At 72.6% G+C, this 115343-nt stretch carries 98 protein-coding genes, 2 pseudogenes and 1 riboswitch (1 of these 101 running past the window's edge); of the genes and pseudogenes, 42 read left to right on the forward strand and 58 right to left on the reverse strand.

Features of this window, described 5'->3' with window-relative positions; genetic code table 11:
* The 6 genes and pseudogenes from ABZT47_RS28975 to ABZT47_RS29000 all read right to left on the reverse strand — a co-directional run.
* Positions 1-274, reverse strand: a pseudogene (locus ABZT47_RS28975) (hypothetical protein); the annotation flags it as partial.
* 141 nt (positions 275-415) lie between these two features.
* The gene (locus tag ABZT47_RS28980; RefSeq protein ID WP_354848809.1) at positions 416-1798 is read right to left on the reverse strand and encodes a TfuA-like protein; all 1383 of its coding nucleotides are present in this window, start codon (positions 1796-1798) and stop codon (positions 416-418) included.
* Positions 1798-2979, reverse strand: coding sequence for a YcaO-like family protein (locus tag ABZT47_RS28985; protein WP_354848812.1), 1182 nt, complete (start codon positions 2977-2979; stop codon positions 1798-1800). The genes ABZT47_RS28980 and ABZT47_RS28985 overlap by 1 nt, the downstream gene beginning before the upstream one ends.
* A gap of 71 nt (positions 2980-3050) precedes the next feature.
* Complete coding sequence (locus tag ABZT47_RS28990) at positions 3051-3863, reverse strand: ABC transporter permease (protein ID WP_354848815.1); 813 nt, start codon at positions 3861-3863, stop codon at positions 3051-3053.
* 1 nt (position 3864) lies between these two features.
* The gene (locus ABZT47_RS28995; RefSeq protein WP_354848818.1) at positions 3865-4812 is read right to left on the reverse strand and encodes an ABC transporter ATP-binding protein; all 948 of its coding nucleotides are present in this window, start codon (positions 4810-4812) and stop codon (positions 3865-3867) included.
* Positions 4813-5022: 210 nt separating this feature from the next.
* Positions 5023-5295 (reverse strand): StsA-related sactipeptide RiPP, encoded by a 273-nt coding sequence (locus ABZT47_RS29000; RefSeq protein WP_354848821.1) that lies wholly within the window; start codon positions 5293-5295, stop codon positions 5023-5025.
* Between the two features lie 349 nt (positions 5296-5644).
* Here ABZT47_RS29000 and ABZT47_RS29005 point away from each other — a divergent pair, with 349 nt between their 5' ends.
* From ABZT47_RS29005 to ABZT47_RS29035, 7 genes are all read left to right on the forward strand, one after another.
* On the forward strand, positions 5645-5896 hold the full coding sequence (locus tag ABZT47_RS29005) for a LuxR C-terminal-related transcriptional regulator (protein WP_354848824.1): 252 nt from the start codon (positions 5645-5647) through the stop codon (positions 5894-5896).
* Between the two features lie 146 nt (positions 5897-6042).
* Positions 6043-6312, forward strand: coding sequence for a StsA-related sactipeptide RiPP (locus ABZT47_RS29010; protein WP_354848826.1), 270 nt, complete (start codon positions 6043-6045; stop codon positions 6310-6312).
* Positions 6313-6421: 109 nt separating this feature from the next.
* Positions 6422-7882 (forward strand): StsB family radical SAM/SPASM domain sactipeptide maturase, encoded by a 1461-nt coding sequence (gene stsB, locus ABZT47_RS29015; protein ID WP_354848829.1) that lies wholly within the window; start codon positions 6422-6424, stop codon positions 7880-7882.
* A gap of 12 nt (positions 7883-7894) precedes the next feature.
* A complete protein-coding gene (locus tag ABZT47_RS29020; protein ID WP_354848832.1) occupies positions 7895-8173 on the forward strand; it encodes a PqqD family protein in 279 nt (92 codons plus the stop codon).
* Positions 8174-8294: 121 nt separating this feature from the next.
* The gene (locus tag ABZT47_RS29025) at positions 8295-9899 is read left to right on the forward strand and encodes an FAD-dependent monooxygenase (RefSeq protein WP_354848835.1); all 1605 of its coding nucleotides are present in this window, start codon (positions 8295-8297) and stop codon (positions 9897-9899) included.
* Positions 9900-9978: 79 nt separating this feature from the next.
* Positions 9979-11823, forward strand: a complete 1845-nt coding sequence (locus tag ABZT47_RS29030) for a S9 family peptidase (protein ID WP_354848838.1) — start codon at positions 9979-9981, stop codon at positions 11821-11823.
* Between the two features lie 278 nt (positions 11824-12101).
* Positions 12102-13754, forward strand: a complete 1653-nt coding sequence (locus tag ABZT47_RS29035; RefSeq protein ID WP_354848841.1) for a bis-aminopropyl spermidine synthase family protein — start codon at positions 12102-12104, stop codon at positions 13752-13754.
* A gap of 114 nt (positions 13755-13868) precedes the next feature.
* Here the strand turns inward: ABZT47_RS29035 and ABZT47_RS29040 are convergent, their stop codons facing one another.
* The 11 genes from ABZT47_RS29040 to ABZT47_RS29090 form a co-directional block, all read right to left on the reverse strand.
* On the reverse strand, positions 13869-14927 hold the full coding sequence (locus ABZT47_RS29040; RefSeq protein ID WP_354848843.1) for a neutral zinc metallopeptidase: 1059 nt from the start codon (positions 14925-14927) through the stop codon (positions 13869-13871).
* A 97-nt stretch (positions 14928-15024) separates the two neighbouring features.
* Complete coding sequence (locus ABZT47_RS29045; protein ID WP_354848846.1) at positions 15025-15531, reverse strand: SRPBCC family protein; 507 nt, start codon at positions 15529-15531, stop codon at positions 15025-15027.
* 155 nt (positions 15532-15686) lie between these two features.
* Positions 15687-16040, reverse strand: a complete 354-nt coding sequence (locus tag ABZT47_RS29050) for a YciI family protein (RefSeq protein ID WP_354849194.1) — start codon at positions 16038-16040, stop codon at positions 15687-15689.
* 114 nt (positions 16041-16154) lie between these two features.
* On the reverse strand, positions 16155-16439 hold the full coding sequence (locus ABZT47_RS29055) for a hypothetical protein (RefSeq protein WP_354849197.1): 285 nt from the start codon (positions 16437-16439) through the stop codon (positions 16155-16157).
* 399 nt (positions 16440-16838) lie between these two features.
* Entirely contained in the window at positions 16839-17582 is a 744-nt protein-coding gene (locus ABZT47_RS29060) for an SRPBCC domain-containing protein (RefSeq protein ID WP_354848849.1), read from the reverse strand.
* 187 nt (positions 17583-17769) lie between these two features.
* A complete protein-coding gene (locus ABZT47_RS29065; RefSeq protein ID WP_354848852.1) occupies positions 17770-18765 on the reverse strand; it encodes a LacI family DNA-binding transcriptional regulator in 996 nt (331 codons plus the stop codon).
* Positions 18766-18790: 25 nt separating this feature from the next.
* On the reverse strand, positions 18791-19780 hold the full coding sequence (locus ABZT47_RS29070) for a LacI family DNA-binding transcriptional regulator (protein WP_354848855.1): 990 nt from the start codon (positions 19778-19780) through the stop codon (positions 18791-18793).
* Positions 19777-21213 (reverse strand): GH1 family beta-glucosidase, encoded by a 1437-nt coding sequence (locus ABZT47_RS29075; protein WP_354848858.1) that lies wholly within the window; start codon positions 21211-21213, stop codon positions 19777-19779. The genes ABZT47_RS29070 and ABZT47_RS29075 overlap by 4 nt, the downstream gene beginning before the upstream one ends.
* Before the next feature lie 2 nt (positions 21214-21215).
* Positions 21216-22043 carry a carbohydrate ABC transporter permease gene (locus ABZT47_RS29080; protein ID WP_354848860.1) on the reverse strand — a complete coding sequence of 276 codons (828 nt, stop codon included), beginning with the start codon at positions 22041-22043 and terminating at the stop codon, positions 21216-21218.
* On the reverse strand, positions 22043-23020 hold the full coding sequence (locus tag ABZT47_RS29085; protein WP_354848863.1) for a sugar ABC transporter permease: 978 nt from the start codon (positions 23018-23020) through the stop codon (positions 22043-22045). The genes ABZT47_RS29080 and ABZT47_RS29085 overlap by 1 nt, the downstream gene beginning before the upstream one ends.
* Positions 23021-23186: 166 nt before the next feature.
* A complete protein-coding gene (locus ABZT47_RS29090; RefSeq protein ID WP_354848866.1) occupies positions 23187-24497 on the reverse strand; it encodes an extracellular solute-binding protein in 1311 nt (436 codons plus the stop codon).
* A gap of 364 nt (positions 24498-24861) precedes the next feature.
* On the opposite strand from ABZT47_RS29090, the gene ABZT47_RS29095 reads away from it, so the two are divergent.
* The 3 genes from ABZT47_RS29095 to ABZT47_RS29105 all read left to right on the forward strand — a co-directional run bounded on the left by ABZT47_RS29095 (position 24862) and on the right by ABZT47_RS29105 (position 29437).
* Positions 24862-26631 (forward strand): discoidin domain-containing protein, encoded by a 1770-nt coding sequence (locus ABZT47_RS29095; RefSeq protein ID WP_354848869.1) that lies wholly within the window; start codon positions 24862-24864, stop codon positions 26629-26631.
* Positions 26632-26754: 123 nt separating this feature from the next.
* Positions 26755-28527, forward strand: a complete 1773-nt coding sequence (locus ABZT47_RS29100; RefSeq protein WP_354848871.1) for a 5'-nucleotidase C-terminal domain-containing protein — start codon at positions 26755-26757, stop codon at positions 28525-28527.
* A 337-nt stretch (positions 28528-28864) separates the two neighbouring features.
* A complete protein-coding gene (locus ABZT47_RS29105; protein ID WP_354848873.1) occupies positions 28865-29437 on the forward strand; it encodes a TetR/AcrR family transcriptional regulator in 573 nt (190 codons plus the stop codon).
* A 506-nt stretch (positions 29438-29943) separates the two neighbouring features.
* On the opposite strand, the gene ABZT47_RS29110 is transcribed toward ABZT47_RS29105, so the two are convergent.
* Complete coding sequence (locus ABZT47_RS29110; protein ID WP_354848876.1) at positions 29944-30309, reverse strand: DUF1330 domain-containing protein; 366 nt, start codon at positions 30307-30309, stop codon at positions 29944-29946.
* 197 nt (positions 30310-30506) lie between these two features.
* On the opposite strand from ABZT47_RS29110, the gene ABZT47_RS29115 reads away from it, so the two are divergent.
* Positions 30507-31202: an alpha/beta hydrolase gene (locus ABZT47_RS29115; RefSeq protein WP_354848879.1), complete on the forward strand. Its 696-nt coding sequence runs from the start codon at positions 30507-30509 to the stop codon at positions 31200-31202.
* Between the two features lie 145 nt (positions 31203-31347).
* Entirely contained in the window at positions 31348-32190 is an 843-nt protein-coding gene (locus ABZT47_RS29120; protein WP_354848881.1) for a GNAT family N-acetyltransferase, read from the forward strand.
* A 252-nt stretch (positions 32191-32442) separates the two neighbouring features.
* On the opposite strand, the gene ABZT47_RS29125 is transcribed toward ABZT47_RS29120, so the two are convergent.
* Complete coding sequence (locus ABZT47_RS29125) at positions 32443-32937, reverse strand: Rrf2 family transcriptional regulator (RefSeq protein WP_354848884.1); 495 nt, start codon at positions 32935-32937, stop codon at positions 32443-32445.
* A gap of 41 nt (positions 32938-32978) precedes the next feature.
* Positions 32979-33824 carry an MBL fold metallo-hydrolase gene (locus tag ABZT47_RS29130; RefSeq protein WP_354848887.1) on the reverse strand — a complete coding sequence of 282 codons (846 nt, stop codon included), beginning with the start codon at positions 33822-33824 and terminating at the stop codon, positions 32979-32981.
* A 170-nt stretch (positions 33825-33994) separates the two neighbouring features.
* Here ABZT47_RS29130 and ABZT47_RS29135 point away from each other — a divergent pair.
* From ABZT47_RS29135 to ABZT47_RS29150, 4 genes and pseudogenes are all read left to right on the forward strand, one after another.
* Positions 33995-34090 (forward strand): annotated as a pseudogene (locus ABZT47_RS29135) (DUF397 domain-containing protein); the annotation flags it as partial.
* 267 nt (positions 34091-34357) lie between these two features.
* On the forward strand, positions 34358-37018 hold the full coding sequence (locus ABZT47_RS29140) for a glycoside hydrolase family 3 C-terminal domain-containing protein (RefSeq protein WP_354848889.1): 2661 nt from the start codon (positions 34358-34360) through the stop codon (positions 37016-37018).
* Positions 37019-37364: 346 nt separating this feature from the next.
* Positions 37365-38396 (forward strand): LacI family DNA-binding transcriptional regulator, encoded by a 1032-nt coding sequence (locus ABZT47_RS29145; protein ID WP_354848892.1) that lies wholly within the window; start codon positions 37365-37367, stop codon positions 38394-38396.
* A 270-nt stretch (positions 38397-38666) separates the two neighbouring features.
* Positions 38667-39899, forward strand: a complete 1233-nt coding sequence (locus ABZT47_RS29150; RefSeq protein ID WP_354848895.1) for an acetyl-CoA hydrolase/transferase C-terminal domain-containing protein — start codon at positions 38667-38669, stop codon at positions 39897-39899.
* A gap of 75 nt (positions 39900-39974) precedes the next feature.
* On the opposite strand, the gene ABZT47_RS29155 is transcribed toward ABZT47_RS29150, so the two are convergent.
* The 4 genes from ABZT47_RS29155 to ABZT47_RS29170 form a co-directional block, all read right to left on the reverse strand.
* Complete coding sequence (locus ABZT47_RS29155) at positions 39975-40814, reverse strand: carbohydrate ABC transporter permease (RefSeq protein WP_354848898.1); 840 nt, start codon at positions 40812-40814, stop codon at positions 39975-39977.
* Entirely contained in the window at positions 40807-41820 is a 1014-nt protein-coding gene (locus ABZT47_RS29160) for a sugar ABC transporter permease (RefSeq protein ID WP_354848901.1), read from the reverse strand. Before ABZT47_RS29160 ends, ABZT47_RS29155 begins: the two co-directional genes overlap by 8 nt.
* Positions 41821-42094: 274 nt before the next feature.
* Entirely contained in the window at positions 42095-43435 is a 1341-nt protein-coding gene (locus ABZT47_RS29165; protein ID WP_354848903.1) for a sugar ABC transporter substrate-binding protein, read from the reverse strand.
* A gap of 10 nt (positions 43436-43445) precedes the next feature.
* Positions 43446-43613, reverse strand: coding sequence for a hypothetical protein (locus ABZT47_RS29170; RefSeq protein WP_354848906.1), 168 nt, complete (start codon positions 43611-43613; stop codon positions 43446-43448).
* 334 nt (positions 43614-43947) lie between these two features.
* On the opposite strand from ABZT47_RS29170, the gene ABZT47_RS29175 reads away from it, so the two are divergent.
* Complete coding sequence (locus ABZT47_RS29175) at positions 43948-44985, forward strand: sporulation protein (RefSeq protein WP_354848909.1); 1038 nt, start codon at positions 43948-43950, stop codon at positions 44983-44985.
* Between the two features lie 127 nt (positions 44986-45112).
* On the opposite strand, the gene ABZT47_RS29180 is transcribed toward ABZT47_RS29175, so the two are convergent.
* The gene (locus ABZT47_RS29180) at positions 45113-46981 is read right to left on the reverse strand and encodes an ABC transporter ATP-binding protein (protein WP_354849200.1); all 1869 of its coding nucleotides are present in this window, start codon (positions 46979-46981) and stop codon (positions 45113-45115) included.
* A 212-nt stretch (positions 46982-47193) separates the two neighbouring features.
* On the opposite strand from ABZT47_RS29180, the gene ABZT47_RS29185 reads away from it, so the two are divergent.
* Positions 47194-47487: a CDGSH iron-sulfur domain-containing protein gene (locus tag ABZT47_RS29185; protein WP_354848912.1), complete on the forward strand. Its 294-nt coding sequence runs from the start codon at positions 47194-47196 to the stop codon at positions 47485-47487.
* Here ABZT47_RS29185 and ABZT47_RS29190 read toward each other — a convergent pair.
* Complete coding sequence (locus ABZT47_RS29190; protein ID WP_354848914.1) at positions 47414-48439, reverse strand: glycosyltransferase family 2 protein; 1026 nt, start codon at positions 48437-48439, stop codon at positions 47414-47416. The genes ABZT47_RS29185 and ABZT47_RS29190 overlap by 74 nt on opposite strands.
* The gene (locus tag ABZT47_RS29195) at positions 48436-49539 is read right to left on the reverse strand and encodes an iron-containing redox enzyme family protein (protein ID WP_354848917.1); all 1104 of its coding nucleotides are present in this window, start codon (positions 49537-49539) and stop codon (positions 48436-48438) included. The genes ABZT47_RS29190 and ABZT47_RS29195 overlap by 4 nt, the downstream gene beginning before the upstream one ends.
* A gap of 376 nt (positions 49540-49915) precedes the next feature.
* Between ABZT47_RS29195 and ABZT47_RS29200 the strand changes: the two genes are divergently transcribed.
* Complete coding sequence (locus tag ABZT47_RS29200; RefSeq protein ID WP_354848920.1) at positions 49916-50053, forward strand: hypothetical protein; 138 nt, start codon at positions 49916-49918, stop codon at positions 50051-50053.
* A 159-nt stretch (positions 50054-50212) separates the two neighbouring features.
* Here ABZT47_RS29200 and ABZT47_RS29205 read toward each other — a convergent pair whose 3' ends face one another.
* Entirely contained in the window at positions 50213-52174 is a 1962-nt protein-coding gene (locus ABZT47_RS29205; protein ID WP_354848923.1) for a DUF1996 domain-containing protein, read from the reverse strand.
* Positions 52175-52410: 236 nt separating this feature from the next.
* Between ABZT47_RS29205 and ABZT47_RS29210 the strand changes: the two genes are divergently transcribed.
* From ABZT47_RS29210 to ABZT47_RS29225, 4 genes are all read left to right on the forward strand, one after another.
* Positions 52411-52854 carry a hypothetical protein gene (locus ABZT47_RS29210; protein ID WP_354848926.1) on the forward strand — a complete coding sequence of 148 codons (444 nt, stop codon included), beginning with the start codon at positions 52411-52413 and terminating at the stop codon, positions 52852-52854.
* Entirely contained in the window at positions 52851-53387 is a 537-nt protein-coding gene (locus ABZT47_RS29215) for a hypothetical protein (protein WP_354848929.1), read from the forward strand. The genes ABZT47_RS29210 and ABZT47_RS29215 overlap by 4 nt, the downstream gene beginning before the upstream one ends.
* 118 nt (positions 53388-53505) lie before the next feature.
* The gene (locus tag ABZT47_RS29220) at positions 53506-54303 is read left to right on the forward strand and encodes an alpha/beta hydrolase (protein ID WP_354848931.1); all 798 of its coding nucleotides are present in this window, start codon (positions 53506-53508) and stop codon (positions 54301-54303) included.
* On the forward strand, positions 54303-55526 hold the full coding sequence (locus tag ABZT47_RS29225; RefSeq protein ID WP_354848934.1) for a SpoIIE family protein phosphatase: 1224 nt from the start codon (positions 54303-54305) through the stop codon (positions 55524-55526). The genes ABZT47_RS29220 and ABZT47_RS29225 overlap by 1 nt, the downstream gene beginning before the upstream one ends.
* Before the next feature lie 82 nt (positions 55527-55608).
* On the opposite strand, the gene ABZT47_RS29230 is transcribed toward ABZT47_RS29225, so the two are convergent.
* Positions 55609-55800 (reverse strand): ferredoxin, encoded by a 192-nt coding sequence (locus ABZT47_RS29230; protein ID WP_354848937.1) that lies wholly within the window; start codon positions 55798-55800, stop codon positions 55609-55611.
* 14 nt (positions 55801-55814) lie between these two features.
* Positions 55815-57005, reverse strand: coding sequence for a cytochrome P450 (locus ABZT47_RS29235; RefSeq protein ID WP_354848940.1), 1191 nt, complete (start codon positions 57003-57005; stop codon positions 55815-55817).
* A gap of 124 nt (positions 57006-57129) precedes the next feature.
* On the opposite strand from ABZT47_RS29235, the gene ABZT47_RS29240 reads away from it, so the two are divergent.
* The 4 genes from ABZT47_RS29240 (at position 57130) to ABZT47_RS29255 (ending at position 64521) form a co-directional block, all read left to right on the forward strand.
* On the forward strand, positions 57130-57798 hold the full coding sequence (locus ABZT47_RS29240) for a TetR family transcriptional regulator (protein WP_354848943.1): 669 nt from the start codon (positions 57130-57132) through the stop codon (positions 57796-57798).
* A gap of 224 nt (positions 57799-58022) precedes the next feature.
* On the forward strand, positions 58023-60938 hold the full coding sequence (locus tag ABZT47_RS29245; RefSeq protein WP_354848946.1) for an AAA family ATPase: 2916 nt from the start codon (positions 58023-58025) through the stop codon (positions 60936-60938).
* Positions 60939-61070: 132 nt separating this feature from the next.
* The gene (locus ABZT47_RS29250) at positions 61071-62171 is read left to right on the forward strand and encodes an alpha/beta hydrolase (protein ID WP_354848949.1); all 1101 of its coding nucleotides are present in this window, start codon (positions 61071-61073) and stop codon (positions 62169-62171) included.
* Positions 62161-64521, forward strand: coding sequence for a GMC family oxidoreductase (locus ABZT47_RS29255; protein WP_354848952.1), 2361 nt, complete (start codon positions 62161-62163; stop codon positions 64519-64521). Before ABZT47_RS29250 ends, ABZT47_RS29255 begins: the two co-directional genes overlap by 11 nt.
* 138 nt (positions 64522-64659) lie before the next feature.
* Here ABZT47_RS29255 and ABZT47_RS29260 read toward each other — a convergent pair whose 3' ends face one another.
* Positions 64660-65277 carry a DUF4142 domain-containing protein gene (locus tag ABZT47_RS29260; protein WP_354848954.1) on the reverse strand — a complete coding sequence of 206 codons (618 nt, stop codon included), beginning with the start codon at positions 65275-65277 and terminating at the stop codon, positions 64660-64662.
* A 253-nt stretch (positions 65278-65530) separates the two neighbouring features.
* Here ABZT47_RS29260 and ABZT47_RS29265 point away from each other — a divergent pair, with 253 nt between their 5' ends.
* On the forward strand, positions 65531-66013 hold the full coding sequence (locus ABZT47_RS29265; protein WP_248963397.1) for a sigma-70 family RNA polymerase sigma factor: 483 nt from the start codon (positions 65531-65533) through the stop codon (positions 66011-66013).
* Positions 66010-67008, forward strand: coding sequence for a zf-HC2 domain-containing protein (locus tag ABZT47_RS29270; RefSeq protein ID WP_354848956.1), 999 nt, complete (start codon positions 66010-66012; stop codon positions 67006-67008). Before ABZT47_RS29265 ends, ABZT47_RS29270 begins: the two co-directional genes overlap by 4 nt.
* Positions 67009-67082: 74 nt before the next feature.
* Here the strand turns inward: ABZT47_RS29270 and ABZT47_RS29275 are convergent, their stop codons facing one another.
* Together ABZT47_RS29275 and ABZT47_RS29280 are read right to left on the reverse strand one after the other, a co-directional pair.
* On the reverse strand, positions 67083-68570 hold the full coding sequence (locus ABZT47_RS29275; protein WP_354848958.1) for an NADH-ubiquinone oxidoreductase-F iron-sulfur binding region domain-containing protein: 1488 nt from the start codon (positions 68568-68570) through the stop codon (positions 67083-67085).
* On the reverse strand, positions 68567-69205 hold the full coding sequence (locus tag ABZT47_RS29280) for a hypothetical protein (protein WP_354848961.1): 639 nt from the start codon (positions 69203-69205) through the stop codon (positions 68567-68569). The genes ABZT47_RS29275 and ABZT47_RS29280 overlap by 4 nt, the downstream gene beginning before the upstream one ends.
* Before the next feature lie 400 nt (positions 69206-69605).
* On the opposite strand from ABZT47_RS29280, the gene ABZT47_RS29285 reads away from it, so the two are divergent.
* Positions 69606-70352: a GNAT family N-acetyltransferase gene (locus tag ABZT47_RS29285; RefSeq protein WP_354848964.1), complete on the forward strand. Its 747-nt coding sequence runs from the start codon at positions 69606-69608 to the stop codon at positions 70350-70352.
* A gap of 51 nt (positions 70353-70403) precedes the next feature.
* On the opposite strand, the gene ABZT47_RS29290 is transcribed toward ABZT47_RS29285, so the two are convergent.
* Both ABZT47_RS29290 and ABZT47_RS29295 read right to left on the reverse strand, forming a co-directional pair.
* A complete protein-coding gene (locus tag ABZT47_RS29290; protein WP_354848966.1) occupies positions 70404-71051 on the reverse strand; it encodes a response regulator transcription factor in 648 nt (215 codons plus the stop codon).
* Entirely contained in the window at positions 71042-72289 is a 1248-nt protein-coding gene (locus tag ABZT47_RS29295) for a sensor domain-containing protein (protein WP_354848969.1), read from the reverse strand. Before ABZT47_RS29295 ends, ABZT47_RS29290 begins: the two co-directional genes overlap by 10 nt.
* Positions 72290-72645: 356 nt before the next feature.
* On the opposite strand from ABZT47_RS29295, the gene ABZT47_RS29300 reads away from it, so the two are divergent.
* Complete coding sequence (locus ABZT47_RS29300; RefSeq protein ID WP_354848971.1) at positions 72646-74022, forward strand: acyltransferase family protein; 1377 nt, start codon at positions 72646-72648, stop codon at positions 74020-74022.
* Positions 74023-74081: 59 nt separating this feature from the next.
* Here the strand turns inward: ABZT47_RS29300 and pgeF are convergent, their stop codons facing one another.
* From pgeF to ABZT47_RS29325, 5 genes are all read right to left on the reverse strand, one after another.
* Positions 74082-74774 carry a peptidoglycan editing factor PgeF gene (gene pgeF, locus ABZT47_RS29305; protein WP_354849204.1) on the reverse strand — a complete coding sequence of 231 codons (693 nt, stop codon included), beginning with the start codon at positions 74772-74774 and terminating at the stop codon, positions 74082-74084.
* 300 nt (positions 74775-75074) lie between these two features.
* Positions 75075-76253, reverse strand: coding sequence for an alpha/beta hydrolase (locus ABZT47_RS29310; protein ID WP_354848974.1), 1179 nt, complete (start codon positions 76251-76253; stop codon positions 75075-75077).
* Positions 76254-76267: 14 nt separating this feature from the next.
* Entirely contained in the window at positions 76268-77686 is a 1419-nt protein-coding gene (locus ABZT47_RS29315; RefSeq protein WP_354848977.1) for a S41 family peptidase, read from the reverse strand.
* The gene (locus ABZT47_RS29320) at positions 77683-78750 is read right to left on the reverse strand and encodes an ABC transporter permease (protein WP_354848979.1); all 1068 of its coding nucleotides are present in this window, start codon (positions 78748-78750) and stop codon (positions 77683-77685) included. Before ABZT47_RS29320 ends, ABZT47_RS29315 begins: the two co-directional genes overlap by 4 nt.
* Complete coding sequence (locus ABZT47_RS29325) at positions 78747-79625, reverse strand: ABC transporter ATP-binding protein (protein WP_354848982.1); 879 nt, start codon at positions 79623-79625, stop codon at positions 78747-78749. The genes ABZT47_RS29320 and ABZT47_RS29325 overlap by 4 nt, the downstream gene beginning before the upstream one ends.
* 280 nt (positions 79626-79905) lie before the next feature.
* Between ABZT47_RS29325 and ABZT47_RS29330 the strand changes: the two genes are divergently transcribed.
* Positions 79906-81522: a histidine kinase gene (locus tag ABZT47_RS29330; protein ID WP_354848985.1), complete on the forward strand. Its 1617-nt coding sequence runs from the start codon at positions 79906-79908 to the stop codon at positions 81520-81522.
* The gene (locus tag ABZT47_RS29335; RefSeq protein ID WP_354848987.1) at positions 81519-82190 is read left to right on the forward strand and encodes a response regulator transcription factor; all 672 of its coding nucleotides are present in this window, start codon (positions 81519-81521) and stop codon (positions 82188-82190) included. Before ABZT47_RS29330 ends, ABZT47_RS29335 begins: the two co-directional genes overlap by 4 nt.
* 90 nt (positions 82191-82280) lie before the next feature.
* On the opposite strand, the gene ABZT47_RS29340 is transcribed toward ABZT47_RS29335, so the two are convergent.
* A complete protein-coding gene (locus ABZT47_RS29340; protein WP_354848990.1) occupies positions 82281-83480 on the reverse strand; it encodes an ROK family transcriptional regulator in 1200 nt (399 codons plus the stop codon).
* Between the two features lie 155 nt (positions 83481-83635).
* Here ABZT47_RS29340 and ABZT47_RS29345 point away from each other — a divergent pair, with 155 nt between their 5' ends.
* On the forward strand, positions 83636-83887 hold the full coding sequence (locus ABZT47_RS29345) for an ATP-binding protein (RefSeq protein ID WP_354849207.1): 252 nt from the start codon (positions 83636-83638) through the stop codon (positions 83885-83887).
* A 154-nt stretch (positions 83888-84041) separates the two neighbouring features.
* On the opposite strand, the gene glgA is transcribed toward ABZT47_RS29345, so the two are convergent.
* Positions 84042-85217 carry a glycogen synthase gene (gene glgA / locus ABZT47_RS29350; RefSeq protein WP_354848992.1) on the reverse strand — a complete coding sequence of 392 codons (1176 nt, stop codon included), beginning with the start codon at positions 85215-85217 and terminating at the stop codon, positions 84042-84044.
* Between the two features lie 68 nt (positions 85218-85285).
* On the opposite strand from glgA, the gene glgC reads away from it, so the two are divergent.
* A complete protein-coding gene (gene glgC / locus ABZT47_RS29355) occupies positions 85286-86521 on the forward strand; it encodes a glucose-1-phosphate adenylyltransferase (protein WP_354848995.1) in 1236 nt (411 codons plus the stop codon).
* Positions 86522-86675: 154 nt separating this feature from the next.
* A complete protein-coding gene (locus tag ABZT47_RS29360; RefSeq protein WP_354848997.1) occupies positions 86676-86984 on the forward strand; it encodes a DUF5709 domain-containing protein in 309 nt (102 codons plus the stop codon).
* A gap of 361 nt (positions 86985-87345) precedes the next feature.
* On the opposite strand, the gene ABZT47_RS29365 is transcribed toward ABZT47_RS29360, so the two are convergent.
* Together ABZT47_RS29365 and ABZT47_RS29370 are read right to left on the reverse strand one after the other, a co-directional pair.
* Entirely contained in the window at positions 87346-87474 is a 129-nt protein-coding gene (locus ABZT47_RS29365; RefSeq protein WP_354849000.1) for a hypothetical protein, read from the reverse strand.
* A 531-nt stretch (positions 87475-88005) separates the two neighbouring features.
* A complete protein-coding gene (locus tag ABZT47_RS29370) occupies positions 88006-88134 on the reverse strand; it encodes a hypothetical protein (protein ID WP_354849000.1) in 129 nt (42 codons plus the stop codon).
* Positions 88135-88334: 200 nt separating this feature from the next.
* On the opposite strand from ABZT47_RS29370, the gene ABZT47_RS29375 reads away from it, so the two are divergent.
* Positions 88335-89921, forward strand: a complete 1587-nt coding sequence (locus tag ABZT47_RS29375) for a pentapeptide repeat-containing protein (protein ID WP_354849002.1) — start codon at positions 88335-88337, stop codon at positions 89919-89921.
* On the opposite strand, the gene ABZT47_RS29380 is transcribed toward ABZT47_RS29375, so the two are convergent.
* The 4 genes from ABZT47_RS29380 to ABZT47_RS29395 all read right to left on the reverse strand — a co-directional run bounded on the left by ABZT47_RS29380 (position 89901) and on the right by ABZT47_RS29395 (position 95948).
* Positions 89901-91037, reverse strand: coding sequence for a mechanosensitive ion channel domain-containing protein (locus ABZT47_RS29380; RefSeq protein WP_354849005.1), 1137 nt, complete (start codon positions 91035-91037; stop codon positions 89901-89903). The genes ABZT47_RS29375 and ABZT47_RS29380 overlap by 21 nt on opposite strands.
* 200 nt (positions 91038-91237) lie before the next feature.
* The gene (locus ABZT47_RS29385; RefSeq protein WP_354849008.1) at positions 91238-92233 is read right to left on the reverse strand and encodes a ribonucleotide-diphosphate reductase subunit beta; all 996 of its coding nucleotides are present in this window, start codon (positions 92231-92233) and stop codon (positions 91238-91240) included.
* A complete protein-coding gene (locus tag ABZT47_RS29390) occupies positions 92233-94536 on the reverse strand; it encodes a ribonucleoside-diphosphate reductase subunit alpha (protein WP_354849011.1) in 2304 nt (767 codons plus the stop codon). Before ABZT47_RS29390 ends, ABZT47_RS29385 begins: the two co-directional genes overlap by 1 nt.
* A 119-nt stretch (positions 94537-94655) precedes the next feature.
* Positions 94656-94863, reverse strand: a riboswitch (cobalamin riboswitch).
* Between the two features lie 122 nt (positions 94864-94985).
* On the reverse strand, positions 94986-95948 hold the full coding sequence (locus ABZT47_RS29395) for a tripartite tricarboxylate transporter substrate-binding protein (RefSeq protein WP_354849014.1): 963 nt from the start codon (positions 95946-95948) through the stop codon (positions 94986-94988).
* Positions 95949-96195: 247 nt separating this feature from the next.
* Between ABZT47_RS29395 and ABZT47_RS29400 the strand changes: the two genes are divergently transcribed.
* Together ABZT47_RS29400 and ABZT47_RS29405 are read left to right on the forward strand one after the other, a co-directional pair.
* A complete protein-coding gene (locus ABZT47_RS29400) occupies positions 96196-97509 on the forward strand; it encodes a hypothetical protein (RefSeq protein WP_354849016.1) in 1314 nt (437 codons plus the stop codon).
* 6 nt (positions 97510-97515) lie between these two features.
* Complete coding sequence (locus ABZT47_RS29405) at positions 97516-98667, forward strand: polyprenyl synthetase family protein (RefSeq protein ID WP_354849019.1); 1152 nt, start codon at positions 97516-97518, stop codon at positions 98665-98667.
* Positions 98668-98828: 161 nt separating this feature from the next.
* On the opposite strand, the gene ABZT47_RS29410 is transcribed toward ABZT47_RS29405, so the two are convergent.
* From ABZT47_RS29410 to ABZT47_RS29450, 9 genes are all read right to left on the reverse strand, one after another.
* Positions 98829-99497 (reverse strand): response regulator transcription factor, encoded by a 669-nt coding sequence (locus tag ABZT47_RS29410; RefSeq protein ID WP_354849022.1) that lies wholly within the window; start codon positions 99495-99497, stop codon positions 98829-98831.
* The gene (locus tag ABZT47_RS29415) at positions 99494-100759 is read right to left on the reverse strand and encodes a histidine kinase (RefSeq protein WP_354849024.1); all 1266 of its coding nucleotides are present in this window, start codon (positions 100757-100759) and stop codon (positions 99494-99496) included. The genes ABZT47_RS29410 and ABZT47_RS29415 overlap by 4 nt, the downstream gene beginning before the upstream one ends.
* Before the next feature lie 123 nt (positions 100760-100882).
* Entirely contained in the window at positions 100883-102718 is a 1836-nt protein-coding gene (locus ABZT47_RS29420) for a hypothetical protein (protein ID WP_354849027.1), read from the reverse strand.
* A 46-nt stretch (positions 102719-102764) separates the two neighbouring features.
* Positions 102765-104285 carry a glucoamylase family protein gene (locus ABZT47_RS29425; protein ID WP_354849030.1) on the reverse strand — a complete coding sequence of 507 codons (1521 nt, stop codon included), beginning with the start codon at positions 104283-104285 and terminating at the stop codon, positions 102765-102767.
* Positions 104286-104338: 53 nt separating this feature from the next.
* The gene (locus ABZT47_RS29430; RefSeq protein ID WP_354849033.1) at positions 104339-105154 is read right to left on the reverse strand and encodes a carbohydrate ABC transporter permease; all 816 of its coding nucleotides are present in this window, start codon (positions 105152-105154) and stop codon (positions 104339-104341) included.
* An 11-nt stretch (positions 105155-105165) separates the two neighbouring features.
* Positions 105166-106155, reverse strand: a complete 990-nt coding sequence (locus tag ABZT47_RS29435; RefSeq protein ID WP_354849036.1) for a sugar ABC transporter permease — start codon at positions 106153-106155, stop codon at positions 105166-105168.
* Positions 106155-107450: an extracellular solute-binding protein gene (locus ABZT47_RS29440; RefSeq protein ID WP_354849039.1), complete on the reverse strand. Its 1296-nt coding sequence runs from the start codon at positions 107448-107450 to the stop codon at positions 106155-106157. The genes ABZT47_RS29435 and ABZT47_RS29440 overlap by 1 nt, the downstream gene beginning before the upstream one ends.
* Positions 107447-108475: a LacI family DNA-binding transcriptional regulator gene (locus ABZT47_RS29445; RefSeq protein ID WP_354849041.1), complete on the reverse strand. Its 1029-nt coding sequence runs from the start codon at positions 108473-108475 to the stop codon at positions 107447-107449. Before ABZT47_RS29445 ends, ABZT47_RS29440 begins: the two co-directional genes overlap by 4 nt.
* Positions 108476-108803: 328 nt before the next feature.
* Positions 108804-109844: a LacI family DNA-binding transcriptional regulator gene (locus ABZT47_RS29450; RefSeq protein WP_354849044.1), complete on the reverse strand. Its 1041-nt coding sequence runs from the start codon at positions 109842-109844 to the stop codon at positions 108804-108806.
* Between the two features lie 169 nt (positions 109845-110013).
* Here ABZT47_RS29450 and ABZT47_RS29455 point away from each other — a divergent pair, with 169 nt between their 5' ends.
* The 3 genes from ABZT47_RS29455 to ABZT47_RS29465 all read left to right on the forward strand — a co-directional run bounded on the left by ABZT47_RS29455 (position 110014) and on the right by ABZT47_RS29465 (position 114236).
* Positions 110014-112335, forward strand: a complete 2322-nt coding sequence (locus ABZT47_RS29455; RefSeq protein ID WP_354849047.1) for a glycoside hydrolase family 9 protein — start codon at positions 110014-110016, stop codon at positions 112333-112335.
* A gap of 123 nt (positions 112336-112458) precedes the next feature.
* On the forward strand, positions 112459-113163 hold the full coding sequence (locus ABZT47_RS29460) for a ThuA domain-containing protein (RefSeq protein ID WP_354849049.1): 705 nt from the start codon (positions 112459-112461) through the stop codon (positions 113161-113163).
* Positions 113148-114236, forward strand: coding sequence for a Gfo/Idh/MocA family oxidoreductase (locus ABZT47_RS29465; RefSeq protein WP_354849052.1), 1089 nt, complete (start codon positions 113148-113150; stop codon positions 114234-114236). The genes ABZT47_RS29460 and ABZT47_RS29465 overlap by 16 nt, the downstream gene beginning before the upstream one ends.
* A gap of 300 nt (positions 114237-114536) precedes the next feature.
* Here ABZT47_RS29465 and ABZT47_RS29470 read toward each other — a convergent pair whose 3' ends face one another.
* Positions 114537-115343, reverse strand: partial view of a pirin family protein gene (locus ABZT47_RS29470; RefSeq protein ID WP_354849054.1) — the 3' portion only. The gene runs 150 nt beyond the window's last position; 807 of the gene's 957 nt are visible here — the last part of the coding sequence; its start codon lies off the right edge, out of view; the stop codon is at positions 114537-114539.

Genomic DNA, 115343 nt, shown 5'->3' on the forward strand with positions numbered 1-115343 from the left:
CACCTATTTCTACCCCGTTTTTTTCACACTCTACCCCTCCCCCCCGCTCTTCCGTTGGGGGCCGCGGGTCGCGCGGCCGCCCGCCGCGGGGGTCGGGCCGCGCGCGCCCCACGTCCGCGTACCGGGTCAGGTACCAGAAGACGCGGCCGCTCGACGGGCCCACCTGGCGGTGGAACGGGGCCTGTTCCCGCATGCGGTGGAACAGCGCGTGCGGGTCGGGGACGTGCCGCGGCGCGGCCGGGTCGAACGCCTGCTCCTGCGTCGTCGCGGTCATCGCCGCCTCCTCAACCGCCCCGGCGGGCCGCCGGCCGCCGAACGCGACTCCCGGAGACGTGGCTCCCGGGGACGCGACTCCCGGAGACGTGGCTCCCCTGGGCCGCCGGCCGGGGGGCGTGGTGGCCGAGGAGCGCCGCCGTCAGGCGCCGGTGGCACGTCGCCCGCTCTGAACGTCCAGCGCGAAGAACCTCCGGGTGGCGCGGCCGAGCTCCTCGGCGCTGTTGTAGCCCCGCCTGGCCAGCTCGACCTGCGCCGATGATCCGTCCCGCCGCCAGTGGCGCAGGAAGATCCTGCCGGAGATCTCCGGCGGCGGCACCACCAGCCGGCCGCGGGACCGCTCGGTGGCCTCGTCGGCGCGGGCCACGGTGTCGGCCCACTCCCGCAGGCGGCCGGTGTCCCGGACGTGCGACAGGACGGCGGGCCGCCAGTCGGCCGACTGCCAGACCGGCCACACGCGCACCATGACCAGCCGCAGCAGCTCGGCGACGGGGAGGGCGGCCGGCTCGGCGTCGGTGAGCCATGCGGCCAGGCTCGGCGGCAGGTCCTCCCCTTCGGCGACGCCGAGCCGGGCGCGCGTGTACGCCTCGAGGGCGGCTCCGCTCTCGCCGGCGAAGTCGCGCAGCAGCCCGGACAGGACCTCCTCGTGCAGCGCGGGGTAGCCGGGATCGAACAGCCGGCCGGCGGTCAGCAGGTCGAGATCGGACATCCAGCGGCCCGGCGCGTACTCCCGCCGGGAGCGCCGTCGCAGCACCTCGTTGTGGGTGATCCCGGTCAGGACGGCCCCCGCTACCCGTGATCCGGGCGATCCGGACACGGCCGGCTCGGGACGGCGGTCGCCGGCGGTACCAGGCGCCTCAGGCTCCGGCCGGGCGGCCTCAGGCGCGCCGGCGGCTCTTAGTGCGGACAGGGCGTCGCGGCGTTTGAGGTCCCACTCCCCCGAGCCGATCATGCGCTCGAGCGCGGCCAGGGCGTCGCCGGCGTCCGGGCCGAGCGCCTCCCCCATCTCCCGCCAGGTCCGGTGCGCGAAGGGCCGCTCCTTGGCCGCCCGCACGATCCGCTCGCCGATCGCCGCCGGGACCAGGTCCGTCCTGGCCCCCTCGCGGCAGCCGTAGCGGATGTTGACCATCGCGACCGTGCCGGCCGGGTACCCCAGGGACGCGGGACCGTGCAGCACCGCGACCTCGTCGTCGCCGTCGACCTCGCCGGTGGCGTACATCCGGTGGACCGTCCCGACGCCGCGCATGCCGTACGGGCCGAGTTCCGCCGCCCGCAGCGCGCCCATGCTGGCCGCGCCGATGACCTCGACGCCCTCGCCGAGCAGCCAGAGGATCTCCTTGTGCCCCACCGACAGCCGCTCGCGGTAGTAGCCGTCGATGATGACGGCGGTGTCGCCGCGGGTCCAGTCCTCGGCGAGCAGGTCTCCCCGGGCCACCGGGGGGCGCACCCGCGCTCCGGGGACGACGTCGCGGATCTCGTCGGGAGAGATCGTCGGTCCGGCGTAGACGACCACCTTGGCGCTCACTACATCACCTCCGGTCGGACGCGGCTTCCCGGCGCCACCACTTTGACCACCGGGACCCCGATGTCCTCGTGGGTCAGGTCGACCACCAAGGGCGCGTGGGAGAAGGCGATCGCGGCGCGCTTGACCACGTCCTCCAGGTCGTCGACGAGGCTTTCGTGCGCCGTGAGCGCCGGGACGGCCTCGGCGGCGGGGCCCGTGGAGGGGTCCGCGGCGGGCCGCGCGGCGGGCTTCGGGCCGGGGGCGTCGTTGAAGCCGGCGTCCAGGTCGTCCCGCGCGCCCGAGACGTACCCCAGCCTGGTCTGCGCCGCCTCGGTGACGGCGCGGGTGAGCGCGATCTCGGAGCTGAGGTGGCAGCCGAAGCCGGTGAACGCCGGAGGGTAGTCCTCGCAGGTGATCCGGGCGAGGAAGCACGGAAGGCCGGTGGGCGAGGGCACCGACCTCACCTCCAGGCGGACCCCGGCCCGCTCGATCATCGAGCAGAGCCCGTCGACCACGGGCGAGCCGAGCGACCGCGGGTCGGCGCGGACGCCCATGTCGCCGCCCCCGGTGAGCGCCGCGGTCATGGCGTCTCTCTCGACCACTTCGTACAGCGCGTGCAAGATGGCCTCGACGAGGGTGTTCCCGCTGGCCAGCCCGTTGGAGGAGGCGAAGAACGCCGGCGGGTTCCACCCCGTCCTGCGCTCGAGCGAGAGCGCCACCGTGGCCAGGGGGACGAGCGTCTCCGAGCCGTCGACCAGGGATCGGGCGGTCACCCAGTCGACCGGCAGGCCGTCGTGCAGGACGCTCGGCTCGCAGCGCGGCAGGTCGCGGACGTCGTAGCCCAGCCGGTCGCCGACGTCGCGGGGGGCCGCCGTCACGGCCGGCGCGAGGGGCCGCTCGGCGTGCCAGAGCTCGACCGACTCCATGATCGCCGACAGCCGGGCCAGCTCGGGGGTGATGCCCTTGCCCTGGGACACCGCGAGCGTCGCGGCGGCGGGGCGGACGGCCTGGAAGGTCGGGATGCCGATGGTGTCGAGACGGGTGATGTCGGCGACCCTGGTGACGCCTACCTGGCGCGCCGCGCGGGCGGCCATCGCCATGGTGGCCGCGGGGTCGTGTGCCCTGTCGGTGCCCGGCAGCCTGACCTTGGCCCGGTCGGACTGCGAGAAGATCCACGAGAGGGAGGCTGTGCCGGTCCGCATGCTGTTGCCCCTGTCCACGGTGGCGGCCCGCGAGCCCGCGGCGACGGCGGGTCCGCCGCGGGCTCGCCCGGTCAGATGTTGCCCGCCCGGGCGAGCAGGGCGCGCCCGGCGACGGCGTAGCTCACGGCGGCGATGACGGCCAGCACGAGCAGGTTCTGCCACGCGGCGGCGAAGCCGAACACCGCCGCGTCGCGCATCCCGTTGATCGCGTACGTCAGCGGGTTGACCACCGACACCCACTGCAGCACGGTCGGCATGCTGTCGACGGTGTAGAGGGAGGGCGCGCTGAAGACCAGCACGAGGAGCGACACGTTCGTGCCCACCATGAAGGTCTGGAAGTCCCTGATGGTGATCGCCGCCGCCAGGTACAGCCCGTTGATCGCGATGGAGGCCAGCGTGAGGGCGGCCAGCAGGCCGGCCCAGCCCTCGGCGCGGAAGGGGAAGTCGAAGATGAGCACGGCGACGCCCAGGGCGACCAGGCTCTGCCCCAGCACCAGCGAAACCCCGGCGAGCAGCTTGCCGAGCAGGAACCGCGAGCGGCGCATCGGGTAGGACCACAGCTGCGTCGCGACCCCGCTCAGCTCCTCCTGGAACAGCGCCATGCCCGAGGTGCCCGCGGCGCTGACGACCGACATCGCCAGCACCATGGGGAGCAGGAAGATCGCGAACCGCAGTGGGACGCCCTTGTAGTCGATGACCCCGACGAGGTTGCTCAGCGAGGTGTTGACCAGCAGCAGGTACACCAGCATCGGTGACAGGCTGAGGACCAGGTTCACCCGGTTGCGGGCCAGCAGCGCGTACTCGCGGTAGAGCACCGCGAACAGGTCGGCCGCCTTGGCGGTCGGGGCCGGGGGGACATTGTGGAAGGTCAGCTCGGCGCTCATGTCACCCCTCGTTCTCGGTCATCCGCAGGAAGACCTTCTCCAGCGAGTCCATGGCGGTGGAGACGCCCGAGATGGCGACGCCGGCGTCCTGGCAGTGCCGCGACAGCGCCGGAAGCACGTCCTGCACGCGGGCGCCGTGGACGCGCACCGCCGAGTCCTCGGCCGTGGCCGCGAACCCGGCCGCCTCCGCCCAGGCGGCGACGGCCCGGCCGGCCTCGGGGTCCTCGACGGTCACCAGCATGTGGGTGCTGCCGAACTCCTCGACGAGCTCGCGCGGCTTGGCGAAGCGCAGCACGCGCCCGTGGTCGACGACCATGACGCGCTGGCTGTTGCGCTCCAGTTCGTCGATGTGATGGCTGGTCCACAGCACGGTCGCCCCGTGCTCCTCGCGCAGCCAGGTCACGAACCGCTCGACCTGGTGGCGTCCGGCGACGTCGAGTCCGGCGGAGGGCTCGTCGAGGATCAGCAGCCGGGGGATGGTGATCAGCGCCCGGACGAGCTGCAGCCGCTGCCGCTGACCGCCCGACAGCTGGAAGCACAGCTGGGACAGGACGTCCTTCAGCCCGAGGAACTCGGCCACCTCCATCGTCCACGGCCGGACCTCGCGCCAGCTCAGGCCGCGGAACCGCGCCGCGATCCGCAGGTTGTCGATCGCGGGGAGCATCATGTCGAACGGGCCGGACTGGTGCATCGCCCCGATGTTGGTCTTGGCGGCGACCGGCTGACGGGCCGGGTCGGCGTCGAACACTCGGAGCCGGCCGGAGGTGGGGGTGGTGACCCCGCAGATCATCTTGATCAGGGTCGTCTTCCCGGCGCCGTTGGGGCCCAGCAGCCCGATGGTCTCGCCCCGGGCGATCTCGAAGGAGACGCCGTCCACGGCCGGCCTGTCGCGCCGTGGATAGCGCTTGGTCAGGTTCTCGGCCGTCACCACGTCGCTCGACACAGCCATAGCCATCACTCCGCCCTTCGCCGCGGCCGTTCCGGCGCGGCAGACGCGTTCATCGCCCGGCAGCCGGGCGTCGGTCCCTTGGCGGCCTCCGATATGGGCCCGGCCATGGGCTCGGCCATGGGCGCCGCCGAAGGCGCCGCCACGGGCGCGGCCCCGGCCCCGATCCGGCGGCCGGGCCGCCGGATCGGGGCGTGGGGCCGCATCCGCCGGCTAGTTCTCGGCGTTACCCGATCCGGACCAGAGCCCGCAGGCGCACAGCATCGCGGCCTCGAAGCCGTGCTGCGCCGCCTCCGGCCTGTTCCATCCGCCGTCCAGGGAGTGGGCCAGCACCTCGGGCACGAGCCCGGGAACCCGGTTCTTGAGTGAAATGAGCAGATTGGCTTCTTCTTCGGTCAAGGTGGCTAATGCCGCCTCAAGTCCCGGCGCCGGTGAATCGCCCAGGATTCCGGCTTCACGCAGACTTCGCTGCGGGTCGAAGGCCATGCCTCCCCCTTTCCGTCGGGTGCGAATTGGACTGCAGGTGAAGTATGGCCTCGCGCCCCGCGGCCGGCACAACCCCACGAACGTGGGCGTATTCCCCGTTCGACGGTAAGGGAAAGGGAAACGGTTCCGCGCCACCTCTCCATGGAAGCGGCCCGGGACGCTCTCCGCGGGCCGGTCGGACGGCGCCCGGCGCGGCCTCGGACCTGGGGAATCAACCGGCCGCATGGTTACGCCATACCGATGATTAACCGTGCCCTTCTAGCGTCAAGGCCAGAGGCCCCAGCAGGGCGCCTCGCGGTCAAGGCGATTCGATCCGGGACTTCTTATGAAACATGTTTCCGATGGCCTGATGGACGATCGCGACAGATTGCTGGTCGTCCTGCTGGCCAGTGGGTACACGACGACGAGAATCGCGCGCGAGATGCGCCTGAGCAGGTACACCGTGGCCGAGCGGATCAGCAAGCTGCTCGACCGGTTCGCCTGCAGCAACCGAAGCCAGCTCGTGGCGTATTCCTATGTTCACGAGCTGCTGCGGGTCGGTATCTGGCCGCCTCGCGCCGTCGAGGCCGGCCGTCTGGAAACGATTTCCGGGGGCTCGTGAACGTGAATACACCGCGCGGTCCGGCCTTTTATGGCCGCGCCCGCGAGCCGCAGCGATATGCCCACGATCGTGGGGTTGTATCGCCCGTCTCATTCGCGGACATACTCGAGCCACACCCAATTTCCTCCCAATAGAGAGGTGAAGGCATGGCCTTCGACCCGAGGGAAGCGCTGCGCGAGGCCGGAATCCTGGGCGGCCCGGTGCCCGAGGACCTCCAGGGGGCCTTCGCCTCCTTGAGCCAGGAGGAGACCGAGCTGCTGATCTCGCTCAAGAACCGGATTCCCGCGATCCTGCCCGAGGTCCTGGCCCACTCCTTGGAAGGCGCGGAGTGGGACAGACCGGAGGCGTCGCAGCACGGCTTCGAGGCCGCGATGCTCTGCGCCTGCGGGCTCTGGTCGGGATCGGGACAGAACTAGCCCGGACGACTCGGCGGTGCGGCCCCGGCGGTCCCGCCTCCGGTGGCCGCACCGCGCCGGAGCAGGGACCGGGGCCGCACCCGCGGTCGCGGACGTGAAGGGAGCCCGGATGCCCGGGAAGCTGGCGGGAAACCGCGCGTTGTTCGACGTGCCGCACGACCTCACCTACTTCGTGAACGGCGCGGACCACCTGGTCGTCAACCCGCAGGCGGGCGGCCGGTGCGTCCTTTCCGCCCGCGAGTTCGCCGTCCTGCGGGCCCTGGCGCGTCCCGGGGCGGGCGGGGAGCCGGCGCCGCTGGAGGACTCCGCCGAGACCGAGCGGACCCTCGCCAAGCTCATCTTGAACTGGGTCGTCTACTACAACGGCAACCGCCCGGAGATCAGGATCAGGGAGGCGCCGCTCCGCACGGCCTACTACGCCATCACCGACGGGTGCAACCTGCGGTGCCCCTACTGCTACGCCTCCTCCGAGAAGTGCCTGCCGGGCGAGCTCGACACCGCCGAGTCCCTCGACCTGGTCTCCCAGATCGCCGGCTTCGGGGCCGAGGTGCTGATCTTCACCGGCGGCGAGCCGATGCTCCGCAAGGACCTGTTCCAGATCGTGGAGCACGCCAAGTCGCTCGGCCTGAAGTGCAACATCATCAGCAACGCCACGATGATCAGGACGCCCGCGCTGGCACAGCGGTTCGCCGAGCTCTTCGACGCCGTCACGGTGAGCGTCGACGGCGGCACCGCCGAGTCCCACGACCGCACCCGGGGCGCCGGCTCCTTCGACCGGACCCACCGCGCCCTGCGGCTGCTCAACGACGCCGGCGTGGTGCCCAGGATCAACCACATCGTCACCTCCGACAACGTCGAGGAGCTGGAGCAGTTCGCGACGTTCATGGACGGCCTGGAGGTGCACAGCATCCGGCTGATGTACCACAACAAACTCGGCCGCGGGACCGGTGACGACTACGACTTCGGCTGGGAGGACCACCTGAGGATCCAGCAGATCGCCTGGACCTCGCCGGTCGCCGGCAAGCTCAAGCCGGACGGGCCGCGCATCGTGACCCCGTGCTCGGTCAAGGGCAACTGCGGGATGGGCGGCAACGAGATCTACATCAACTCCCTCGGCGACGTCTACCCGTGCAAGCTCATCACCGGGCGTGCGGAGTTCGCCGGAAACGTCCGGCAGCGGCCGCTCTCGGAGATCTTCGCCAGTCCCGTCCTCGGGGGGATGCGCAGGAGCACGGTGTTCGGCGGCGACTACCACTCCGACTGCGCGAAGTGCTACATCAAGGCCTCCTGCGGCGGAGGTTGCCGCGCCGCCCACATGTCGGAGTCGGGCGACCTGCGGCGCAACAGCCGCCACCTGTGCCGGATCCTGCGGCACGGCGTGGTCACCCAGCTCTGGCAGGAGGCCGGGGTCGGCCGCGCCGAACTGGCCGCGAACGACCTGGAGATGACCACGCCCCGCCTGGTCGCCGGCGACGACGTCCACCCGGTCTTCGACGACTGGAAGGGCTACGTGCCCGTCTCGCCCGGGGCCGTCAAGGTGGGCGAGCTGCTTTCCATCACACCGGTGTAGAGGAGGTGGAGTGTGACACTCCAGATCAGTGAAGCGGTGGTGTGGCAGGAGACCGCGGACGGCGTCTCGCTGTACCACACAGAGACCGGGGACTTCCGTACCCTGAACGAGACGGGCTCCCGCATCTGGATGCTCGTCGCGAGCGACGGCGAGCGCGAGCCGGTGGTCTCCAAGCTGTCGGGCGAGTTCGCCGGCGGCAACACCGGGATGCTCAGGCGCATCCTGGTGGACGTGCACGAGTTCATCGGCTCCATGATCGAGAACGGCCTGATCGAAGAGCGCCTGTCGTGAGCCGCCCGGCCGCGGCGGCGCGCGGCACCCCGGCCCGGATCGCCGCCCGGTCCCCCGTCGGGGACCACGTCGCGGACCACGTCGGGGATCACGTCCGGTCCGCCGCGCCGGCTCCCGTTCCATGACCACCGCGGTGGTCCTCGGCGGGGGCTTCGCGGGAGTGCTGACCGCCGCCGTGCTCGCCCGGCACGCCGGCGAGGTCATCCTGGTCGAGAGCGACCACTACCCCAGCGGCCCCGGCCCCCGGCGCGGACTGCCGCAGGCCCACCACACCCACGTGCTGGTCACCGGCGGCGCGCGGGCGTTGCGGGCGCTGCTCCCCGGGACGCTGGAGGAGCTGTACGCCCGGGGCGCCCACCGCCGGAGCCTGCCCGGCGAGGCACTGATCCTCACCGCCGAGGGGTGGTACCGGCGCCACCACACCGAGTCCTACCTCATCTCGTGCAGCCGGGCGCTGCTGGACCACGTGGTGCGGCGGCGGGCGCTGGCCGGCGGCGCCGTCCGCGTCCTTGCGGGCACGCAGGCGCTCGGGCTGACCGGCGACGCCACCCGGGTCACCGGGGTGCGCGTCCGGCGCGAGGGCGCCGCGGCCGAGACGATCAGGGCGGACCTGGTGATCGACGCGACCGGGCGCAGGTCCAGGGCCCCGCGGTGGCTGGCCGAGCTCGGCGCGCCGCCGGTCGAGGAGGAGACGGTGGCCTCGGGCCTGGCCTACTCGACGCGGCTCTACCACGCCCCGGCCGACCCCGCCGACCCCGCCGACCCCGCCGCCCGCGCCGCCGCGATGCCGGCGATCGTCCTGCACCCCCGCCCGACCCCGGGACGGCCGGACCAGGGGGCGACGCTCTACCCCATCGAGGGCGGCCGGTGGATCGTGACCCTGACCGGCACCCGGGGCGGCGAGCCGCCGACCGGCGAGCGGGAGTTCGCCGATTTCGCGCGCTCGCTGCGCAGCCCGATCGTGGCCGAACTCATGGCGGCGGCCGAGCCCGCCGGCCCCGTCCGGCCCTACCGCGACACGGCCAACCGGCGGCGCTTCTACGAGCGCGCGGCCCTGCCCGACGGCTTCCTCGCGATCGGCGACGCGGTCACCGCGGTCAACCCGATCCACTCGCACGGGATGTCGGTCGCCGCGCTCAGCGCCCTCCGGCTGGACTCGGAGCTGGCCCGGCGCGGAATCGGGCCGTCGGTCTGCCGCGAGGCGCAGGCCGCCGTGGCGGCGGAGGCGGACCGGTCATGGCGGATGGCGGCCGGACAGGACGCCCGGCACACCGGCCCCAGCCGGGAGGCATCCGGGGACACCGGACCTGGCCGGGCAGCCCCCCGGCGGGCAGGTCCCGGACAGACGTATCCCGGACAGGCGGGACCCGAGCGGACAGACCCAGGGCAGGCAGGTCACGGGCAGGGAGGTCGCCGGGAGGCGACGGCGTTCGAGCGCCAGGTCGGCGCCCTCATGGCGCGGGCGGCGCTGGACAGCCCCGAGCTCGCCGCCGCGTTCTTCCGCGCCCACACCCTGATCGAGGCGGACGCTGACCCCTCTCCGCCATCCCGCTCGGCGATGGGCAGGCCGCGGGCCCCGCTCACCGCCGAGCAGGCGATCGCGCAGTACCCGGGGCTGGACGGATTACGGCGGTCCGGGGCCGCGCCCGCACGGCCCGGGCGCCCGCCGACCTCCGGCCGCGGCCAGGACGTGCCGTCGGCCGGCGACCACGTGAGCACCGTGTGAACCGTGCCGTGTGAACGGTGTGAAACCGGGTGAACCGTGCCGTGTGAACCGTGAGAACCGTGTGATGGGAGAGGACCACATGAGCCCCGAGACCGCCGCGCGCATCCCGCGTGAGCTGCTGTTCGGCAATCCGGTGTACGTGGCGCCCGTGATCTCCCCCGACGGGACCCTCCTGCGCCATCTCGCGCCCGACGAAGGCGTGATGAACGTGTGGGTCGGCCCGGCGGACGCCCCGGACCAGGCGAAGCCCGTGACCCGCGACCGGGGGCGGGGCATCCGGGCCTGCGGCTTCTGCCACGACGACCGCACCCTGTTCTACCTGCGCGACCAGGACGGCGACGAGAGCTGGCGGCTGTACCTGGTCGACCTCGGCACCGGGGAGGAGCGCTGCGTCACGCCGTTCGACGGCGTCCAGGCCCGCGTCCTGGCGCACAACCGGTGGCACCCGGGCACGATGCTGGTCGGGCTGAACAAGGACCGGCGCGACCTGCACGACGTCTACCGGCTGGACCTGGCCACCGGCGAGCTCACCAAGATCGCGGAGAACCCGGGCTACCTGACCTGGGAGATCGACACCGGCCTGCGGATCCGCGGCGGCACCGCGATGAACCCCGACGGAAGCTCCACCATCCACCTGTCCGGCCCCGGCGGAGGCGAGGCGGCGCCCTGGCTCGACGTGCCGCGCGAGGACGCCATGGGCACCCACATCGCCGGGTACTCCCGCGACGGGCGGACCTTCTACCTGCTGTCGTCGGTCGGGGCCAACGCCTCACGCCTGTTCGCGGTGGACGCCGCGACCGGGCGGCGGACCCTGCTCGCGAGCGATCCGGTCTACGACGTCAGGCGGGTCGAGATGGACCCGGCGACGCGCGTGCCGCAGGCGGTGGTGCTGGGCAAGGACCGCGAGGAACGGGTGTTCCTCGACGAGGACTACGCCAAGGCGATCGACCGGATCCGCGGCGAGCTCGCGCTGCTCGGCGTCGACGGCGAGATCTCCGTCGACCGCTCCGACCGCGCCGACCGGCGCTGGACGGTCACCGTGGTGTCCGCCGACCGGCCGGTCGGGTTCTACCTGTTCGACCGGGCCGACGGCCGCCTGCGCTTCCTGTCGGACCACCAGCCGGGCCTGGCGCGCCACCGGCTGTCCGCCATGGAGCCGTTCGTGTTCGCCGCACGCGACGGGGTCGAGGTGCACGGCTACGTGACCTGGCCGGCCGGCGCCGCGCGGCGGGGGCTGCCCGCCGTGGTGAACGTGCACGGCGGGCCGTGGGCGCGCAACTCGTGGGGGTTCGACGAGGAGGCGCAGTGGCTGGCCGACCGGGGCTACGCCTGCGTCCAGGTGAACTTCCGCGGCTCGTCCGGGTACGGCAAGGACTTCCTGAACCTGGGCGCCAAGCAGTGGGGCGGGGCGATGCACACCGACCTGCTCGACGCGGTCGGCCATCTGGCCGCCGGCGGCTCCATCGACGCCTCCCGGGTCGCGATCATGGGCTGCTCCTACGGAGGGTACGCCGCGCTGGCCGGGGCGGCCTTCACCCCCGAGGCGTTCGCCTGCGCGGTCGACCTGTGCGGCCCGTCGAACCTGCTGACCCTGCTGGCAGGAGGGGCCGCCTACATGCGGCCGCTCATGTCCTTCATGCACGCCAACGTGGGCGATCCCGCGACCGAACGCGAGATGCTCTGGGAGCGTTCCCCCCTGTCGCGGGCGGGCGACATCGCCATCCCCGTGCTGGTGGCGCAGGGAGCCAACGACGTGCGGGTGCCGCGCGAGGAGGCCGAGCAGATCGTCGCCGCGCTGCGGGCCAACGGCGTGCCGCACGAGTACCTGCTGTTCCAGGACGAGGGCCACGGACTGGGCAGGCCGGAGAACCGCGAGACCTACTACGCCGCCGTGGAGCGCTTCCTGGCCCGCCATCTGGCATAGGCGGACCCACGGGCCCGCCATCTGGCACAGGCGGACCCACAGGCCCCACACCCACGACCGGCCGATCACAGGGACGCGGAGCCGGCAGGCCGATCTACGGCATCTTCTCCTTCCGGGCGCTCGGACCGCCGATCCGGAGGGCGGACGGCGGCCGGCGTGGGCCCGCAGGCGTGCGGCCCCGGTCCACGGCGCCCATCCACGGCGCCCATCCACGATGCCCATCCACGGTGCCCATCCACGATGCCCGGAGGCGGGCGGGAGGCCGGTAGAGTCCTGGCGTGGAGCGAGAAGGCGTGGCCGGGCTGCTCGCCGGCGCGGGGGTGGACGCCAGGCGCCACCGCAGGGCGCTGGCGCTGCTGTGCGAGGGCGGGTGGTGGACGCTCGCCGACCTGGTCCGGGCCACCGCCACCTCCCGGCGCGGCGTCGAGGCGCTGCTGCGAGTGGTGTCGCCCGAACGGTCCGGCGAGCGGTTCCGCCTGGCCCCCGAGCAGATCCGCGATCTGCGCGCCCTGCTCGACGACGACCCCGCCGCGGCCACGCCCGTCGTGCCCCACCCCGCCGCGGCCACGCCCGTGGTGCCCCACCCCGGCGCCGGGTCCTCACTCGCGGGCCTCGGACCGGCCGATCCGGTGGGACATCTCCTTCCCGGTTACGGGCAGGTGGTCGAGCGGCTGGAGAAGCTGGTCGCGGGGGCTCCCCGGGGGCGGCACGTGCTGGACCACGTGGCCGCGACGCCGGAGACGGTCGTGCGCAGGGCGCTGCTGCTCGGGGCGAGGTTCTGGCTGCCGGGGGCGCGGCTGCTGTGCGTGGGCGACCACGACCTGACCTCGCTGGCGGTCAAGATGATCCATCCCGGCACGGAGGTCACGGTCGCCGACGTCGACGAGCGCATCCTGGCCTACATCGACGAGCAGGCGCAGGCTCTGGGCTTCACCGTCCGCACCCTCTGGGCCGATCTGCGGCTCGGCCTGCCCCCGGCGGCCCGCGGCCAGGCCGACCTCGCGCTCACCGACCCGCCCTATACTCCCGAGGGCGTCGGGCTGTTCGTCGCCCGGGCGGTCGAAGGGCTGCGCGAGCCGGAGGAGGGGCGTGTGCTGCTCGCCTACGGCGCGAGCGAGCGCACCCCGATGCTGGCGCTGAAGGTGCAGAACTCCCTGCACGAGCTGAACCTCTGCTACGAGGCCGTCTACCCCGACTTCAACCGCTACTTCGGCGCGGAGGCCATCGGCTCGGCCGCCGACCTGTACATCCTGCGCCCCACCACCAAGACCCGGCCCGCCGTCGCCGCCCGGGTCGACCGCTACGGCACCGGCATCTACACCCAGGGCCCCCAGTCGGTCGAGTCCCGCCCGGCCGCCGCCGGCGCCGCCGATCCCGGTCCCGGCTTCGAGCCGGGGGTGCTCGTCGGCGACTGGCCGAAGGACGTGCTCCCCGGCACGCCGCGTGCCCGCCTGGCCACCTGGCTGGCCAAGCCGTACGCCGCCGCTCACGACCGCGCCGCCGTCTTCGTGCCTGCCGGCCTGGAGGCCGCGCTCCCCCGCCTCCTGCTGGCCACCCGCGCCGGCCACGTCCGGGTCCGGCTGGCCGAGCCGCCGCGCGACCTCGACGCGCTGGCGGAGCCGCTGTCCCCGGTCTACCGGCTGACCGCCGGCGGCGCCGTCCTGGACGCCGTGCGGGTGGACCCGCCCGCGGACGCGACGGGACGCCTGTTGCGCGCCATCCTGGACAACGCGCACGGCAAGCTCGCCAACACCTGGCGCGAGGGGCTGATCCGCGCACGTCCCGAGCTCACCAAGAAGCAGGCCAGAGCCGTCATCGGCGAAGCCGCCCCGTGGGCCGGCGAGGTCACCGTCCTCGAACTGCCCCTCCACCGCCTGCGCGACCTGCGCCCGGCCGTGGCCGCCTCACTCGGCGCTCCCGTTCCCGCCTGATCACCTCGTGCCCGTCTGATCACCTCGTGCCCGCCGGGGCGCGTACGCGCCGGGCCGATCGTGCCCCGGGCCGTGCGCGCGGCCCGGGCGCCGGTGGGGTGGACGCGGCGGCGGTCAGGTGACCTCGCGCTTGGGCGGTGACCAGGTGTCGCAGGCGCCCGCGCGGGCGGAGCGGTAGCCCTTTCGCAGCCAGCGCAGCTGTGTCGGCATGGCGCCGTGGTCCTGGACCGCGCGGTCGGAGATCGTGCCCTGGTAGATGTAGCGGAACAGCGCCCAGGAGGGCATCGACCGGCGCAGGGCCCCGATGCCGACGCCCGCGAAGCACTCGGCCTGCAGCTCAAGGCGCCTGTTCACCGTGTCCCGCTTGGCGAGCGACCCGGCGTCGTCGTAGGCCTCGCCCATGTAGTCGGAGATGTAGGCCATGTTCTGGACATGGTGGCCGTACTCGTGGGCGACCACCTCGGCCAGGTCCGCGGCGGCCGCCGGGTGCAGGTCGTACCGCTCGACGATCACGTAGAAGGTCCGGGTCTGGTCGCAGTAGGTGCCCTTGGCCCCTTTGGCGGGCATCAGCCCGCAGTCGCGGTCGCGGACGCGGTGCCGGACGAAGCGGCGCGGGGGCAGCGTGTAGTAGATCCTCGCCAGCGCGAACTGCCGCGCCCAGACCCGGTCCAGGCAGGAGGCGACCGCCTCCATGTACTTTTCGGCCGACGGCCACCGGCCCGCTCGGATCGCCGGGACGCGGCACCCGCCCCGCGCCTTGGCGACGGCGTACAGCGGGTTGCCCACCGCGGCGATCCGGCCGCGCGGAGGCAGGATCGTCTCCGACTCCCGCTTCTCGGCCCGCGCGAGAGGCACCCGGGCGGGCGCGGCGGCCACCGTCACCCCCGCGGCCGGCCCCGCGATCGCCCTCGCCGTCCCGGACTCCGTCCCCGGCGCCGTTCCGGACTCCGTGCCCGGCGCCGTTCCGGCCAGGATCACCGTCCCCGTCACCGGCGCCGGAGCCGGAGCGGGAGCGGGGGTGGGGGAAGGCGCGGGCGCGGGCATCGGTGCGGCGGCGGGGACGGTCTCCGGCGGCCGGGCGGAAGCGGGCACGGGCGGGCACGCCGGCACCGTCTGCCCGGCGTCGGCCGCCAGCAGGACGCACGCGACCAGCAGCGGGAGGAGACGGCGCATGATCGCGAAGTTTAAGCGCCGTTTATTACGAAATGGCGGTCAGCATTACCGATATAACGAGATAGCGCCGTCCACCGGGGCGAGCGTACGAGCTCGCTCAGTCGCGGGCCATCGCCTCGAGGGTCTCGATCATGTGCTCGCGCAGTTCGGTGAGCCGCACGTCCAGGATCAGCGAGGCGATGCCGGGATTGTTCTTGATCATCTCACGCAGGCCGCTGTACCCGGGGCCGTGGACGAAGCTGTGCCGCACGACCGTCTGGCCGGGCTCGTCGCCCGGCACCAGCTCGTAGTGCCAGCGCGACGAGGGACGCTCGGGGTCGCCCTCGGGGTCGAGCACGAGCCATCCGAACGTGTGGTTCTCCTCCACCTCGGTCACCACGCAGGTCACCGTCCAGACGCGGTCCTCGCGGCGGTTGGTGCCCTGGAACCGGGTGCCCTCGCGCACCTCGGCGTCCGCGGGGTCCACCCAGGCCCCGTGCTCGCACTCGGGACTGAAGTCCCCGATGCGCGGGACCGCCGTGATCCTGTCCCACAGATGCTCCGGTGAGGCGTCCACGGTGACCTCCAGGTCCACCCGCGCGCCCGTGACGCCGTAGTCCTCCATTGCCGACCTCCGCGTACCCGTCCTGGCCATCGGTCCGGTGCCCACCTCGCGATGAGGGTCCCTCGAACAACTATCGTGCGCAAGGGGGCCGGACGTTGCGGTGCGGCCGGTGCATAGGGGCACAAGTGGGGTGACCCCGCGCGCTCGGGGCGTGATCAGAGATCGGGGGCCGCGCCGTCCATCATGGGGCGCACCTCGACGCCGGTGTAACGGGCGTCCGGGATGAGGGCGGCGAGCTCGACCGCTCGCTCCCTGTCAGGGCATTCGACGAGGTAGTAGCCGCAGAAGTGCTCCTCGGCCCCGGCATAGGGCCCGTCGGTCGCGTGGACGGCGCCCTGGCGCACCCGGACGGCGGCGCCGGTGGAGGGGTCGGCCAGCGCCTCGGTGCGGATCATCTCCCCCGACTCGGTGACCATCGCGACGAAGCGTTCGTGACCGGCGAAGATCTCCCGGCGCTCACGCTCCGGAAGCGCGTCCCAGGTGACGGGGTTCATGTAGATCATCAGCATGTACTTCACGGGCGCGCTCTCCTCGGCCCGGCGCCTCTCGCGGGCGCCTCACACCGGGGGGTCGGAGCCGCCGCGGCGTTCTCGACATCCGGGAGCGCTTCTCGCGCCGCCGGGTCAGGTGGGATCGTCGGCCGAGGGGCCGGTCGCCAGGGGGTTGCAGGTGCGCAGCTCCCAGTGGCTGATGGCCGGGTCGTTCAGGACCTGGGCCACCGTGGCCTGGATCTGGTCGCTGGTGGTGTCGTCCGCGGTGTCGACCCGAATGACGATCTCGCCGTTCGCCTGCCGGAGGTCTTTACGCCATTTGTCGGGCAGCAGGGCCAATATCCGGATGCCGTCTATGGGGGAATTGGCCGAAGGCTGCGACGTGGCGGCGCGGTGCATCGTCAGCTCGACCAGCATCGTCACCCGTCCCTCGTTCAGTCCCAGGTGGTGCCCGGGATGCCGGTGGTACAGCGGCCTATGCCGCCGGTACCGCCGATGCTACCCGAGAGGGCGGACACGACGATCGAGATCGTCCGTTTCGCCGGGAATGACGATGTCTGCATTTCCTTTTCCATTTCCGAAGGACGCGCAATTCGTCCGCGTGCAAATGACCGGGGATTCGACCACCGCGGCCGGCGAACCGGCCCGCGTGGCCCCGCCACCGGACGGGCGGATGGACGGCGGCGGCGCGACGGACACGGCCCGGCGGCGAGGCGGCGGGCACGGCCCGCTCACGTCCCGCCGCCCCCGCGCCGCGGCCCGCCGTCCCCGCGCGCACGGCCGCCGTTCCGGGCGGCCCCGCCGCGGCCGGCCGGGTCAGGCGAAGAGCTTGGCCAGCCAGTCCTGCCAGGCCTGCTCGACCTTCCTCGGGTCGGCCTTGTCGGCGAAGATGTGATGTCCCACCACGACCGTGTCGTGCTGGCCGCGGATGAACCGGTACAACCCATCGCCGGTCCGCACCCCCAGGAAGTCCGGCGCCACATAATCGGCCACCCCCTCGATCGGCGCGAAGCCCTCCGGCGTCAACCGCACCCGATCGCCCTGAACGACCTTCCCCGACAATCCCAGACCACGCTCCAGCACCGACCACACCGGCTCCACCCCGCCGCCACCCGGCCGCGCCGCGAACACCACCAGCGCGAACTGACCGGGAAAATGCGTCAGATACTGGTCCAGCGTGTGCAGATACATGTCCCAGCCGCGCTCCAACGCCTCCACCTCCGCCTGCCATCCATCACCCAGAACACCGGTCTGCGCCAGCCGCAGCACCGTGCTCTCCTGTCCTTCGCCTTCAAGGAGGAACTCGAAGGCCATGTAGGTGCCGTCCTCGCTCTCGGCGCCGCGGAAGGCGAAGCGGCGCCCCGGCTCCCACGCCGTCACCGTCGCCTCCACCGGGAAGTCACCGAAGAACTGCACCGCCTTGCCGCCCACCCACGGCTCGACCTCATTGCGGCCCAGGAACCAGGAGTTCAACCCCGGCCCGCTGGCCACCGCCTCCCACACCTGCTCGGCGCTCGCCCGCAGCTCGATCTTCTTGCGCACTTCGAACGGATGCGTCATCACGACTCCCCTGGCCCTCGATGCCTTGTCGCCCTGGCCGTCGCCCCGGTGTCGGGGCCGCGTTCCGGCCATGGCTCTACGGTCGCACCGAACACTTTTTTTGTCAAGACTACGATAGTTGTCGGCTGATGGGCATACGGAAAGACCGGCCCGCCCGTGCGGCGAACCGGTCTCTACCAGCAGCTTTCTAGGCGGACTCGCGCACCACCAGCTCGGTGGGCAGCACCACGGGGTCGGCCTCACCACCTTCGAGCAGGCGCAGCAACAGGCGCACCATGGCCGCCGCCTGCTCGCGGAAGGGCTGACGGACCGTCGTCAGCGGCGGCTCGGTGTAGCGGGCGGCCTCGATGTCGTCGAACCCGACGACCGCCACGTCGTCCGGCACCCGGCGGCCCGCCTGCCGCAGCGCCTGCAGCGCCCCGATGGCCATCAGGTCGTTGGCGACGAACACCGCGTCCAGCGCCGGGTCGTCCTCCAGCAGCTGCCGCATGGCCACCGCCCCCGACTCGCGGGTGAAGTCGCCGATCGCCACGATCGAGCGCCGGTCGGACCCGTGCAGCACCGACCGGTAGCCCGCCAGGCGGTCCTGACCGGCGATCATGTCGGGTGGCCCCGCGATCGTGGCGATGCGCCGCCGCCCGCGTTCGAGCAGGTGGCGCACGGCCGTCTCGGCGCCGCCCACGTTGTCGTCGTCGACGTAGGGCAGGTTGACGTTGACGGCGGGCCGGCCGTAGGACACCGCGGGGACTCTCATGCGGGTGATCGCCGCCGGCAGCGGGTCGGCGCCGTGCATGGAGATCAGCATGACGCCGTCCACGTGCCCGCCGGTCAGATAGCGCTCCACCCGGGCGTGGCTCGTCGGAGTGCCCGCCAGCATCAGCAGCACCTGCTTGTCCGCGGCCTCCAGCTCGGCGCTCGCCGAGCGGATGACCGTGGAGAACATCGGGTCGTCGGAGAACACCCTGGTCGGCGGCTCGGACACCACCAGCGCGATCGAATCGGTCCGCTGGGTGACCAGACTGCGCGCCGCGAGGTTCGGGACGTAGCCCATCTCCTCTACGGCGCGCATCACCGCGTCGCGGAGCTCGGCGGTGACGGTCGTCCCCCCGTTGACCACCCGGGAGACCGTGGCGCGGGAGACCCCCGCCCGTGCCGCCACGGCCTCGAGAGTAGGTCGTCTCATACCTGTGTCCTCCAACGATGCTCGTCTACGTCGACTCCCTGACCACCAGCTCGTTCTGCATGATGACAGGCTCTCCGGGCTCTCCGTCCAGCAGCCCGAGCAACAGCCGCGCCGCGGCCGCCGCCTGGTCGCCCATCGGGCTGCGCACGGTGGTCAGCGGCGGCGCGGTGTACATGGCGGCCTCGATGTCGTCGAAGCCCACGACCGCCACGTCGTCGGGCACTCTGCGCCCCGCCTCCCGCAGGGCGTGCAGGGCGCCGATGGCCATCAGGTCGTTGGCCGCGAACACCGCGTCCAGCGCCGGGTCGTCCTCCAGCAGCTGCCGCATCCCCTGCGCGCCGGAGACGCGGGTGAAGTCCCCGATGGCGACGTTCGACCGGCGCCCGCTCTCGCGCAGGGTCTCCCGGTAGCCGGCCAGCCGGTCCTGGGAGGGGATCATGTCCAGCGGGCCGGTGATCGTGGCGACCCGGCGGCGCCCGCGCGACAGCAGGTGGCCGGCCGCGAGCGAGGCGCCGCCCACGTTGTCGTTGTCCGCGTACGCGACCCCCGGCGCGGTCCTGCCGAACGAGACCATGGGCACGCCCATGCGCGCCAGCGCCCCCGGCAGCGGGTCGGGCCCGTGCATCGGGACCAGCAGCAGCCCCGCCGCGTGCCCCGCCGCGATGAACCGCTCGATACGCGCCCGGCTCTCCTTCGACCCCGCCAGCATCAGCGTGACCTGCTTGCCGGCGTCCTCCAGGACGCGGCTCACGGTGCGGACCACCGTGGAGAACATCGGGTCGTCGGACACCACACCTTGGGGCGGATCGGACACGATCACCGCGACCGTGTCGGTGCTCTGGGTCGCGAGGCTCCGGGCCGCGCCGTTGGGCACGTACCCGAGCTCGCGCACGGCGCGCAGCACCTGGTCGCGGATCGCGGGCGTGACCGAGGTCTCGCCGTTGACCACCCGCGACACACTCGACTTCGACACCCCGGCCCGTGCCGCCACCGCCTCCAAGGTGGGTCGTCTCATGCCGGTCCGTTCTCCCTGATGACCTCGCGGTAGTAGATGCCGCTGTCCTTGACCAGCCGCCGCTGGGTGGCGAAGTCGACGTGCACGATGCCGAACCTGCGGTCGTACCCCTCGGCCCACTCGAAGTTGTCCAGCAGCGACCACACCAGGTACCCGCGCACGTCCGCGCCCCCCTCGATGGCGGCGTGCACGGCGCGCAGGTGCGCGTCGATATAGGCGGTGCGCTCGGCGTCGTGCACCCGGTCCCCGGACGCGCCCGCGGTCACCACGTCCTCGAAGGCGGCCCCGTTCTCGGTCACCATCAGCGCCGTCCCGGGGTAGTCGTGCGAGAGCTGGAGCAGCAGGCGCGACAGGGTCTCGGGGACGATCGGCCATCCCATGGCCGTCTTGGGCGCCTCCACGCCGGGGAAGGCGATGTCCTCGCTGCCGGGCCAGGCGGCGTCGGCCGGCTCGCCTCGCTTGGACCGCACCACACAGGGGTTGTAGTAGTTGACCCCGATGACGTCGGTCGGCTGGTGGGCCTCCTTGAGATCGCCGTCGTGGATGTGGCCGGTGCCCCCGTTCCGCTCCAGGATCTCCAGCATCTCGGCCGGGTACTCTCCGAGCAGCACCGGGTCGAGGACCTGCCGGTGCAGCATCGCGTTGGCGCGGGTGACCGCCTCGGCGTCGGCCTCCGACACCGGGGCGTCCGGGTCGAGCATCCCCTCGGGCGTCACCACCAGCGAGGAGTTGACGACCAGCATGATCTCCCGCGCGCCCGCCGAGCGGAGCGCCTGCGTGGCCAGCCCGTGGGCGAGCACGAAGTGGTGCGAGGCCAGCAGCGCCGAACGCGCGTCCGTGCGCCCGGGCGCGTGCACGCCGTTGCCGTAGCCGAGGAACGCCTGCACCCACGGCTCGTTGAGCGTGGTCCAGTGCCGCACGCGGTCGCCGAGGCGCGCGTGCACCACCTCGGCGTACTCGGCCAGCCGGTGGGCGGTGTCCCGCGAGGTCCAGCCGCCGCGGTCCTCCAGCGCCTGCGGCAGGTCCCAGTGGTACAGGGTCACGTACGGGGTGATTCCGGCCGCGACCAGCTCGTCCACCAGCCGGTCGTAGAAGTCCAGCCCCCGCGTGTTGACGGGCCCCGCGCCGTCCGGCTGCACCCGCGGCCAGGACACCGAAAAGCGGTAGGCGCCGAGGCCCAGGTCGGCCATCAGCCGGACGTCCTCGGCGTAACGGTGGTAGTGGTCGCACGCCACGTCGCCAGTGTGCCCGGAGGCCACCTTGCCCGGGGTGCGGGAGAAGGTGTCCCAGACCGACGGCCCGCGGCCGTCGTCCCTGACCGCCCCCTCGATCTGGTACGCCGCCGTCGCGGCGCCCCACACGAACCCTTCCGGGAAGACCGCCCGCCCCTGCGTCGAATGCGAAGCCAGGGTCCCCCGACTGGTCACGGTCATGATCATCCTTTCACGGCGCCTTGCATGATTCCGCCGATTATCTGTTTGCCGAGCAGGGCGAAGACGATGACCAGCGGCAGGGTGCCGAGCGCGGTGCCGGTCAGGCTGAGCGCGTAGTCGCTGATGTAACCCGCCGCCAGCGTGGAGAGCGCGACCTGCACGGTCGGGTTCTCCGGGGTGAGCACGATGAGGGGCCAGAAGTAGTCGTTCCAGGCCGACATGAACGTGAGCATGCCCAGCACGGCCGCCGCGGGCCGGGCGGCGGGGAGCACCACATGCCAGAACAGGCCCCAGGTGGTGCAGCCGTCCACACGGCCGGCCTCCAGCAACTCGGTCGGCAGGGCCCGCGACAGGTACTGCGTCATGAAGAAGACGCCGAAGGCGTTGGTCAGCGCGGGGACGATGAGCGCGTACATGCTGCCGGTCCACTCGAGCTTCACCATCAGCAGGTACAGCGGGATGATGCCGAGCTGGGTCGGCACCATCATCGTCGCCACGGTGAGCAGCAGCAGGACCTTGCTGCCGCGGAAGCGCAGCTTGGCGAAGGCGAAGCCCGCCAGGGTGGAGAAGAACATCACCGACAGCGCGATCGAGCCGGCGACCAGCACGGAGTTGAGCAGCGCCAGGGCGAACGGGACGGTGTCGAAGACGCGGCCGATGTTGGCGAGCAGGTTGCCGCCGGGCAGCAGCGGCGGGGGCACGTCGGCCAGCGCGGCGTTGTCGCGGGAGGCCACCACGACGCTGTAGTAGAGCGGGAGCGCCGAGAAGAAGGCCACCGCGATCAGCGTGAGGTAGATCAGGGTGCGGGCGGGGCCCGCCGTGCGCGGCATCACGTCAGGTTCCCCCTCGTCCGGCGGGTCAGCAGGTAGTTCACGGCCGCGATGACGACGATGAAGAGGAACATCATCCAGGACACGGCCGAGGCGTAACCGAAGTCGAGCTTGACGAAGTTCTCGTAGATGAACAGCGACAGCGTCTGGTACTGCCGGTCGGGGCCGCCCGTGGGGCTGTAGACGCCGAACAGCAGCGGCTCGGCGATGACCTGCATGGCGCCGATCGTGGAGGTGATGACCACGAAGACGATGGTCGGCCGGATCATCGGCACGGTGATCTTGCGGAGCTGGGTCAGGCCGCCGGCTCCGTCGATGGTGGCCGCCTCGTACAGCTCGCGCGGCACGGCCTGCATCGCGGCCAGGAACAGGAGCGCGTTGTAGCCGGTCCACCGCCACATGATCATGACGGAGATGGCGATGTGGGAGGTGGCGGTCCCGGCGTTCCAGTCGATGGCGCCGGCGCCGAACCACGACAGCACCCAGTTGATCAGCCCGTAGTCGCGGCCGAAGAGCTGGCTGAAGATGACGACGACGGCGACGACGCTGGTGACGTTGGGCAGCAGCAGCGTGACGCGGAACAGCGTCTGGGAGCGCAGCGGGCGGTTGAGCAGGTGGGCCAGCCAGATGGCCAGCAGGAGCTGCGGGACCGTGGAGATCACGCCGATGGACAGCGTGTTGAAGGTGGCGTTCCAGAAGTAGTCGTCGCCGAGGAGAGCGCTGAAGTTGTCCAGGCCGATGAACTCGTGGACGTCGGACAGCAGCGTCCACTCGTGGAGGCTCACCCAGGCGGTGTAGGCCAGCGGGAACAGCCCGAAGGCGCAGAACAGCAGGAAGAACGGGGCGACGTAGGCGTAGGGGGACGCCTTGACGTCCAGCCGGTGGGCGAGGTGGCGCCGGTGGGCGCGCGGACGGGACCGCACGGGCGCGGGGGGCGGCGGTGTCGCCGCCAGGTTGTCGGGGGCACGGGTGGCCATGGCAGCTCCTTTCGGCAGGCCATCGGGTCCGGCGGCCGGGCCGCGCCGCCGGGGGCGCCCGGCCGGGGTGGACGGCCGGCGGCGCCGCCGGGGCGGGCACGACTACCAGGGGACCTCGCGGATCGGCGGCCGGCCCGCTGGTGCCGGGCCGGCCACGCGTCGCGGGTTACTTGATCCGGTCGAGGTCCTTGACGGCCTGCGCCCACGCGTCCTGCGGCGACTGCTTGCCCTGTTCGATGCGCTGGAGGGCGTTGCCGAAGGCGGTCAGGACGTCACTGGCCTTGGGGCCGACGTGCTGGGGCCTGAGCGCCTTGGCCGCGTCGGTGAAGATCTTGCCGGTGGGGGCGTCGTTGAAGAAGTCGTTCTTGAACCCGGTGATCGTCGGGTCGTCGTAGAGCGCGGGGATCGAGGGCAGCGCGCCCGCGTCGGTGAACAGCTTGAGCTGGGCGTCCTTGCTGGTGAGCAGGTCGATCAGCTCCGCGGCCTCCTTGGGGTGCTTGCCCTGCTTGGGGGCCATGAGGTGGGTGCCGCCCTGGTTGCCGCCGCCACCGCCGGGCACCGCGGCGACGTCCCACTTGCCGGCCGTGGTGGGCGCGGCGTCCTTGATGCTGCCGGTCTTCCAGGACGGGCAGATGATGGTGGCGAACGAGCCCTTGGTCAGGCCGGTGTTCCACGGAGGGCTGAAGGCGGCGAGCTTGGCCGACTCGTCGGCCTGGATCATCTGGGCGTTCAGGTCGAACGCCTTCTTGACGTCGGGGTTGGTGGCGGCGATCAGGTTGTTCTGCTCGTCGTAGAAGCCGACGGGCGCCTGGTCGACCATGGCGCGGAAGTTCTCGCCGGGCCCGTCGAACCACTTGGCGCCGGAGACCTTGGCGGCGACGAACTTCTTGCCCGCCTCCATGTAGGCCTCCCAGGTGGGCCAGAGCTTGGAGACCTCGTCGCGGTCGGTGGGCAGGCCGGCCTTCTTGAACAGGTCGGTGCGGTAGCACATGGCCAGGCCGCCGACGTCGGTGCCGAGGCCGAGCAGCTTGCCGCCGTCGGCGGACAGCCCCTGCTTCCACTTCCAGTCCAGGTAGTCGGACTGGCGCTTGCCCAGGCCGTACTCGTTGAGGTCGTAGAACCTGTCGGCGAGCGGGGTGAAGGTGGCGATGTAGCCGGCCTCGACGGCCTCGACGTCGGCGGCGCCCGCGCCGGTGGCGATCTGCGTGGTGAGGTTCTTGTGGTGGTCGTTGAACTGGGAGCGGCGTTCGACGATCTCGACGTTCGGGTGCGTCTTCTTGAACTCCTCGTACAGCGGCGCGAAGTGGAAGTCGCTGAACAGCGCGACGGTCAGCTTGATCTTCTCGGCCGGCTGGGCGGCACCGGAGGAGGCGCCGGCGCCCGCGCCGTCACCTCCGCCGCCGCCGCAGGCGGTGACACTGACGGCCAGCACCGCGGCGAGCAGAGGGGTGACCATCCCGGGGCGGAACTTGCCCATAGACCCTCCTGGGGGGCGAATAGTGGATCTTGGAGGGAGCGCTCCCCGAGAAGCGTCACGCCGCCCCCACGTCCGTGTCAACGGGTTCACCGGTAACGATCGCCGTGATGTGCACAAGTGGAGCGGCGACGACACAAGAAAGCGCTCTCTAAGATCGATATGAGTATCCGCAGGTCAGAGCGTGTGTCGTATTGACACCGCCTTATGACTGAGAGCGCTCTCAGCGCGATTCTCCGGGCGTTTCGCGGGTGATCGGCAGGTTTCCTTCGTGTTAACGGGCCACTTGACAGCTCTTCACACGAAGCGCAGTCTCGGCTTCCAGGGAGCGCTCCCCGAACCCCCCACGCCATCCCGAGGAGACGCCGTGAGATTGCCCCGCGGCCCGAGCCGCCATCGCTTGGGCCTGCTGTTCGCCACCGTGGCCGCCGTGATCACCTCCTGTCTCACCCTGGTCCCGGCCGTGGCCGCCGCCCCGCTCGCGGCGTGCGGCACCGACAACGCCGCGCGAGGGCGGCCGGTCACCGCGTCGTCCGCCGAGAACATCGCCTTCCCCGCCGCCTCCGCGGTCGACGGCGACCCCGGCACCCGCTGGTCCAGCGCGTTCAGCGACCCGCAGTGGATCCAGGTCGACCTCGGCTCGGCCAAGGAGATCTGCGGCGTCACCCTCAGCTGGGAGGCCGCCTACGGCCGGGCGTTCCAGATCCAGACCTCCTCCGACGCCGGCGCCTGGACCCCGATCTACACCACGACCACCGGCGCCGGTGGCACGCAGAACCTCGCGGTGACCGGCACCGGGCGCTACCTGCGGGTGTACGGCACGCAGCGCGCCACGCAGTACGGCTACTCGCTGTGGGAGCTGGCCGTCCAGACCGGCTCGGGGACCCCCACCCCCACCCCCACCCCCACCCCCACGCCGACGCCGAGCGACCCCGGGGGCGACAGGCTGCTGTCGTACGGCAGGCCGGGCGTGGCCTCCACCACCCAGGACGACGTCAACTGCGGCGGCTGCGTCGCATCCAGGGCGTTCGACCGCGACCCGGCGACGCGGTGGGCGACCAGCTCCACCACCGGATGGGTCGACCCCGGCTGGATCTACGTGGACCTCGGCGCGACCGCGCAGATCCACAAGGTGATCCTGCAGTGGGACCCGGCCTACGCGCGGGCGTTCCAGATCCAGACCTCCCCCGACGCGGTCACCTGGACCCCGATCTACACGACGACCACCGGCACCGGCTTCAAGCAGACCCTGACGGTGAACGGCACCGGCCGCTACGTGCGCATGTACGGCACGCAGCGCGCCACGGCCTACGGCTACTCGCTGTGGGAGTTCCAGGTCTGGGGCACCGGCGGCGCGCCGATCACCCCGCCCCCGCTGCCATCCGACCCGCGCAACCCTCCGCAACTGGTGTGGAGCGACGAGTTCAACGGCGCGGCCGGCAGCAGGCCCGACCCCGCCAAGTGGACCACCGACACCGGCACCGGCCCGAACAACGAGCTGGAGTACTACACCAACAACAACGCCTCCATGGACGGCGCGGGCAGCCTCGTGATGGAGGCCCGCAAGGAGGTCACCGCGGGATCGTCCTGCCCGGGCGGCACCTGCCAGTACACCTCGCACCGGATGAACACCGGCGGCAAATTCACCTTCACCTACGGCCGCGTCGAGGCCCGGATCAAGGTGCCGAAGGGCAACGGCCTGTGGCCGGCGTTCTGGATGATGGGCGCCGACTTCCTCACCGGCCGCCCCTGGCCGTACAACGGTGAGGTCGACATCATGGAGGTCCTCGGCAAGGACACCAAGACCGCCTACTCGACGCTGCACGCTCCCGCCTACAACGGCGGCGGTGGCTACGGCTCGCCGTACACCCTGACCGGCGGGGCGGACTTCTCCGACGACTTCCACGTCTGGGCCGCCAACTGGGACAGCAAGGGCATCGTGTTCACCCTCGACGGCCGAACGGTCTTCACCGCCGACAAGGCGACGGTCGAGGCGACCCGCGGGCCGTGGGTCTACGACCACCCCTTCTACATCATCCTCAACCTCGCCGTGGGCGGCGACTGGCCCGGTCCGCCGGACGCCACCACCGGGTTCCCCAAGCGGATGCTCGTGGACTACGTCCGCGTGTACCAGTGACCGGGTGACGCGGCCCCTCCCCTCCGGCGGCCCTCCTGTCCGGAGGGGAGGTCATCAGTGCGATATGTCGCCAATGGCGTCCTGTGACCATCGAGCGACATCCCACGGCTACCCTCCCGAGCCATGAGTTCCAGAATCGGCCGGGTCCTGGCCGCCGCCGCCACCGCGGCGGTGGCCGCCGGCCTGCTCGCCTCCCCCGCGCCCGCCTCAGCCTCCGGCGGCCACACGGTGAAGGTCACCGTGATGGCCACCTCCGACATCCACGGCAACGCCCTTAACTGGGACTACTACAAGAACGCCGAGTACGACGACAGCGCGCACAACGACGTCGGGTTGGCCAAGGTCTCCACCCTGGTCGGTCAGATCCGCGCCGACCGCGGCGCCGGCCACACGCTGCTGTTCGACTCCGGCGACACCATCCAGGGCACACCGCTCGACTACTACTACGCCAAGGTCGAGCCGATCACCGAGACCGGCCGGACCCATCCGATGGCCAAGGCCATGAACGCCATCGGGTACGACGCCGTGACGCTCGGCAACCACGAGTTCAACTACGGGCTCCCCCTGCTGGCCACCTGGGTCAAGCAGATGAAGGCGCCCGTGCTCGGCGCCAACGCCGTCTCGGCCAAGACGGGCCTGCCGGCGTACCGGCCGTTCGTCATCAAGACGATGAAGGTCAAGGGCGACAAGCCGATCAAGGTCGGCGTGCTCGGCCTCACCAACCCGGGCATCGCCATCTGGGACAAGGCCAACGTCGAGGGCAAGCTGAAGTTCCTGGACCTGGTCGCCACCGCCAAGAAATGGGTGCCGGTGATCCGCGGCCTCGGCGCCGACGTCGTCATGGTCACCGCGCACGCCGGCGACAACGGCCTGTCCTCCTACGGCACCGACCTGCCGGTCGAGAACGCCGCGGCCATGGTCGCCGAGCAGGTGCCCGGCATCGACGCCGTCCTGTTCGGCCACGCCCACAACGACGTCCCGCAGAGGTTCGTCACCAACAAGGTGACCGGGCGGCAGGTGCTGCTGACCGAGCCGGGCAAGTGGGGCCAGCGCCTGTCGGTCGTCGACTTCACCCTGGCCAAGCAGAAGGGCCGCTGGACCGTCGCCGGCAAGTCCTCCACCACGGTCAACACCAACACCGTGGCCGAGGACCCGAAGATCGTCGCGCTGATGAAGGACCAGCACGACAAGACGGTCGGCTACGTCAACCAGGTGATCGCCCAGTCCAAGGAGCAACTGTCGGCGGCCGAGTCGCCGTACAAGGACACCCCGATCCTGGACTACATCCAGAAAGTGCAGACCGACCTGGTGAGCAAGGCCATCGCCGGGACGCCGGACGCCTCGCTGCCGGTGCTGTCGATCGCCGCGCCGTTCAGCCGCACCGCCGTCTTCCCGGCCGGCCCGGTGAGCGTGCGCGACATGGCGGGCCTGTACGTCTACGACAACACGCTGTTCGGGGTGAAGCTCACCGGCGCCCAGATCAAGGACTACCTGGAGTACTCCGCCAAGTACTTCGCCCAGGTGGCCCCCGGCGCGCCGGTCGACCTGGCCACGCTCACCAACGCGGGCGGCACTCCGGACTACAACTACGACCAGCTCTCGGGCGTCACCTACGACATCGACATCTCCCAGCCGGTCGGGCAGCGCATCGTCGGCCTGTCCTACCAGGGCACCCCGGTGACCGCGGACCAGCAGTTCGTGGTCGCCGTCAACAACTACCGGCAGTCGGGCGGCGGCGGCTTCCCGCACGTCGCGACGGCCCCGGTCGTCTACAACGCCCAGGTGGAGATCCGCCAGGCGCTGATCGAATACGCCACCGCCTCCGGCACCATCGATCCGGCCACCTTCGCCGACCCCAACTGGAAACTCACCCGCACCGGCGTCCCGGTCTTCTAGGCACACCCTCTCCCCCGGCCGGCGCCCCTCATCTCACCCGGGCGCCGGCCGCTTCTATACCGGCAACCGTCACGCCCCGTGCCCACCTCGGTCGCTCCGGCCGGCCGCGAATGTTAGATTGTGTTCACCATCTTACGTGCGGGGCGTCGCCCGCGCCCTGGAGCCTGGACGGTTCTTGCGCGGACTCGCTGGTGCGACGGATCGGCGGTGGGCGCGGCCGACAGGAAGCCATGGCGGGCGATAGACGGCAGGCGTAATCTTAAACTCGGGGTGTTGGTCCGCTGGTCGATGTGACGACCTGCGCCGGGGCAAAGGCTGGCATTACGGAGGGTGATGGATGAGTCGCGTCTCGCAAGCAGAAGCGAAGGTCAACCGAGAGCGAGTGGTGGCCGCGGCCTCTCGGCTGTTCCGTGAGGACGGTGTGGTCAAGGTCGGCATCGCGGATGTGATGAAGTCGATCGGACTGACTCAAGGCGGCTTCTACAAGCAGTTCGCCTCTAAAGATGCTCTCATTGACGAAGCGGCCGCCAAGGCCTTCGCGGACAACTTGCAAGACCTCGTGGCTCTGGACCACGAGGCCGGGGGGCATCAGGCGGCGTGGCAGTCACTGCTCGAGTCCTACTTCTCCGTCGAGCATCGCGACAACCCTGGCACTGGTTGTCCCGCAGCCGGTTTCGCGGGCGACATTGCGCGTGAGCCCGAGCACAGGGAGACCTACGCCAGGGGCGTCCAGGAACTCGCGGGGTGGATCGCGCCTGGTGACGCCGGCCTGGCCGCCTATGCCACGCTCGTCGGCGGCATACTTCTTGCCCGTGCCACCGCAGGCACGCCTTTGTCGGAGCAGATCCTGCAGGCGGCACATGCGGCGGCGGCGAAGGTTGCCGACAGTGGTCAACCGGAAACCGACTGACGTGCAGGCCACCTCGGCGTCCTGACCCGCTTGGTGTCCCGCAGGGCTGGGTGCGCGGCGCCGGTGTTGTCGGCGGACGCTGCGGCCCTGGCCAACCACGTCTCACTGGTACTGGCCGGCGAACCTACCGGCCAACTCGACTCAGCCACCGCCGAGCAGATCTGCGACGCATTCCGCACCGCCAACGAAAAGCTCGGCACGGCCATCGTTTCGTCACTCACGACCGGGCGGTGGCCTCCGCGGTCGACCGCACCGTCGCCATCCGCGACGGCCGCACCGTCTCCTAGGTCGTCCGCCACACCAGCTCGTGTGATGCGCCGTTCGGGTTCCGAATTGGACGGAGTGCAGCCGTCAGGCTGTGCGTGGCCGAACGAGTACGTGTGCGTGAGATCGATGGCGTGAAGGCGAGCCCCCCGCGCGGAACGGCCCTGACCTTGGGGGTCAGGGCCGTTGCGTCTTCAGCTCCCGGGCCATTCACCTGGCCGGTTCCGGTCGGGATGACGACGTCACTCGGAGGCGCCGGCCGCCGCCGCGACCGCGGCACGTACCTCCTGGGCGAACCCCTTCACGGTGTAGCCCGGGGGCAGGCTGTCGATCAGGACGATGTCCGAGATCGCGTTGCGCACGCGCAGCGGCAGAATCGCCTGGTACTCGGGCGAGCGGTACCAGGCCTCAGCGGCGGCACGGTCGGGGAACTCCATGAGCACGACCAGACCCGGCCACGAACCCTCGATCGTGTCGGCTGTTCCGTTGGCCAGCCACTTCCCGCCGAACGGCCGGACAGTGGCCTCGACCTGCTCCAGGTACGACAGTCCCTGCTCGTTCGGGACGTCGCCAGGGATGCGGAGATGGTTGATCAGGTAGGTGCTCATCGGAGGTTCCTCTCAAGGCGGCTAAGCGTGGTGGGCGCGTAGCGACAGTTAAATTACTACAGTAATCTAACCTGATGGACGGCGATTCGCGCAACTTAGATTATTGGTGACATCTATCACGTGGACGCTGTGAGGCGGGGCCTGCATGATGGGCCCGCACATCATGCCAACGCATCACCTGCCCTTATGAGGTTCGAATGACCCTGCCGTCGCTGTTGCTGGTCCCCGGCGCGTGGCACAAGCCCGAGCATCTGCAACTCCTCATCGATGACCTGCCCGGCATCGATGTCCACACCGTGGCCCTCACCTCGTGTGGCGACGATCCCAAGGCGCTGGGCGACATGTACTCCGACGCGGCCGCGATCAGGGCCGCGGTCGAGGCGATCGGCGGGCCCGTGGTCGTCGTCGCGCACTCCTACGGCGGCGTCCCCACCACGCAGGCGCTCGCCGATGCGTCCAACGTCAAGAGCATCGTCTACCTCGCCGCGTTTCAGCTCGACGCAGGGGACTCCCTGCTGTCGAGCGCGGGCGGCGACCCGGCACTTTGGTGGGAGTTTCACCGGCAGGAGGGTGTCGGCGACTTCCTGACCGTCGCGAACCCGGTTGAGGTGTTCTACGGCGACGTGGACAGGAGCGTTGCCGAGAAGGCGGCGGCAGCCCTGGGTTACCAGTCCTACGCCGCCACCACCCAGAAACTGACCGCCGTCGCCTGGCAGATGATTCCGAGCACCTACATCATCTGCGAAGCAGACGGCGCCATCCCGCCCTTCGTCCAGGAACTCTTCGCGAAGCGCGCCGACAGGACGCTGCGGCTGAACAGTTCGCACTCGCCCTTCCTGTCGCAGCCCTCCGCACTCGCCCAGCTCATCAGGCACGAACTCAGCCTGCCCTGAGCCGGCCGGCGCGGACTCCAGCCGGAGCGTGAGCCCGGCTGCCCCTACCGCCCGCCAGTCGCGTCCGCTGCGGCCGACGGGCCACCAACCGCTTCCCCACGGCTCCGCGGGTCGCCGCTCGTGGGCAAGCAGGAGATGCGATCTCGTGACCTGGTTCACTACGGACAAGCCCGAAGTGTTTCGCTCCGAGGCGGGGCCTTTTCTCGCCGCACGTCCCGACCTGCACACCATGCTGCTGTCCGGACTCGACACGATCGAGCAGCTGCGGTCCGGGGGCGAACCCCCGCCCACAGTGCTGGGCTGGTGGCGGGAACCGGATGAAACAGCGACGACGGCCGCGTTCGTGTGGATGCCACCGCACCTGCTGACCGCGAGCCGCCTTTCCCAGGCCGCGGCAACGCACCTGGCCGGACTCCTGGCCACCCAAGCTCAGCCGTTCACACAGCTCCTGGCCGACGACTCATCAGCCCGTGCCTTCTCCGAAGCGTGGCAGACGACCACCGGCTCCGCGCCGAAGAGCGGACCGCACCTGCGCCTCTATCGTCTTGGCCGGCTCGTGGGCCCCGACGTCGCACCGCCTGGGGCACCGCGGACGGCGACCGACGGTGACCGGGCTCTTCTCCACGACTGGTGCACCCGTTTCGTCACGGAAGCCGGCTCGCTCGGAGCGGATCTCGACGCATTCATCGACGAGCGGATGAGCCGGGGCGGTTGGCGGTTGTGGACGGTCGGGGACGAACCAGTGGCCATGGCCGCCATGACGTCGGTGGTGGCCGGCACGGCTCGCCTCACCCCCGTCTACACGCTGCCCGAGCAACGCGGCCGGGGCTACGGCTCCGCCGTCACCGCAGCCGTTTCCCAGGCAGCCCGCGACGCCGGCGCGGAACACGTACTCCTCTTCACCGACCTCGCCAACCCGACGAGCAACAGCGTCTACCAGCGCATCGGATACCGCCCCGTCTCGGACTACCGAATCGTGGTGTCCTGACACCTCGCGCCCCATGGTCCCGAGGCCTGCGGCACCCGCCGGCGACCACGGCCCGGTGCCTGGAGCGGAGACCGCCGGGTGAGTACCAGGCGCGAGACTGGGCGGCCCCACCACCGGTCGGCCAGGCTAGAGCTCGGCCTGCGCCTCGCCACGACGGCGCCGACCACGCGTCCGAGCGCGGATGCACCGTCCGCGGCCGCGGCGGACTGGAGGACTCCGTCACACCCCGCCAAGGCGGGCCGCGGCTCCGTCTCAGTCGTCCGCGACCGCCCGATCGGCCTGCGTGAACCTCTCCAGCAGCTCAGGACATTCCTGCGCGGACAGGGCGAGTGTTTCGTCGAGAGTGGACGCGATCGTCGCACCCGCCAGAGCAGCATCGGCTGCGCGCTCCGCGACGGCGTAGACATCCCTCAATTCGGTGCGGATGCTGTAGCCGATGGGGCAGTTTGCCGATGGGGCCGAACTGTGCAGGCCGAAAAGGGGGCCGTCGTCCAGCGCGCTTTTGACGTCGAGCAGGGTGATGGCCTCGGCGGGTCGGGCAAGGCTCCACCCGCCGGGGGTACCGCGGTGAGAGACCACAAGCCCTGAGCGCCGCAGCCGGCCGAGCAGGCGGCGAATGACGACGGGATTGGTGCGCACGCTGCCCGCGATCCCCTCCGAAGTGGCCGGGGCGCCGCCTACGCGCGCGCGCAACTCCACCCATTGCAGCGCGTGCACTGCGATCGACAGGCGGCTGTTCGCGCTCATCTTCTCCCCGGATCTCGGAGTACCGCGTGCACTCCGCGACTCTATGCCGACGGCTTCAACACCTTCGCCGCGCCCCAGAGCGAGCCGGGATTGACACGGCGCGGGTGGCGGGCGAGCACTGCCTGGTAGAACTCGAGCGCGCTCGCCCTGGTCGAGAGTGCCTCCTCGACGTCCAGGAGGTAGGCGATCGACTCCTGGATGTTGGACGGGTCGTCGTCGTGGTCGGGGTGCTTGTGGCCGGCGACGACATGCTCCGCGCCCAACTCCTGGATCGTCCGCAGTGCGGCGATCCACTGCGCGCGTGAGTCGGGGTCGGTCTCGGCGAGATACATGTGGGTGTGGTTGTAGACGACGTCTCCGGCGACGACGAGCTTGGCGTCGGCAGCCCACAGGACGCTGGTGCCCTCGGTGTCGGTGTGGCCGGTGTCGACCACCCTCAGCTCATGGCCTTCGAGGAGGATGCGGTCGCCTTCGAGCTCGTCGGGGACGACCGCGACCGGGATCTGCCCAGGGAAGAGCCGACCCCAGAACCCCTCGCGCCAGTCGTCCTCTGCCTGTATGCGGGCGCCCGCAACGGCTCCGGCGGTCGCGACGGCCTGCACCCCCGGGAAGGCCTCGAGCAGCTGCCCGATCCCGTAGATGTGGTCGCCGTGTCCGTGCGTGCAGTAGATGTGCGTGAGCTTCCGCTCGTGCCCTCTGATCCAGTCGATCAGCCTCTCATTCTGCTCGATCGTCGTGAAGGTGTCGACGAGTACGGCGTCGCGCTCGCCGAGGATCAGCGTCGCCGAGTTCATCACCCAGCGCAGGTCTTCGTTGCCGCCCGGCGGGAGGTCACGGACGAGTCCCTCGCGGCGGGCGAGGAGTGTGTCGTAGCTCAGATCGGTCATGGGCCTCTCCCCCATCAGTAGATGTAACCATTATTGATACATCGGCCACCCCCTTAGGCAAACTCGCACGTCACGCCATGGTGTGCCCGAGGAGCCACCCGCCCCGGGCAGTTCGTCACCGACCCCCTGTAGCCGCCTCGGGAGCGCGGGTTGCCGATCGCCGCCGAGGAGGCGGGCCGACCGCCGTGCGGCACAGCCGTCACCCCGACGGCCCGACGATCATCTACACCAGGGCCGAGTGGGACGCCTTCCTGGCCGGCGTCCGCGCGAGTTCGACTTCCAGTAGAGGCGGGCGGACGCCGCACGAAGTCGCCGCGAGCCGGTCGCGGGACCACGTCGCCGCGGACGCCGAACGTCGCAGACCGGCCGGCACCCGTCGTCTTCGCCGTCCTTCGTTCACAGGGCGTGCGAACGCCGATCTCACATGGTCACGGTCACCATGACCAGGCGTCCAGCCATTGACATCCGACTGCTGGGGCGGAGAGGCTAGAGTCGGCCGGAGAGCGCTCTCCGGCAGCGTGAGAGGAACCAGGGTGACCGACGAGTTCGACGACGGGTTCGATGACGTGGTGCGCAAGCTCAGTCTTGAGCGGAAGGTGCGGTTGCTCACCGGGGGCACCGCCTGGAGCACCTACGCCGAGCCGGATGCCGGGCTGCGCTCCCTCGTGCTGTCGGACGGCCCGGTGGGCGTGCGCGGCCCCGGGTGGGACGAGCGCAGCGTCTCGCTGAACCTGCCCTCGCCGACCGCGCTGGCCGCGAGCTGGGACGAACGCCTGGTGGAACGGCTGGGCGCGCTGCTCGGCGACGAGGCCCGGCGCAAGGGGGTCGACGTCCTGCTCGCCCCCACGATCAACCTGCACCGCTCGCCGCTCGGCGGCAGGCACTTCGAGTGCTACTCCGAGGACCCGCTGCTCACCGCCCGCATCGGCGTCGCCTTCGTCCACGGCGTGCAGTCGCGCGGAGTCGCCGCCACCGCCAAGCACTACGTGGCCAACGACTCCGAGACCGACCGGCTGACGCTGGACGCGCGGGTGGACGAGCGGACGCTGCGCGAGCTGTACCTGGCGCCCTTCGAGGCCGCCGTCGAGGCCGGGGTGTGGGTGGTCATGGCCGCCTACAACGGCGTGAACGGCGCGACCATGTCGGAGAACCCGCTGCTGGCCGAGCCGCTGAAGGGCGAGTGGGGCTTCGACGGGCTGGTGGTGTCCGACTGGGGCGCCGTCCGCTCGACGGTCGCGGCCGGGCGCGCCGCGCAGGACCTGGCCATGCCGGGGCCCGACGGCCCGTGGGGCGAGGCGCTGGTCGCCGCCGTCCGGGCGGGCGAGGTGCCCGAGGAGGCGATCGACGACAAGGTCCGCCGGCTGCTGCGCCTGGCCTCCCGCGTGGGCGCCCTGTCCTGGCATGGCGCCTCCGGCGGCGCCCTCCACGGCCAGGCCGCCTCGCGCGCGCCGGAGGGCGCCCCTGGTGACCCGACGACTTCCCTCGGCGGGACGGCCTCTGGGGCGACCGTCCCTGCTTCCGCCGCTGGCCCCGCGTCTTCCGTGGCCCCCGTCGCCCCCCTTCCCAAGAGCGTCGTGCCTCTCGCCGGGGAGTCCTCCGCCGGCCTCGCCGAGGGCGTCGTGCCTTCGGCTGACGGGCCGGGCAGGGTGGGGGCCGGGGCGGCGGAGGGGTTGTTGCGGGAGGCGGTGGTGGCGGGGACCGTGCTGCTGCGCAACGAAGGACCGATCCTGCCCCTGGACGCCGAACGGCTGCGCACGGTCGCGGTGATCGGGCCGAACGCGGCCGCGCCCCGCATCCAGGGCGGCGGCAGCGCGGGCGTGTACCCCGTGCGCACCGTGTCGCCGCTTGAGGGCATCCGTGCCGCGCTCGCCGGGCGGGCCGAGGTCGTCCACGCCGCCGGGGCGCACATCGACGACACGCCCACTCCCCTCGGCCTGGACGGCGCGCGCGACCCGCGCGGCGGCGAGCCGGGCGTGCTGGTGCGCCTGCTGTCCGCCGACGGCGAGGAACTGCACGCCGAGCACCGCCTCACCGGGCGCGTCCTGGAGCCGACCATCGTCGGCTCGCCGGCCGCCGTCGAGATCCGCGCCCTGCTGTGCCCGCGGGTCGGGGGCCGGTGGACGCTGGCGGTCGCCGGGTGGGACCACGTGAGCCTGGCGGCGGACGGCGTGACGCTCATCGACGACGAGGTGGGGCGCGACAGCGACGACCCGGCGACGGTGTCGCTCAACCCGCCCTACCGCCGGGCGGAGTTGGAGCTCGCCGCGGGCCGAGAGGTCGAGCTGGTGGCGCGGCGGCGCATGGACCCCGGCAGTGGCGTGGCCTTCGTGCTCGCCGCCGACCCGCCGCGCCGTTCCGAGGAGGAGGAGTTCGCCGCCGCCGTCGAGCTCGCCCGAGGCGCGGACGTCGCCATCGTCGTTGCCGGCACGACCGAAGAGGTCGAGAGCGAGGGCTACGACCGCGCCGGCCTCGCTCTGCCCGGCGCGCAGGACGCGCTGGTGCGCGCGGTGGCGGCCGCCAACCCCGCCACGGTGGTGGTGGTCAACTCCGGCGGCCCCGTCGACCTGCCGTGGCGTGAGGAGGTGCCGGCGGTGCTGCTGAGCTGGTTCCCCGGCCAGGAGTACGGGCACGGGCTGGCGGAGGTGCTGTTCGGCGCCGCCGAGCCGGGCGGGCGGCTGCCCACCACCTGGGCCGGCCGCGCACTGGCCGGGACCACGCCGGTGGACGGGGTGCTCGCCTACACCGAGGGCCTGCACATCGGGCACCGGGCCTGGCTGCGCGAGCCGTCGCCCCCCGCGTACTGGTTCGGGCACGGGCTCGGCTACACGACCTGGGCGTACGAGAGCGTCGAGGCGCCCGGCGAGGTCGAACCTGAAGCCCCGTTCACCGTCCGCGTCCAGGTGCGCAACACCGGCGGGCGGACCGGCGGCGAGGTGGTCCAGGTGTATCTGACCCGTCCCGGCAGCGGTGTGGAGCGCCCGGTGCGCTGGCTCGCGGGGTTCGCCCGGGTGCAGGCCGGGCCCGGCGAGAGCGTGGAGGCGCGGGTCGAGGTGGCGGCGCGAGCGCTCGCCCACTGGTCGCCCGAGCGGCACGCCTGGGCCTTCGAGCCCGGATCGTTCACGGTGCTGGCAGGGCGTTCCTGCGGGGACCTACCATTGACCGCGACGGTCGCGGTGGCGGCCCCGGCGAACTGACCGCGGCGGCGGCCTGCCCTCCCCAGCGGAAGGGCGGGCCGCCGATGGCGGCACACGGTTCACCGGGCGACGCCGCCCGCGTCCCGCTACGGGACGCGGACGGCACAGGGCGGTGCGGTGGCGGAGCCAGTGACGGAGCGGACGGGGCCGGGACGCAGCCGGTGGCGGCGTGGATGGAACAGGGCGATGCCGGGGCGCGGCCGGTGGTGGCGCGGACAGAGCAGGGCGGTGGGGTGGCGGTGCGGACGGGGCCGGGCGGTGCGGGGCATCGCCTTGTGACGGCCGGACGTTGGAGAGCGCTCTCCAAGCATGCTATAAAGGCCCCATGAGCCTAGGTCGCCCACCAGTGCCGGCTTCCCCGACCCTGGAGGACGTCGCGCGTGCGGCGGGCGTGTCCCGTGCCACCGTCTCCCGGGTCATCAACGGCATCCGCAACGTCGATCCCGCCATCCAGGAGACCGTCAGGCAGGCCATCGCCGCCACCGGCTACGTGCCCAACCGGGCCGCCCGCTCGCTGGTCACCCGCCGCACCGGCTCGATCGCCCTGGTGGTCTCGGGCGCCGGAGAGGAGAGCGAGGAGAACCCTTTTCACAGCCAGGTCTTCGCCGACCCGTTCTTCGGGCGGGTGGCCTCCGGCGTGGTCGGGTTCCTGCGCCCGCGCGGCATCCATCCGACCCTGATGTTCGCCGAGACCGACGAGACGCGGGCCCAGGCCATCGCCTACCTGCGGCAGGGCAACGCCGACGGGGCGATCCTGGTGTCCACCGAGGCGCGCGACCCGCTGCCCCGCCTGATGGTGGAAGCCTCGCTCCCCGCCGTGCTCTTCGCCCGGCCCCCCGAGCCGATCCCGATCAGCTACGTGGACCTCGCGCACCGCACCGGCGCCAAGCTCGCCGCCGACCATCTGATCGCGCGGGGCCGCAGGCGGGTGGCCACCATCGCCGGGCCGCTCGACGTGCCGGCCGCCCAGGACCGCCTGTCGGGCTTCCGCGACGCCATGGCGGCCCACGGCCACCCCTACATCCCCTGCGCCGAGGGCGACTTCACCCTGGCCAGCGGCGAGGCGGCGATGGAGCGGCTGATGGCCGAGCACCCCGGCATCGACGGGGTGTTCATCGCCAACGACCTCATGGCCCAGGGCGCCCTGCCCGTGCTGCGCAACCACGGGCGGCGCGTGCCCGAGGACGTCGCCGTCGTCGGGTTCGACGACAGCAGCGCGGCGACGGCGAGCCGGCCGCTCCTGACGACGATCCGCCATCCCGTCGAGGACATGGCGGCCGAGATGACGCGACTGCTGCTCGCCCACGTGGACGACCCCGACCGCGCGGTCACCTCGGTCATCTTCGAGCCGTCCCTGGTGGTCCGCGACTCCGCCTGACCGCGCCGGCCGCCGGAGCAGGCACGCCCCCCGCACGCGCCTCCCTCAGGCCGCGCCGGCCGCCGGAGCAGGCACGCCCCACCGCACCCGCCTGCCTCAGGCCGTGCCGGTCGCCGGAAGGGCCGAACGACTCCGCGGCCCGGGCATCTCGCCCCTGTGCGGGCCGTCCGGCGGCCTGAGAGGCTCGGAATCCCCCGGCGGGTGGAGGGACGCCGCGGCGTGCGCGCCCCCCGAACCGGCCACCACTGTCGTGCAGGGAATGATGGTCGAATGCGCGTGATATCCGAATCTCGGCTCGCCTCGGTGCTGTCCGGCCTGCCGGGCACTCCCCGGGTGGTGGCCGGCGGCAACTTCTCCACGCCGTGGCGCGCCCTGTCGGTGCTCGACGCGGCGGTCCCCGAGTACCGGCTGTTCATGTTGAACGCCCAGGCCGGCGTCCCCGGCCGCGAGGGGGTGACCCTGGAGTCGCCGTTCGTCGGGCCGGGCATGCGCGGGCGGGACAACCTGCGGTACTTCCCCGCGCGGCTGTCCCGGGTGCCCGACCTGCTCGCCCAGGCGCTGCCGCCGGACGTCGTGCTGCTGCACACCACCCCGCCGGTGGACGGCACGCTGTCGCTCGGCACCGAGGTCAACATCCTGCCGGCGGCGATCGAGCAGGTGAGGGCGCGCGGCGGGGTGGTCGTCGCCCAGATGAACCCGCGCATGCCCTACACCTACGGCGACGCGGTGCTGTCGCTGGAGGAGGTGGATTACGCGATCGAGGTGGACGAGCCGCTCGCCTCCCCCGCGCCGCGCCCGCCGAGCGAGGTATCGCGGGTCATCGGCGACCGGGTGGCCGCCCTCATCCCCGGCGGCGCCACGCTGCAGCTCGGCATCGGGCAGGTCCCGGACGCCGTGCTCGCGGCGCTGCTGTCGCGCCGCGGCCTCACGGTGTGGTCGGAGATGTTCAGCGACGGGGTGCTCGCCCTGGAGAAGGCCGGCGCGCTGGAGGCGGGCGTCCCGGTCACCGCGTCGTTCGTGTTCGGCGGCGCCGAGCTGTACGACTGGATCGACCGCAACGACCGGGTGCGCCTGCTGCGCACCGAGAAGACCAACGACCCCGCGCTGATCTCCCGTCAGCACGCGCTGACCTCGGTGAACGGCGCGTTGCAGGTCGATCTGTACGCCCAGGCGAACGCGGCGCGGGTGCGCGGGCTCATCTACTCGGGCTTCGGGGGGCAGACCGACTTCATCGTGGGCGCGCTGCACTCCCCCGGCGGGCGGGCGATCATCGCGCTGCCGTCCTGGCACCCCAAGGCGGACGTCTCGACGGTGGTGCCGCGGCTGGCCGGGCCGGTCACCTCCTTCCAGCACAGCTTCATCGTCAGCGAGCAGGGCGCCGCGGCCATCTGGGGCCACGACGCCGCGGGCCAGGCACAGCAACTGCTGGACAACGTGGCCCACCCCGGCGCGCGCGACGAGCTGCGCGAGGCCGGCCGCCGGCTCGGCTTCCCGCTGCGCTGACCCCCGCGAGAGCCGGGCCCGGCGGCGGGGACCGCCGGGCGTGGCCGAGCGGGGCCGAGCGGGGCTAGCCTGGGCCTACTTCACCGCACCCGCGGTGAGTCCCTGAACCAGGTATCTCTGCAGGAGCAGGAAGCCGGCCACGACCGGCACGCTGACCACCAGGGACGCCGCCATGACCTGGTTCCAGTACACGTTGTTCTCGGTGGCGTAGCCGCGCAGGCCGACGGCCAGGGTGCGGGTCGACTCGTCGGTCATCACCGAGGCGAACAGCACCTCGCCCCACGCGGTCATGAACGCGTAGATGGCCACCGCGACGATGCCGGGGATCGCCGCCGGGATGACCACCCGGAACAGCGCGCCGAGCGGGCCGTTGCCGTCCACCTTGGCCGCCTCGTCCAGCGCGGTGGGGATGGAGTCGAAGTAGCCGACCAGCATCCAGATCGAGAACGGCAGCGAGAAGGTCAGGTAGGTGACGATCAGCCCGGTGCGGGTGCCGTACAGCTCCAGGCCGGTCGCGTGCCCGAGGTTCACGAAGATCATGAACAGCGGCAGCAGGAACAGGATGCCGGGAAACATCTGGGTCGACAGCACGGTGACGGTGAAGATCCGGCGCCCGGCGAAGCGGTAGCGGCTGACGGCGTACGCGGCGAAGATCGCCACCGTCACCGACGCCACCGCCGAGATGGACGCCACGACCAGGCTGTTGACGAAGTACCGGCCCAGCGGCACCGTCTGCCAGATGTCGTAGAAGGGCCGCAGGGTGAGGGTCGAGGGGATCCAGTCGAACCCGCTCTGCACGTCGCGCAACGGCTTGAGCGAGGAGCTCGCCATCACGTAGAGCGGCAGCAGGGTGAACAGGGCGAGCAGGCCGAGGACGGTCCAGCGCACCCAGGGCAGCCATCGGGGCTCACGCATCGCTCTTCCTCCGGGAGGTCGTCACCAGGTAGACCGCGGTCACCAGCAGCAGGAACAGCAGCAGCAGGACCGACATCGCCGAGCCGGAGCCGAAGTTCCAGGTGATGAACGAGCTCTGGTAGATGTGCACCGAGATCAGGTCCGCCTGCGGCGGGGCCGCCTTCCCGAACAGCACGTACGGGGTGTTGAAGTCGTTGAAGGTCCACAGGAACAGCACCAGCAGCAGCACCTGGTTCACCGGACGCAGCATGGGCATGGTGATCGAGCGCAGTTGCCGCCACCATCCGGCGCCGTCGATGGCCGAGGCCTCGTACAGGTCGTTGTCGATGTTCTGCAGCCCCGCCATGAGGATCAGGAAGGCGAACGGCCAGGTGCGCCAGACGCACACCACGACCACGGCGGCGAAGCTGTTGCCGCCGATCAGCCAGAACGGGCGGTCGCCGAACAGGTGGAGCTGGTCGACCAGGACGTGGTTGACCAGGCCGGTGTCCCGCTGGAACATGAAGCTCCAGGTGATCACGCCGGCGTAGACGGGCAGCGCGTACGGCACCAGGAACAGGGTTCGCAGCAGGCCCCGCCCGCGGAAGGCGCCCTGCATCAGCACGGCCCCCGCCGTGCCGAACAGCCACGACAGCCCGACCGCCAGCACCGTGAACACCACCGTGACCAGGAACGAGTGCAGCAGCGCGGCGCCCACCGCGGAGTCGACGTCGACGGCGACCTTGTAGTTCGCCAGGCCCGTGAACGGGGCGGCCGACCAGTTCCTGATGAAGAACTGCGTCAGCCGCAGGAAGCTCATCCAGGCGCCGACCAGCATGGGGATGACGTGGATCAGCAGTTCGAGCAGGATCGCCGGGAGGATCAGCAGGTACGGCAGGCCGGCGCGGCGCAGCCGTGCGAGGAGCCCGGCGGCGGCCCGCCGCCCGGCTCCCGGCGGACGCGGCCCGCCGTGCGCCGTCGCGGCCGTCCGCCGCTCGTCATGGTGAGGCGTGGTGCGCGCGACCATCTGTTCCTTCTCGGTTCGGCAGGGCCGGTCGTTCTCGGCGTCGCATGGTGGTTCGTCGTCCGCTGTCGCCGCGCCGCCCGGCCGGCCGGCGGCCGGGAGGCCGGCGGCCGGGAGGCCGGCGGCCGGGAGGCCGGCGGCCGGGAGGCCGGCGGCCGGGAGGCCGGCGGCCGGGAGGCGAGGGTGACGGGCGGAGCCGGGCGGGCGGCGATCGGCGTCCGATCGGCGTGCCCGTCCCGGCTCCGGCATGGCCGCAGGTGTCTCGGGGGCGCCTCGGTCAGCTGCCCGGCTGGACCTGCTGGTTGGCCTGGGTCAGCTTGGCCTTGACGGAGTCGTCGGTGATCGGCTTGCCGCCGGCGGCGTCCGCCCAGAGCTGGTTCATGGCCGTGCCGACCAGGGTCTCGAACTGGCTCTCCTCGGGCACCTGGGGCAGCGGCGCGGCGGTGGTGGCCAGGATCTGCTGGAAGGTCTTGATGGTGTCGGTCTGGAACGCCGGGTCGTCGTAGCCGTCGGTGACCGTGGGCAGCGAGCCGTAGGTCTTGTTGAGCAGCTTCTGCTCCTCCGGGCTGGTCATGAACTTGACGAACTTCAGCGCGCTGTCCTTGTCCTTGGTGAAGTTGAACACCGACAGGTTGATGCCCGCGACCATGCCGTTGACCTGCTTGCCGCCCGCGCTCGGGTCCGGCAGCGGGATCGGGGCCAGGCCGATGTCGTCCTCGGACATGTCGCTCGCCTTGATGTTGGAGGCGATCGACTGCCACATCAGCATGCCGGCCTTGCCGTTGAGGAAGTCCTGCACGGCCTCGGTGCCGTTGCCGTACTCGGCGTTGCTCGGGTTGACGATCTTGTGCACGGCCATCAGGTCGAGGTACTGCTTGATGCCCGCGACGTTCTGGGGCGAGTCGAACTGCGGCTTGCCGTCGGGGCCGAACAGCTCGCCGCCGTGCTGCTGGGTGAACACGAAGGCGTGGTGGGAGTTCTCGCTGACGCTGGCGCCCTCTACGGCGAGGCCCCACTTGCCGCCCTTGGTGAGCTTCTTGCCGTCGGCGATCAGCTCGTCCCACGTCGCCGGCGGCTTGTCGATGCCGGCGTCCTTGAACATCTTCTTGTTGTAGAAGAGCCCGTAGGTCATGCCGTAGATCGGCACGCCCACCGGCGGCTTGCCGGGGGCGCCGGTCGCGGCGAGGCTGGGGCCGAGGAAGCGCTGCTTGCCGCCGAGACCCGACAGCAGCGTGTCGTCGAAGGGCAGGAAGGCGCCGGTGGCCTGCAGCGAGGCCGACCAGGTGTTGCCGATGTTGACCACGTCCGGGCCCTTGCCGGAGGTGGTGGCCGCCAGGATGCGGTTGAGCAGGTCCGCCCAGGGGACCACCTCGACGTTGACCTTGATGCCGGTCTGCTGCTGGAACTTGTCCAGTTCGGGCTGCAGGATCGACTTGTCGGCCTCCAGGCTGGGGCCCTGGTTGGAGGCCCAGTAGGTCAGCGTCTTGCCGGCGCCCGATCCGGAGCCGGCGGTCGCGCCGCCCGCGCTTCCGCCGTCGCCGTCGCCACCGCCGCACGCCGCGGCCGCCGCGAGCACGACGCCCGCGATCGCCAGGTAACCGAACTTCTGTATACGCACTGCAATCCCCTCAGATCTTCGCGACCACGGCCGGGGCCGCTGGTGTCGCCGTACGCGGGAGCGGCTTCGCCGGGAGCACGGGAAACCGCGGGAGGCCCTCGAACCGCAGGTGGAGCGCGAGCATGGAGGCGTCGAGCCGGTCCGGGAGGGACCCGGCGGGGGTGCGGGGTGGATGCACGGCCCTCTCCTTGTCGCAGGGGGTGTCCGCCGCCCGTCCTGGCGGCGGGGGCTGGAGAGCGCTCTCCTGACCGAGACTGTCTGGATTGGGAGAAGTTGTCAACACTCCAATGTTGACGATTTGGAAACACGCCCGGAACCGCCCTGGTCATCGAGCATTCGGGACGAAACCGGCACGTGACCGAGTCGCGGGGAAACCGCTCTCCATGATCGGCGTACCGGCGTGACCTCCGCCCCGCGCCCCCGCCGGCGGTCCTCCGCCTTCGGGAACCGGCGCCGGGGGCCGATCGTTTCCCGTGCGGTCAGGTCATACAGGCACGGCCAGAGAGGAAACCGTGGTCTTCAAACGGATGCTGGGAGCGCTGGGAGTCGGGGGTCCCTCGGTCGACACGGTGCTGTCCACCACGCGGGTGCGGCCGGGCGGCACGCTGACCGGTGAGGTGCGGGTCAAGGGCGGCGACTTCCCCTCCGACATCGAGTACGTCTCCCTGTCGCTGGTCGCCCGCGTGGAGGTCGAGTCGGGGGACTCCGAGCACACCGGCACGGCCGAGTTCTTCGGCGCGCGGGTCTGCGGCCCCTTCCACCTGCGCGAGGGGGAACTGCGCACCATTCCCTTCCAGATGCCCCTGCCCTGGGAGACGCCCGTCACCGAGGTCAACGGCACGCGCCCGCACGGCGCGTTCGTCGGCGTGCGCACCGAGCTGTCGGTCGCCAAGGCCGTCGACAAGGGCGACCTCGACCCGATCTCGGTCGTCCCGCTGCCCTCACAGGAGGAGGTCCTGCGCGCCTTCGCCCGGCTCGGCTTCCACCTCAAGAGCGCCGACCTGGAGGCCGGGCGGCTGCACGGCGTCCACCAGCGGCTGCCGTTCTTCCAGGAGATCGAGTTCCACCCGCCCGCGGCCTGGGCCGGCCGCGTCAACGAGCTCGAGCTGACCTTCGTCGCCGACCCGGCGGGGCTGGTGGTGGTGCTGGAGGCCGACAAGCGCGCCCGCCTGTTCCAGCCCGGCCACGACGCCATCGGCCGCTTCCAGGCCACCCACGAGCAGGCGGCGCGCATCGACTGGGCCGCCGAGATCGGTCGCTGGCTGGACGGCGTGGCGAACGGCCACCACACGGCCGGACACAGCGGGTACAGCGGACATGGCGGACATGGCACGTACGGCGGCCAGTACTGGCACCAGGGCGACCCCCACGGCCACGGCGGGCACTACGGGCACCACCGCGACCACCACGACGGGCCGGGCTGGGGCGCGGTGGCGGCGGCCGGCGCCGCCGGCGTCATCGGCGGCATCGTGGCGGCCGAGGCGATCGACGAGATCGGCGACTTCTTCGACGGTGACGGCGGCGACGGCGGCGACGGCGGCGACTGGTGACCCCCAGGCGGGACGGCCGGCGATCCCCCCGGCCGGGGCGGCCGGTGACCGCCCCGAGGCGAGCCCGGCCGATCGCCCCGCGGACGGCCGATGACCGCCCCCGGGGCGGGGGCACGGGGCGCGGCGGTCAGCGGAGCGTCTCGGCGGCGCTCCGCTCGTCGAACTGGGTGCGGTACAGCTCCTCGTAGCGCCCGCCGGCGGCGAGCAGCTCGTCGTGGGCGCCGCGCTCGACCACCCTGCCGTCCTCGATGACCAGGATCAGGTCGGCGGCCCTGATGGTGGACAGCCGGTGGGCGATGACCACGGCCGTCCGGCCGGCCAGCGCTTCTCCCAGCGCCTCCTGCACCGCCGCCTCTGAGGTGGAGTCCAGATGGGCGGTGGCCTCGTCCAGGATCACCACCCGGGGGCGGGCCAGGAGCAGGCGGGCGATGGTCAGCCGCTGGCGCTCACCGCCGGAGAGCCGGTAGCCGCGCTCCCCCACGATGGTGTCCAGCCCGTCGGGCAGCCCGGCGACCAGCTCCTCCAGGCGGGCGCGGCGCAGGACCTCCCACAGCTCCTCCTCGGTGGCCTCGGGCCGGGCGAGCAGCAGGTTGGCGCGCACGGACTCGTGGAACAGGTGCCCGTCCTGGGTGACCATGCCGAGCGTCTCGCGCAGCGACTCGGCCGTCAGGTCGCGCACGTCCACCCCCGCAAGCCGCACGGCGCCCGCGTCGACGTCGTACAGCCGCGTGAGGAGCTGGGCGATCGTGGACTTGCCCGCCCCCGAGGAGCCGACCAGCGCGACCATGCGGCCCGGCTCGGCGCGGAAGGACACCTCGTGCAGCACCTCGACGCCGCCCCGGGTGTCCAGGGTCGCGACCTCCTCCAGGGAGGCGAGCGACACCTTGTCGGCGGAGGGGTAGGCGAAGCTCACGCCGTCCACCTCCACCGACACCGGCCCGTCCGGGACGGCGCGCGCGCCCGGCCGCTCGACGATCAGCGGCTTGAGGTCGAGCACCTCGAAGACCCGCTCGAAGCTGACCAGGGCGCTCATCACCTCGACGCGGGCGCCGGCCAGGGCGGTGAGCGGCGCGTACAGGCGGGTGAGCAGCAGGGCGAGGGCGACGACGTTGCCCGGTTCGAGCTGGCCGCGCAGCGAGTAGAAGCCGCCCAGGCCGTAGACCACGGCGAGCGCGAGCGCGGAGACCAGGGTCAGCGCGGTGACGAACACCGACTGCACCATGGCCGTGCGCACGCCGATGTCGCGCACCCGGCGGGCCCGCTGGGCGAACTCGGCGGACTCGGCGGCGGGCCGGCCGAACAGCTTGATCAGCGTCGCGCCGGGCGCCGAGAAGCGCTCGGTCATCTGGGTGCTCATCCGCGAGTTGTGGTCGGCGGCCTCGCGCTCCAGGCGGGCCAGCCGCGAGCCCATGCGCCGCGCGGGGACGACGAAGACGGGCAGCAGCACCAGCGCGAGCAGGGTGATCTGCCAGGACAGGCCGATCATGACGACCAGGGTCAGCAGGAGCGTCACCAGGTTGCCGACCACGCCCGACAGGGTGTTGCTGAAGGCACGCTGGGCGCCGATGACGTCGTTGTTCAGCCGGCTGACCAGCGCGCCGGTGCGGGTGCGGGTGAAGAAGGCGACCGGCATGCGCTGCACGTGGTCGAACACGGCGGTGCGCAGGTCGAGGATGAGGCCCTCGCCGATGCTCGCCGACAGCCAGCGGGTGAGCAGGCCGAGCCCGGCGTCCAGCAGCGCGATGACGGCGATGAGCCCGGCCATCGTCACGACGCTCTCGAAGGCCGCCCGGTGCACGATCGCGTCGACGACCCGCCCGGCCAGCACGGGCGAGGCGACCGCGAGCACCGCCGACGCCACGCTGAGCAGCAGGAAGAATCCCAGCATGCGGCGGCGTGGCCGGGCGAAGGAGGCGATGCGCCGTAATGTGGCCCTGGAGAAGGGCCGCCGGTCTTTGGCGTGCATCGCGCTGTAGAGCGAATGCCACGCCGTCATTTCCATGCTCACAAGGAACCCCCGTGTGTCGCCGCGCCGCGCCGGGCCGCGTCGCGAAAGAGATCACCGGACGTCGCCGTCCGCGATCCTCCGGCCGGTGACCCATCGGTGAGCCTAAAACCTGAACATATGTTCACGTCAAGCGGTTTGCGCTGCTCCCGGACGGCCGGGACCGTTGTTTTCCGGGCGTACCGGCCGGGCATGGTCGCATCGTGCGGGATGAGACCGGCGAACCGGGCGTGGCGCGCTCCGAGGAGGGCCGCCCGCGCGAGCGCGGCGGCCCGCCCGCGGCGGCCGAGGAGGTCACGGTGACGGCCTGCGAGAACGGCCCGCTGCTGGTGCGCGGCCCGTTCACCCTGCTCACCCAGGACGGGCGCCTCATCGACCCCGGACGGGCCACCGTGGCGCTGTGCCGCTGCGGCCGCTCGTCGGTCAAGCCGTTCTGTGACGGGTCGCACAAGGCCGCGCGCTTCCGCACCGGGACCGAGCCGCAGCGGCCCGGCTGACCCGGCGCAGCCGGCGCGCCGAGTGGGCCGCCAGGTGGATGCGCCTGCCCCAGTACGGGATCCCCCTGCCGGTGACGCGGGCGGCGAGGGCGAGCCAGCTGCACACGCCCCGTTCGAGCACCCAGCCGGGGGCCAGCAGCGCGCTGGTGAACGGGTAGACGCGCCGCCCGCCGCCGCGGCGCCGGCCGGTCTCGGCCAGCAGCACCACGACGAAGGCGCCCGCCAGGGCCGCCCGGTGGCGGCCGAGCAGCAGCGCGGCTCCGAGTGCCGGCAGGACGGCGAGGAACAGGGCCATGCGGGCGGGCTGTGCCAGGTCGTCGTAGGCCTGCCAGACCCGCTGCGCGCGAAACCGCCCCGGACCGGGCGGCAGGCGCCGGACGAACAGGTCGCGCGGGCGCAGCTCACGGCCGCCGTGCGCGCGGACCGTGCGGATCAGCTCCAGGTTCTCGAACAGCACGTCGCCGTCGTAGCCGCCCATCCGCAGGAACGTCGATCGGCGCACGCCGAAGGTGCCGGGGTAGTCGGCACCGAAGGCGCGGTTGAGCAGCGTGCGGGCGGTGTCCCATCGGGCGCGCCAGGGCAGCGGCCGGTAGTAGTTGTGCGGGCGCACCAGGTCGGCCTCGCCGAGCAGGTCGCGCACCCTGGCCAGGGAGAGGGCGTCGTAGCGCACGTCGTCGTCGGCGATGACGACGCGCTCGGAGCGCGCCCGCCGCATCCCCGTGGTGACCCCGTCGACCTTGCCGTTGAGGAAGTCCAGGCCGGGGTCGGGCCGCACGTGCACCGCGGCCACGCCCCGCCACGCCCGCGCGTGCCGCTCGAACAGCTCCGGCGGCGAGCCGTCCACCACGACCACCCGCGCGTGCTGCGAGACGCGGCGCAGGTAGGCGGTCAGCTCGCCGAGCCCGTCGTCGCGGGACCAGCGCAGCGGCAGCACGTAGTCCAAGCCCCTCACAAAGGCTCACCGCCGCGCAGCGAGCTCTCCCCCGCCTCCCAGCGGCCGAGCAGGTGGCGGGCGAACAGCCGCTCGAGCGTCAGGCAGCAGGCGGCACCGAACAGCACCTCCCCCGCCAGAGACGGGTGGGCGGCGGCGAACGCGCCGCACATGTCGTGCGCGGCGAGCTGCTCGTGGACGGCGTCGGCCTGCACGTGCTCGTCGTAGAAGCGGGCCGTGGCGGCGTCGGCGCCCAGGCGCCGCAGCCCGCGGGCGTATTTGGCGTTGGGCTGGGACGAGGTCATCTCCAGGGCCGCCAGGTGGCCGAGCAGCGCGCCCCGGTGCCGCCGGTGCAGCCCGAACAGCGACATCGTGGCCAGGGCCGCCAGGGTGATCGCGGGGACGCGGTCGACGTAGTGCCCGTAGTCGTCGCACAGGCCGAGGCCGCGCATGGTGGCCCGGTACAGCTCGGCGTGCATGCGCTCGCGGCGCCCGCCGCCGTACTCGTCGGCCTGGATCTCCACCAGCGCGGCCTTGGCCCGCCCGCGCAGGCGTGGGATGGCCCAGGTGTGCGGGTCGGCCTCCTTGAGCTGGTAGACCGAGCGGTGGACGACGAACTCGCGGAACCGCTCGGGCCCGGCGTCGTGCGCGAGGTGGTCGGCGAGCAGGGAGTCCCCGTCGCCGCCGGCGGCCAGTTCGGCCAGCGCCGCCGGGACGCGCTGGGCGCGCACCGGGGCGGGGCGGCGCACGGCCCGTGCCAGGCCCTCCTCCAGCCGCCGCTCCAGCCGCGCGCGCAGCCGCAGCAGCGACGGGTGCCACTCCCACCGCTCGTCGACGCCGTCGAAGCCCTGGTAGTGCAGCTCGTAGCAGGCGTACAGGGCGATCTGGAGGTCCTCGTCGTGCAGGGCGGGCTCGCCGGAGTCGACGGCGACCTCCTCCAGCTCGCGGGGGGCGCCGGCCAGCCGCCCGAACAGGAACGCGCTGAGCGGCCCGCGGGCCTCGGGCAGCCGGGGCGGGGCGGGCGCCGGTCCCGCGTCCTCGGCGAGGCCGGCGACCGCCGGGGGTCGCGGGGCGCCGGTCTGGTCAGGGTGGGTGCGCTTGGCGGGTTTCAAGGGCTGCATGGCCGCGTGGGCTCCTCACGTGCGTCGTGCCGGCCGCCGCCGCTGACGGCGGGCCGCTGCTCGGCACGTGCCCGGTGTCCGCGCAGGTCAATCGGGCGAGGATCCGGTGGACGGCGTGTCGTGCGGCGTGTCGTGCGGCGTGTCGTGCGGCGTGTCGTGCGGCGTGTCGCCGGCGCCACGCGGGACGGTCTCAGGCTTTGCCCGAACCCATGCTGCGGATTTGCCTCCGCTCGGGTGACCTGTCCGAGATGTCATGGTTAGGTGAGTCTTGTACCGCGCCGTACTGGCGTATCCCGGGAAACCCATCGCGACGCTCCGCAGGCCGAGGGCACCGTCCCTCAGGGTCACAGAAGAATCTGGTTACGGAGTGATTCTCATGCTCAGACGACTCATCGCCACCGGTGTCCTGCTCACGGCAGCCCTCCTCGCGGCAGCGGCTCCCGGCCTCACCCGGGGCGGCGACTACGACGACGACGATGACGACTGGGACGACGACGACGACGATTACTACTAGGGGCCGCCGGAGTCCCCGGTCCGCGGATCCCTTCCGAGGACCGCGAGCGGGACCGCCGCGACGGGCGGACCCGTGACCGGCAAAGCGCCGCCCCGCGAGAGACATCTCGCGGGGCGGCGTTTCACGTGTCGCCTCGGCGGTGGCCGGAGCGGGAAGGGGTCAGCAGCGCCTGCCGGCGTTGATGCAGTCGACCGCCCGCTTCATCAGCGCCTCCGACATCACGTTGATGAAGTCGCCGTGGTCGGTGATGGGCTTGTGCAGCTGCTCGGGGAAGCTGTCCACGGCGAAGCCCGGGCCCGGCGGCACGTTGTAGGTGATGCGCTGCTCCAGGGCCGGGATGGCCTGGAAGCCGTTCGCGCACGAACCGTCGGCCGCGGCGAAGGCCACGTGGGTGCGGTGGTTGGCGCTGTCGATGTTCTTGCCGTCCCAGCAGCTCTGGAACTTGAAGGTCCGCACCACCTGGCTGCCGCGCGGGCAGATCGGGTACTTGTCCTTCAGCTGCCGGTTCTCGAACCCGGTGCACGACCAGCTCGCGTTGGCGTTGGTCGGGCCGTTGGTGAACGACTTGGCGTCACCGGTGATGATGCGCAGGAACAGCGGCATCGCGACGACCTTGCTGGTCGGGTTGCCGCGGAAGGTGATGGAGACCGACGCCGGGCGGACGATGCGGCCCACGTTGCCGTCCAGGCCGCCGCCGGCCTTGTCGGCGTCGTTGCCCCGCTGGTTCTGCAGGCGCACCACCGGCCAGTAGTGGGTGGACTTGTCACCGTTGGAGCAGGTCGTGCCCGCGGCCTGCAGGCTGTCGTTGGTCGAGAAGCCGCTGGTGTCGAGGTTGCCCACATAGTCGTGCACGTGGTGGGCGCCGTTGGTGACCCCGGGGGCGACGATGACGTTGTCGGAGTTGAAGTGGCCGTTCTCGTTGCGCCCGCAGCGGGAGGAGAAGGTGCCCCGCGAGGCGTTCGCCCCGTCGGCGGGCCGGTTCACGTTGGGCTGCACGCGACGGATGTCGACGAAGTCGTCGGGCGAGGGGCCGGTCGCGCCGCCGGTCGGCGAGGCGCTGGCCGAGGGGGAGGCCGACGGGCTCGCCGAGGGGTCGCCGCCGCCGGGCGGGGGGGACGCCGAGGGGTCGCCGGTCGGGGAGGCCGACGGTTCGGGGGAAGGCGTCTGCCCGCCGCCGCCCGCGCCGTTCTGAACGGTGCAGGTGGCCAGCCCCGACAGGCCGGTGGCCTGCGCGCCGGCGCGCCGCAGCGCGGTGGCGATGCGGTTGATGACGATCGAGCGGCCGATCCTCAGCGGGTTCAGCACCGCGTTGCGCACCACACCGGCGTTGCCGGCGCGGGAGCCGAGGCGCGCCAGGATCTGGTTGGCCTGGCCGATCTGCCGGTCGAGCAGGGTGAGGTTGCGCTGGACCTCCCGCTGGGCGGCCGAGGGGACCTCGGGGAGCTTGTCGGCCACCGACGGGCAGTTGACCGTGCGCCTGGCCGAGTTCCCGGAGCGGGCGCCGGCCGAAGCGCTCGGGTCGGCGGAGGCGGACGCGGAGGGGTCGGCGGCGTCCTGGCCCTGTCCGGCGCCCTGGTCGGACGGCTGGTCCGACGCCCCTCCGGAGGCGGAGGGCTCGGGGGTCGCGGCGGCCTGACCGGCGCTCGCGGAACCGGTGCGCACGGCGCAGCCGGCCAGGTTCTCAAGGCCCTCGGGACGCTCGGCGACCCGGCCGATGGCCCCGGCGATGCGTTCCACGGTGGCAAGGCGCTTGGACTTCAACGGGTTCAGGATGGCGTTCCGCACGAAATCACTGCCGCCCTGCCCTTGGGTGGCGACCAGCCGCTTGTTCGCCTCGGCGATCTGCGAGTCGAGCAGCGCGAGGTTGCGCCGCACCTCGTCGGCCGCCGACGCCGGAACGTCGGAAAGCTCGTCCGCGACCGACGGGCAGTTCACCGTCGGGGCGGCGGTGGTGCCGGCGAGGCGTGAGGCGGCGCTGACGGCGGAGGCCGAAAGCGGCGCGTCCCGGCCCGGCACCTGCCCAGCCGGGGACAGGCTCGCCAGAACGAGGCCGACCCCCGCCCCACCTAGGGCAAGCAAACTCAGGACGGGCCTGAACCGCCGTCTGTGCTGAATTCCCATTACTAGAACTCCTCCCGGAGTACGTGCTCATGGCGGCATTGGTTGGTGCCCCATCGGCACGAGGTACGGGCGGAGGCGCGGGAGAGTTCGACGTACGGCGAAGAAACTTTCCGAATTTCTTCGGCCCCGCCGGACCCGTGCGAACCCGGGTGAACCGGACGACCGCGCGCCGCGTACCCGCTGACGGTGACTTTCGCACGGCACAGTGACACGGCACAGTGAATGGGAGAACTGCCATGGGACGCCCAAGCCTCGGCACGCAGCTGACGACGCGCGCGAGCGCCGTACTCGGGTGCGTTCTCGCGCTCGGCCTCGCCACGGGATGCGGCGGCGGGGCCTCCGGCGGGCAGGCCGCCCCCGCCGCGGCGGCCGCCCCGGCGGCGGACGCGGGGCCGCCCGCCACGCTTAAGCAACTCGCCACCAAGACCGGCTGCAAGAAGCCTCAGGTGCAGACCGACGCCGAGGAGCTGCGCCAGGGAGTGTGCAAGACCGACAAGGGCCAGTACACCGTGACGACGTTCGCCACGGACAAGGGCAAGAACGACTGGCTGGAGGAGGCCAAGAAGTGGGGCGGCAACTACCTGGTGGGCACCCGGTGGGTGATCGCGGGCAACGACCCGGGTGTGTTGCAGTCCTTCAGCGAGAAGGTCGGCGGGAACATCGAGACGGCCGCGCCGTGACGCCCGGGCCGGCGCCCGCACGCGGCGGGCACACCGAGCCGGGCCGACACGGTGAGCCCGGGGAGCCCCGGAAGCCCGGGGGGCCGGGTGGCCGCCGCGCCCGGCCCGGCCGCGCGGCGACGCTGGCCCTCTGGACCGTTCTGGCCGGGTGCCTGCTGACCGGGTGCGGGGGCGCGCGGGCCGCCGCCGGGGCCCCGCCCACCGTCGAGCAGATCGCCGCCCGCACCGGATGCGTGAGCCCGCAGTTGCAGGTCGACGCCCAGGAGCTGCGGCAGGGGATGTGCAAGACGGCGCGGGGCCAGTACTCGGTCACGACGTTCGCCACCGAGAAGGGCAAGCAGGAGTGGCTGGACGACGCGCTGAGCTACGGCGGCGCGTACCTGGTCGGCACCCGCTGGATCGTCCTGGGCAACACCCCGGAAATGCTCGAGCCCTTCCGCGTGACGCTCGGCGGCACCGTGCGGACGGGCGGGCACACGATGCCGTCCGGGGAGCCCATGCCGCAGGATCACACCATGTCCGAGGGGCACTAGATGCCGGCGGACGGAACCCGGATGCCGATGCCGTGACCGCCGCGGCTCTCCCCGGCCGCTGGAACCCCCGCCTCGTTCGCCGATACGCGTGATTTGCGGTAGATGAGACGATAGCCGGATGGACATCCGCAGCAGGAACAACGTCGTGGTCGCGGGACGTCACGGGGCCCCGGTCCTGATGCTGGCGCACGGCTTCGGCTGCGACCAGAACCTCTGGCGGCTGGTGGCGCCCGCCCTGGCCGAGGAGTTCCAGGTCGTGCTGTTCGACTACGTGGGTTCGGGCCGGTCGGACCTGTCGGCCTGGAACGAGGACCGCTACGGCTCGCTCGACGGCTACGCCCAGGACGTTCTGGACATCTGTGAGGAGCTCGACCTTCGCGACGTGGTGTTCGTGGGCCACTCGGTGAGCTCCATGGTCGGAGTGCTGGCCGCGACGCGCGAACCCGGGCGGTTCGGCGGGCTCGTGCTGCTGGTGCCCTCGCCGCGCTACATCGACGACGGGGACTACCGGGGCGGGTTCAGCGCCGCCGACATCGACGAGCTGCTCGAATCGCTGGAGGACAACTACCTGGGCTGGTCGGCGGCCATGGCGCCGGTCATCATGGGCAACCCCGAGCGTCCGGAGCTGGGCGAGGAGCTCGCCGGCGCGTTCTGCCGCACCGACCCGGCCATCGCCCGGGTGTTCGCGCGCGCCACCTTCCTGTCCGACAGCCGGGCCGACCTGCCGGCGGTGAGGACGCCGACGCTGATCGTGGAGTGCGATCAGGACGTGATCGCCCCACGCGAGGTCGGCGCGTACACGCACGCGGCGATCCCCGGCAGCCGCCTGGTCACGCTCCGGGCGACCGGCCACTGCCCGCAACTGAGCGCGCCCGAGGCCACGGCCGCGGTGATCGCCGACTTCGCCCGAGCCTGATGCAGAGCTCCCGGCCGACGGACGCGGCTTTCGCCGCGCTGCTGGAGGACAGCGCCGAGGATCTCTACGAGAACGCCCCCTGCGGCTATCTGTCCACGCTCCTCGACGGGCGGATCGCCAAGATCAACCAGACGCTGCTGGGCTGGCTCGGTCACGAGCGCGACCAGGTGGTGGGCCGGATGTCGTTCTCCGACCTGCTGACCGTCGGCGGGCGGATGTACCACGAGACCCACTTCGCGCCGCTGCTGCGCATGCAGGGCGAGGTCGGCGGCATCGCGCTGGAGATGAGGACGGCGAGCGGCGAGCGGCTGCCCGTCCTGGTCACCTCGACGGTGAAGACCGGCTCCGACGGCGCGCCTCTGCTGATCAGGACCACGGTGTTCGACGCCCGCGACCGCCGGGCCTACGAGCGCGAGCTGCTGCGCGCCCGCCAGGACGCCGAGCGCGACCGCGAGCGGCTGCAGAACGTGGTCGCCACGCTCCAGCGCAGCCTGCTGCCGCCGTCGCTTCCGCGGGTGCCGGGGCTGGAGGCGGTCGCGCACTACCACACGGCTTCACCCGACAATCTGGGCGGCGACTTCTACGACCTGTTCCCGCTGGGCGACGGGCGCTGGTGCTTCTTCCTCGGGGACGTGTGCGGCAAGGGTCCGGAGGCGGCGGCGGTCACCTCGCTGACCCGCTACACGCTGCGCACCGCCGCGCTGCACGATCCCGGGCCGGAGAGCATGCTGAGGTCCCTGGACACCGTCCTGCGGGACGGGCAGGCGGCCCATCCGGCGCCGCGCTACTGCACGCTGATCGTCGGCACCCTCACCCCGGACGAGGGCGGCTTCGCCGTCACCCTGGCCGCCGGCGGCCACCCGCCGGCGCTGCTGCTGGGCGCGGACGGCGGGGCGCGGCATCTGGACACCACCGGTGGCATGCTGGTCGGGGTGATCCCCTCCCCCGTGTTCGTCACGGTGGAGGCGCGCCTGCGGCCGGGCGACACGCTGCTGCTCTACACCGACGGGGCCATCGAGGCGCGCCCCGGGCCGGACAGGGAGCGCTTCGGCCAGGACGCGCTGCTGTCCTTCGCCGCGGAGCTGGCGCCCGCGCCTGCCCCGGCCGTGGTCGAGGCGGTGGTGGCCCTGCTGGAAGGCTTCGGCGCGGGCCTCGACGACGACACCGCCGTGCTCGCGCTGAGCGTCCCCCGTGCCTCGCCCGGGGACGGAACGCCGGCCTGACCCGGCCGCCGGCCCCGGGCGACACACCCGGAAGGCACACGTGAAAGCCACACCCGGACGACGGGGCCGGGTGCAGGGAAGTTCAGGCGCTGGACAGGGCGCCGGACGGGCAGACCTGCACCGCGCGGCGGGCCGCCGCCTCGTCCTCGGCGGCCGGCTCCTCCGCCAGCAGCAGAACCGTGCCGTCGTCCTCGCTCTGGTCGAAGACCTTGGGCGCGGTCAGGGCGCACATGCCGGCCCCGATGCAGCGCTCGGTATCCGCTTTGATCCGCATGAGCGGTGTTCCTCCTACCAGGCCACCGGCAACCGGTGAACGCCGTAGATCGCCATGTTGGACCGCATCGCCACATCGTCGGCCGGTACGGCGAGCCGCAGGCCGGGGAAGCGCCGCAGCAGGGCCGGGTATCCGATGCGCATCTCGATGCGGGCGAGCTGCTGACCCAGGCACTGGTGGACACCGTGGCCGAAGGCGAGATGCCCCATGGCCTGCCGTCTGATGTCCAGCTTATCCGGGTCCTCGAAGCGCTCGGGATCACGGTTGCCCGCGGCGAGCGACAGGGTCACGGCCTCCCCCGCCTTGATCAGGTGGCCGGCCAGCTCGACGTCCTCCAGGGCCGCCCGGACGGGGCCGAGGTGGACGATGGTCAGGTAGCGCAGCAGCTCCTCGACGGTGCCGTCGGCCAGCGAGGGGTCCTCGCGGAGCGCGGCGAGCTGGTCGGGGTTGCGCAGCAGCGTGTAGGTGCCGAGGGCGAGCATGTTGGCCGTGGTCTCGTGGCCGGCGATGAGCAGGAGGATCGCCACGCCCGTGAGCTCCTCGTCGGTGAGCTGCCCGGTCTCGATCAGCCCGCTGACCAGGGCGTCGTCCGGCTCGACGCGCTTGCGCGCCACCAGCTCGCCCAGGTAGGCGTCCAGGTCGTCGAGCGCCCCCTGCACCTGCGCGGGGGTGGCGTCCAGGTTGAGCAGCGTGGAGGAGTACCCCTGGAAGCGCTCGTGGTCGTCGTAGGGGACGCCCAGCAGCTCGCAGATCACCAGGGACGGGATGGGCAGCGCGAACGCCTGCACCAGGTCGGCGGGCGGGCCGAGGCGCTCCATCTCGTCGAGCCGGTCGGCGGTGATCTTCTCGATCCTCGGTTCGAGCTGCTTCATGCGGCGGACGGTGAACTGGCCGGTCAGCAGCTTGCGGAAGCGCGTGTGCTCGGGCGGGTCCTCCCGCAGGAAGAAGCCCGGACGCCGGCGGGCCTGGGACAGCCGCTGGTTGATCGGGGGGTGCAGCAGTTCCAGCCGGGTGCTGAACCGCGGGTCGGCGAGGACCGAGCGCGCGGCGGAGTACCCGGTGACCAGCCAGCCGACGTGGCCGTCGGCGTAGAGCATGGGGCGGACGGGGTCCTCCTCGCGCCACCGCCCGAAGGGGGCGGGCGGGTCGAGAGGGGTCTCGCGGGTCAGCGGGAAGGTCACCGGCTGGGATGCGGCCTGGGTCATGAACGCGCTCCTCGACATTGACAACCACTGTTACAGGACGTCGTTCTCGGTGCTCACAGAAAACAGTACCTCCTCTGATATTGCAATGGATGAAGTTTCTTGGCCGATGCAGTAAAGTTCCGCCATGGCCGGTGGTCCAGGACTCCGGGAGCGCAAGAAGCTGCGCACCCGCCGCACGCTCATCGAGACCGCCGTGCGCATGTTCGAGCAGCAGGGGTACGACGAGACGACGCTGGCCGACATCGCCGCCGCGGCCGAGGTCTCCACGCGCACGTTCTTCAGCTACTTCGCCGGCAAGGAGGACGTGGTCTTCTTCGACACGCGCAGGCGGGTCGACGGGGCGCTCGCCGTCATCGCGAGCCGCCGGCCGGGCGAGCCGGTGGCCGACCTGCTGCTGCGCGTCGCGGCCGAGGCGCTGAGCTTCGACACCGAGGAGGCCGAGCTCGCCATCGAGCTGCACACCGCGCGCACGCGGCTCATCATGTCGGTGCCCGCGCTGCAGGCGCGCGCGTTGCACCTGCTGTTCGAGGTGCAGCGCGAGCTGGCCGGCGCGCTGTTGCGGGCCTACCCGGGCGAGCTCGACCCGATCGAGGCGGCGGCGGCCGTCGGGGCGTTCATGGGAGCGGTCAAGCAGGCGGTCATGGCGGCCCGCGACCGCGGAGACCCGCCCGATCTGATGCGGGCCGCGGCGCGGCGGGGCATCGAGGTCGTCCTGGACGGCCTGCGTTCGCTCGGCCGCCCGCAGGGGCGCGAATCAGGCGCGAATGACGACGGCATCGCCACACAAGTGTAACCGACCAGGTCATATCGCGTGCATTGTGGGCGGATTAGGTCTGATCCACCCTTTCGGCCCGCCACCAGCCGGTTTTACGCCAAAATCATGGTCCGGGGGCATCCGCGTAGAGAGCCCTCGACCATGAAGGCCCGGCTCCAGCGGAGTCCCGCGTCAACTTCCCGGCGAAATTGCATTGCGGCGCGGCTGTTCCTGGTGTTCCGTCGCGCTGTGGGGTACATGAGATGAACAGTGGCGAGACTCCGCCGTTCGGAGAGGGCAGCGGCAGGCCCCAACCCGGAGAGGCCCCGCTCGTCGGGCGGCGCGAGGCGCTCAAGTCGTTCTCCCAGGCGACCGACGCGGCCGTCACCCGCGGTTTCCAGTTCCTCACCATCGTCGGCGAACCGGGCGCCGGCAAGACGCGCCTGCTGGCCGAGCTGACCGCGCTCACCACCGGCCTCGGGTTCACCGCGCTGAGCGGCAGGGCCGCCGAGTTCGAGCAGATCATGCCCTTCAGCGGGCTCGTCGACGCCCTGGACGACCACCTGGAGGCGCGGCGCGACGATCTGTGCGAGCGGCTCGGGACGGCGCAGGCCCGCCGGCTCGCCGCCGTGTTCCCCGCCCTGGCCGCCAAGATGCCCGACGCCGACGACGGCGCCGACCAAGACGAGAACGCCGACCTGAGCGGCATGGTCCGCTACCGGCTCTACCGCGCGCTGCGCCAGCTCATCGACGAACTGGCCCACCCTGGAGGGCTCGCGCTGATCCTGGACGACGTCCACTGGGCCGACGACAGCTCCGTGGAGTTCCTGGACCACCTGGTCCGCCACCCGCCGCGCGGCAGGGTGCTGCTCGCGGTGGCCTACCGGCCCGCGCAGGCGGGGCCCCGGCTGTCCGCCCTGGTCATGGGCGCGGGCGCGCGGGGGAGGCAGGTCACCGTCGGCCCGCTGACCCGCGCCGAGGCCGAGGAGCTGCTCGGCCCGGGCGTCAACCGCACCCGCGGCCACGCGCTGTACGAGGCCAGCGGGGGCAACCCCCTCTACCTCGAGGCCCTGGCGCGGATGAACCGGCTGGACGTCGGCGAGCTGCCGCCCACCGTGCGCGCCGCCCTCCAGGTCGAGCTCGGCGACCTGTCCCCCCGCTCGCTGCTGGTGGCTCAGGCCGCCGCGGTCACCGCCGACGAGTTCGAGCCCGCCCTGGCCGCCGTCGCCGCCCAGGTCTCCGAGGGCGCCGCGCTGGAGGCCCTCAACGAGCTGGGAGCCCGCGACATCGTCCGCCCCGCCGCCGCCGGGCGCTTCCGCTTCCGCCACCCGCTGGTGCGGCAGGCCGCCTACGAGTCCTCGGCGCCGGGCTGGCGGCTGGCCGCGCACGCCCGGCTGGCCGGCCACCTGGCCACGCTCGGCGCGCCCGCGACCGTCCAGGCCCACCACTTCGAGCGGGCGGGCTCCTTCGGCGACCGGCGGGCGATCGCCACCCTGGTCGAGGCGGCGCGCAGGGTCGCCCCGCAGGCCCCGGTCACCGCCGCGCACTGGTTCCGCAAGGCCCTGGACCTGATGCCCGACGAGCCCGCCACCCTGGAGGACCGGCTGGAGCTGCTGATGGAGCTGAGCCGGGCGCAGAGCGTCAGCGGCCGGCTCACCGAGGGCCGCGACACCGCGCGCGAGCTGCTGCGCCTGCTCCCCCCGGACGACCACGCGCGCCGGGCCAGGGCCGCGCGCATCTGCGCGCTGATGGAACGCCAGCTCGACCGGCCGCACGAGGCGCGGGCCCTGCTGCTGGACGAGCTGCGCCGCATGCCCGACCCCCGGGCGGCGATCGCCGTCCCCCTGCGAATGCGGCTGGTCGCCGAGAGCATGATGCGCGGCGAGTTCCGCGCCGCGCAGGCCGTCCTGGACCTCATGCCCGACTCCGGCGACGACTGGCAGCCCGACCTGGCGGCGGCCGTGGCCGCGCTGCGGCCGATGCCCGCCTACGCGGCCGGGCGCATCCCGGACGCGCTGCGCCACGCCGACGCGGCCGACCGGCTCATCTCCTCGGCGCTGGACGAGCACCTGGCCGAGTGGCTGGACGCCGTCGCCTGGCTGTGCTGGGCCGAGACCAACATGGGCCGCTACCCGGTGGCCCTGCGGCACTTCGAACGCGCCGCCGCCGTCGCCCGCTCCAGCGGGCAGACCTACATCCTGACCAACCTGCTCGCCGGCAAGGCCAAGACGCTGCTGCACATGGGGCGGCTCCCCGAGGCGCTGGCGACCATCGACGAGTCGGTCGAGGGCGCCCGGATGCTGGAGTCCGGCCAGCAACTGGTGTTCGCGCTCACCCAGCTGTGCCTGGCCGCCGCGTGGACCGGCGACCACGACGCCGGCCTGCGCGCCGGGGAGGAGGCCGTCCAGGCCGGCGTCGGCGCGGGCGAGGCGTGGGGCGACATGGCGCGGCAGGCCCGAGGGGTGGCCCTGGTCACCGCGGGCCGGCTGGAGGAGGGCGCCGAGGCCATCGTGGACGCCTGCTCCAAGTTCGCCGACTCGCGCCTGGACCGCGGCACCCTGGTCTCCAGCATCGAGCTGCTCGCCCACGCCGAGGCCGCCCTCGGCCGCCCGGCGGGGGCCTCCGCGTGGGCCGACCGGGCCGCCGCGCTCGCCCACCCCGACCTGCCGGCGTTCTCCGGCCTCATCCCGCTCGCCCGCGCCCACGCGCTGCGGGCCGGGGAGCCGGCCGCCGCCGCGGCGCTCGCCGACGAGGCCGCCTCCATGCTGTCGGCGCACGAGCGCAGGGTGGACGCGGGGCGGGCGCTGCTGCTGGCGGGCCTGGCCTACGGGAACGCGGGCGAGCGCAACCTGGCCCGCGAGCGGCTCCAGGAGGCCGCCACCGTGTTCGAGGCGTGCGGCGCGCGCGGGCTGCGGGCGCAGGTCATGCGCGAGCAGCGACGCAACGGCGTGCGCGTCGCCACCGCCGTGCAAGGCACGCCGGGCGCCGCCCCGTACGGGCTGTCGCCCCGTGAGCTGCAGATCGCCACCCTGGTGGTGGAGGGCCTGACCAACCAGCAGATCGCCGAGCAGCTCTTCCTCAGCGTCCGCACCGTCGAGACCCACCTGTCGCACATCTTCGCCAAGCTCGGCGTCGGGTCGCGCGTCGGGGTGGCGACCAAGCTCAACCGCGGCTCATGAGGGGCCCGCGCCCGCCGGGAGCCTCTCTACGAGGTACGGGCCGGGGCCGCCGGATGTACGGGGTTTCCACGATGCCGCGCGCCCCGCGGGGTTGGCATTGTTGGGGCGGGTCACGAACAGGAGGTCGGCGAGATGGAGCACCGTATTCCCCGGTACACGCTTGAGGGCGTGTCGGGCGCCGAGGTGTCGGTGCACCCCTTCTCCACCGAGGACGAGCTCGGCCTGACGCTCACGCGCTTCTTCGCCGAGGAGTCCGACGACGTCGTGCTGCTGGTGCACGGCCTGACCTCCTCCAGCGACATGTTCATCATGCCGGAGCACCGCAATCTGGTGAGTTACCTGCTGGACAGCGGCTTCGGCGACGTCTGGACGCTGGACTTCCGCATGAGCGGCCGGTTCCCCTACAACATGGAGACCCGGCGGCAGACTCTGGACGACATCGCCCTTCACGACCACCCCGCAGCCTTGAGGGAGCTCCGCCGTCACGTTGGGGCACGGCGGATCCACGTCATCGCGCACTGCCTGGGGTCGGTGTCGTTCCAGATGAGCCTGTTCGGCGGGGCGCTCGACGGCGTCACGAGCATGGTGGCCAACAGCGTGGGGCTGACGCCGCGGGTCCACCCGAGGGCCCGCGTCAAGCTCGCGTTCGGACCGGCGTTGCTGGAGTACGGCCTCGGCCTGTGCTACATCGACCCGCGCTTCCACGACGCTCCCCCGCTGACCCGCCGCTGGCTGATGGCCCGCGCGGTCTCGCTGTTCCACCCCGAGTGCCGCGAGCCGGCCTGCCACATGCAGAGCTTCATGTGGGGCTACGGCCGTCCCGCGATGTACCGTCACGGCAACCTGGCGCCGCAGACGCACGTCCACCAGCGGCTGGCCGACCTGAACGGCGCCGCGGACGTGAACTACTACCGGCACATCAACAAGATGGTGCGGGCCGGGCGCGCGGTGAAGTGCGACCCCGGCAACCCCGCCCACGGGGCGCTGCCCGACGACTACCTGGCCGGCGCGCACCGCGTCGAGACGCCCGTGCTGTTCCTGACCGGCGAGCACAACGACGTGTTCACCGACTCCAACATCGTCTGCCACGACATCCTGTCCAGGCGCGCCCCCGGCCGCCACGAGCTGCACGTCCTGCCCGGCTACGGTCACATCGACCCGCTCATCGGCAAGAACGCCCACGTGGACGTCTTTCCGCACATCCTCGACTTCCTCAAGCGCCATGCCGGCTGAACACTATGACGCCGTGGTCGTGGGGTCGGGCTTCGGTGGCGCGGTCGCGGCGTACCGGCTGGCGGCGGCGGGGCTCTCGGTGGTGGTGCTCGAACGGGGCCGCGCCTTCCCGCCCGGCGCCTTCCCGCGCAGCCCCGCCGAGATGGGCAAGGCCTTCTGGGATCCGCGCGAGGGCCTGTACGGCATGTACGACGTGTGGAGCTTCGGCGGCTGCGACTCGGTGGTGGCGAGCGGCCTGGGGGGCGGCTCGCTGATCTACGCCAACGTCATGCTCCGCAAGGACGAGCACTGGTTCGTGCACGAGGAGCAGATCGCCGCGGGCGGCTACGAGTCGTGGCCGGTGACGCGGGCCGATCTGGACCCGCACTACGACGCGGTCGAGCGGATGCTGGAGGTCTCGCCCTACCCGCTGGACCATCCGGCCTTCGACGTGCCGAAGACCCGCGCGATGCAGGACGCCGCCGCCGAGCTCGGCCTCGAGTGGCGGCTGCCGCCGCTGGCGATCAGCTTCGCCCCCGGACGGGGCGCGGAGCCGGGCATCGGCCTCCCCATCGCCGAGCCGTCGTACGGCAACGTGCACGGCGTCACCCGCCGGACGTGCCGGCTGTGCGGCGAGTGCGACATCGGCTGCAACGACGGGTCCAAGAACAGCCTGGACCACACCTACCTCTCCGCGGCCCGCCACCACGGCGCCGAGCTGCGCACGCTGCACCAGGCGCGGGCGATCCGGCCGCGGCCGGGCGGCGGGTACGAGGTGGACTACGTGCGCCACCGCCCCAAGCGGGGATCGGGCACGATCGGCTGCGACCGGCTGGTGCTGGCCGCGGGCACGTACGGCACGACGTACCTGCTGCTGAAGAGCCGTGCCGAGCTCACGGGGCTCAGCGGCACGCTGGGCACGCGCTTCTCGGGCAACGGCGACCTGCTGGCCTTCCTGCTGCGGGCCAAGGACCGCACCCGCACCCGGCCGATCGACGCCAGCCGCGGCCCGGTGATCACCAGCGCGATCCGCCTGGCCGACGACGCCGACGGCCCTCGCGAGAGCGGCCGGGGCGCCTACATCGAGGACGGCGGCTACCCGGCGTTCGTCGACTGGCTGGTCGAGGGGGCCGACGTCGGCAACGAGATCGGGCGCGCCGCCCGGTTCATCGCCGAGCGCGTGCGGGCGCTGGTCACCCGCGACACCAACCTGTCGGCAGAGGTCGCCGGCCTGCTGGGCGGCGGCGAGCTGTCGGCCAGTTCTCTGCCGCTGCTGGGCATGGGCAGGGACGTCCCGGACGGTGAGCTGCGGCTGCGCGGCGGCCGGCTGGACGTCGAGTGGAACCAGCAGGCGAGCGACGAGTACTACGGCCGGCTGCGCGCGACGATGCGGCGCATCGCCGACGTGCTCGGCGCCGAGCACGCGGGCATGCCGTCCTGGCTCGGAAAGCGCATCATCACGGTCCACCCGCTCGGCGGCGCGCCGATGGGGCGGCATCCCGGCGAGGGCGTCTGCGACGCCTACGGCGAGGTGTTCGACCATCCCGGCCTGTTCATCGCCGACGGCGCCGCCCTGCCGGGCCCTGTGGGCGCCAACCCGTCCCTGACCATCGCGGCGCTGGCCGACCGCATGAGCACCCGGCTGCTGGAACGACGGCCTGTGGCGACACGGCAGAGGAAAGAAGGACAGGTTGACATGAGCGTGGGAACGGGACGGGTGCCCGCGCACCCGCATGCCGAGGCGCGCGGCCTGGCGTCCGCCGGGCACGGCGAGCGCACGTCGCTGTCGTTCAGCGAGGAGATGAGCGGCCACATCGCGCTCGGGGTGGACGACCCGCGCTCGGGCGACCTCGCCGAGCGCTCGCACGGCGGGCGGTGCACGTTCCGGCTGACCATCTCCATCGAGGACCTGGACCGCTTTCTGGCCGAACCCGAGCACCTGGCCCGGGCCGAGGGATGGGTCGACGCCGACTTCGTGGGGGGCCGGCGCCCGGTCGAGCGGGGGTGGTTCAACCTGTTCACCTCGGGCGGCGCCCCCGACCGGCGCGAGATGCGCTACCGGCTGTGGTTCACCGGCGCCGACGGGCTGCCGCGCACCCTGGCCGGGTGGAAGGACGTCCATCACGGGCCCGCCACGCGACTGTGGCTGGACACCTCGACCCTGTTCACACGCGTGATGTGGGGTCACGTCCCGGAGGGCGAGGACGGGGAGGCGGAGGTGGCGGGCGCCGGCACGCTGCACATCCAGCCCATGGACCTCGCGGCGACGCTGAAGAGCTTCCACACGCAGGGCCCGCACGGCATCGCCGCGCTGGCCCGGTTCGGCAGGTTCTTCGTCGGCCAGCTCTGGGACGTCTACGGACCGGGGTGAGGCGGAAACCCCGAGGCGGCCGATCGGCGTAGGGGGAGGTGGATCCCCCGCCGATCGGCCGCCGGCTCCGGAGCCCGGCGGGGCGCCGGGTCGCGGTCGCGCGGTGGCCGAAGCCGCGACCGCTGTCGCCTCCGTCCCCTATTTGGAGGGGTTAGGGGAGGGGGGCGGGGGCGTCGGCAGGGCGGCGAAGTCCACCTTGCCGGTGCTCTCGAGCAGCGTCATGTGCTTCATCACCACATCGACCGCGACCTGCGCGAACGCCCGGATCTCGGAGTTCTTCGTGCCCGCGCGCACCACGGAGACGACCTGGAAGACCTTTCCGTGGGCGCCGCGGAGCCGGTCGGCGAACACCTTGTCGTAGGCGGCGCCGTTCAGGCCTGACAGCTCGGCCATCCACCCCTGCTGGTCGGCGTTGGGCGTGCTGGGCAGCGCGACGTTCAGCTTGGCGGCCAGGGCGCGCACCTGCTCGTCGAGCTTGGTGTGGTCGGCGGCGAGTTGCAGGCCGACCTCCTTGACCCGGGAACTCGCGGCGCGGTCCTGCGCCTGCTGGCCGGTCGGGATCTCCCAGAGCCCGGCCTGGCGCACCTTGACCAGGAAGTCGCGGTCGGCGGGCCCGAGGGGGCCCGACTCGGTCTCGACCCAGTCGCCGGGCGAGGCGCCGCTGGCCGACAGGATGGCGTTCGGCGCGATGGCGAACACCGCGATGGTGGCGATGACCAGGAACGCGAGCGCGGCGAGAACCTCGACGAGTCGCATCGACCTGAGTTGAAGCCGGTTCACCTGGTTCTCTCTCCCTTTCGTGTCCCGTGATCCCTCGGGCGCGCTGTCAGGGGGAGGTACGGCCCCGTCCCGTCATCGGTTCATGCGTTGTGACGGGATTTTCGGATTTTTACGGAAGTTGCCAAATTTCCTCACGCGACGGATGATCCGCTGCCACCATGTGCCTGTGCAGCGTCATCGCAGCGTCCGGTCCCGACCGGAGGAGGCGCACGACGACTCCGAAGAGCAACTGGTCACAACGCTCTACCGCGAGTTCGGCGGCCCCCTCCTCCGCAATGTGCGCAGATTGACTGGAGGCGACCAGCAATGGGCAGAGGATGTCGTCCAAGAGACGGTCTTCCGCGCGTGGCGGAACGCCGGGAAACTCAACAGGGAGCCCGGCCTGCTCTGGGCCTGGCTCATGACCGTCGCCCGCAGGATCGTCATCGACGCGCATCGCCAGCGCTCGGTACGCCCGCAGGAGGTCGAACCTGACCGCCTCGACAGCGTCGCCATCCCCGACGGCTCCGAGCCGATGCTGTCGGCGATGGTGGTATCGGAGGCCCTGTACAGCCTCTCGGAGGAACACCGGGAGGCGCTCGTGCAGACCTACCTCCACGACCGTACGATCAATGAAGCGGCAGAAGTGCTGGGAGTTCCGCCGGGGACGGTCAAGTCCCGGGTGTACTACGCGCTTCGCGCCCTCCAGAAGACGATGAAGGAGAGGGGGTGACCGGTCTGATGGATTCACCCCCTCACGTCGAGGTGGCGGCCTACATCCTCGGGATCCTCAACAAGGAGGACTCCGAGGCGTTCGATCGCCACCTGCCCGACTGCCCCAGCTGCCAGGAGGAGCTGCGGGACATGTTCGAGCTGCCCGACGCGCTGGATGTGATCAAGCGCGGCATGAAGGGGACGACGGACGGCGCGGTCCGGGGCTCGGTGAACGGCGCCGGCCCGGTCTTCGGCGCCGACCGCGCGCAGCCGCCCGGCCTGAACGGCGCCCTGTTCGGCGGCCTCGACGACGCCGTTCCCGGGGGGCCGCGCCTGAACGGCGCGGGACCGCCCGCGCTCAACGGCGCCCCGCTCAACGGCACGGCGCCGCCCGGCCTGAACGGCGCGCCACGCGCCGGCGCCGGTCCCTCGCCCGACGGCGTGGTGCAGGACCTGTGGTCACCCGGGCGGCGGCGCCGCTCCTCTTCTGGCCGCCGGCACGCCGCTCCCGCCTCTCACGCCAGGTCCCGCGAGGAGCTGGCCGAGTCCCGCGTCCGGCGTCGCCGCGCCCTGCTGCTCGGCGTCGCGGCCGCCCTGGTCGTCGGGGTGACCGGCGCGACGGCCTCGCACGTGCTGTGGCCCTCGCCCGGCACGACGGTCGCCGCCTCCACGCCCGAGGGCTCCTCCTCGCCGGAGGTCAAGGAGGGCACCAGCCCCGACACCGGGGTCAGCGGCTCGGTCGGCATGGTCCCCAAGGGGTGGGGCACCGAGGTGGCCTTCCGGCTCAGCGGCGTGCGCGGGCCCGAGCGGTGCAGCCTGGTGGCCGTCGGGCGCTCCGGCGACACCGACGTGGTGTCCGGCTGGCGGGTCGCCCCCGGGTCGGGGTACGGCGTGCCGGGGTTCCCCGAGCCGCTGCGCCTGACGGGCGGCACGGCGCTGGCCAGGAAGGACATCGTCCGCTTCGAGGTGCGCAGGGACGACGGGGTCCGCCTGCTGGAGATCCCCGTCGCCTGAGCGGCGCGGAGGCCAGGGGCGACGGGGACGCCAGAGGGGGCGTACGAGGGGGACGGGGCGGGGGGCGTTATCGACTATCGCCTGCTCTCGGTCGGCGCGGCGTTGAGCCGCAGGGCGAGCGCGGGGCACATCTCGATGGCCCTGCGCGCCTCCCCCTCCAGGTTGGGCGGCACCGAGGCCGTGCTGACGACCGGGTAGCCGTGCTGGTCCAAGCGGATCAGCTCGGGCACGACGTAGGAGCACAGCCCGTGGCCCTCGCACCGGGACCAGTCGAGGATGAGCTGGGCCTCCGAGGCGCGGGCCGAGGCCTCGGCCGGCAGCGGAAGCACGCCCTTCACCGGCAGCCCGCAGGTACCGTACGCCGCGTGGGTCATGACGTCCTCGGCGAACACGTCGATCGCCGAGAGCAGGAACCGCGCGGTGCCGTCGGGGTGCCCGCAGGCGCCCCGGCCCTTCATCGTCGCCGCGGCGCGCTGGACGGCCTCGATGTGGCCGTTGCCCTCCGCGAGCGCGCCGAACGCCTGCGCCAGGTCGGGCAGCCCCATGTAGCAGGGGCCGCACTGCCCGGCGCTCTGGCCGGCCATGTAGCGGGCGACCCTCGCGGACTCTCCTAGCGGGCAGGACTCCCAGCCGAGCGGCACGACGATGCCGGCGCCCAGGGCCCCGCCGAGCGCCTCGAAGCCGGCGCGCGACACCTCGGCGCGCTCGACGGCCTCGGGGCTCATCCACTTGCCGTGGTAGCCGCCGAGCAGCACTCCCTGCCCGACGGTGGCGTCGCACAGGTCCAGCACCTCCCGCAGCCGCACCCCGGTCGGCGTCTCCACGACGGCCGGTCTGCGGGCCGACCCGGTGACGCTGAGCAGCACCGTTCCCGGCTCCGACGCCAGGCCGACCGAGGAGTACATGTCGACGCCGAGCATGGCCATCAGGGCGAGCTGGGCGTAGGTCTCGGCGTTGGACAGCATGGTGGGCATGCCGCCCACGCCGCTGTCGCTGGAGCGCACCTTGCGTCCGGGCGGGATGGGCCGCTCGCCGTTGATGCCGCGCACGAGCGCGCCGCCCTCACCGGAGATGAAGCGGTCGGGCATGCGCACCACCCGGACGGTGTCGGTCATGCCGCGCTCGTGGATGGCGTTGAGCAGCGAGCGCTCGCCCGGACCGCCGTGGGCGACGCCCACGACGATCTCCACGGCCGACAGGGCCCTCGCCACCAGGTCGGCGCCGTCGAGGATCAGGTGCGGGGCCCGGGTGAGCAGCACCTTGTCCTTGTGCGCGGCGGGCTCGCCCTCGGTGGCGTTCACGACCACCGTGATGGGGGCGCCGCGCCGGCCCGCCGAGTCGATGACGGCCCTGAGCTTGCGGGCGAACGGGAAGCCCGCTCCCCCGCGTCCGCGCAGGTCGCCGAGCTCGGCGAGGGCGATCAGGTCGTCGATCGGCAGCCGCGGCATGCGGCCGTGCACGCGCCGGTGGGTGTCGTAGTCCAGCCGGGGCGAGCTGTCGAGGCCGGCGGTGAGGCGACCCGGCCCGATCCTGAACACGTCGGGAACCCCGTACGTGGTCATCGCCGTACCTCCTTTCGCAGTGTGACCCAGAACTCCTCGTCGAAGACGTCGTCGACGCGGATCTGCTCGGCCTTGCGCCCGGCGTTGCCCGCGCGCATGGCCTTCGGGCCGCCGCCGTCCTTGGGACCGACGGTCACGACCATCCGCACCAGCAGCGCGAGCCCGACCACGGCCAGCGAGACCACGTAGCTCATGGTCACCCAGTCGGCGGCGGGCCGCCCGGCCGTGAGCCCGTGCACGATGGCGACGGGCCAGGACAGGTAGGCCGTCACGTGCATGGCACGCCACAGCCACGGCCAGCGGATGCCGACGAAGCTGCCTCGGAAGGCGCCGGTGGCGGCGACCAGGATCATCAGGTCGGCGGCGACGGTGCCGAGGCCGACCGCGAAACCCGACCCGCTGAAGGGCAGGAAGGCGTCCGCGGGGATCACGCGGCCCCTCATTATCTGCAGGATGACGTGCGTGATGAGGAAGCCGACGGCGAAGACGGCGAACGCACGGTGCAGATCCTGCATGAAGACGCGGTGACGTACCGCGAGGATCATCCGATCGGTGGCGGCCAGTCCGACGGCCACCGTTCCAGTCAGTCCAAGGAGAGCGAACACCCCCGAGTAGAAGATCAGAAAAGCCTGCACAGAGGCGAGGACCGATGCTCCGAGCAGAGCGGTACCCGCCAGAAGCGACGTTGACGTGAACAGCCCGACCACGATTGGGGCCCGTGATCGAGACCGTTGCGGGGCTCGTCGATGTCGCGTTTCTTTCATCCCGTCCTCCGCCAGATAACGCGGTACCGGCACAAACCGGACAACGTGGGGCTGGGTGCCTACCGGGATCATCGGGACATTTGCGCGCGCGATCACACTAGCGCCTCTAGAGTCCCCTTGGTACCAGAACGTTACAGAAATTCGGCGTGCTTGAATCGTCAACCACCGGCGCGTCAATACCCCCGCCGAACTGGGCGAATAACGGACGACGCGCCGTATCACGGCATAAATCGGTGGCCGGTGAGGGCGCTCCGCTCTAACGTTTGACCACGTGGAGACTCTCAGCCGCCGCACGATCGCCGACGCCGGCGGCCGTCCGGTGCTCAGCTACGTCGAGGGCACCCGCGCCGGACGTCCGTACGCCGACCTGGTGGAGGTGCTCGGACCGGGCGCGCTCGACCTCATCCTCCGCGATATGCCCGGCTGGGTGGTCTCCGGCGACGAGAAGCTCGGCCGGCTGCTGATCGAGGCCGGCGGACGGCCACTGCGCCACGCCCACGTCCTGTCCCGTGACCTGCGCGCCGACCCCGCCCCGCCCGGCTGGGCCGAGACCGGCCACGGGGTCGTCGCCTGCGAGGCGGTGCCGCCGGCCGAGGTCTTCCCGGCCTGGCGCGCGGCCTACCCGCCCGGCCATCCCGACCGCGACCACGGCGACGACGCCACCGTCCTGCGCCGGGCTCTCACGCCACTGCTCTCCGGCGCCTCCTACGGCCCGCTGCTCCCCTGCGGCGGACTGCTGCTGCACGACCAGCGGGTGGTGGCCGGCGTCATGGTCGGCCGGCTGCGCGGAGAGCCCCCGTTCGGCGGGCCATGGGTGCTGGACGTCTTCCGCGACCCCCGCCCGCCGTTCGCGGGGCTCGGCGCCGTGATGCTGCGCCGCGCCCTGGCGCTGGCGACCCTGCACGGACTCGCCGCCCTCGGGTTGGCGGTCACCGACGGCAACCCGGCGCGGCGCCTGTACGAACGCCTCGGCTTCCGCCTCATCTCCTCCTCGATCACCGTGATCGTCCCCGGCTGACCGCCGCGTCCCGCCTCCCGGGCGGGCCAGGCGAGCGCGCAGCGCCGGCCGTCAGGAGCGCAGGAAGGCCAGGACGGCGAGCACCCGGCGGTGCTGGTCGCCGTCGTCGGCGAGCAGGCCGAGCTTGTTGAAGATGCTGCGCACGTGCTTCTCCACCGCCCCGTCGGTGATCACCATCAGGCGGCCGATGGCCGGGTTGGACCTTCCCTCGGCCATCAGGCCCAGCACCTCGCGCTCTCGCGGGGTCAGCGAGGCCAGCGGGTCGTCACGGCGGCGGCGCACCATGAGCTGGGCCACCACCTGCGGGTCGAAGACCGTTCCGCCCGCGGCCACCCGGCGCAGCCCGTCCATGAACTCCTCGACGTCGGCCACGCGGTCCTTCAGCAGGTAGCCGACCGCTCCGCGGGCGTCGGCGAGCAGGTCGTCGGCGTAGGACACCTCGACGTACTGCGAGAGGATCATCACCGGCGAGCCCGGCACCTGGCGGCGGGCCTTGACCGCGGCGCGCAGGCCCTCGTCGGTGAAGTCCGGCGGCATCCGCACGTCCACCACCGACACGTCCGGACGGTGTTCGGCGACGGCCCGCACCAGCCCGTCGCCGTCGCCCGCCTCGGCGACCACCTGGCAGCCGAACTCCTCCAGCAGCCGTACCAGGCCGGACCGGATGAGGACGGCGTCGTCGGCCACGACTACCCGCACGGCACCTCCGCGACGATCAGTGTGGGGCCGCCGGCCGGGGACTGCACGACCAGCTCGCCGTCCACCGCGCGCAGCCGGTCGGCCAGCCCGGCCAGCCCGTGCCCCTTGGCGACATGGGCGCCGCCGACCCCATCATCGCCGATCGACAGCAGCAGCGCGTCACCGGTGCGGTTCAACGACAGCGTGCACATCTGGGCCCGGCTGTGCTTGGCGATGTTGGTGAGCGCCTCGGCCGCCACGTAGTACACGGTGTTCTCCACCACGGCGGTGTACCGCTCGACGACCTGCACGTCCAGCTCGACCGGGACGGTGCAGCGGCCCGCGAGGGCGGCGAGCGCGGGGGCGAGGCCGCGATCGCTCAGGATCGGCGGGGCGATGCCGCGCGACAGCGCCCGCAGCTCGTCCAGCGTCTCGCGGGTCGCCGTGATGGCCTCCGCGAGCGTCGCGTGCGCGGCCTGCGGGTCCTTGTGCAGCTGGCGCTGGGCCCGCGACAGCTCCATCGCCAGGTACACCAGGCGCTGCTGCGGCCCGTCGTGGATGTCGCGCTCCAGCCGACGCAGCGCGCCGGCCTCGGCCGACACCGCGGCGGCCCGGCCCTCGGTGAGATCGTCGATGCGCTCGTGCAGCTCGGCCACGCCGGTCAGCAGGGCGCGGCCGATGCCCGCCCGCAGCAGGGCGGACCCACGTATGACGCCCGGCAGGGTGAGGCAGAACACCGCGCCCACGGACAGGTAGAACGCGCTGTTGACCAGGTAGCCGTCGCCCAGCCCGAGCAACTCGGGCAGCTCCTTGTTGCCGGGAATCCTGCCGGTGATCCACCCGTAGAGGGGGTAGAGCACGCTGCTGACCGCCACCGCCCACCACACCACGGTCACCACGAAGGTGGCGATCGCGATCGGGAACACCAGGATGCCGTGCAGCAGGTCCAGCCACGACTGGCCGCTGGTCAGCGGGTGCAGCATTCGGCGCACCCATCCGGCGCCCTGAGGGGCGCGGGGGTAGCGAGGGCGGGCGACCGGGCGGGCGAGGATCTCGGGCAGCATTCGCCGCTCGACGTCGGCGAACCCGCGGGCCACCAGCAGGGTCACGGCGAGGATCGGCAGGCCGACCAGCGCTGGGATGCTCCCGCCGCCCGCCGAGAGCCCGGCGATCAGGATGGCGAAGCTCACGACGCCCATGGGCAGCCCGAGCAGGGTGTAGCGGGTGTCGGCGCCGAGCCGCCTGAGGAGGAATCCCATGGCCACCAAGGTACGAGTCACGGCCCTCCCCGGTGCAGCCCGTTGGCAGGCGTCCCGTTGGTAGGGCTGGCCCTACCGTCCTTGGTGGCGTTCCCGGCCGTGAAAACACCGGTCCGCGTCACTGCGCCTGCCCCCTGCGCCGCGACAGGCTCAGCTCACTGAAACCCGCCGGAGTTCCCGCCCCGGCCGAACCTCCGGCTCCCGGCCGGCCGGTCCTCATCACCCGAGGATCCGGGCGGCCTCCCCCCTGGGGATCCACGGTCCCGGCCCGCGGCTCACCTGATTGCCGTGGCGGCTCGGGGGCCGTCCCGGTCGCTCGTCCGCAGCCACGCCGACAGACAGTTATGAGGTGCGCCGTGCCCGCGCTACTCGACAGACCACCGGCCCTCCCCGCGGTCCAGGTGACCGGCGGCGGCGCCGTCCGCCCGGCCGCCGCTCCCCCGCGCCACGGCCGCCCGGGCCGGGACGTGTTCATCGACCTGCTGCGCCTGTTCGGCATCGCCGTGGTGATGCTGGAGCACTGGAGCATCCCGGTCCTGTCCTACGACCACGGCCGCATCGCGACCGGCAACGCCTTCGCCGCCCCGGGCGCCTTCGTGATCACCTGGCTGTCCCAGGTGATGCCGCTGGTGTTCTTCGCCGGAGGGGCCGCCAACGCGATCAGCCACCGCGCGCACCGGGCCCGGGGGCTCGCCGGCCCGCTGTGGCTGGCCGGGCGCGTGCGCCGCCTGGCCTGGCCGGTGCTGCCGCTGGCGGCCGTGTGGATCCCGCTCCCCCACCTGCTGCTCGCCCTCGGCCTGCCGGCGCAGCCGGTGGAGACGGCCGCGCGCCTGGCCGGTCAGCTGCTCTGGTTCCTCGCGATCTACCTGGTCGCCGTCGTGCTGACCCCGGCGCTGCTGCACCTGGGCGAGCGGCACGGGTGGCGGGTGCCCGCCGCCCTGGCCGTGGCGGCGGTCGCGGTGGACGTGGTGCGCTTCACCTGCTGGGAGCCGGCCGGGTACCTCAACATCGGCCTGGTGTGGCTCGCGGTGCACCAGCTCGGCTTCCTGTACGCGAGCGGGCGGCTGGCCGGGGCGCGCCTGATGGCGGCGGGCGGCTTCGGCGCGGCGGCGGCGCTGGTGGCCTTCGGCCCCTACCCCGGCAGCATGATCGGCCTGCCCGGCGCGGCGAGCTCGAACATGGCGCCGCCGACCGTCGCGCTGCTCGCCGTGGCCTTCGGCCAGATCGGCCTGGCGATGCTGCTGCGCCCCCGCCTGGTGCGGCTGGCGTCCCGTCCCGTCGTCGCGCGCGCCATGGCGTGGGCGGGCCCGCGGATGATGACCGTGTACCTGTGGCACATGAGCGCGCTGTTCGTGGTCGCGGGCGTGAGCGTCGTCGGGCTCGGCCTGGCCACCCCCGCCCCGGGCGGCCCCGCCTGGCTGGCCGGGTGGCCGCTGTGGCTGGGCGCGCTGCTGCTCGTCCTGCGCCCGCTGCTCGCCCTGTTCGCCCGCTTCGAGGAGCCACCGGCCATGGCGTTCCGGACGACCGGATGGGCGCGCCCGGTCTGGGCGGCGGCGCTGTGCGGCGGCGGGCTGCTCGTCCTGACGGCGGCCGGCTTCGTCCCCGGCCCCCTTCCGATGCTCGGCGCCTGCGCCCTCACCGGCGGTCTCGCCCTGCTCACGCCGCCGTCCGCCCTGCGCTCCCGGCGAACCGTGCCGTCAACCACCGTCCACGCCGCGGCGGCGCACCGCTGAGGCGCCCGAGACGCGGACGGCACCGCTTTCTGGTACCACTCGCCGTGGCGGGTGGGGGGTCAGGGGGCGGGGGTCAGCCACACGTAGCCGGCGAATCTGCCGGTGACGTGCTCTCTGCGGTAGGAGTACAGGTCGCCGGTCTCGATGGTGCAGCGGGCGTCGTGCCGGACGTCGGCGACGCCGGCCCGCTTGAGCTGGGCGGCGATGCCGGCGCGCAGGTCCAGCGCCGGGGTGCCCTCACGGGTGACCGACCAGGCCTCCGGCAGTTCCTCCGCCACCTCGGCGCGCATCTCCCCCGGCACCTCGTAGCAGGCGCCGCACGCCATCGGGCCGACCAGGGCGACCAGGTCGCCGGCGCCGCGGGCGCGCATCGCGGCGACCAGCGCCGGCACCACCCCGGCGACCGTGCCGGCCCGTCCCGAGTGGGCCGCGCCGACCAGGCCGCGCGCCGGGTCGGCGAGCAGAACCGGCGCGCAGTCGGCGACCAGCACGGCCAGGCCGAGACCGGGGCGGTCGGTGCAGACGCCGTCCAGGGCGGGCGGCTGCTGCGCGAACGGCTCGGTCACGTAGGCGACGTCCGGGCTGTGGACCTGCCGCATGAACACCACGGCGCCCGGGTCGAGGCCGAACTCCCCGGCGGTCAGGGCGCGGTTGCGCGCCACCGCCGACGGATCGTCGCCGACCGCGCCGCCGAGGTTCCTGGTGTCGTACGGCCCGGCGCTGACGCCCCCGTGACGGTCGGTGAACGCCATCCGCACCCGGTCGATCGCAAGCACCACGCCAGCTTACTCAGTGCCTTCGATCGACCGGCCTGCGCCCGGGCACACCCCCGCGATCATGGTTCTGTTCCGTTTCACCCACCTGGCGGGCGGCGCTGATCTACCTTTGCATCTGCCCGGCGCCGGTGCGCCGGGGACGGACCGCACTACGACCGGGAGCCGACGACGTGGATGTCCCTTCACTGCCCATCGCCCTGCTCATCGCCGGCGGCGTCCTGCTCCTGGTCTGCCTGATGCTCGGCGTCTTCCACCGGTGACCACCCCGCCCGGGCGTCAAGGCCGGGCGCGCCCCCGCGGCGACGGACGTGGGTTGGACGACGCGCGGAACGTGACCTCGGGATAGCGCGAGGACGCTTTGTCGAGGATGGGCCGGCGCTGCGACTTCAGGTGCTGGTCGAGAAAGGCGGCCACGTACGTGCGGGTGAGCTCCGCCCCACGGGCGGCGGGCAGCATGCCGGGGAGAGGTTGCAGGCCGATGACCTCCGCCAGCAACGGGATGTCGGTGAAGGACTGGTGTTCGGCGTCCGGCAGCACGAGCCAGCGCTTCCACCCGGTCAGCAGCTTCCAGTCACGGTCCCAGGAGGTGTCACGGCCGCCCGGGACGTGCTCGCGCGACCCCATGAACATGAACGGCCGGGAGAGGCCGCTCTTGGGGATCCGGGCGTAGCCGGTGCCGTCCATGTCGATTCCGGCGCGTACGCGCGGGTCTTTCACCATGGCCGCCACGGCGGCGGCTCCGCCGATCGACTGGCCGACCATCGCGATCCTCCCGCGGTCGATCAGGCCGGAGTGCCGCCACGTGGAGGTCAGCTGGTCAAGGACGAAGGAGACGTCGGCGGCCCGGCCCTGGACCACTCCCGTGCCGAAACCGGGGTCGGTGTTGCTGTCGCAGGCCAGGCATTCGGCGATCCGGCCGCCGGACAGCGTGGTCACGTAGCTTTCGTAGGTGTGGTCGATGCCGGCCACGACATAGCCTCGGCCGGCGAGGTCCTCGGCCAGGGAGGTGAGGGTGCTCATCGGCTTGGTGAAGCCGGGTGAGAGCACCACCAGCGGGAGCCTTCGCCCCTCGGGTTCGGCGTCCTGGACGGCGTTGGTCCGCGTCCTGCTCAGCAGATCGTACGGCGCGGTCGACATCCCCGAGCCCCTCAGGAGCAGTTCTGCTTCCTTGGCCGTCATGTAGGGCGCGCGCGGCCCGTCGCGCCGCTTGGCCGGGTACCACAGGGTGACCTTGAGTTCTCTGGCGCCGGCGTCGGGATCCCAGGGATCGGGGCGGGAGGTGTCGGTCAGGTGCAGGACGGTGGTGCCCACTGGATGGGGGCCGGTGGGGGCGGGCAGGGCGGCGGGGCCGGACGGCGTGGCCCGCGGGGCGTCGGCTCTGGGCGGCGCGGGCGCGGAGCAGGCGGACGTGGCCAGGACGGCGAGTCCCGCGGCGAGGGCCAGGAGCTGTCTCATGGCGAGGTCCATCCTCATGTGTGCAGCAGGGTCAGGGCCTTGGCCAGGGCGGGGTCGCGTCCGGCGGCCGCGTCCTTCGGGGTCAGGGGCACGTAGTGGTCGGGCGGCACGCCGATGCGGTCGATGACCTCGCGGCGGGGCCCCAGGTGGTGCTTGGCGGGGAAACTCAGAATGGTGTTGTCGGCGAGCAGGTATCCCCGCGCCGGGCCGGAGATCACGCCGGCGGTTCTGGTGCCGACCAGCCGCCCGAGGCGCAGGTCCTTGACCGCGGAGCTGAAGTGCTCGCACGCCGAGGCGCAGCCGCGGTCGGTGAGCACCACCAGCGGCAGGTGGAGCAGTTCGACGGTGTCGTCGGTCGGCGCGGCCTGGCACGTGCCCTCTGCGGTGCACTGGTAGGCGGTGTCAGCGCCGTGGACGAAGGCGCTCAGCAACCGGGTCGCCTCCAGGGGGCTGCCGCCGCCGTTGCCGCGCAGGTCCAGCACGACGCCGGACAGCGTCCGGCCGGCGCGCAGCCTGGTGATCTCCCGCAGCACCCGGTTCGCGGAGTCGGAATCGAAGCCGGTCATCCGCACGTAGGCGATGTCGTCGTCCAGCCGCTTCGACCGCACCACCCGCAGAGCGGCCGGGTCCCGCGGGAAGAGGCCTGGCGTGAGCGTCACGCTCCAGCGGCGGCCGGTGCTCTGCCGCAGCAACCCCAGCCGCACCGGCCGCGCCTGCGGATACCTGGGGTAGAGGGCGGCGATGGCGCGCGTGCCCTCGCCGTCGACGAAGGGCGCCGAGCCGTTGATCGATTCGATGAGGTCGCCGGGACGCAGCCCGGCGGCCCGCGCCGCGCCGCCCGGCACGGCGGTGACGAACAGCGGGGCCAGGGCGGTGCCCGGCTCGGTGTCCGCCTGCGGGCCGCCGACGCTGGCCTCCAGACCCAGGCCGTAGCCGTCGCCGTCGTAGTAGCCGGGCGGCCGGCTGTCCTGGTGCGTCCAGCGGGCGTGGTCGTCGCCGAGGGCGGCCACGATGGCCTGGAGGGTGACGGCGGCCAGCTTGTCGCGCAGGCCGGGCGCCCGGTCGGTGATCGTGCGGAAGGCGGTCTCGAAGGCGGTCCAGTCGGCCCGGCGGTCACCGGTCAGCGCGGGCATGGCCGCCTCGGGCATGTCGCGTCCGTCGCGGTCGAGCTGCCGCGTCAGGGCGGCGAATCCGGCGGTCAGCAGCGACCGGGCGTCCAGCGTGGCGCCGCCGTAGTAGTTGCCGAGGATGCAGAAGTACGCCTGCCGGACGACGTCGATCGTGGTGGGCGTCTCCGCCTCCGCCGGGCCGTGGGGCGGCGCGCACACCGTACCGGCCGCCGTGCCCGCCTCGCGGCGCGGCGGCGCGGGGGCGGTGCAGGCCGCCGCCAGGAGAAGGGCGAGCCCGGCCGCCGCGGTCCTCACGGACGTCATGACACGCGCCTGCGGATCCACCGGAAGCAGAACCCTGTGAGGCCGAGGGTGAGCAGGGCGTAGATCCCGGTCTCGATCCACTGGAAGGGCCAGAAGCGCTCGAGGGGCTGGTAGGTCGCCCGCTGCCGGTAGCCCAGCCGGTTGATCTCGGCCGTGCACCCTCCCGCCATCGCTCCCTGCGGCGAGCAGGGTCCCGTCGTCGTGGAGACCGGGACCCCCCGCGCGACCGTCGTCGACGGTCCCGGGCCTCCGTCTCCGCTGGAGATCACGCGTCCGGTCTTATCCACCAGTTCGCTGGACAGGACCCAGGCGCCCGCGTGGCCGGGAACGGCCGACGTCCTCAGGAAGACCTGCAGGGATCCGCCCTTCGGGGCGCCGAAGCCGTCCACGTTCTCCCGGCCGAGCTCGAAGGTCCCCGCGACGGGGGGCATCAGGTGCGGGCGCACCAGCAGCGGCATCGCTATCTGGATCGCGACGAAGGCGGCCAGGGTGAGGGCCATGGCGGGCAGCGTGCGGCGCACCAGCATGCCCACGGTCACCCCCAGGACGAAGGCGAAGGCCGCGTATCCCATCGGGGCGATGCCGCGCGCGCCGAACACCACGGGAGCCATCTGCGCCATCTCCGGGACGGCCGACTTGTCCAACGGGGCCGACCACCAGGTCACCACCAGGCCGCAGAGGCAGGCGGCGGCCATGGCCGAAAGGCCCATGAGCCCGAGCTTGACCGCCAGCCACCGGCCGCGGCTGATGCTCTGGTTCCACACCAGCAGGTGGGTGCCGGCCTCCAGCTCGCGGGTGATCAGCGGCGCCCCCCAGAACAGCCCGGCCAGCGCCGGCAGGATCAGCACGACCATCGTGAGGGCCAGGAAGAGGGTGTCGTACTCGCCGAAGAACCGGTCGAAGAAGTCCAGGCAGGTGTTGTCCGGGGTGCAGGCGGCGATCCCGGCGGCGTAGTCGGATGCCAGTTTCGGGCCGGTCAGGGCCAGGGCGGCGGTGATGACCACGAGTACGGCGGCCATCATCGTGGCCGAGCCGCGGAACTGGCGCCAGGTCAGCCAGATCATCGCCGCACCTCCAGGGCGACCGGACCGTCGGCCTCGGTGCGCTGATCCATATAGGCCAGGACCAGGTCCTCCAGACTGAGCTGGGAGACCGTCCAGCCGGGGTCGTGAATCCGGGCGTCGTCGGCGCGGACCACGTACGTGCTCTCCCGCTCGGTGTGGCGGACGGAGACCACGTGCCCGCCGGGGTCGCGGCGCGGGCCGGTGAGCCGGCGATGGGCGGCCAGCAACGGCTCGACCTCCCCGGCCAGCCGGACGCGGGAGTCGACGAGCACGATCAGGTAGTCGCAGACGCGTTCCAGGTCGGAGACCAGGTGGGAGGAGAGCACCACGCTCAGCCCGTGCGCCGCGGCGGCCTCCGTCAGCCCCTGCAGGAACTCGCGGCGCGCCAGCGGGTCGAGCGACGCGACCGGCTCGTCCAGGATCAGCAGCTCGGGCCGCTTGGCCAGGCCCAGGGTGAGGGCGAGCTGGGCGCGCTGACCGCCCGACAGCCTGCCCGCCCGCTGGCCCGGGACGAGGCCCAGCCGAGCGACGCGCTCCCGTGCCAGGGCGCCGTCCCAGCGGGGGTTGAGCCGCGCCCCGAGCCGCAGGTGGTCGGCGACGGTCAGGCGCGCGTAGACGGGGGTGTCCTGGGCGACGAACCCGACCTTGGCGAGCTGCTCGGGCGTGTCCCCGGGCCGGCCGCCGAGCACGACGATGCCGCCCGTGCTCGGTTCGAGCTGGCCGCCGGCCAGCTTCAGCAACGTCGTCTTACCGGCTCCGTTGGGGCCCACCAGCCCCACGACGTGGCCCGCCGGGATGTCGATGGTGCACTCGCGCAGCGCCCAGCGCCTGCCGTACTTCCTGCCCAGTGCCTGGGCCTCCAAGGCAGCGATCATGCTATGTCCCCTCTTGAGGAGTGGTCGAAAGGATGATGGTGAAAGGGCCTCGATGCCTTCGCCGGCCCCCGGCGGCGACCCCTGCTCCGGACGGCGCGGCGGGATGGCGGGAACGAAACTAGGGACCACCCATGCCAGAGCGCGTCGGCCGCCGTACCGAGATCGCGTAGCTCCCGAGAACGAAGGGCCGCCGGGTCATCCCTGCGATGTACTCCCCTGGACCGTGGGCCCCGTCACGACGGCCGATGCGGCGGGGACGGGCAGGCGTGACAATGTGCCGGTGGAAACCGGTGAACGACCGCCGTGGTGGCGGCAGGTGCTCGACCCGGGCGGCCCGCTGGACGAGGACGACCAGGACCGGCGTGGCGAGCGGCTCCCGAAGCCGTCTCGCGCGGCCTTCGCCGCCGACGTGGTGATCGCCCTCCTTCTGGCGGTCGCCGCGGTCGCCGCGTCGGCGGGTCATCCCGTGCTCGGCTCCGGCGAGGACCAGGCCCACGTGGTCGAGCTCCTGCGGCTCGGACCCGCCGGCGCCCACCCGCCCGCCCCCGATCCCCCCGCGGCCCCCGATCCCCCCGCCGCTCCCGACCCCCCCGCCGCTCCCGACCCCCCCGCGGCTCCCGATGCCCCCACGGCTCCCGATGCCGCGACCGGCCGGCCCCTCTTTCATGGCGTCGCGCCCGACGGCCCGTCGGGCGGCGTGGTGCCCGACGATCCGTCCCGACTCTCCGGCCGGCCGTCCGGCGTCACGCCCGACGGCCCGTCCCCACTCTCCTGCCACCGGTCCCGCGTCACGCCCGACGGCCCGTCCCCACTCTCCTGCCACCGGCCCGGCATCGCAACCGTCCATCCTCCACCCGACGGGCCGCCCGCGTTCCTGGTGGCGATGACGGCGTTACCGCTGGCCCTACGGCGCCGCTACCCGCTACTCACCTTCTGGGTGGTGCTGGCCGCGGCGCAGGCCACCCACTCGTACGCCACCCTGATCACGGTGCTGACCTGCGCCGTCGCCGCGTACGGCGCCGCCGCCCACGGCCGCAACCGGGTACTGGCGATGGGGGGCCTCGTGCTCGCGGCGGGGCTCGCCGGTGGCGCCTTCCGGGACGTCACGCCCGAGCTGCCGAACTGGATGGGGCCGTTCGTCGTCCTGCTGAGCGTCGGCGTCGTCGGGAGCTTCGTCCGTTACTGGCGGCGACGGCTGGGAGCGAGCCACCACCGGTTCGCCGAGCTGCGGCAGACGCAGGCGGAGGCCATGCGCAGGGCCGTCGCCGAGGAGCGGTCCCGGATCGCCGCCGAGCTGCACGACGTGGTGACCCACAATGTCAGCGTGATGGTGATCCAGGCGGGCGCGGCGCGCAAGGTGATGGACGCCGAGCCGGAACAGTCGAAGCAGGCTCTGCTCGCGATCGAGTCGGGCGGCCGCGCCGCCATGTCCGAGCTGCGCCATCTCATGGGCCTGCTCGCCGGCCCGGGCGGCGACCGCCTCGACGGGCCCGCCGACGGGCTCGCGCCGCAGCCGGGGCTCGACCAGCTGGACGCCCTGGTGGAACGCGTCCGCGCCGCCGGAGTGCCGGTGCGCGTCACGGGGTCGCCGCCCGGGCCGCTGCCACCCGGCGTCGACCTGGCCGCCTACCGCGTCGTCCAGGAGGCCCTCACCAACACGATCAAGCACGCGGCCGGCGCCGCCGCGGCCGTGACGATCGGCCATGACGGCGACTGGCTCGAGATCGAGGTGACCGACACCGGCGGAGCGCGGACCGCCGGATCGCGCACCGGCGGCGGCAGAGGGCTGATCGGGCTGCGCGAGCGGCTCGCCGTCTACGGCGGGACCCTGGACGCCGGGCACATGGCCGGGGGCGGGTTCACGATCAGGGCCCGCGTCCCCTGGAGGACCGCATGACCGGCCGACTGCGCGCCGTCATCGCCGACGACCAGGCACTGGTGCGCACCGGATTCCGCATGATCCTCGCCGCCGACGGCATCGAGGTGGCGGCCGAGGCCGCCGACGGGGACGAGGCCATCGCCGCGGTCCGCCGCACCAGGCCCGACGTCGTGCTCATGGACATCCGGATGCCGCGGATGGACGGCCTGGAAGCCACCCGGCGGATCCTCGCCGGCGGCGCCGAGGACACCCGCGTACTGATCCTGACCACCTACGACCTCGACCACTACGTGTACGCGGCGCTCGCCGCGGGAGCGAGCGGGTTCCTGCTCAAGGACGTCACCCCCGAGCACCTGGTGGCCGCGGTGCGGCTCGTGCGCTCCGGCGACGCCCTGCTCGCGCCCACCATCACCCGCCGCCTGGTCGAACGTTTCGCCCGCCGCGACACCGTGCGGCCCGCCCTCCACCGCGACCTCTCCCAGCTCACGCCCCGGGAACTGGACGTGCTGCGCCTGCTCGCCACCGGCCTCAGCAACGCCGAACTCGCCGACCGGCTGACCCTCAGCGTGGCCACGGTGAAGACCCACGTCGCCCGCGTCCTGTCCAAACTGGGCCTGCGCGACCGCGTCCAGGCCGTGGTCGTCGCCTACGAAACCGGCCTCATCTCGCCCGGCGACCCCACCTGACCTACCTGGAAGACGATGCATTTGCGGGCGAGGCCGCGGTCGGCACCTGCTTGAAGGCCTCAGCCCGCTCTCAAGCGGACCGGACGAGGTTCACGGTGCTGTGGAAGCGAGTGCGTCCAACGGGTCGGCCAGGACGCGGGAGAAAGCGAGTTCCGCCGCGCCGACCAATGGGGCGTCATCGCGCAGCATCGAGGTGCGCAACCCTACCCCCCGGGAGACGGGCAGGACACTAGCCGCCACGCGCGCGTGGACCTGGGGTGCCGCACCCGGGTAGATGTCGCCGAGTGTGCCGCCGAAGACGACGACTCCGGGGTTGAAGAGGTTGATCAGGTTGACCACGCCGATCCCGAGCCAGTCGCCGACACGGTCCAAGGCCTTGCGGGCGGCCTCGTCACCGTTCTCGGCCGCTTCCACGACGGCTCGTACGCCATCCCGCCCGCCCGGCCCGCTGGTGCGTCCGGACGCCTCCAGCAGCGCCGCCTCGCCCACTTCTGCCTCCAGGCAGCCGCGCGAACCGCAGTTGCAGGAACGGCCGCCAAAGGGATTAACGATCATGTGCCCGAGTTCGGCGCCGTAGCCGTCATCGCCGCCCAGCAGCCTGCCGCCCACGATGATGCCACCACCCACCCCGACATCCCCATGCAGGTAGACAAGATTCTGGTGGCCGATGCCCGCTCCGCGTTCATGCTCGGCCAGCGCGCCCAGGTGGGCTTCGTTGCCGACTGCCACGGGCAGCCCCAGCCGCCGGCTGAGCGCGGGCACGAAATCCAGGTCGGTCCAGCCCACGTTGGGAGCCAGGAGCACCATCCCGTCGGCGGCCCTGACCAGACCGCAGTACGACGTGCCGACCCCGAGGCACCTCGCGCTCCGGGGCGCCGCGTCCACGAGCGCGCGGCCGAACCCGGCCAGGACACCGACCACCTCGTCGAGATCGGCATGCCTGCTTCGCCGCCGGGGCGCCTCCCTGCGCTCCAGTACCGGACCGCCGAGCCCGACCCTGGCGGCGACCAGCCGATCCACCGCCACATCGAAAGCCAGCACATACCACCGGCCGCTCTCAGGCCGCACCACCAGCGACGGCCGACCCGCCCGACCCGTCGTACCCGAAGCCTCCTCACGCACCAGACCCGCAGCCGTGAGCTGCGTGGCCAGCGCCAGGATCGTGCTGCGGTTCAGGCCCAGCCGGTTCGCCAGCGCCGCACGCGAGATCGGCCCTGCCAGATGCACCTGCCGCAGCACCGCCCCGAGATGGTGTCTGCGGATTTCCTCCTGCGGAGTGTCGCCCTTCACGGCACTAGTAGTGCCATCGCCGGCATCACGTACCGGACCCACCGGCGCGGCCCCGACGCTTCATCGCTCATGAACCCCGACGCTACCGGTCGCGACCGAGATCCTTTCCCTCAACGTCGAAGACCTCGACCTCGACAACCGCCGCGCCCCCTGCGATCCAGAAGCATTCGGAGTCGGGGCGCGAGCGAAGCGGTGTGGTGCGGCTGCGGGTGTGCGACGACGGCGAGAGGGCGCGGGTGGAAGTGGTCGACGAGGGGTCGGCGGAGAGCGTCCCTCAGGTTCCGGCTCAGGTCGATCTCCTGAGTGAGGGCGGCCGTGGCCTGTGGCTGGTCCGTGAGCTGTCATCGGCATGGGGATGGGAACAGACCGGCGCACACCGCACGGTCTGGTTCGAGATCAAGGCGTGACCGGCTCCATCGCGGTCCGTCACTCGCGCGGCGGCGGGCCTCGGGCAGGGCGAAGGTCGCCTTCAGGAAGGCCGCGCCGAAGGCACCGTTTTCGGGCACCGAGCCGGGCTCACCTGAGCCGGCCCCGGTCCGGGTGAGCGGACCGGGGGGCGGGTCATTTCAGGGATTGGTAGAGGGCCTGGGTGCGGGTGGCTATGGCGGGCCAGCTGAAGTGGTCGACGGCGCGGCGGCGGCCGGCCTGGCCCATGGCGGCGGCGAGGGACGGGTCGTCCAGGAGCCGGGTCACCCGGGCGGCGATGGCGTCCGCGAACGCGGCCGGGGCGAGCGGCTCGCCGTCGGCGCCCTGCTCGATGGGGACGAGCAGGCCGGTCTCGCCGTCGGCGACGACCTCGGGGATGCCGCCGGTCGCGGTGGCCACCACGGCGGTCTCGCAGGCCATGGCCTCCAGGTTGACGATGCCCATCGGCTCGTAGACCGAGGGGCAGACGAACACGGCGGCGCGGGTGAGGATCTGGATGACCTGCGGCCTGGGGAGCATCTGGGATATCCACACGACGCCCGACCTGCTCGCGCGCAGGTCCTCGACCAGCCCGGTCACCTCCGCGGCGATCTCGGGGGTGTCGGGGGCTCCGGCGCACAGGACGAGCTGGGCCTGCGGTGGCAGCGAGCGGGCGGCGCGCAGCAGGTGGGCCAGCCCCTTCTGGCGGGTGATGCGCCCGACGAAGACGACGTAGGGCCTGGCGGGGTCGATGCCGTGCGCGAGCAGGACGTCGGTGCCGTGGTCGGGGGCGTACTCCTGGGTGTCGATGCCGTTGTGGACGACGGTCACCCGCTCGGGCGCGATCTCCGGGTAGCAGGCGAGGACGTCGCGCCGCATGCCCTCCGACACCGCGATGACCGCGTCGGCGTTCAGCAGCGCCGTGCGCTCGGCGAAGCCGGACAGGGCGTAGCCGCCGCCGAGCTGCTCGGCCTTCCACGGGCGCAGCGGCTCCAGGCTGTGGGTGGTGACCACGTGCGGCACCCCGTACAGCAGCTTGGCGACGTGCCCGGCGAAGTTGGCGTACCAGGTGTGGCTGTGCACGACGTCCGCACCCTCGCACGCGGCGGCCATCTCCAGGTCCACGCCGAGCACCTGCAGGGCCGGGTTGGCGGACGCGAGGCCGCCGGGGACGCCGTAGGCGTCGACGCCGCCCTCCTCGCGACGCGCGCCGAAGCAGCGCACCCGCACGTCCAGCAGACTCCGCAGTTCTCTGGCGAGATATTCGACATGGACTCCGGCGCCGCCGTACACCTCGGGCGGGTACTCACGGCTCAGCAGATCGACGCGCATGCGTAAACCTTAATGGTCCAGGGTGTTTCGTCGGGTTTAGCTGGGTAAAGCCGGGTAACGTCGGTGCTATGACGACGCCCAAAATCCTCGCGATCGTGCTGGCCGGTGGCGAGGGGAAGCGGCTGATGCCGCTCACGGCCGACCGGGCCAAGCCGGCGGTGCCCTTCGGAGGGATCTACCGGCTGGTCGACTTCGTGCTGTCGAACCTGACCAACGGCGGCTACCTCAAGATCGTCGTCCTGACCCAGTACAAGAGCCACAGCCTCGACCGCCACGTCACCCGCACCTGGCGCATGTCGACGATGCTCGGCAACTACGTCACCCCGGTGCCCGCCCAGCAGCGGCTCGGCCCCCGCTGGTTCGCGGGTTCGGCGGACGCGCTGTTCCAGAACCTGAACCTGATCTACGACGAGCTGCCCGAGCACTGCATCGTCTTCGGGGCCGACCACATCTACCGCATGGACCCGCGGCAGATGGTGGAGCAGCACATCGACTCGGGCGCCGACGTCACGGTCGCCGCCATCCGCCAGCCACTGGCGCTCGCCGACCAGTTCGGGGTGATCGAGACCGACCCCGCCGGGCACCGGATCGTGGCCTTCCGTGAGAAGCCCACCGACCCCATCGGCCTGCCGGACGCCCCCGACCAGGTCTACGCCTCCATGGGCAACTACGTCTTCAAGACCCAGGCGATGATCGACGCGCTCAGGGAGGACGCCCTCGACCCGAGCAGCAAGCACGACCTGGGCGGCAACATCATCCCCATGTTCGTCAAGTCCGGCGGCGCCGAGGTCTACGACTTCGCCCACAACGCCGTCCCGGGCTCCACCGAGCGCGACCGCGGCTACTGGCGGGACGTCGGGACCCTGGACGCCTACTACGAGGCGCACATGGACCTGGTGTCGGTGCACCCGGTGTTCAACCTCTACAACGACCGCTGGCCGATCTACACCGGCCACGACCCGCTGCCGCCGGCCAAGTTCGTCCACAACGACGGCGACCGCGTCGGGCACGCCATCGACTCGCTGGTCTCGCCGGGCGTGATCGTCTCAGGCGCCACCGCCGTGCGCTCGATCCTGTCGCCGGGCGTGGTGCTGCACTCCCACTCCCTGGTGGAGGACTCGGTGCTCATGGGGAGCGTCAAGGTCGGCCGGGGGGCGATCGTCCGCCGGGCCATCATCGACAAGAACGTGGTGATCCCCGACGGCGCCCGCATCGGCCTGGATCTGGAGTTCGACCGCTCCCGCTTCGCGGTGACGCGCGAGGGCGTGGTGGTGATCGGCAAGAACGAGGTGGTCGAGCGCTGATCGGCGCGCGGTGCGCCGGACACGGGAGGGCGCGTCGCCTACGGCCGGGGTGCGGAGTGCGGGGCGTCCGGTGTGTCCAGATATCTTGCCTATGGCGAGTGATTTCATGGCAGCGCGTGAGCGGGCCATCGCACCACATGGGTAGGGCAGAGACATGACCGGACGCGGCCCCGACGACATGGGCGACGACGAGCAGCTGACCGAGATCGAGGAGTGGACCGACAACCTCCCCATCGGTCACGAGATCGTGGGCGACGATCCGGCCGACCGGGACGGCATCTCGCGCCGGTTGTGGCAGGAGGCCCCCGAACGCGCCCATGTGCCGCGCGAGGAGTACCGCTTCGTGGCGCCGGACGAGGGCGCCCACCCCGACGAGGAGTCCGAGGAGTACGCCTCGGAGGTCGGCGCGGACGACGGCGACTTCTCCGCCGAGGAACGCGCCATGCACATCGAACGCGACTGAGCGGCCGCTACGGGGACGAGGGGGCCCGAGGAGGGCTGTCACGGGGCGCGAGGGCCGAGGGGGCTTGCGACGGGCGCGAGGGGCCTGAGGGGGCTTGTGACGGGAGGGCGGCCCCGTCGGTCACGGGGCTGACGGCGGGAGCCGGTGCGCTTCACGGCTCTTTCTCGTCGTCATATCTTTCGGCTTATATCGTGCGATCTGCGCCCGGGCCGCCATTCCATTCGCGGCGGTGGAACCGGGTCGCCGGCGGTGATTCTGCGGTACCGGCCGGGTGGGGCTTTTCTGGGTGCCGGGTCGCGGTCATTTTCTCCCGGGGCGTTCGGCGGGGCGATCGTCTTTCTGTCGTGAATTCGGTCGCCGGTCAGTCCCAGGTGGTTCCGGCGGTGCGGGAGTAACCGTCCCACGTGGTGCCCGCGGTGCGCGAGGCGGCGTCCCAGGTGGTGCCGGCGGAACGGGTGGCGGTGGCGGCGGAGAAAGCGGTGGAGGTCATTTCGTTCTCTCTTTTCTCGAGGGCTTTTCGTTTCGTCCTTGCACGAACAACTCTCCGGCATTCACGGCCCCCGGGCCAGACGATTCGGCGGCAGCAAGCTGCACGGCCGTGACCGCTTCCTGCCATCGGGCGGCGCGCGTGCCGGCCGGGCCGCCGGCGCTCCTGGCGGGAGCCGCCCGCGAGGAGGCCGGACGCGGGCGCGCCGAGGGAACGCGCTGGCGCGGAGGGGGGTGCGGGGAGGGGGAAGACGTCTCGGACGACGGGGCCACGGGCTGCGGGGCGGAGCGGGGAGCCGCTCGCGTCGCCGGGCGTCGCATCCGGTCGGCCGGGCCGAGGGGAATTCCCATATCCGGTGCCGGCCGGGTTTTATCTGGTTCTCCCGCCGTCGTCGCGGACCGGTGGTCCGTTCGCACCGGCGGGGTGTTTCTTCTCTGTGCCGTCGGCGGGCGGTGCCGCCGGTCTTTTCTGTCGGAAAGGGTTTCTCAGCGGGACATCAACGGACGGGGCCTGTTATCCGGGCGGGATATATCGTCAGTCCCAGGTGGTTCCGGCGGTGCGGGAGTAACCGTCCCACGTGGTGCCCGCGGTGCGCGAGGCGGCGTCCCAGGTGGTGCCGGCGGAACGGGTGGCGGTGGCGGCGGAGAAAGCGGTGGAGGTCATTTCTTTTACTCTTTTCCGGAGTGTTTTCGTTTTGTCCTTGCACGAACAACTCTCCGGCATTCAAGCCCCCCGGACCAGACGATTCGGCGGCAGCAAGCTGCACGCCCGTGGCCGTTTCCTGCCACCTCTCCGCCGCCAGGTCCCGGACGATCTGCCAGATCCGGTGCGATTCGGGCGTCCGGCCGCGCTACAGTCCCCGGGTGGTGAGATCACGTCCGTTCTGGCGGCTGACGGCGGCGGAACGCCAGGTGTGGGAGGCGTATCCCTCCGGGGCATGGGTCGATCTGCGCACCGGTGACCCCGCCCGCGACGACCCGGCCGGTGGTGGCGCGTGGGGGCCCGAGCGCACCGTGCGGGCCGAGCTGGTGACCGCCCTGATGCTCGGCGCCCGTCCCGCCAAGCCCGGCCAGGTGGCCGGGCTGCGGCTCGCCGGGGCGCGCATCACCGGGATGCTCAACCTGTCGGACGCGACGCTCACCAGCAAGCTCCACCTGCTGAACTGCCACCTGTCCGGCACGGTGTCCCTGACCGACGCCACCACCAAGGGCATGCGCTTCCGCGGCTGCGACATCCACCGCATCCGCGCCGCCCGCTGCACGGTGGACGGCCTGCTGGAGCTGGACTCCTGCACCGTCCACGCCGGAGTTCGGCTGGACAACGCCCACGTCACCGGCCAGCTCCGGCTGGCGCGGGCCCGCCTGATGGCCCCCGACCTCGACCAGAGCGGCCCGCAGAGCCACCGGCCCTCCGAGAGCTACCTGGAGGACGTCCGCCGGCCGTTCAGCGACGCCGAGAAGCGGGAGCGGGGCTGGGACCAGAACCACTGGGCGCTGTGGGCCGGCGGGCTGACCGTGGAGGGCGGCGCCTTCTGCCGCGACATCCGCACCGTCGGCGGCCTGCGGCTCATCGGCGCCAAGTTCAACAGCGGCCTGTACCTCCAGCGCGCCGTGATCAAGGGGACCGGCGGCCACGCCGTCTACGCCGACCACATGCAGGCCAGCAGCGTGGAGTTCAGCGCGGGCTTCACCGCCGAGGGCACCGTGCGGCTGCGCGGCGCCCGGGTCACCGGGGTGCTGTCGTTCGACCAGTCCGTGGTGAGCGCGCAGGGCCGCGCGCTGCACCTGAGTCACATGCAGGTCGACGAGCTGATCCTGACGCCGGCCTTGATGGAGGGCGGGGTCAACCTCGGCTACTCGCGCGTGGGCGTCCTGCTCGACCATCCCGGGGCCTATCCCGGCCACGTGCACCTGAACGGGTTCGCCTACGAGTCGCTGCGCGGCGAGGCCCGGCTGGCCGACCGGCTGTCGTGGGTGAGCCGCGACCCGGGCGGCTACCGTCCGCAGCCGTACGAGCACCTGGCCGCCTGGTACCGCAGGATCGGCCACGAGCAGGAGGCGCGCCGGGTGCTGCTGGCCAAGCAGCGGGCGCGCCGCTCGACCATCGGCCCCACCGGGCGCCTGGCCGGGCTGCTGCTGGACCTGATCGTCGGGTACGGGTACCGGCCGTGGCTGGCCGGGGTGTGGTTCGCCGTCCTGCTGGCCGCCGGCACCGCGATCTTCGCCACTCATCCGCCCTCCCAGGTCGGCCTGGACGAGCGGCGAGTGTTCCACCCCTTCCCCTACACCCTGGACCTGCTGGTGCCGGTGAGCGTCTTCGAGCTGCGCGGCGCCTGGGAGCCGGTGGGCTGGACGCAGTGGCTGGCCAACATCCTGATCGCCTCGGGGTGGATCCTCGCCACGGCGCTGATCGCCGGCGGCACCCGCGTCCTACGCCCGTCCAATCCCTGACCGGGGCTCGCGGCCGTCCTGGACGGCCTGTCCGGGGACGCCGGGCCGCACGGACGTCCCCGCCTTCCGGGGCGCCGGGGCGGCGGCGGGGGCGTCCTCGACGCGCAGACGCGGCATCGCCTGGGGATGGTTCTCGCGGATGTAGGCGACCAGGTGCTCGCGGACGTCACACTTGAGGTCCCACACGCTCGGCGCGTCGGAGGCGCTCATGAGCGCGCGCAGTTCCACCAGGCCGTTGGCCTGGATGTCGGTCACCTGGAGGGTCCAGTCCTTCTGGTCCCACAGCGGGTGCTCGCGCAGGCAGCGGTACAGCTCGGCCCGCAGCTCGTCGACGGGCACCGTCCAGTCGACGTAGAACATGACGTGCCCGACGACGCGGCTCTCGTAGCGGGTCCAGTTCTCGAACGGCGTGGAGGTGAAGTAGGACACCGGCAGGATCAGCCGGCGCTCGTCCCACAGCCGCACGACGACGTAGGTCAGGGTCAGCTCCTCGATACGACCCCACTCTCCGTCCACGACCACGGCGTCGTCGAGCCTGATGGCGTCGCTGAAGGCGAGCTGCAGCCCGGCGATCAGGTTGCTGAGCGTGGACTGGGCGGCGATGCCGGCCACCACGCCGGCGATGCCCGCCGAGGCCAGCAGGCCGGCGCCGAGCGCGCGGACGGCGGGGAAGCTGAACAGCATCGCCCCGGCGGAGACGACGATGATGACCGCGGCCGCCACCCGGCGGACCAGGGTGATCTGCGTGCGGATGCGGCGGGCCCTGCGGTTGCCGATGCCCTCGACGCCGTTGAGCCTGGCCAGCACCACGTCGGTCACCGCGTAGGCGGCCTGGATGACCAGCCAGGCCACGCAGGCGATCAGCAGGACGGTGACGGTCTGCTGCACCGCGAACTCGAACGACCTGCCGGACATCCCCGGCGCGTAGACCGTGTTGAAGGCGACCACGGCGGCGGTGGCGAAGCCCGGCCACGTGCACCGCTCGACGACCGGCCCGGCCAAGGAGAAGCGGCCGTTGACCCTGCGCGACCGCAGCACGCGGCGCAGCAGCTCGACGGCGACGAGCGCCGCCAGGACGACGACGACCAGGACGATCCAGTTCACTGCCGATGACACGGGCGGCATCCCCTTCTCCGGTTTCCCCACTGTCGCACCGGCCGGGCGCCGGCGGACCGGTCCGGCGCCCTCGGCTTTCACCAGGGCCCGGACCGGCTCCGGCGATCCTTAACCAGACTTTGATCCGAAAACCACCCGTAACGGGGTGATAAACCTCACACGAGGTCCCGCCGCACGGTGACACGGCGCTCCGGGAGCGGTCAGAACACCTCGTCCAGGCTCACGGTGCCCTCCACCGCCACCTGGTAGGCCGACACCCTGCGCTCGAAGAAGTTGGCCAGCTCCTGCACGTCCTGGAACTCCATGAACGCGAACGGATTGGCCGTCCCGTACCGCTCCGGCAGGCCGAGCCGCGCCAGCCGGCGGTCGGCGACGTACTCCAGGTACTCGCGCATCCGCTCGGCGCTCATCCCCGCCAGGCCATCGCCGCACAGGTCGCGGGCGAAGGCCAGCTCGGCGGCCACCGCCTCCTCGATCATCCGGGTCACCTGGGCGCCGAGCTCGTCGTCGAACAGGTCCGGCTCCTCCGCGCGCACCGTGTCGACCACCGAGAAGGCGAACTCCATGTGCATGGACTCGTCGCGGAACACCCAGTTGGTCCCGGTGGCCAGCCCGCCGAGCAGGCCCCGCGAGCGCAGCCAGTACACGTAGGCGAAGGCGCCGTAGAAGAACAGCCCCTCGATGCAGGCGGCGAAGCAGATGAGGTTGAGCAGGAACGCCCGCCGGTCCCCCCGGGTCGACAGGCGCTGGAGCGCGTTGATCGAGTCGATCCAGCGGAAGCAGAACTCGGCCTTGTCGCGGATGGAGGGGATGTGCTCGACGGCGGCGAACGCCTTGGCCCGCTCGTCGTGGTCGGGCAGGTAGGTGTCCAGCAGCGTCAGGTAGAACTGGACGTGCACGGCCTCCTCGAACAGCTGCCGCGACAGGTAGAGCCGGGCCTCGGGCGCGTTGAGGTGCTGGTACAGGTTGAGCACCAGGTTGTTGGCCACGATCGAGTCGCCGGTGGCGAAGAACGCCACCAGCCGGTTGATCAGATGACGCTCGCCCGCGCTCAGTTCGGCCAGGTCGGCCAGGTCGGACTGCAGGTCCACCTCCTCGACCGTCCAGGTGTTGCGGATGGCGGTCCGGTAGCGCTCGTAGAACTCGGGGTAGCGCATCGGGCGCAGGGTCAGGTCCATGCCGGGGTCGAGCAGCATCACTGGCAGGCCTCGCAGATCTCGGGGTTCTCAAGGGAGCAGGCGACGGCGTCCTGGTCGAGCGCCTGAACGGGCCCGGACGCGGGTAGGGAAGCGGGTGGGAACGCCGGCGCGCCGGGGCGCGGGGCCGCGGCGGGCGCCTGGGCGGCGACGGTGGCCTGCGCGATCCGGGTGGCCGGGCGCGAGCGCAGGTAGTAGGTCGTCTTCAGCCCGGCCCGCCAGGCGTAGGCGTACATCGAGGAGAGCTTGCCGATGGTGGGAGCGGCCATGAACAGGTTCAGCGACTGCGACTGGTCGATGTACGGCTGGCGCGCGGCGGCGAGGTCGATCAGCGCCTTCTGCGGCAGCTCCCAGGCCGTGCGGTACAGCCGCCTGAGGTCCTCGGGGATCTGCGCGATCTCCTGCACCGACCCGTCGGCGCGCTTGACGGCGTCCCTCATCTCGGGCGTCCACAGCCCACGCTGCCGCAGGTCGCGCACCAGATAGCGGTTGACCTGCAGGAACTCGCCCGACAGCGTCTCGCGTTTGAACACGTTGGACACCTGCGGCTCGACGCACTCGTAGCAGCCCGCGATCGAGGCGATCGTCGCCGTGGGCGCCACGGCCAGCAGCAGCGAGTTGCGCAGGCCCGTCTCGGCGATCCTCGCGCGCAGCGCCTCCCACTCCTGCGGGTGGGCCGGGGTCGCCTGCGGGAAGTGATCCAGGTGCAGCACTCCACCGGCGGCGCGGGTGTCGGCGTAGGAGGGGTGCGCGCCGTGCGCGGCGGCCAGGGCGGCCGAGGCGCCGTAGGCTGCCAGGGCCATCTCCTCGGCGATCCGCGTGGACAGCGCCAGCGCCTCGGGCGAGTCGAACGGCAGGCGGGCCGCGAAGAACACATCGGCCAGGCCCATCACGCCGAGGCCGATCGGGCGCCAGCGGCGGTTGGCCGCCTCCGCCTCGGGCGTCGGGTAGAACCCCCGGTCGATGGACCTGTCCAGGAAGCGCACCGCCGTCGCCACCGTCGCCCGCAGCCGCGCCCAGTCGACCTCGCCGTCCACCAGGTGGGCGGCCAGGTTGACCGAGCCGAGGTTGCACACGGCGGTCTCGGCGTCGCTGGTGACCTCCAGGATCTCGGTGCACAGGTTGGACAGGTGGATGACGTTCTGCGGGCGCGCGGTCTGGTTGGAGGCCCGGTTGGCGGCGTCCTTGAAGGTCATCCAGCCGTTGCCCGTCTGGGCGAGCGTGCGCATCATGCGGCCGTACAGCGTGCGGGCCGGCAGCTGACGGACGTGCCGGCCGGCGGCCTCGGCCGCCCGGTAGGCGCGGTCGAACTCCTCGCCCCACAGGTCGACCAGCTCGGGGACGTCCTTGGGGTCGAACAGCGACCAGGTGCCGTCGGCCTCGACGCGGCGCATGAACTCGTCGGGGATCCAGTTGGCCAGGTTGAGGTTGTGGGTGCGGCGGGCGTCCTCGCCGGTGTTGTCGCGCAGTTCGAGGAACTCCTCGACGTCGGCGTGCCACGGCTCCAGGTAGACGCAGGCCGCGCCCTTGCGCCGGCCGCCCTGGTTGACCGCCGCGACGCTGGCGTCCAGCGTCCGCAGCCACGGCACGATGCCGTTGGAGTGCCCGTTCGTGCCCCGGATCAGCGAGCCGCGCGACCGGACGCGGGTCCAGGAGATGCCGATGCCGCCGGCGTACTTCGACAGCCGCGCCACCTGTCCGTACCGCTCGTAGATGGCCTCCAGCTCGTCGCGCGGGGAGTCGAGCAGGAAGCACGACGACAGCTGCGGGCGCCGGGCGCCGGAGTTGAACAGCGTCGGCGAGCTGGGCAGGTACGACAGCGTCGAGATCAGCCGGTACAGCTCGCCCGCCTCGGCGACGCCGTCGGCCAGGCCGCACGCCACGCGCAGGAAGAAGTGCTGCGGCGCCTCCAGGACGCCGCGGGTGACCGGGTGGCGCAGCAGGTAGCGGTCGTAGACGGTGCGCAGCCCGAAGTACTCGAACCGGGCGTCCCCCTCGGGGTCGACGAGGGCGTCCAGCTCGGCGGCGTTGTCCCGCACGAACTTCGCGAGGGCGTCCTGCACCAGGCCGGCCTCGTGCGTGGCGGCGACCGACTGCGAGAACGACCGCACGCCGTGCGCGGCGGTCTCCTCGGCGATCTCCTCGGCCAGCAGGCGCGCCGCGACCCGGGAGTTGGCCGGGTCGGCGATGACCCGCGCGGCCGCCTCCTCGATGGCCAGGCGCCGGTCCGCCGCCCGCCGCCCACCTCCGCCACCGTCGTCCTCCCGCGAGTGGGACGGCGGCAAATCGCGTGTCACGGTCACGTGCTCTCTCCTCGTGCGCTCGAATCCCCGTACGAGGGCACGCGGCGGCGCACGTCCGGTGAGCGGCACCCTGCGGGCACGCCGGACGACCCCGTCACGCGGCCCACCCTCGAGGCCTGGACGACTCCAGCGTCACCGGCAGGTTTTCGGGCTCGCGGGCGCCTGGCACATGCCTACCGGCCGTCGCTTCCCAGGCCGCCGACTATCGCGGCCCAGTGCTCATATGACGGCTTTCGTTCCCGCTCACCGCTGCGGGGCAGCCCCGGAATCTCACCGGGTTCCCTCTCACGTCGCCCCGGGGGGCGAACCAGCGACGATCAGGATCCTACATCTAGTGGCCCCGAGCGCAAGCACCCCCACAGGTTGTGTACGCGACCCCACTCAAGCGGGCGCGGGCGATGCCCCGGCCGCCTCGGCACGGCCCCGCTCCTTTGGTGCGATGCGGCGCCTCAGACGCGCAGGCCGAGTTCGCCGAGGGCGCGGCCGAGGCGGGCGGACTCGACACGGAGCCACTGCCGGAAGTCCTCACCCTCCAGGTACAGCGGCGTCCAGCCGCTGCGGGCGCACAACTCCCTCCAGCGCGGGGAGCCGGCCAGGTCGCGGCACATTCCGGTCAGCGCGGCCCGGTCGCCCTCGGGCAGGCCGCCCGGCCCTATCAGCCCACGCCAGTTGGCGCAGTTCACGTGCGTGTCGCACTCCAGCAGCGTCGGCGCCTCCACGCCGGGGATGCGGTCGGGCGAGGAGACGGCGAGCGCGCGCAGCCCACCGGCTCGCAGGGCCGCGCGCACGCCGTTGTGGCCGGCCAGGACCGCCCCCACCTCCCCCTTGGCCAGCGCGGCGACCGCCTCGCCGCTGGTGGGGTAGGCGACGTAGCGCAGCAGGCGCGCGTCCACGCCGAGGCTCTGCGCCAGCATGCCGAACAGCACGTGGTCCACCCCGCCCTCGGCGCGGCCGCCCAGCGCGAGCCTGCCCGGGTCGCGGCGCATGAGGTCGGCGAACGCGCCGAAGGTGGCCAGATGGGAGCCGTCCAGCACCACCAGGGCCTCCCACTCGCCGCACAGCCGGGCCAGCGGCGTGGTGCCCGCGAACGCGGTCGCCTGCCGCGCCGCGCCGACCGTGCCGACCAGCTCGGGGTCGGCCAGCAGCACCTGCCTCGGGTGCGGCGCGCGCCCGAACTCCGTCAGCGCCGTGTACTGCGGCCTGTTCACCACCCGCAGCTCTCGCACCAGGGTGTCGCGTTCCGCCACCGTCTTGAGCGCCCGCGCGACGCGATCGGCTTCACCGCCGGACGGGCCGGGTACCACGACCGGCAAGGTCACCGACCCGAGCTTGCGAGAACCGGAGGGGTCCGCGCATCCCGCCGCCAGCGCCACGAGCCCGGCACCGAGCGCGAGCACCTGCCGACGACGCATACTTCACGCCCTTTCCCCCGTTATTGAACTAAATGCCCATTTCCGGCTCCGCACACACGCCCGCCTCGCCCGGCGGGCCGTCCGCCGCGAACCCCCTCTGGACGCCGCGCCGGCGCCCGGATCGTCACGATCCCCCATACGGGGGACGAGGTTCCCGTCCCGGGGGGAGTCGGCGGGCCGGCGGCCCGATGGAACGTGGGAACGCGCGAGTCCGCGCACCCCACCCACGTCCCCCAAGGGAGCGACCGTGTCCCCCGCACCGACCACCCCGCCCAGCACCCCCGCGGACCCGCCGAGAACCCCACCCGGCCCCGCGCACACGTCCACGACGCCGTTCGGCGCCTTGCCCCGCCACGCGTCCGCGCCGAAGGACACCGCAGGCGCCCCGTCCAGGCGCACGGACGCCTCCGAGGAGGCGACGGACGTCCGGTCCCGCCACGCGACCGCATCCGGCGACAGGGCGGGCCTGCCGTCCGGCCGTGCGGGCGCGGCCCCGGGGGCGGCGCCGCGCGGCGGAGCGGTCGCGGGCGGGTGGACCGGGTACGCCGCCGCGGCGTGGGCCGCCACCTACGGCGTCGTGGCGCTGTTCTGGACGATGACGGGGACGGGGTATCCGTTCGGGGGCCCGGCCTCGGGGGGAGACGCGCCCGTCCTGCGAGGAATCCCCGCCGAGATCGCCGCACCGGTCTTCGCCGGTGTTCTGCTCGCGACCTCGGTCGCGGTGCTCGCCATGGCCGGGCGCCACGCCGTGCGCCTGCGCGGGCTGCCGCGCGCGGCGCTGCTGACCTTCGGCTACGCCGTCGCACTCTCCCTGATGGTCCTGGTCCCCGGCGCCGACCTGCTCGCCCTGACCGGATACGCCCCCATGCTGATCCTCGGCGCGCCCTTCGGCTGGCCCAAGGGCATCGACTACTCCACCGTGTTCGACTGGTCGCTGCTGAACCAGGCGTGGTCCCTGGCCGGCGGGTTCCTCGTGGGCGCCGCCGTCCTGTCCTGGCAGCGCCGCGGCCGGGGCGCCTGCGGCCGGTGCGGCCGCGACGGCGACGTGCCCGCCGCCGCCCGCGCGCGCACCGCCGCCTGGGCGCGCCGCGCCACCGCCGCCGCCGTCGTGATCCCGCTGCTCTACTCGGTCAGCCGCCTCGCCTGGCTGGCGGGCATCCCTCTCGGCATCGACCGGGCGATGCTGCGCGGCCTGCACGAGAGCGGCGGGGTGTGGGCGGGCGCGGGCCTGGCGACCTTCGCGGTCGTCGGAGCGGTCCTCACCCTCGGGCTCGTCCAGCGCTGGGGCGAGGTCTTCCCCCGCTGGATGCCCGTGATCGCCGGGCGCCGCGTCCCGGTCCTGCTCGCCGTGATACCCGCGGCCTACGTCTCCCCGGTGGTCTTCGCGGCGGGGCTGGGCATCGTCACCTCGCCCGCGATGTGGCACCTCACCGGCTACAGCACGGTCCTGATGATCACGCACGTGCTGTGGCCGCTGTGGGGAGTCGCGTTGGCGGTCGCCACCTACGGCTACCACCTGCGGCGGCGGACGGCGTGCCGCGCCTGCGGGCGGAAGGGCTGAGCGGCCGTGCCGGTGATCTCCGACGACGCGCTCGCCGCGTGGACGCGCCGGTCGCTCGCCCGCGTCGACGAGCTGCTGCGCTCCACGCTGCACAACCCGCGCGACCCGTTCCTCACCACCGTGGCCACGCACCTGCTGAACGCCGGCGGCAAGCGCCTGCGCCCGACCGTCGTCCTGCTGGCCGCGCGGTTCGGCGACCCCGCCCACCCCCACGTGGTGCGCGCCGCGGCGGCCGTGGAACTCATGCACGTGGCCTCGCTGTACCACGACGACGTCATGGACGAGGCTCCGGTCCGCCGCGGCGCGCCCAGCGTCAACGCGCGGTGGGGCAACCGCGTGGCCATCCTGGCCGGTGACTACCTGGTGGCCAAGGCGGGCGAACTCGCCGCACCGCTCGGCTCCGCCGCCCTGGAGGCGCAGGCCCGCATGCTGACCCGGCTGGTCACCGGCCAGCTCCGCGAGACGGTCGGGGCCGGTCGCGGCGACGACCCGGAGCGGTACTACATGAGCGTGATCGCCGACAAGACGGCCGCCCTGTTCGCGCTCGCGGCAGGACTCGGGGCGCGCGCGTCCGGGGCGACCGACCAGGCGGCCGGCGCGCTGGAAGCCTACGGGGAGGCGCTGGGCATCGCGTTCCAGCTCTCCGACGACCTGCTCGACCTGTCCGAGCCGACGGCGCGGGCCGGCAAGCCGTCGAACGCCGACCTGCGCCAGGGCGTGGCCACCCTGCCCCTCCTGCGCGCCCTCGCCTCCCGCCGCTCCCGCGGGCGGGACCGCGCCCTGGAGACGCGGGGAACCGGCAGGCGCACCTCCGGCAGGCCGGAAACCGGCGGGCACACCGCCGGAACACCGGGAACACGCGAGAAAGCCGACTCGGCGCTGCTGCGGCGTCAGCGGCGAGACTCGGCGCGGTTGCGGAGGATGTTCGCCTCCGGACGGATCACCGGCGGCAGGGACGTCGCGCAGGCCGCCGAGCTGCTGCGGCGCTCGCCCGGTTTCGCGCAGGCGCACGCGGAGGCCCGGCGCCACGCCGACGACGCCCGCCGGGCGCTGGAGCCGCTGCCGCCCGGCCCCGCCCGCGATGCCCTGCGCGACCTCTGCGACCACGTCGTCTCCCGCGCCACTCCCCCGGCCCCGCCTCCTGACACCGGCCCCTGACCCGGTCTCCCGGCACCCGCCTCCGGATACCGGTACGCCCGGCCGCCGGCGTCATGAGCCCCATCGGGCATGCCGGCGAGGTCACCGTCCGGCCGGATCCCTCACCGACCCTTCCGGCATGCCGGGCACCGGCCACCACGGGCCCGGCACACCCGGCGTCCTCACGGAGCCGGCGGGGCGATGAAGCCGGACTCGTAGGCGGCGATGACCGCCTGCGTGCGGTCGCGGGCCCCGAGCTTGGCCAGCACGTTGCCGACGTGGGTCTTGACCGTCTCGGCCCCGACCACCAGCCGGGCGGCGATCTCGGCGTTGGACAGGCCGGTGGCCATCAGCCGCAGCACCTCCTCCTCCCGTTCGGTGAGCCGGGCCCGCCGGAGCCGGTCGGCGGCCGGCCCGCCCGGGGCGCCGCGGCCGTGCGCGCCGGCAAGGCGCCGGATCGCCGCCGGGAACACCAGCGACTCCCCCCGCGCGACCAGCCGGACGGCCTCCACGACCTCGGCCGGGCGGGTGCGCTTGAGGACGAACCCGCTGGCCCCGGCCCGCAGGGCGTCGTACACGTGGTCGTCGTTCTCGAAGGTGGTGATGACCAGGACGCGCGGCGGGGTGCCGGACGCGGCGAGCAGCCGGCGGGTCGCCTCGATGCCGTCGATGGCGGGCATGCGCACGTCCATGAGGAGCACGTCCGGCCGGGTGCGGGCGACCATCGCCATGACCTCGGCCCCGTCGGCGGCCTCGCCCACCACCTCCAGGTCGGGCTGCGCCCCGATGATCACCCGCAGGCCGATCCGGACGAGCTCCTCGTCGTCGACGATGCCCACCCGGATGGTCACGCGCCCTCCCCCTCCTCCACCGCGCCGGCCGCCCCCTCGCCGGGACGCCTCGGCCCCCCGCCCGCCGGTCGTCGTGCCGCCGCCTTCCGGCCCTGCTCCGCCGGGAGCCGGACCGAGACGTGCCAGCGGCCGGACTCCTCGCCCGCCGTCATGGCGCCGCCGAGCAGGGTGACGCGCTCGCGGATGCCCGCGAGCCCTCTGCCCCCCGCCTCCCGCGCGCGCCGCCCGGTGACGGGATTGGACACCTCGATCGCCAGCGTGCGGCCGTCGGCGGCGACGCGCAGCGTCACGGGGACCGGGCCCGCGTGCCGGAGCGCGTTGGTCAGGCATTCCTGGACGATGCGGTACCCCTCCCGCGACACCGGCTCGGGCAGGCCGGCCAGCGAGCCCTCGACCCGCGTGCTGACCGCCGCGCCGGTGCCCCGCGAATGGGCGAGCAGGCCGTCGAGGTCCGCCATCCCCGGCCACGACGGCGGCTCGGGCTCGCGCAGCATGCCGAGGACGCGGTCGAGGTCCTCGGTGGCGGCGCGCCCGGTCTCCTCGATCGCGATCAGGGCCTGCCGCGCGAAGGCCGGATCGGTGTCCAGCAGGTGGAGCGCGGCACTGGCCTGCAGCATCGTCACGGTCAGCGCGTGCCCGATGGAGTCGTGCAACTCGCGGGCCAGCCGGTTGCGCTCGGCGAGCCTCGCCGCGCGCTCCTCCAGCGCGGCGATGCGCTCGGCCGCCGACGGCCCGAGCAGGACGGGCGCCATGACCGCCGCCAGCGCCCCGAGCCCGGCCACGGCGTACACGACGCCCACCAGCAGGGCGACGCCGACCGGCAGGAGCAGGCCGCCGCCCTGCTCCTCCAGCGGCCCGAGCCACGGCGGGTCCACCGTGCCGCCGGCCGCGCCCGCCCACCGCACGACGAGGATAACCCCCGTCACCAGGGGGATCAGGATCAACGCCCCGACGAGCCCGCCCACGGCGAGGTGGACGGCGAACCACAGCGCCGCCCGCGACCGGGTCTCCCAGGCCGCTCGCCCCCGCTCGGCCGTCTCGGGCGGATCGGGCAGATCGACGCCCAGCAGCGAACGCGCGGCGACGATCTCGAGCGCCCTGGTGCCGCGCAGGAACGGCGGCACCACGCCGATCGCGACCGTCAGCGCGAGTACGAGCGCCAGCACCCCGCGCGGCACCTGGCCGACGGCGAAGGTCTGCGCGAGCATGCCCGCGACCAGCAGGTACGGCAACAGCAGCACACCGCCGAGCAGCAGATGCACCGCCCGCCGATAGGTCCCCCCACTGACCAGCGGCCTCACCGCCGCCCGCATCCGCACCCCGTCATTCTGCCCGCCCCACCCCAGCGACCGCCGCCCGTCGTCCGGGTGCGCGGACGGGGTGGGTCAGGCGGGGCGGGCCTCCAGGTAGGAGATGGCGGGCATGGGGAGGTGGAAGGTGGTGGTCAGGGTGCCGGAGGTCGTGAGGGTACGGGTCGGGGGGTGAAGTTCGTCAAGGGTGTCGCGGGTGTGGAGGACGGGCCACTGGTCGGGGGCCGGCCAGTCGCCGCCGCCCATGGAGGTCCACACGGCCTCGATGTTGGAGTGGCGCTCGTCGATGCGGTGGTGGGTCAGGACGTACGGGCCGTCGGCGAGGCCGGTGAGAGTGAGGGTGACGCGGCGGCCGAGGATCGGGGCGCCGGCGGCCTTGGTGTGGTCGAGGGTGCCGTTCCACACCAGCACGCCGACCCGGCCGTCGTCGTGCCGGGACGCCCACGTCTCCACGCCGGCGACGTCGCCGGCGACCTCCACGGCGAGCTCGTCGTCGCCGAGCCGTTCGGCCAGGGCGAGGGCGTGGTAGCGGGGTTTGCGCAGGTTGCCAACGGTGAGCAGGCCGAATCCGCCGTGGAACAGCCGGGGCGGCCGGCCGAGCTCCTCGAAGTGGTCGGAGGCCACCCAGTGCGACAGCGCCTCGACGCGCCCGGCCGCCGACCGCATGCCGTGCAGGACGAACGCCGCGCCGAACGGACCGTCGCCGACGCCGTGGAAGTGGGTGGGCGTCGGGCCCCACTCGGTCCACCAGATCGGCGTTCCCCGCCTGTCATACCTGGCCAGGACCGGCCGCCAGTCCAGGGGCGCGTTGCCGTAGGTGTGGGTGGAGACGAAGTCGAGCGGCGCGCCCGACCGGGCGGTGTGGGCCACGAGCTCCTCGACCCAGCCGTTGGCGGCGCTGGCCGGGCCGCCGACGCGCAGGCCGGGGTGCACGCTCTTCACCGCCGCCGCGGTGACGTCGTACAGCCGGAGGTACTCCTCGGGGGTGCCGCTCCAGAAGACCTCCAGGTTGGCCTCGTTCCACACCTCGAAGGACCATTCCTCGACCAGCTCGCGCAGCCCGTAGCGGTCCGCGAGATGGCGCACCAGGTCGTGCACCAGGTCGCCCCAGCGGTCGTGGTCCTTGGGCGGGGAGATGATCGCGCGGTAGTCGAACACGGTCTTGGCCGGGTCGGCGGCCAGGTCGCGCGGCATGAAGCCGAGCTCGACGACCGGCCGCAGGCCGAGACCGGTCAGCGTGTCGTAGACCCGGTCCACGCCGGTGAAGTCGTGCACCGGCACGCCGTCCACCTCCCGGTAGACGCCGAGATCGTCGCCGAGGATGGCGTGCGCGCGCACGGAGCGCACGCCCAGCTCCTCGTGCGCCAGACGCAGCGCCTCGGCCAGCTCGGGGCCGATGGGACGGCCGCCGGTCAGCTCCGCGCTGAGCAGGTGCGACAGGTGCTCCGAGCCGATCATCGGCCGCCAGGGCCGGGGCAACGGCCGGGTGACGCGGCCGGCGTCCACCCGGACCGCGACGGCCCGGTCCCCCGCGTCGTGCGGGGTGGCGGGGACGGGCGCGCAGAACGGGCCGGCGATGTCGGTCGAGCCGAGCGCCGCCACGACGTAGTGGACGGTGCGGCCCGGGGTCACCGCCGTGTCGACGTAGCGGGCGCCGGGCACGCCGGCGACGTCCACGTGCTCTGGCTTGGTGGTGGTGAAGGGGCCCTCCGGGCTCTCGCCCCGGTGGACGAGGTAGCCGATCGCCCCGTCCACCGGGTCCCATTCCAGGGTGACGTGCCCGGCGCCGGCGGACGCGCGCAGGCCACGCGGCGCGCCGGGGGGCGTGGCCGCGACGCCGGCGACCGCCCTCGCGTCGCCGGAGCCGCGGTGGATGCGCTCTCGCCAGTCGGCGCGGGCGGAGTCGGTCATGTCGGCTTCTCCCCGATCGGTCGATGGAGGTCCGCTGGTCGCGGGGTCAGCGCGGGCGGGCGTCCCATTCCTCGGCGCCGAGGACGGGCTTGAGGAGGCGTTCGGCGCCGCCGGGGGTGTAGTAGCGGCGCAGCGCGTCGCCGCCGAGCGCGTTGCCGAGCGCACCCATGATCATCCCTTGGTCGAGAGCCAGGTACTCCTTGGCGACCCTGCCGCTGCGCACGGCCACCGCGTCGTAGAAGCCGCCGGGCCCGTAGGAGTCGAAGCCGGCCCGCAGCCGCGCCAGGTTGTCCAGCGCCTTGGGCCCCGCGTAGCGCAGGGCGAGGAAGGAGGCGTGCGGCGTCACCACGCCGTCCCCGTAGTGGCCGGGTTCGGGCTTGGCGGGACGGCAGTCGCCGAAGCCGGGATCGGTGGAGGTGCGCTCCTCGTCGGAGGTGTAGCCGTCGGTGTCCATTCCGAGGGGGTCCACCCCGTACTCGCGGTAGCCGCCGGCCGGGTCGTCGGACGGCGAGAAGCCCCAGTAGCCGTACTTCGCCTCCCGCAGGCCGTGCTCGATCTGCGCGGCGACGTACACCGGGTGGTTGCGGCCCCAGCTTCGGGGGCCCCAGCGCTCCTCGGGGACGACCAGGTCGGCCATCAGGGCCTCGAACATGCTGCCGCCCCAGGTGGGGACGTACCGCATGCCCCGATAGCCGTAGGTGCCCTCGAAGACCTTGATGCCCTGGTAGTTCCGCCAGGCGCCCTGCGGTCTCTGGTCGGCCCACCCCCAGTCGCAGGTGTCGGGGAAGGTGCGCCACAGGCCGAAGTAGTGGGTGGCGGGCACCTGGCCGAGCGCGATGGCGACGTAGCTGACGATGCGCGTCTCGGACATGGCGCCGTAGCGATGGCAGGTGGAGTACACCGTCGTGCCGGTGTGGGCGTAGTCGGTCTCCTGGGAGCAGCCCTCGGGCTTGTCCGGCCAGTAGCCGCCGGTCATCAGCCCGGTCCCGGCGTCGGCCCTGGCCTCGGGGTCGTAGAAGGCGGTGAAGTCCATCCGCGACAGCAGCGCGCGGGCCTTGGCGGCCTGCTCGGGGACGGCGTTGCCGGCCATGGTCAGCGCGACGGCGAGCCAGGCGTTGTCCACGCTGGACACGAAGGGCTGGACGGGGTCGCCGCTGTCGGGCCAGGTGCGCACCACCTGGAGCGTCGCCGGGTCGTACCAGTTGTAGTACAGCCCGGTGGCGGCGTCGTGGTCGAGCCGGCCGAGGGCGTTCAGCACGCGGGCGACGCGCGCGGCGGCCTCGCGGCGGTCGATGAGCCGCAGATCACGGGCGGCCAGGGTGCTCCACAGATAGGTGCCGGCGTTGGTCGGGGAGGTGACCTTGGCCCGGGTGGACAGATCGCCCGACACCTTGTCGGCGGGCAGCCCCGTGCCCGGGTCGACCATGGCCGTCATGGAGCGCCAGGTGTCGGCGGCGTACCCCCGCAGGACGGCCGCCGGCGAGTCCGCCTTGGCTGCGGGGGCGGCGGCGGCCACCAGGGCGAGGGAGAGCGCGCAGGCGAGGGCCGTCTTACGAACGGTCCGCATCGATCGCATGGGTGGCATGAGCACCTCGGATGGCTTGACTGCTGGGGTGGGGGTCATCTGAGCCCGGCCGTGGCCACGCCCTGGACGAAGTAGCGCTGGAGGAACACGAACAGCAGCAGGACGGGGGCGATGACGACGACCACCCCGGCCAGCAGCAGCCCGTAGTGCACGGTCTCCCGGCCTGACAGGCTCGCCAGCGCGACCGGCAGGGTGTACATCTCCTTGCGCTGGGCGACCACCGCCGGCCAGAGGAAGTTGTTCCAGGAGGTCATGAAGGTGATCAGGCCGAGCGTGGCGAGCACCGGCTTGCAGAGCGGCATCACGATGCGGAAGAAGATGCGCATCTCCCCCGCCCCGTCCACGCGGGCGGCGTGCACCAGCTCGTCGGGGATCTCCCCGATGAACTGCCGCATCATGAACACGCCGAGCGGGGTGACCAGGCCGGGCAGCACGATGCCGGCGTAGGTGTCGGCCAGGTCGAGGCTCGCCACGGTGACGAACTGCGGGATGAGCAGCACGATGCCCGGCACGAACATCTGCAGCAGCACCAGGCCGAACACCACGCGCCCGCCGGAGAAGCGCAGCTTGGTGAGCGCGTAGGCGACCATCGAGCAGAACAGCAGGTTGGAGGCGACCACGACGGTGGCGACGACGGCGCTGTTGGCCGTCACCCGGACGACGTCCATCCGCTCGAACAGCGCGGCGTAGTTGTCGGTGATCCACTGGAGCGGGAGGAAGGTGGGCGGGTCGCGCCTCAGCTCGGCGTCCGGCTTGAACGAGCCGAGCAGGGTCCACACGAACGGGCCCGCGACGGCCACCAGGCCGATCGTGAGCGCGGCGTACAGCGCCGCGACGCGTGCTCTGTTCACGGTCACGCTCCTCACCTTCCGGGCCGCAGCCATCGGAACTGGGCGAAAGAGAACGCGGCGATGACGGTGAACAGCACGGTCGCCGCCGCCGCGCCGTAGCCGTAGTTGCCGGAGCCGAACTGGCCGAAGATGGCCAGCGAGGCGGACAAGGTCGAGTCGAGCGGCCCGCCTCTGGTCATGACGAGCGGCTCCTCCAGGAACTGCATGAACCCGGCGGCGCTGTAGACCCCGCAGAACAGCAGTGCGGGGCGCAGCATCGGCACGGTGATGCGCCGGAACTTCGCCCAGGCGCCGGCGCCGTCCACGCTCGCCGCCTCGTACAGCTCCTTCGGCACGCCCTGCAGCGCGGCCAGGAAGACCACCATGTCGAAGCCGAAGTTGCGCCACGCCGTCATGACGACGAGCGCGGGCAGGGCCGTCCGCTCGTCGAGCAGCCACGCGGGCCCTTCGACGCCGGCCGACCGCAGCAGGGCGTTGACCGGCCCGGCCTGTGGGTCCAGCAGCAGCCGCCAGGCCACGGCGACGCCGATGATGCTGGTGACGTAGGGCAGGTAGTAGCCGAGCCGGAAGAAGGTGCGCAGCCGGGTGACGCCGGAGTTGAGCAGGACGGCGGCGCCCAGGCCCAGGGCGATCGTCAGCGGGGTGGTGGTGACCACGAAGAACAGCGTGTTGGCGGCCGCCCTGCGCATCGTCTCGTCCTGGAACAGCCGCTCGTAGTTGCGCAGGCCGACGAAGTTCACCGCGAACGGGTCGCGCACGTCGGTGCTGCGCATGTCGGTGAACCCCATGGCCAGCCCGGCGAGCAGCGGCAGCGCGTACATCAGGGCGAACACCGCGAGGAACGGCGCGGAGAACAGCCAGGCCCGGGCGGTCCTGCCCGGCGGGCCTGCCGCCGAGGGCCCGCGTGTCGGCCGCGGAAGCGGCCGCGCGCCGCCCGCGGCGTCGATTCCCGCCCGGCCCGGGCCTTCGCCGCGGGCCAGGCCGGAGTCGAGGGCGGCCATCACAGGCCGGTGCCGACCGCGTCGGCCTGGGCCTGGACGGCCTTGGCCGCCTCCTGCGGGGTCGAGCGGCCGCGGACGACCTTCTCCACCTCCTGGTCGATCACCTTGGAGATCTGGTCCCAGGTCGGGACGGGCGGGGGCGTCTTGGCGTCCTTGAGCTGCTCGCCGAACACCGCGACGCGCTTGTCGGCGGTCAGTTCGGGCAGCCGCCAGGCGGCCTGGACGCTGGGCAGGTCCTTGACGGTGGCGAACCAGGCCGCCTGGGTGGCCGGTTCGCTGAGCCAGCGGACGAACCTCCAGGCGGCATCCCTGTTGCGGGAGTCCTTGAAGACCACCAGGTCGCTGCCGCCGATGAAGCTGGTGCCGCCCACGGCGCCCTTGGGATAGGGGGCGACGCCGAACTTGCCGCCGAAGCCGGCGCCGCCGTCGTTCTCCATGGCGGCGATCATCCACGGCCCGGAGAAGTACGCGCCGACCTTGCCCTTGTAGAAACTCGCGGGGAACGACGCGGGGTCGACCTCGCTGGAGGCCAGGCCCTCCTTGAAGTAGGACCGCTGCTGGGCCAGGGCCTTGACCATCTCGGGCGTGTCGAAGGTCCACTGGCCGTCGGGCCCGGTGATGGAGCCGCCCTGCTGCCAGACCAGCGGCAGGATCTCCTGCCAGGAGCCCACGGTGTAATTGAGGTTGAGGCCCTGCGTGGCGCCGGCCTCGCGCAGACCCTTCGCGAAGGACTTGGTCTCCTCCCAGGTGGCCGGCGGAGTCAACTCGGCCTTGGCCGCCAGGTCCTTGCGGTAGTACAGCACGCGGGTCTCGACGTACCAGGGCACGCCCCACGCCGTGCCGTTCACCTCGACGGTGTCCCAGGCGCTGGGGAAGAACGCCGACTTGTCGATCAGGTTGGCGGGCGTGGGGTCCACCGCGCCGGTCTTGGCCAGCTCGCCCATCCAGGTCGAGCCGATCATGCTGACGTCGGGGGTCGCGCGGGCGGCGATCGCCGCGGTGATCTTGTCGTGGGCGACGTCCCAGCCGACGGGCGTGACCGTCACCGTGAGGCCGGGGTTGGCCTGCTCGAACCGCTTGGCGAACGCGGCGAGCGCCTCGCCCTCCGAGCCCATGGCCCACACCGCGAGGGTGCCGGTCGCCTTGGCGGATGTGTCGACGTCCTTGGGCCGGGCGGCGGCGCCGCCCGTGCCGCGCCCGCAAGCGGGGACGAGCAGCAGGGTGGCGGCCAGCAGCCCGGTGAGCGCCCGCCTGCCGCGCGCGGCCTTGGTCTGGTGTGTCGTGTACGCCGTCAACTCAGTGACCTCCCTGGGGGGTGCGGCCCGCAACTGCCGCGGATGATCAGCTCGGTGTCGAGGGTGCGGTGGCCGGGTGCGGCGCCCGCGCCGGCGATCAGCCGGTCCAGCGCGCGGGCGGCCTGGGCTCCGAGCTCGCGCATGGGCTGGCGCACAGTGGTCAGCGCGGGCCGGGCGTGCCGGGCGGCCATGATGTCGTCCCATCCGGTGACGGCGACGTCGTGCGGCACCGACAGCCCGAGGTGCTCGGCGGCCAGGATCGCCCCAAGGGCCACCTCGTCGTCGGAGCAGATCACCGCGTCGGGCCGCCGGCCGCCGGCCAGCAGGCGGAGCGCGGCCTCGCGGCCGGCCTCGACGGTGTACTCGGCCGTCGCCACCGGCTCGACGGCGGCGCCGAGCACGCCGCGCACGCCCTGCCAGCGCTCGTCCACGTCGTCGCCGGTCGCGTACGGCGCGCCGAGGAAGGCGAAGGCGCGGTGGCCGTGCTGGAGCAGGTGGCCGGCCAGCGCCCGGGCGGGGGCGGTGTTGTGGCTGCGCAGGGTCACCGCGCCGGGCCTCGGGGCGTGCGAGATGAGCACCAGGGGCAGCCCGGAGGCGGCCAGCTCGTCGATGACGTCGCCGGGCACGGTGCTGCCGAAGACCGCCAGGCCGTCGACCCGCCCTGCCAGCTCGCGCACCAGGTCACGGACCGGGTCGCGTCCCTTGGTGGACAGGATGACGACCGAGCGGCCGAGCTCGGAGGCGACCTCCTCGTAACCGATGAGCACCTCGGCGAAGTAGGGCCCGGAGAGGTTGGGGAAGACGATGCCGTTGGCGGCGTGCCGGCCCTCGGCCAGGCTCACTCCCGCCCGGCTCGGCGTGAAGCGCAGTTCCTCGGCGGCGCGCAGCACCCGTTCGCGGGTCGCGCCCGCCACCGGGCCGGTGCCGCGCAGCGCCCGCGACACCGTGGCGATCGACACTCCGGCCCGCTGCGCGACCTCGTAGATCGTCACACCGCCCGGCACCGAGGCGTCCCGCCCGTCCATGCGACCTCCTGCTGTGTAAGCGCTTCCACTCGTGAGAGCAGGGGCGATGGGCTGGATGGAAGCGCTTACAGTGGTGCCTCTATGCCCGCGTCACGGGCAGGTAAACAACTCCGCACCGGCCGCGTGGGGGCCTCCGGCCGACGTGAACCAGCAGATGCGCCGCCCGCCGACAGCTCCCCCCACTGACCAGCGGCCTCACCGCCGCCCGCACCGGCACCCCGTCATTCCGCCCGCCCCGCCCCGGCGTCCAGGGCACGGGGAGACCCGCGGTGCGGCATGGCGGCCGTGCGCGGTGCCGGCCTCCGGCGCCCCTCTCACCGGGCGCCGTTCAGGGCGGTGAGGTGGTGCTGCCGCGCACGACCAGGTGGGTGGCGAGTTCGACGCGGTGATGCTCCGGGGGGTCACCGGCGGCCAGGGCCATGACGAGCTCCGCGGCGGCGGCGCCCATCTTGGCCAGCGGCTGGTGCACCGTGGTCATCGGCGGGTCGGCCCACTGAGCGAGCGGCAGGTCGTCGAACCCGACGACGCTGAGGTCTCCGGGCACCCGCAGCCCCGCGCGCAGGGCCGCCTGGTACACCCCCAGGGCCTGAAGGTCGTTGCCCGCGAAGACGGCGGTGGGACGGTCCGGCAGGGCGAGCAGCGCCTCCGCCTCGGTGCGGCCCGCCTCCACGTAGAGCGGGCAGGTCCGCAGAAACCGGGGATCGACGGGGACGCCCGCGGTGTCCATGGCGGCGCGGTAGCCGTCGAACCGGGCGCGGCAGCACATCACGGTCAGCGGCCCACTGATCACCGCGATCCTGCGGTGCCCGAGCTCCAGCAGGTGCCGGGTGGCCGACAGGCCGCCGTTCCAGTTCGTCGCGCCGACCGAGGGGACCCGGTGACCCGGCTCGCCGTACGGGTCGAGCGCGACGAGCGGGATGGACCTGCTGGCGAGCTGCGCGTGCTTGTGGTCGCTCAGCTCGGCCGAGACGGCGATCACACCGGCGGGGCGCCGGGCCAGGACCTCCTCGATCCACGCGCCGTGGGGAGAGTTGTGTCCTTGCATGTCCGTGACGGCCACGGTCTGGCCGTAGGACCGGGCGACCTGGTTGACACCGCGGATGAGCTCCAGCGCCCACAAGCTGTCGACGGCCTGGAAGAGGATCTCGATGATGGCCGTGGACTCGGCCCGCTCCGGCCGGCGCTGCCAGCCGTGCTCGTGGATCAGCTCCTCGATCCGCCGCCGGGTGGCCACCGACACGCCGGAGCGTCCGTTGATCACCTTGGACACGGTCGGCGGGGACACCCCGGCCAGCGCGGCGATCTGCGCGACCGTGACCTCCTGGCGGCGCCGCGGTCCCATCTCGACGGGAGGGCCTGTGCTGGTCACAGATGGAGTCTACGGAACGAGCACGAAGCATTCGTGAAATGTTCAGAATCATTCGTGAAACCGATGCGGTGACCTGCGGCAGAGCGACCGGTTCACCCGAGAGGTGTCCTCCGATCCCGTCTCATCCCCATGATGCGGTAACGAAACATGAAGGCCGGAGGTGTTCATCATGAAGAGACCAGGCTGGAGGGGCCGCCCCCGGGCGGCACTGTCCATGGCGCTCGCCGTCGGGGTGGCGTCGTTCGCCGTCGTGACCGCGACGAGCCCGGTGCAGGCCCTCGCCCGCCCGCCGCTCGGACAGAGCATCAAGGTCAACCAGGTGGCCTACGCGCCGGGCATGGCCAAGCAGGCGACCGTCGTCACCTCCTCCTCCTCGCCGCTGACCTGGAGCCTGCTCAACGGCTCGGACCAGGTGGTGGCGACGGGGACCACGACCGTCTTCGGGCAGGACGGCCCGTCGGGGGACACGGTCCACAAGATCGACTTTTCCTCGTACACCGGAACCGGCACGAACTTCGTGCTCACCGTGGGCAACGAGTCCAGCCGGTCCTTCGACATCGGCGCCGACGCCTGGAAGAAGCTGCCCTACGACGCGCTGGCGTTCTTCTACCACCAGCGCAGCGGCATCGCGATCGACGCGCAGTACGTGGGAAGCCAGTACGCCCGGCCCGCCGGCCACCTGAACCTCTCGCCCAACCAGGGCGACAACAACGTGCCCTGCCGCAGCGGCTGCGGATACCGGCTCGACGTGCGCGGCGGCTGGTACGACGCGGGAGACCACGGCAAGTACGTGGTCAACGGCGGCATGTCGGCCTGGCAGCTGGTCAACATCTACGAGCGGGCCAAGTACGTCTCCGGCGCGAACAGCACGGCGTTCGGTGACGGCACCATGGCGATCCCCGAGCGGGGCAACGGCGTGCCCGACATCCTCGACGAGGCGCGCTGGGAGATCGACTTCATGTTGAAGATGCAGGTCCCGGACGGGCAGCCGCTCGCCGGCATGGCGCACGCCAAGATCCACGACCAGGCGTGGACCGGCCTGCCCCTGCGGCCCGACCAGGACCCCCACCCCCGCCTGCTGTCCGCGCCCACCACCGCCGCCACGCTGAACCTGGCCGCGTCCGCCGCGCAGTGCGCCCGGGTGTGGACCTCCATCAACTCCACCTTCTCCAGCCGCTGTCTCACCGCCGCGGAGAAGGCGTACGCGGCGGCCAAGGCCAATCCGTCCGTCATCGCCCCGAGCAACGACGACCAGGGCGGCGGCTCCTACGTCGACACCAAGGTCACCGACGAGTTCTACTGGGCGGCCGCCGAGCTTTACGTCACCACGGGCAAGCAGACCTACCGCGACGACCTCACCCGCTCGTCCCTCTACTACGGCAGGAGCTTCACCAACGAGGGCGCGCAGTGGTCGGAGGTCGGCTCGCTCGGCGACATCACGCTCGCGCTCGTGCCGAACGGCCTGACCTCCACCATCGGCCAGCAGTTGCGCGACCGTTTCGTCAGCAACGGCGACACGCTGCTCGCCGCGATGCGCGGACAGGGCTACCCGGTGCCGTTCGCGCCCTCGGGCGGAGGCTACATCTGGGGCTCGAACAACCTGATACTCAACAACGCCGCCCTGCTCGCGCTCGCCTACGACTTCAGCGGGCAGGAGCGCTTCCGCACCGGCGTGTTCGAGACGATGGCCTACGAGTTCGGGCGCAACCCGCTGGGCCAGTCGTATGTGACCGGGTACGGCGACCAGCCCTCGCGCAACGTCCACCACCGGTTCTGGGCACACCAGCTCGACTCCTCACTGCCCATCGCACCGCCCGGCGCGCTCGCCGGCGGCCCCAACAGCGGGCTGCAGGACCCGGTCGCCCAGGCCCGGCTCAGCGGGTGCAGGCCGCAGAAGTGCTACCTCGACGACATCGAGGCATGGTCGGTCAACGAGGTCGCGATCAACTGGAACGCGGTGCTGGCGTGGGTGAGCGCCTGGACCGCGGAGAAGGCCGGCCCGTCCCCGAGCCCGTCGCCCTCCGCGACCCCCACCCCCACTCCCACCCCGTCGCCCTCCGCGACGCCCACCCCCAGCCCGTCGCCGTCACCGTCACCGAGCCCCAGTCCGTCGCCGTCCCCGAGCCCCAGTCCCTCGCCGTCCCCTTCCCCCTCGCCGAGCCCGTCGCCGTCGGGGAACACCGGTGATGCCTGCACCGCGACGTACGCCCTCACCAACCAGTGGCCCGGCGGCTTCGGGGCGACCGTCACCGTGAAGAACACCGGGACCGCCACGATCAGCGGATGGACGGCCGCCTGGACCTTCCCCAACGGCCAGACGATCACCCAGCTCTGGAACGCCTCGTACACGGTGAACGGATCCAACGTGAAGGCCGCGAACCTGTCCTGGAACGGCACGCTCGGGGCCGGCGCCTCCACCTCGTTCGGCTTCAACGGCTCCTGGAACGGCACCAACGCGATTCCGTCCCAGGTGACCTGCACTCCCGCCTGACGGACACGGCCCCGCGCGACGACTTCCGGCGCGGGGCCGGCCTACGGCAAAAATGCAGTAGTGACCGATCCGGCCGGAAATGTGAGGATTGGAGTCGTTTGCCGTTGAGTGATAGGTGAAAGCATGTCAGACGAGCACGGCCGCAGGGCGCTGGTGGTACGGGGTGGCTGGGAAGGGCACGTCCCGGTGGAGGCCACCGACCTCTTCATCCCCTTCCTGGAGAAGCAGGGATTCGAGGTACATCGAGCGGAGTCACCAGCCCCCTACGCGGATCCCGAGTTCATGTCCGGGGTCGACCTCATCGTGCAGTGCTACACCATGGGCACGATCGAGCCGGAGGAACTGCGGGGGCTGGAGGCCGCCGTCCGCGCCGGCACGGGACTCGCGGGCTGGCACGGCGGCATCGCCGACTCCTTCCGCGCCTCCTCCGACTACCTGCATCTCATCGGCGGGCAGTTCGCCTGCCATCCAGGAAAGGACCCGGCCGAGCGGGAAGGCTCCCCGGCCGACAACTTCGTCCCCTACACCGTGAACATCCTGCCCGAGGCGAGCACCCACCCCATCACGGCGGGCATCGCGGACTTCGACCTGGTGACCGAGCAGTACTGGGTGCTGGCCGACGACTACGTCGACGTGCTGGCCACCACGACGCAGAAGGTCCGCCCGTGGGACCCCTGGCACCGCGAGGTCACCTCGCCCGCGATCTGGACCCGCCTGTGGGGCGACGGGAAGATCTTCGTCGCGACCCCGGGACACAGCCTGGACGTCCTGAACGACGACAACGTGCGCACCATCATCGAGAGGGGGATGCTGTGGGCGAGCCGGTGAACGTCGGCGTCGTCGGATGCGGCGTCATCTTCGCCCAGTACGGCCAGACCATCGAACGGCTGCCGGGGCTGCGGCTGACGGCGGTGGCCGACCTCGACCTCGAACGGGCCAGGGAGGCCGTGCGGCCCTACCCGGGCGTCGAGGTGCTGAGCGTGGCCGAGTTGATGGCCGACCCGCGCATCGACGTGGTGCTCAACCTCACCATCCCCGCCGCGCACGCCGAGGTCGCGTTGCTGGCCATCGCGGCCGGCAAGGACGTCTACTGCGAGAAGCCCCTGGCCGCGAACGCCGTGGACGCCGCGCGGGTGCTGCGCGCCGCCGCCGACGCCGGGGTGCGCGTGGGGTGCGCGCCCGACACGGTGCTCGGCGTCGGCACCCAGACGGCCCGCAAGGCCATCGACGACGGCCTGATCGGCAGGCCGGTCGCCGCGACCGCGACCATGATGACCCCCGGCCACGAGATGTGGCACCCCAACCCCGACTTCTACTACGCCCCCGGCGGCGGCCCGCTCCTGGACATGGGCCCGTACTACATCACCAGCCTGATCACCCTGCTCGGGCCGGTGACGACGGTCGTCGGCGCCGCCGGGCGCACCCGGGACAAGCGCGTCATCGCCTCGGGCCCCCGCCGCGGAGAGGAGATCCCGGTCACCATCGACACCCACGTCACCGGGGTGCTCGTCCACGCGTCGGGGGCGATGTCCACGCTGGTGATGAGCTTCGACGGGGCGGCCACCACCGCGCCCAAGATCGAGGTGCACGGCGAGCAGGGCTCGCTCTCCGTTCCCGATCCGAACCACTTCGACGGGCCGGTCATGCTGGCGAAGGTCGACGAGCGGAGCTGGGAGCCCCTTCCCGTCTCGGCCGGCTACCTCGAGGCCGGGCGCGGGGTGGGGCTGGCGGACCTCGCGGCGACCCCGGCGGGCCGGGAGCCCCGCGCGGGCGGGACGCTGGCCTACCACGTGCTGGAGGTCATGGAGTCCCTGCTGTCCGCCGCGCACTCGGGAACCGCGGTGACGCTCACCAGCACCTGCGAACGTCCTCTTCCCGTCGCCCTGCAGCCGGCCGGGTGAGCGGCCGCGCGCGCTCGCGGCAGGTGACCGGCCGCACGCGCCACAGCGGCAGGTGAGCGACCGCGCGCACCGCACCGCAGGTCCTCGTCGCGGGGCGCCCTCGCCCCGCGACGGCGACCTCGGCGTGACCTCGCGCTCGCGGTGGCCTCGCGCTCCGGGGTGACCTCGCGCTCCGGCGTGACCTCGCGCTCCGGGGTGGCCCCGCGCTCAGGGGGGACTCGCGCTCGCGGTGATCTCCGGCCCGGGCGCGATCGCCGCGCTCCCGCCGCGCCGCGGGCGGGAGGGGCCCGGCCGGTGAGGCTACCGGCGGCGGCCGCGGGGCTTCAGGCGGATGGTGGGCAGCGGCGGGGCGGGGATGCGGGCGAGGGCGGTGCCGCCGACGTCACCGAACGCGGCGCCCTGCTCCCACTCCTTGCGAAAGCGCTCGATCTCCTGCTGGTCACGGCCGACGAAGTTCCACCACATGAGGATCTCCTCCTCGAACGGCTCGCCGCCGAGCAGCAGCGCCCGGCCCTGCCCCGCAGAGGCCAGGGCGATCTCGGAGCGTCCGCTGCCCAGGTAGAGCATCGGGCCGGGGGTCAGGCGCGTCCCGTCGGCCTCGACCTCGCCGGACAGGGCCAGCACCGCGTACTCGAAATCGGGGCGCAGGGGCAGCGTGATGGCCGACCGGTCGTCGAAGGCGACCTCGGCGCCGGTCAGCGGGCTGTGGACGCGGGCCGGCGACACCAGCCCGGCGAGCTCACCGGCGAAGACGGTCACCTGGACGCCGGGCGCGACCAGGCGCGGCAGGTCCGCGTGGTGCTCAAAGGACGGTTCGGCGTGGCGGGACGCGCTGGGAAGCGCCACCCACAGCTGCACGCCGTGGATCACCGAGTCCGGCCGCACCGACTCCTCGGAGTGGGCGATGGCGCGGCCGGCCGTCATGATGTTCAACCGGCCCGGACCGATGAGCTGCTCGCTGCCGACGCTGTCGCGGTGCAGCACCTCGCCCTCCAGCAGCCACGTCACCGTCTGCAGGCCCGTGTGCGGGTGCGGGCCGACGCTCATGGTGGCCCGCTCGGGGCCGTAGTGGTCGAGGAAGCACCAGGCGCCGACCATGCGGCGTTC

Origin of the sequence: Sphaerisporangium sp. NPDC005289, from assembly GCF_040607455.1 — a bacterium.
GTDB classification, from domain to species: Bacteria; Actinomycetota; Actinomycetes; order Streptosporangiales; family Streptosporangiaceae; genus Sphaerisporangium; species Sphaerisporangium rhizosphaerae.

Excerpts from the sequence above, each read along its gene's own strand:
- ABZT47_RS28985 (WP_354848812.1), bottom strand. The coding sequence starts at position 2,979 with ATGCGGACCGGCACAGCCTCCCTCTCGTGGATCTTCTCGCAGTCCGAC.
- ABZT47_RS28990 (WP_354848815.1), bottom strand. The coding sequence starts at position 3,863 with ATGAGCGCCGAGCTGACCTTCCACAATGTCCCCCCGGCCCCGACCGCC.
- ABZT47_RS28995 (WP_354848818.1), bottom strand. The coding sequence starts at position 4,812 with ATGGCTGTGTCGAGCGACGTGGTGACGGCCGAGAACCTGACCAAGCGC.
- ABZT47_RS29000 (WP_354848821.1), bottom strand. The coding sequence starts at position 5,295 with ATGGCCTTCGACCCGCAGCGAAGTCTGCGTGAAGCCGGAATCCTGGGC.
- ABZT47_RS29005 (WP_354848824.1), top strand. The coding sequence starts at position 5,645 with ATGGACGATCGCGACAGATTGCTGGTCGTCCTGCTGGCCAGTGGGTAC.
- ABZT47_RS29010 (WP_354848826.1), top strand. The coding sequence starts at position 6,043 with ATGGCCTTCGACCCGAGGGAAGCGCTGCGCGAGGCCGGAATCCTGGGC.
- stsB (WP_354848829.1), top strand. The coding sequence starts at position 6,422 with ATGCCCGGGAAGCTGGCGGGAAACCGCGCGTTGTTCGACGTGCCGCAC.
- ABZT47_RS29025 (WP_354848835.1), top strand. The coding sequence starts at position 8,295 with ATGACCACCGCGGTGGTCCTCGGCGGGGGCTTCGCGGGAGTGCTGACC.
- ABZT47_RS29030 (WP_354848838.1), top strand. The coding sequence starts at position 9,979 with ATGAGCCCCGAGACCGCCGCGCGCATCCCGCGTGAGCTGCTGTTCGGC.
- ABZT47_RS29040 (WP_354848843.1), bottom strand. The coding sequence starts at position 14,927 with ATGCGCCGTCTCCTCCCGCTGCTGGTCGCGTGCGTCCTGCTGGCGGCC.
- ABZT47_RS29045 (WP_354848846.1), bottom strand. The coding sequence starts at position 15,531 with ATGGAGGACTACGGCGTCACGGGCGCGCGGGTGGACCTGGAGGTCACC.
- ABZT47_RS29050 (WP_354849194.1), bottom strand. The coding sequence starts at position 16,040 with ATGCTGATGATCTACATGAACCCCGTCACCTGGGACGCGCTTCCGGAG.
- ABZT47_RS29055 (WP_354849197.1), bottom strand. The coding sequence starts at position 16,439 with ATGCTGGTCGAGCTGACGATGCACCGCGCCGCCACGTCGCAGCCTTCG.
- ABZT47_RS29060 (WP_354848849.1), bottom strand. The coding sequence starts at position 17,582 with ATGACGCATCCGTTCGAAGTGCGCAAGAAGATCGAGCTGCGGGCGAGC.
- ABZT47_RS29065 (WP_354848852.1), bottom strand. The coding sequence starts at position 18,765 with ATGAGACGACCTACTCTCGAGGCCGTGGCGGCACGGGCGGGGGTCTCC.
- ABZT47_RS29070 (WP_354848855.1), bottom strand. The coding sequence starts at position 19,780 with ATGAGACGACCCACCTTGGAGGCGGTGGCGGCACGGGCCGGGGTGTCG.
- ABZT47_RS29075 (WP_354848858.1), bottom strand. The coding sequence starts at position 21,213 with ATGACCGTGACCAGTCGGGGGACCCTGGCTTCGCATTCGACGCAGGGG.
- ABZT47_RS29080 (WP_354848860.1), bottom strand. The coding sequence starts at position 22,043 with ATGCCGCGCACGGCGGGCCCCGCCCGCACCCTGATCTACCTCACGCTG.
- ABZT47_RS29085 (WP_354848863.1), bottom strand. The coding sequence starts at position 23,020 with ATGGCCACCCGTGCCCCCGACAACCTGGCGGCGACACCGCCGCCCCCC.
- ABZT47_RS29090 (WP_354848866.1), bottom strand. The coding sequence starts at position 24,497 with ATGGGCAAGTTCCGCCCCGGGATGGTCACCCCTCTGCTCGCCGCGGTG.
- ABZT47_RS29100 (WP_354848871.1), top strand. The coding sequence starts at position 26,755 with ATGAGTTCCAGAATCGGCCGGGTCCTGGCCGCCGCCGCCACCGCGGCG.
- ABZT47_RS29105 (WP_354848873.1), top strand. The coding sequence starts at position 28,865 with ATGAGTCGCGTCTCGCAAGCAGAAGCGAAGGTCAACCGAGAGCGAGTG.
- ABZT47_RS29110 (WP_354848876.1), bottom strand. The coding sequence starts at position 30,309 with ATGAGCACCTACCTGATCAACCATCTCCGCATCCCTGGCGACGTCCCG.
- ABZT47_RS29115 (WP_354848879.1), top strand. The coding sequence starts at position 30,507 with ATGACCCTGCCGTCGCTGTTGCTGGTCCCCGGCGCGTGGCACAAGCCC.
- ABZT47_RS29125 (WP_354848884.1), bottom strand. The coding sequence starts at position 32,937 with ATGAGCGCGAACAGCCGCCTGTCGATCGCAGTGCACGCGCTGCAATGG.
- ABZT47_RS29130 (WP_354848887.1), bottom strand. The coding sequence starts at position 33,824 with ATGACCGATCTGAGCTACGACACACTCCTCGCCCGCCGCGAGGGACTC.
- ABZT47_RS29150 (WP_354848895.1), top strand. The coding sequence starts at position 38,667 with ATGCGCGTGATATCCGAATCTCGGCTCGCCTCGGTGCTGTCCGGCCTG.
- ABZT47_RS29155 (WP_354848898.1), bottom strand. The coding sequence starts at position 40,814 with ATGCGTGAGCCCCGATGGCTGCCCTGGGTGCGCTGGACCGTCCTCGGC.
- ABZT47_RS29160 (WP_354848901.1), bottom strand. The coding sequence starts at position 41,820 with ATGGTCGCGCGCACCACGCCTCACCATGACGAGCGGCGGACGGCCGCG.
- ABZT47_RS29180 (WP_354849200.1), bottom strand. The coding sequence starts at position 46,981 with ATGACGGCGTGGCATTCGCTCTACAGCGCGATGCACGCCAAAGACCGG.
- ABZT47_RS29195 (WP_354848917.1), bottom strand. The coding sequence starts at position 49,539 with ATGCAGCCCTTGAAACCCGCCAAGCGCACCCACCCTGACCAGACCGGC.
- ABZT47_RS29200 (WP_354848920.1), top strand. The coding sequence starts at position 49,916 with ATGCTCAGACGACTCATCGCCACCGGTGTCCTGCTCACGGCAGCCCTC.
- ABZT47_RS29205 (WP_354848923.1), bottom strand. The coding sequence starts at position 52,174 with ATGGGAATTCAGCACAGACGGCGGTTCAGGCCCGTCCTGAGTTTGCTT.
- ABZT47_RS29210 (WP_354848926.1), top strand. The coding sequence starts at position 52,411 with ATGGGACGCCCAAGCCTCGGCACGCAGCTGACGACGCGCGCGAGCGCC.
- ABZT47_RS29220 (WP_354848931.1), top strand. The coding sequence starts at position 53,506 with ATGGACATCCGCAGCAGGAACAACGTCGTGGTCGCGGGACGTCACGGG.
- ABZT47_RS29225 (WP_354848934.1), top strand. The coding sequence starts at position 54,303 with ATGCAGAGCTCCCGGCCGACGGACGCGGCTTTCGCCGCGCTGCTGGAG.
- ABZT47_RS29230 (WP_354848937.1), bottom strand. The coding sequence starts at position 55,800 with ATGCGGATCAAAGCGGATACCGAGCGCTGCATCGGGGCCGGCATGTGC.
- ABZT47_RS29235 (WP_354848940.1), bottom strand. The coding sequence starts at position 57,005 with ATGACCCAGGCCGCATCCCAGCCGGTGACCTTCCCGCTGACCCGCGAG.
- ABZT47_RS29240 (WP_354848943.1), top strand. The coding sequence starts at position 57,130 with ATGGCCGGTGGTCCAGGACTCCGGGAGCGCAAGAAGCTGCGCACCCGC.
- ABZT47_RS29245 (WP_354848946.1), top strand. The coding sequence starts at position 58,023 with ATGAACAGTGGCGAGACTCCGCCGTTCGGAGAGGGCAGCGGCAGGCCC.
- ABZT47_RS29250 (WP_354848949.1), top strand. The coding sequence starts at position 61,071 with ATGGAGCACCGTATTCCCCGGTACACGCTTGAGGGCGTGTCGGGCGCC.
- ABZT47_RS29255 (WP_354848952.1), top strand. The coding sequence starts at position 62,161 with ATGCCGGCTGAACACTATGACGCCGTGGTCGTGGGGTCGGGCTTCGGT.
- ABZT47_RS29260 (WP_354848954.1), bottom strand. The coding sequence starts at position 65,277 with ATGCGACTCGTCGAGGTTCTCGCCGCGCTCGCGTTCCTGGTCATCGCC.
- ABZT47_RS29275 (WP_354848958.1), bottom strand. The coding sequence starts at position 68,570 with ATGACCACGTACGGGGTTCCCGACGTGTTCAGGATCGGGCCGGGTCGC.
- ABZT47_RS29295 (WP_354848969.1), bottom strand. The coding sequence starts at position 72,289 with ATGGGATTCCTCCTCAGGCGGCTCGGCGCCGACACCCGCTACACCCTG.
- pgeF (WP_354849204.1), bottom strand. The coding sequence starts at position 74,774 with ATGGCGTTCACCGACCGTCACGGGGGCGTCAGCGCCGGGCCGTACGAC.
- ABZT47_RS29310 (WP_354848974.1), bottom strand. The coding sequence starts at position 76,253 with ATGAGACAGCTCCTGGCCCTCGCCGCGGGACTCGCCGTCCTGGCCACG.
- ABZT47_RS29315 (WP_354848977.1), bottom strand. The coding sequence starts at position 77,686 with ATGACGTCCGTGAGGACCGCGGCGGCCGGGCTCGCCCTTCTCCTGGCG.
- ABZT47_RS29320 (WP_354848979.1), bottom strand. The coding sequence starts at position 78,750 with ATGATCTGGCTGACCTGGCGCCAGTTCCGCGGCTCGGCCACGATGATG.
- ABZT47_RS29325 (WP_354848982.1), bottom strand. The coding sequence starts at position 79,625 with ATGATCGCTGCCTTGGAGGCCCAGGCACTGGGCAGGAAGTACGGCAGG.
- ABZT47_RS29335 (WP_354848987.1), top strand. The coding sequence starts at position 81,519 with ATGACCGGCCGACTGCGCGCCGTCATCGCCGACGACCAGGCACTGGTG.
- glgA (WP_354848992.1), bottom strand. The coding sequence starts at position 85,217 with ATGCGCGTCGATCTGCTGAGCCGTGAGTACCCGCCCGAGGTGTACGGC.
- glgC (WP_354848995.1), top strand. The coding sequence starts at position 85,286 with ATGACGACGCCCAAAATCCTCGCGATCGTGCTGGCCGGTGGCGAGGGG.
- ABZT47_RS29360 (WP_354848997.1), top strand. The coding sequence starts at position 86,676 with ATGACCGGACGCGGCCCCGACGACATGGGCGACGACGAGCAGCTGACC.
- ABZT47_RS29365 (WP_354849000.1), bottom strand. The coding sequence starts at position 87,474 with ATGACCTCCACCGCTTTCTCCGCCGCCACCGCCACCCGTTCCGCCGGC.
- ABZT47_RS29370 (WP_354849000.1), bottom strand. The coding sequence starts at position 88,134 with ATGACCTCCACCGCTTTCTCCGCCGCCACCGCCACCCGTTCCGCCGGC.
- ABZT47_RS29385 (WP_354849008.1), bottom strand. The coding sequence starts at position 92,233 with ATGCTGCTCGACCCCGGCATGGACCTGACCCTGCGCCCGATGCGCTAC.
- ABZT47_RS29395 (WP_354849014.1), bottom strand. The coding sequence starts at position 95,948 with ATGCGTCGTCGGCAGGTGCTCGCGCTCGGTGCCGGGCTCGTGGCGCTG.
- ABZT47_RS29420 (WP_354849027.1), bottom strand. The coding sequence starts at position 102,718 with ATGACCGACTCCGCCCGCGCCGACTGGCGAGAGCGCATCCACCGCGGC.
- ABZT47_RS29425 (WP_354849030.1), bottom strand. The coding sequence starts at position 104,285 with ATGCGGACCGTTCGTAAGACGGCCCTCGCCTGCGCGCTCTCCCTCGCC.
- ABZT47_RS29435 (WP_354849036.1), bottom strand. The coding sequence starts at position 106,155 with ATGGCCGCCCTCGACTCCGGCCTGGCCCGCGGCGAAGGCCCGGGCCGG.
- ABZT47_RS29445 (WP_354849041.1), bottom strand. The coding sequence starts at position 108,475 with ATGGACGGGCGGGACGCCTCGGTGCCGGGCGGTGTGACGATCTACGAG.
- ABZT47_RS29455 (WP_354849047.1), top strand. The coding sequence starts at position 110,014 with ATGAAGAGACCAGGCTGGAGGGGCCGCCCCCGGGCGGCACTGTCCATG.
- ABZT47_RS29460 (WP_354849049.1), top strand. The coding sequence starts at position 112,459 with ATGTCAGACGAGCACGGCCGCAGGGCGCTGGTGGTACGGGGTGGCTGG.